This is a genomic window from Streptomyces sp. HUAS 15-9, from assembly GCF_025642155.1.
GTDB lineage: Bacteria > Actinomycetota > Actinomycetes > Streptomycetales > Streptomycetaceae > Streptomyces.
This window is the reverse complement of sequence record NZ_CP106798.1, coordinates 2,848,360-2,963,702: the sequence shown is the minus strand read 5'-3', so window position 1 is coordinate 2,963,702 and position 115,343 is coordinate 2,848,360. Positions and strand designations below refer to the sequence as shown.

At 70.4% G+C, this 115,343-nt stretch carries 98 protein-coding genes, 1 tRNA gene and 1 pseudogene (2 of these 100 only partly in view); 59 read left to right on the top strand and 41 right to left on the bottom strand.

The genetic code is table 11. The features are described from left to right. On the bottom strand, positions 1–222 hold the beginning of the coding sequence (locus N8I87_RS13570; protein ID WP_263208646.1) for a glycosyltransferase 87 family protein. Its footprint begins 978 nt before the window's first position; 222 of the gene's 1,200 nt are visible here — the first part of the coding sequence; the start codon lies at positions 220–222; the stop codon falls past the left edge of the window. 138 nt (positions 223–360) lie between these two features. Between N8I87_RS13570 and N8I87_RS13565 the strand changes: the two genes are divergently transcribed. Then, positions 361–433: transfer RNA gene (locus N8I87_RS13565), tRNA-Ala, on the top strand. A 112-nt stretch (positions 434–545) separates the two neighbouring features. Here the strand turns inward: N8I87_RS13565 and N8I87_RS13560 are convergent. Together N8I87_RS13560 and N8I87_RS13555 are read right to left on the bottom strand one after the other, a co-directional pair. Next, a complete protein-coding gene (locus tag N8I87_RS13560) occupies positions 546–2,156 on the bottom strand; it encodes an NADH-quinone oxidoreductase subunit NuoF family protein (RefSeq protein ID WP_263208644.1) in 1,611 nt (536 codons plus the stop codon). After that, positions 2,153–3,445, bottom strand: coding sequence for a cytochrome b/b6 domain-containing protein (locus tag N8I87_RS13555; RefSeq protein ID WP_263208642.1), 1,293 nt, complete (start codon positions 3,443–3,445; stop codon positions 2,153–2,155). Before N8I87_RS13555 ends, N8I87_RS13560 begins: the two co-directional genes overlap by 4 nt. 416 nt (positions 3,446–3,861) lie before the next feature. Between N8I87_RS13555 and leuS the strand changes: the two genes are divergently transcribed. From leuS to N8I87_RS13525, 7 genes are all read left to right on the top strand, one after another. Beyond that, a complete protein-coding gene (gene leuS, locus N8I87_RS13550) occupies positions 3,862–6,747 on the top strand; it encodes a leucine--tRNA ligase (protein WP_263208641.1) in 2,886 nt (961 codons plus the stop codon). 138 nt (positions 6,748–6,885) lie between these two features. Next, positions 6,886–7,629, top strand: a complete 744-nt coding sequence (locus N8I87_RS13545; protein ID WP_263208639.1) for a hypothetical protein — start codon at positions 6,886–6,888, stop codon at positions 7,627–7,629. 72 nt (positions 7,630–7,701) lie between these two features. Beyond that, entirely contained in the window at positions 7,702–8,547 is an 846-nt protein-coding gene (locus N8I87_RS13540) for a DegV family protein (RefSeq protein ID WP_263208637.1), read from the top strand. Positions 8,548–8,653: 106 nt separating this feature from the next. Continuing rightward, positions 8,654–9,844 carry a ComEA family DNA-binding protein gene (locus N8I87_RS13535; RefSeq protein ID WP_263208635.1) on the top strand — a complete coding sequence of 397 codons (1,191 nt, stop codon included), beginning with the start codon at positions 8,654–8,656 and terminating at the stop codon, positions 9,842–9,844. Continuing rightward, a complete protein-coding gene (locus tag N8I87_RS44350; protein ID WP_411577224.1) occupies positions 9,841–11,316 on the top strand; it encodes a ComEC/Rec2 family competence protein in 1,476 nt (491 codons plus the stop codon). Before N8I87_RS13535 ends, N8I87_RS44350 begins: the two co-directional genes overlap by 4 nt. Continuing rightward, entirely contained in the window at positions 11,238–12,443 is a 1,206-nt protein-coding gene (locus N8I87_RS44345) for a ComEC/Rec2 family competence protein (RefSeq protein ID WP_411577223.1), read from the top strand. Before N8I87_RS44350 ends, N8I87_RS44345 begins: the two co-directional genes overlap by 79 nt. An 83-nt stretch (positions 12,444–12,526) precedes the next feature. Beyond that, positions 12,527–12,790, top strand: coding sequence for a hypothetical protein (locus tag N8I87_RS13525; protein ID WP_263208633.1), 264 nt, complete (start codon positions 12,527–12,529; stop codon positions 12,788–12,790). A gap of 50 nt (positions 12,791–12,840) precedes the next feature. Here the strand turns inward: N8I87_RS13525 and N8I87_RS13520 are convergent, their stop codons facing one another. From N8I87_RS13520 to N8I87_RS13485, 8 genes are all read right to left on the bottom strand, one after another. Further along, positions 12,841–13,059 carry a winged helix-turn-helix domain-containing protein gene (locus tag N8I87_RS13520; RefSeq protein ID WP_263208632.1) on the bottom strand — a complete coding sequence of 73 codons (219 nt, stop codon included), beginning with the start codon at positions 13,057–13,059 and terminating at the stop codon, positions 12,841–12,843. Between the two features lie 723 nt (positions 13,060–13,782). Next, positions 13,783–14,040, bottom strand: coding sequence for a hypothetical protein (locus N8I87_RS13515; RefSeq protein ID WP_263208630.1), 258 nt, complete (start codon positions 14,038–14,040; stop codon positions 13,783–13,785). Positions 14,041–14,904: 864 nt separating this feature from the next. Then, positions 14,905–15,099 carry a hypothetical protein gene (locus tag N8I87_RS13510; RefSeq protein WP_263208628.1) on the bottom strand — a complete coding sequence of 65 codons (195 nt, stop codon included), beginning with the start codon at positions 15,097–15,099 and terminating at the stop codon, positions 14,905–14,907. A gap of 205 nt (positions 15,100–15,304) precedes the next feature. Next, the gene (locus N8I87_RS13505) at positions 15,305–16,126 is read right to left on the bottom strand and encodes a hypothetical protein (RefSeq protein ID WP_263208626.1); all 822 of its coding nucleotides are present in this window, start codon (positions 16,124–16,126) and stop codon (positions 15,305–15,307) included. Positions 16,127–16,402: 276 nt separating this feature from the next. Continuing rightward, positions 16,403–16,609: a hypothetical protein gene (locus N8I87_RS13500; protein ID WP_263208625.1), complete on the bottom strand. Its 207-nt coding sequence runs from the start codon at positions 16,607–16,609 to the stop codon at positions 16,403–16,405. Positions 16,610–16,987: 378 nt separating this feature from the next. Continuing rightward, positions 16,988–18,628 (bottom strand): DNA primase family protein, encoded by a 1,641-nt coding sequence (locus N8I87_RS13495; protein ID WP_263208624.1) that lies wholly within the window; start codon positions 18,626–18,628, stop codon positions 16,988–16,990. 850 nt (positions 18,629–19,478) lie between these two features. Continuing rightward, positions 19,479–19,661, bottom strand: coding sequence for a hypothetical protein (locus tag N8I87_RS13490; protein ID WP_263208623.1), 183 nt, complete (start codon positions 19,659–19,661; stop codon positions 19,479–19,481). Then, positions 19,658–21,307: a recombinase family protein gene (locus N8I87_RS13485; protein ID WP_263208621.1), complete on the bottom strand. Its 1,650-nt coding sequence runs from the start codon at positions 21,305–21,307 to the stop codon at positions 19,658–19,660. The genes N8I87_RS13490 and N8I87_RS13485 overlap by 4 nt, the downstream gene beginning before the upstream one ends. A 267-nt stretch (positions 21,308–21,574) precedes the next feature. On the opposite strand from N8I87_RS13485, the gene N8I87_RS13480 reads away from it, so the two are divergent. The 3 genes from N8I87_RS13480 (at position 21,575) to holA (ending at position 23,747) form a co-directional block, all read left to right on the top strand. Next, positions 21,575–22,414, top strand: coding sequence for an arylamine N-acetyltransferase family protein (locus tag N8I87_RS13480; RefSeq protein WP_263208620.1), 840 nt, complete (start codon positions 21,575–21,577; stop codon positions 22,412–22,414). A gap of 34 nt (positions 22,415–22,448) precedes the next feature. Then, positions 22,449–22,694 (top strand): hypothetical protein, encoded by a 246-nt coding sequence (locus N8I87_RS13475; RefSeq protein ID WP_263208618.1) that lies wholly within the window; start codon positions 22,449–22,451, stop codon positions 22,692–22,694. Between the two features lie 66 nt (positions 22,695–22,760). After that, positions 22,761–23,747: a DNA polymerase III subunit delta gene (gene holA / locus N8I87_RS13470; protein ID WP_263208616.1), complete on the top strand. Its 987-nt coding sequence runs from the start codon at positions 22,761–22,763 to the stop codon at positions 23,745–23,747. A gap of 514 nt (positions 23,748–24,261) precedes the next feature. Here holA and rpsT read toward each other — a convergent pair. Next, positions 24,262–24,528, bottom strand: coding sequence for a 30S ribosomal protein S20 (gene rpsT, locus N8I87_RS13465; RefSeq protein ID WP_015660447.1), 267 nt, complete (start codon positions 24,526–24,528; stop codon positions 24,262–24,264). A 220-nt stretch (positions 24,529–24,748) separates the two neighbouring features. On the opposite strand from rpsT, the gene lepA reads away from it, so the two are divergent. Together lepA and N8I87_RS13455 are read left to right on the top strand one after the other, a co-directional pair. Continuing rightward, positions 24,749–26,623, top strand: coding sequence for a translation elongation factor 4 (gene lepA / locus N8I87_RS13460; RefSeq protein ID WP_263208608.1), 1,875 nt, complete (start codon positions 24,749–24,751; stop codon positions 26,621–26,623). A gap of 271 nt (positions 26,624–26,894) precedes the next feature. Next, complete coding sequence (locus tag N8I87_RS13455; protein ID WP_263208607.1) at positions 26,895–28,769, top strand: AMP-dependent synthetase/ligase; 1,875 nt, start codon at positions 26,895–26,897, stop codon at positions 28,767–28,769. Positions 28,770–28,801: 32 nt separating this feature from the next. Here N8I87_RS13455 and N8I87_RS13450 read toward each other — a convergent pair whose 3' ends face one another. After that, positions 28,802–29,392, bottom strand: coding sequence for a response regulator (locus tag N8I87_RS13450; protein WP_263208605.1), 591 nt, complete (start codon positions 29,390–29,392; stop codon positions 28,802–28,804). Then, on the bottom strand, positions 29,389–33,555 hold the full coding sequence (locus N8I87_RS13445) for a HAMP domain-containing protein (RefSeq protein WP_263208603.1): 4,167 nt from the start codon (positions 33,553–33,555) through the stop codon (positions 29,389–29,391). The genes N8I87_RS13450 and N8I87_RS13445 overlap by 4 nt, the downstream gene beginning before the upstream one ends. Positions 33,556–33,657: 102 nt before the next feature. Between N8I87_RS13445 and N8I87_RS13440 the strand changes: the two genes are divergently transcribed. The 3 genes from N8I87_RS13440 (at position 33,658) to N8I87_RS13430 (ending at position 37,597) form a co-directional block, all read left to right on the top strand. Next, positions 33,658–35,646, top strand: a complete 1,989-nt coding sequence (locus N8I87_RS13440; RefSeq protein WP_263208601.1) for a SpoIIE family protein phosphatase — start codon at positions 33,658–33,660, stop codon at positions 35,644–35,646. Between the two features lie 41 nt (positions 35,647–35,687). Then, a complete protein-coding gene (gene hemW, locus N8I87_RS13435; RefSeq protein WP_263208599.1) occupies positions 35,688–36,920 on the top strand; it encodes a radical SAM family heme chaperone HemW in 1,233 nt (410 codons plus the stop codon). A gap of 98 nt (positions 36,921–37,018) precedes the next feature. Then, positions 37,019–37,597 carry a Uma2 family endonuclease gene (locus N8I87_RS13430; RefSeq protein WP_263216436.1) on the top strand — a complete coding sequence of 193 codons (579 nt, stop codon included), beginning with the start codon at positions 37,019–37,021 and terminating at the stop codon, positions 37,595–37,597. Here the strand turns inward: N8I87_RS13430 and N8I87_RS13425 are convergent. Both N8I87_RS13425 and N8I87_RS13420 read right to left on the bottom strand, forming a co-directional pair. Further along, positions 37,575–38,384: a DUF3097 domain-containing protein gene (locus N8I87_RS13425; RefSeq protein ID WP_263208598.1), complete on the bottom strand. Its 810-nt coding sequence runs from the start codon at positions 38,382–38,384 to the stop codon at positions 37,575–37,577. The genes N8I87_RS13430 and N8I87_RS13425 overlap by 23 nt on opposite strands. A 34-nt stretch (positions 38,385–38,418) precedes the next feature. Then, entirely contained in the window at positions 38,419–39,141 is a 723-nt protein-coding gene (locus N8I87_RS13420; RefSeq protein WP_263208596.1) for an MBL fold metallo-hydrolase, read from the bottom strand. A 165-nt stretch (positions 39,142–39,306) separates the two neighbouring features. Here N8I87_RS13420 and hrcA point away from each other — a divergent pair, with 165 nt between their 5' ends. From hrcA to N8I87_RS13370, 10 genes are all read left to right on the top strand, one after another. Beyond that, on the top strand, positions 39,307–40,323 hold the full coding sequence (gene hrcA, locus N8I87_RS13415) for a heat-inducible transcriptional repressor HrcA (protein ID WP_263208595.1): 1,017 nt from the start codon (positions 39,307–39,309) through the stop codon (positions 40,321–40,323). Next, complete coding sequence (gene dnaJ / locus N8I87_RS13410) at positions 40,324–41,460, top strand: molecular chaperone DnaJ (RefSeq protein WP_263208593.1); 1,137 nt, start codon at positions 40,324–40,326, stop codon at positions 41,458–41,460. A 99-nt stretch (positions 41,461–41,559) separates the two neighbouring features. Continuing rightward, positions 41,560–42,648 carry a nitronate monooxygenase gene (locus N8I87_RS13405; RefSeq protein ID WP_263208591.1) on the top strand — a complete coding sequence of 363 codons (1,089 nt, stop codon included), beginning with the start codon at positions 41,560–41,562 and terminating at the stop codon, positions 42,646–42,648. Further along, entirely contained in the window at positions 42,645–43,403 is a 759-nt protein-coding gene (locus tag N8I87_RS13400; protein WP_263208589.1) for a 16S rRNA (uracil(1498)-N(3))-methyltransferase, read from the top strand. The genes N8I87_RS13405 and N8I87_RS13400 overlap by 4 nt, the downstream gene beginning before the upstream one ends. Before the next feature lie 17 nt (positions 43,404–43,420). After that, positions 43,421–43,813 (top strand): VOC family protein, encoded by a 393-nt coding sequence (locus tag N8I87_RS13395; protein WP_263208588.1) that lies wholly within the window; start codon positions 43,421–43,423, stop codon positions 43,811–43,813. Positions 43,814–43,945: 132 nt separating this feature from the next. Next, positions 43,946–44,509: a hypothetical protein gene (locus N8I87_RS13390; RefSeq protein WP_263208586.1), complete on the top strand. Its 564-nt coding sequence runs from the start codon at positions 43,946–43,948 to the stop codon at positions 44,507–44,509. A gap of 45 nt (positions 44,510–44,554) precedes the next feature. Next, complete coding sequence (locus N8I87_RS13385) at positions 44,555–47,845, top strand: S41 family peptidase (protein ID WP_491743934.1); 3,291 nt, start codon at positions 44,555–44,557, stop codon at positions 47,843–47,845. Positions 47,846–47,934: 89 nt separating this feature from the next. Then, the gene (locus N8I87_RS13380) at positions 47,935–48,288 is read left to right on the top strand and encodes a histidine triad nucleotide-binding protein (protein ID WP_263208584.1); all 354 of its coding nucleotides are present in this window, start codon (positions 47,935–47,937) and stop codon (positions 48,286–48,288) included. A gap of 6 nt (positions 48,289–48,294) precedes the next feature. Then, positions 48,295–49,200, top strand: a complete 906-nt coding sequence (locus N8I87_RS13375; RefSeq protein WP_263208582.1) for a ribonuclease Z — start codon at positions 48,295–48,297, stop codon at positions 49,198–49,200. A 20-nt stretch (positions 49,201–49,220) separates the two neighbouring features. Further along, entirely contained in the window at positions 49,221–50,213 is a 993-nt protein-coding gene (locus N8I87_RS13370) for an adenosine deaminase (protein WP_263208580.1), read from the top strand. Here N8I87_RS13370 and N8I87_RS13365 read toward each other — a convergent pair. Then, positions 50,177–51,424, bottom strand: a complete 1,248-nt coding sequence (locus N8I87_RS13365; protein WP_263208579.1) for an MFS transporter — start codon at positions 51,422–51,424, stop codon at positions 50,177–50,179. The two genes, N8I87_RS13370 and N8I87_RS13365, sit on opposite strands and share 37 nt — an antisense overlap. A 301-nt stretch (positions 51,425–51,725) precedes the next feature. Here N8I87_RS13365 and N8I87_RS13360 point away from each other — a divergent pair, with 301 nt between their 5' ends. Beyond that, a complete protein-coding gene (locus tag N8I87_RS13360; protein WP_263208578.1) occupies positions 51,726–53,015 on the top strand; it encodes a glucarate dehydratase family protein in 1,290 nt (429 codons plus the stop codon). Between the two features lie 101 nt (positions 53,016–53,116). Beyond that, complete coding sequence (locus tag N8I87_RS13355) at positions 53,117–54,259, top strand: carbohydrate kinase family protein (protein WP_411577222.1); 1,143 nt, start codon at positions 53,117–53,119, stop codon at positions 54,257–54,259. Positions 54,260–54,494: 235 nt separating this feature from the next. Here the strand turns inward: N8I87_RS13355 and N8I87_RS13350 are convergent, their stop codons facing one another. Continuing rightward, positions 54,495–55,202 carry an FAD binding domain-containing protein gene (locus N8I87_RS13350; protein WP_263208577.1) on the bottom strand — a complete coding sequence of 236 codons (708 nt, stop codon included), beginning with the start codon at positions 55,200–55,202 and terminating at the stop codon, positions 54,495–54,497. 242 nt (positions 55,203–55,444) lie between these two features. Between N8I87_RS13350 and N8I87_RS13345 the strand changes: the two genes are divergently transcribed. The 8 genes from N8I87_RS13345 to N8I87_RS13310 all read left to right on the top strand — a co-directional run bounded on the left by N8I87_RS13345 (position 55,445) and on the right by N8I87_RS13310 (position 62,427). Next, complete coding sequence (locus N8I87_RS13345) at positions 55,445–56,512, top strand: PhoH family protein (RefSeq protein ID WP_263208575.1); 1,068 nt, start codon at positions 55,445–55,447, stop codon at positions 56,510–56,512. Between the two features lie 15 nt (positions 56,513–56,527). Next, the gene (gene ybeY / locus N8I87_RS13340) at positions 56,528–57,025 is read left to right on the top strand and encodes an rRNA maturation RNase YbeY (RefSeq protein ID WP_263208574.1); all 498 of its coding nucleotides are present in this window, start codon (positions 56,528–56,530) and stop codon (positions 57,023–57,025) included. Between the two features lie 9 nt (positions 57,026–57,034). Then, positions 57,035–58,336 (top strand): hemolysin family protein, encoded by a 1,302-nt coding sequence (locus N8I87_RS13335; RefSeq protein ID WP_263208572.1) that lies wholly within the window; start codon positions 57,035–57,037, stop codon positions 58,334–58,336. Next, entirely contained in the window at positions 58,333–58,692 is a 360-nt protein-coding gene (locus N8I87_RS13330; RefSeq protein ID WP_263208570.1) for an MmcQ/YjbR family DNA-binding protein, read from the top strand. The genes N8I87_RS13335 and N8I87_RS13330 overlap by 4 nt, the downstream gene beginning before the upstream one ends. 53 nt (positions 58,693–58,745) lie before the next feature. Then, positions 58,746–59,099: a cytidine deaminase-like protein gene (locus tag N8I87_RS13325; protein WP_263208568.1), complete on the top strand. Its 354-nt coding sequence runs from the start codon at positions 58,746–58,748 to the stop codon at positions 59,097–59,099. Between the two features lie 199 nt (positions 59,100–59,298). Continuing rightward, positions 59,299–59,775, top strand: a complete 477-nt coding sequence (locus tag N8I87_RS13320) for a hypothetical protein (protein ID WP_263208566.1) — start codon at positions 59,299–59,301, stop codon at positions 59,773–59,775. Between the two features lie 173 nt (positions 59,776–59,948). After that, a complete protein-coding gene (locus tag N8I87_RS13315) occupies positions 59,949–61,277 on the top strand; it encodes a beta-xylosidase (protein WP_263208564.1) in 1,329 nt (442 codons plus the stop codon). A 91-nt stretch (positions 61,278–61,368) separates the two neighbouring features. Then, entirely contained in the window at positions 61,369–62,427 is a 1,059-nt protein-coding gene (locus tag N8I87_RS13310; protein ID WP_263208562.1) for a DUF916 domain-containing protein, read from the top strand. Here the strand turns inward: N8I87_RS13310 and N8I87_RS13305 are convergent. Together N8I87_RS13305 and N8I87_RS13300 are read right to left on the bottom strand one after the other, a co-directional pair. Next, complete coding sequence (locus N8I87_RS13305; protein ID WP_235452279.1) at positions 62,321–62,659, bottom strand: P-II family nitrogen regulator; 339 nt, start codon at positions 62,657–62,659, stop codon at positions 62,321–62,323. The two genes, N8I87_RS13310 and N8I87_RS13305, sit on opposite strands and share 107 nt — an antisense overlap. Beyond that, on the bottom strand, positions 62,656–63,966 hold the full coding sequence (locus N8I87_RS13300; protein ID WP_317633464.1) for an ammonium transporter: 1,311 nt from the start codon (positions 63,964–63,966) through the stop codon (positions 62,656–62,658). Before N8I87_RS13300 ends, N8I87_RS13305 begins: the two co-directional genes overlap by 4 nt. 164 nt (positions 63,967–64,130) lie before the next feature. Between N8I87_RS13300 and era the strand changes: the two genes are divergently transcribed. Then, positions 64,131–65,093 carry a GTPase Era gene (era, locus tag N8I87_RS13295; RefSeq protein WP_263208559.1) on the top strand — a complete coding sequence of 321 codons (963 nt, stop codon included), beginning with the start codon at positions 64,131–64,133 and terminating at the stop codon, positions 65,091–65,093. Between the two features lie 42 nt (positions 65,094–65,135). On the opposite strand, the pseudogene N8I87_RS13290 reads toward era, so the two are convergent. The 5 genes and pseudogenes from N8I87_RS13290 to N8I87_RS13270 all read right to left on the bottom strand — a co-directional run. Beyond that, positions 65,136–65,276, bottom strand: a pseudogene (locus N8I87_RS13290) (DNA-binding protein); the annotation flags it as partial. Positions 65,277–65,297: 21 nt separating this feature from the next. Further along, positions 65,298–66,590 carry an MFS transporter gene (locus tag N8I87_RS13285; protein ID WP_263208557.1) on the bottom strand — a complete coding sequence of 431 codons (1,293 nt, stop codon included), beginning with the start codon at positions 66,588–66,590 and terminating at the stop codon, positions 65,298–65,300. After that, on the bottom strand, positions 66,587–67,918 hold the full coding sequence (locus tag N8I87_RS13280; protein ID WP_263208555.1) for a GH1 family beta-glucosidase: 1,332 nt from the start codon (positions 67,916–67,918) through the stop codon (positions 66,587–66,589). The genes N8I87_RS13285 and N8I87_RS13280 overlap by 4 nt, the downstream gene beginning before the upstream one ends. Positions 67,919–67,981: 63 nt before the next feature. Then, a complete protein-coding gene (locus N8I87_RS13275; protein WP_263208554.1) occupies positions 67,982–68,248 on the bottom strand; it encodes a protealysin inhibitor emfourin in 267 nt (88 codons plus the stop codon). A 21-nt stretch (positions 68,249–68,269) separates the two neighbouring features. Beyond that, a complete protein-coding gene (locus N8I87_RS13270; protein ID WP_263208552.1) occupies positions 68,270–69,340 on the bottom strand; it encodes a M4 family metallopeptidase in 1,071 nt (356 codons plus the stop codon). A gap of 339 nt (positions 69,341–69,679) precedes the next feature. Here N8I87_RS13270 and leuA point away from each other — a divergent pair, with 339 nt between their 5' ends. From leuA to N8I87_RS13240, 6 genes are all read left to right on the top strand, one after another. Continuing rightward, complete coding sequence (gene leuA / locus N8I87_RS13265; protein ID WP_263208550.1) at positions 69,680–71,401, top strand: 2-isopropylmalate synthase; 1,722 nt, start codon at positions 69,680–69,682, stop codon at positions 71,399–71,401. 185 nt (positions 71,402–71,586) lie between these two features. After that, entirely contained in the window at positions 71,587–72,282 is a 696-nt protein-coding gene (locus N8I87_RS13260) for a tellurite resistance TerB family protein (RefSeq protein ID WP_263208548.1), read from the top strand. A gap of 143 nt (positions 72,283–72,425) precedes the next feature. After that, complete coding sequence (locus N8I87_RS13255) at positions 72,426–74,501, top strand: MMPL family transporter (RefSeq protein ID WP_263208546.1); 2,076 nt, start codon at positions 72,426–72,428, stop codon at positions 74,499–74,501. Between the two features lie 139 nt (positions 74,502–74,640). Continuing rightward, positions 74,641–75,813 carry a sensor histidine kinase gene (locus N8I87_RS13250; protein ID WP_263216429.1) on the top strand — a complete coding sequence of 391 codons (1,173 nt, stop codon included), beginning with the start codon at positions 74,641–74,643 and terminating at the stop codon, positions 75,811–75,813. Continuing rightward, a complete protein-coding gene (locus N8I87_RS13245) occupies positions 75,810–76,475 on the top strand; it encodes a response regulator (protein ID WP_263208545.1) in 666 nt (221 codons plus the stop codon). Before N8I87_RS13250 ends, N8I87_RS13245 begins: the two co-directional genes overlap by 4 nt. Before the next feature lie 287 nt (positions 76,476–76,762). Further along, the gene (locus N8I87_RS13240; RefSeq protein ID WP_263208543.1) at positions 76,763–77,956 is read left to right on the top strand and encodes a sialidase family protein; all 1,194 of its coding nucleotides are present in this window, start codon (positions 76,763–76,765) and stop codon (positions 77,954–77,956) included. On the opposite strand, the gene N8I87_RS13235 is transcribed toward N8I87_RS13240, so the two are convergent. The 5 genes from N8I87_RS13235 to N8I87_RS13215 form a co-directional block, all read right to left on the bottom strand. Next, a complete protein-coding gene (locus tag N8I87_RS13235; protein WP_263208541.1) occupies positions 77,953–78,888 on the bottom strand; it encodes a dihydrodipicolinate synthase family protein in 936 nt (311 codons plus the stop codon). The two genes, N8I87_RS13240 and N8I87_RS13235, sit on opposite strands and share 4 nt — an antisense overlap. A gap of 141 nt (positions 78,889–79,029) precedes the next feature. Further along, a complete protein-coding gene (locus N8I87_RS13230) occupies positions 79,030–80,007 on the bottom strand; it encodes an oligopeptide/dipeptide ABC transporter ATP-binding protein (RefSeq protein WP_263208539.1) in 978 nt (325 codons plus the stop codon). Next, the gene (locus N8I87_RS13225; RefSeq protein WP_263208538.1) at positions 80,004–81,986 is read right to left on the bottom strand and encodes a dipeptide/oligopeptide/nickel ABC transporter permease/ATP-binding protein; all 1,983 of its coding nucleotides are present in this window, start codon (positions 81,984–81,986) and stop codon (positions 80,004–80,006) included. Before N8I87_RS13225 ends, N8I87_RS13230 begins: the two co-directional genes overlap by 4 nt. Continuing rightward, on the bottom strand, positions 81,986–82,945 hold the full coding sequence (locus tag N8I87_RS13220; protein ID WP_263208537.1) for an ABC transporter permease: 960 nt from the start codon (positions 82,943–82,945) through the stop codon (positions 81,986–81,988). The genes N8I87_RS13225 and N8I87_RS13220 overlap by 1 nt, the downstream gene beginning before the upstream one ends. A 4-nt stretch (positions 82,946–82,949) precedes the next feature. Continuing rightward, on the bottom strand, positions 82,950–84,584 hold the full coding sequence (locus N8I87_RS13215) for an ABC transporter substrate-binding protein (protein WP_263208535.1): 1,635 nt from the start codon (positions 84,582–84,584) through the stop codon (positions 82,950–82,952). A gap of 215 nt (positions 84,585–84,799) precedes the next feature. Here N8I87_RS13215 and N8I87_RS13210 point away from each other — a divergent pair, with 215 nt between their 5' ends. The 7 genes from N8I87_RS13210 (at position 84,800) to N8I87_RS13180 (ending at position 90,100) form a co-directional block, all read left to right on the top strand. Continuing rightward, entirely contained in the window at positions 84,800–85,516 is a 717-nt protein-coding gene (locus N8I87_RS13210; protein WP_263216428.1) for a FadR/GntR family transcriptional regulator, read from the top strand. Between the two features lie 126 nt (positions 85,517–85,642). Further along, the gene (locus N8I87_RS13205) at positions 85,643–85,864 is read left to right on the top strand and encodes a hypothetical protein (protein WP_263216426.1); all 222 of its coding nucleotides are present in this window, start codon (positions 85,643–85,645) and stop codon (positions 85,862–85,864) included. An 11-nt stretch (positions 85,865–85,875) separates the two neighbouring features. After that, the gene (locus N8I87_RS13200) at positions 85,876–86,499 is read left to right on the top strand and encodes a DUF1266 domain-containing protein (RefSeq protein ID WP_263208533.1); all 624 of its coding nucleotides are present in this window, start codon (positions 85,876–85,878) and stop codon (positions 86,497–86,499) included. A 22-nt stretch (positions 86,500–86,521) separates the two neighbouring features. Continuing rightward, a complete protein-coding gene (recO, locus tag N8I87_RS13195; RefSeq protein ID WP_263208531.1) occupies positions 86,522–87,268 on the top strand; it encodes a DNA repair protein RecO in 747 nt (248 codons plus the stop codon). A gap of 35 nt (positions 87,269–87,303) precedes the next feature. Beyond that, the gene (locus tag N8I87_RS13190) at positions 87,304–88,152 is read left to right on the top strand and encodes an isoprenyl transferase (RefSeq protein WP_263208529.1); all 849 of its coding nucleotides are present in this window, start codon (positions 87,304–87,306) and stop codon (positions 88,150–88,152) included. Positions 88,153–88,192: 40 nt separating this feature from the next. Beyond that, on the top strand, positions 88,193–89,518 hold the full coding sequence (locus N8I87_RS13185) for a histidine-type phosphatase (protein ID WP_263208528.1): 1,326 nt from the start codon (positions 88,193–88,195) through the stop codon (positions 89,516–89,518). A 60-nt stretch (positions 89,519–89,578) separates the two neighbouring features. Beyond that, positions 89,579–90,100, top strand: a complete 522-nt coding sequence (locus tag N8I87_RS13180; RefSeq protein ID WP_263208526.1) for a hypothetical protein — start codon at positions 89,579–89,581, stop codon at positions 90,098–90,100. 38 nt (positions 90,101–90,138) lie between these two features. Here the strand turns inward: N8I87_RS13180 and N8I87_RS13175 are convergent, their stop codons facing one another. The 4 genes from N8I87_RS13175 to N8I87_RS13160 all read right to left on the bottom strand — a co-directional run bounded on the left by N8I87_RS13175 (position 90,139) and on the right by N8I87_RS13160 (position 93,260). After that, positions 90,139–90,549 carry a Fur family transcriptional regulator gene (locus N8I87_RS13175; protein WP_263208524.1) on the bottom strand — a complete coding sequence of 137 codons (411 nt, stop codon included), beginning with the start codon at positions 90,547–90,549 and terminating at the stop codon, positions 90,139–90,141. Between the two features lie 61 nt (positions 90,550–90,610). Beyond that, positions 90,611–91,513, bottom strand: a complete 903-nt coding sequence (locus tag N8I87_RS13170) for a metal ABC transporter permease (protein ID WP_263208522.1) — start codon at positions 91,511–91,513, stop codon at positions 90,611–90,613. Further along, positions 91,513–92,280: a metal ABC transporter ATP-binding protein gene (locus N8I87_RS13165; RefSeq protein ID WP_263216425.1), complete on the bottom strand. Its 768-nt coding sequence runs from the start codon at positions 92,278–92,280 to the stop codon at positions 91,513–91,515. The genes N8I87_RS13170 and N8I87_RS13165 overlap by 1 nt, the downstream gene beginning before the upstream one ends. Positions 92,281–92,300: 20 nt before the next feature. Then, a complete protein-coding gene (locus tag N8I87_RS13160) occupies positions 92,301–93,260 on the bottom strand; it encodes a metal ABC transporter substrate-binding protein (RefSeq protein ID WP_263208520.1) in 960 nt (319 codons plus the stop codon). Positions 93,261–93,421: 161 nt separating this feature from the next. Between N8I87_RS13160 and N8I87_RS13155 the strand changes: the two genes are divergently transcribed. Next, positions 93,422–94,804 carry a glycine--tRNA ligase gene (locus N8I87_RS13155; protein ID WP_263208518.1) on the top strand — a complete coding sequence of 461 codons (1,383 nt, stop codon included), beginning with the start codon at positions 93,422–93,424 and terminating at the stop codon, positions 94,802–94,804. Between the two features lie 126 nt (positions 94,805–94,930). Next, positions 94,931–95,542 carry a LysE family translocator gene (locus N8I87_RS13150; RefSeq protein ID WP_263208516.1) on the top strand — a complete coding sequence of 204 codons (612 nt, stop codon included), beginning with the start codon at positions 94,931–94,933 and terminating at the stop codon, positions 95,540–95,542. Positions 95,543–95,563: 21 nt separating this feature from the next. On the opposite strand, the gene N8I87_RS13145 is transcribed toward N8I87_RS13150, so the two are convergent. After that, positions 95,564–96,616 carry a chitinase gene (locus N8I87_RS13145; protein ID WP_263216423.1) on the bottom strand — a complete coding sequence of 351 codons (1,053 nt, stop codon included), beginning with the start codon at positions 96,614–96,616 and terminating at the stop codon, positions 95,564–95,566. Between the two features lie 168 nt (positions 96,617–96,784). Here N8I87_RS13145 and N8I87_RS13140 point away from each other — a divergent pair, with 168 nt between their 5' ends. The 3 genes from N8I87_RS13140 to N8I87_RS13130 all read left to right on the top strand — a co-directional run bounded on the left by N8I87_RS13140 (position 96,785) and on the right by N8I87_RS13130 (position 99,963). Beyond that, complete coding sequence (locus tag N8I87_RS13140) at positions 96,785–97,792, top strand: aldo/keto reductase (RefSeq protein WP_263208514.1); 1,008 nt, start codon at positions 96,785–96,787, stop codon at positions 97,790–97,792. Between the two features lie 29 nt (positions 97,793–97,821). Beyond that, on the top strand, positions 97,822–98,409 hold the full coding sequence (locus N8I87_RS13135; protein ID WP_263208513.1) for a TetR/AcrR family transcriptional regulator: 588 nt from the start codon (positions 97,822–97,824) through the stop codon (positions 98,407–98,409). A 345-nt stretch (positions 98,410–98,754) separates the two neighbouring features. Continuing rightward, entirely contained in the window at positions 98,755–99,963 is a 1,209-nt protein-coding gene (locus tag N8I87_RS13130) for an RNA-guided endonuclease InsQ/TnpB family protein (protein WP_263208511.1), read from the top strand. A gap of 47 nt (positions 99,964–100,010) precedes the next feature. On the opposite strand, the gene N8I87_RS13125 is transcribed toward N8I87_RS13130, so the two are convergent. Both N8I87_RS13125 and N8I87_RS13120 read right to left on the bottom strand, forming a co-directional pair. Then, positions 100,011–100,229 carry a hypothetical protein gene (locus N8I87_RS13125; RefSeq protein ID WP_263208510.1) on the bottom strand — a complete coding sequence of 73 codons (219 nt, stop codon included), beginning with the start codon at positions 100,227–100,229 and terminating at the stop codon, positions 100,011–100,013. Between the two features lie 110 nt (positions 100,230–100,339). Then, positions 100,340–101,767 (bottom strand): MFS transporter, encoded by a 1,428-nt coding sequence (locus tag N8I87_RS13120; protein ID WP_263208508.1) that lies wholly within the window; start codon positions 101,765–101,767, stop codon positions 100,340–100,342. A gap of 101 nt (positions 101,768–101,868) precedes the next feature. Between N8I87_RS13120 and N8I87_RS13115 the strand changes: the two genes are divergently transcribed. Continuing rightward, positions 101,869–102,801: a helix-turn-helix transcriptional regulator gene (locus N8I87_RS13115; protein WP_263208506.1), complete on the top strand. Its 933-nt coding sequence runs from the start codon at positions 101,869–101,871 to the stop codon at positions 102,799–102,801. Here the strand turns inward: N8I87_RS13115 and N8I87_RS13110 are convergent. Further along, complete coding sequence (locus N8I87_RS13110; RefSeq protein ID WP_263208504.1) at positions 102,759–104,204, bottom strand: MFS transporter; 1,446 nt, start codon at positions 104,202–104,204, stop codon at positions 102,759–102,761. The two genes, N8I87_RS13115 and N8I87_RS13110, sit on opposite strands and share 43 nt — an antisense overlap. 79 nt (positions 104,205–104,283) lie before the next feature. Here N8I87_RS13110 and dusB point away from each other — a divergent pair, with 79 nt between their 5' ends. After that, positions 104,284–105,426 (top strand): tRNA dihydrouridine synthase DusB, encoded by a 1,143-nt coding sequence (gene dusB / locus N8I87_RS13105; protein WP_263208502.1) that lies wholly within the window; start codon positions 104,284–104,286, stop codon positions 105,424–105,426. On the opposite strand, the gene N8I87_RS44730 is transcribed toward dusB, so the two are convergent. The 3 genes from N8I87_RS44730 to N8I87_RS13090 all read right to left on the bottom strand — a co-directional run bounded on the left by N8I87_RS44730 (position 105,427) and on the right by N8I87_RS13090 (position 111,623). Next, on the bottom strand, positions 105,427–108,066 hold the full coding sequence (locus N8I87_RS44730) for a CDP-alcohol phosphatidyltransferase (RefSeq protein ID WP_438829310.1): 2,640 nt from the start codon (positions 108,064–108,066) through the stop codon (positions 105,427–105,429). 174 nt (positions 108,067–108,240) lie between these two features. Continuing rightward, a complete protein-coding gene (locus tag N8I87_RS13095; protein WP_263208500.1) occupies positions 108,241–110,178 on the bottom strand; it encodes an amylo-alpha-1,6-glucosidase in 1,938 nt (645 codons plus the stop codon). Further along, the gene (locus N8I87_RS13090) at positions 110,175–111,623 is read right to left on the bottom strand and encodes an MGH1-like glycoside hydrolase domain-containing protein (RefSeq protein ID WP_263208499.1); all 1,449 of its coding nucleotides are present in this window, start codon (positions 111,621–111,623) and stop codon (positions 110,175–110,177) included. Before N8I87_RS13090 ends, N8I87_RS13095 begins: the two co-directional genes overlap by 4 nt. Before the next feature lie 122 nt (positions 111,624–111,745). Here N8I87_RS13090 and N8I87_RS13085 point away from each other — a divergent pair, with 122 nt between their 5' ends. Further along, on the top strand, positions 111,746–112,966 hold the full coding sequence (locus N8I87_RS13085) for an ROK family protein (RefSeq protein ID WP_263208497.1): 1,221 nt from the start codon (positions 111,746–111,748) through the stop codon (positions 112,964–112,966). Positions 112,967–113,400: 434 nt separating this feature from the next. Next, a protein-coding gene (gene ppdK, locus N8I87_RS13080; RefSeq protein WP_263208496.1) for a pyruvate, phosphate dikinase crosses the window boundary here: on the top strand, positions 113,401–115,343 show its 5' portion. Its footprint extends 778 nt past the window's final position; 1,943 of the gene's 2,721 nt are visible here — the first part of the coding sequence; the start codon lies at positions 113,401–113,403; its stop codon lies off the right edge, out of view.

Genomic DNA, 115,343 nt, shown 5'->3' with positions numbered 1-115,343 from the left:
GAACGGCGGGTACGTCGTGGGCAGATGCTCGGGGGTCGCCCGCAGCGCGTACAGGTCGCCGCCCGCGCGGACGGCCGCGCCCTCGGCCCGGTACACCATCAGGTCGATCATCGACACGTGCGCGGCCCGCTGAGCGAACCAGAACGCGGTGAACGAGAAGAGGCACGCCCCCAGGGCGACCGATGTGCTGCGGTGGGCTCCGGGGATCGCGATCACGGACACGAAGCACGACACTAGCGCTCGAATCCGTACAGACCGGAAACGATTTGGTGGTGCACCCCTTCGACCGTGTAATGTTGGCGTCGTCGCCGGGGAAACCGGGCGATACGGTGAACATGCGAGTCCATCGCATGGCCGCACGGGGCTATAGCTCAGTTGGTAGAGCGCCTGCATGGCATGCAGGAGGTCAGGAGTTCAATTCTCCTTAGCTCCACAGAAGTCGAGGGCGGGTCATCCGATCGGATGACCCGCCCTCGACGTGTACGGGGCGGTCCGGGTACGACGCGGGCGGGCCACCCGAGCCGGGTGACCCGCCGTTCTTGTGCTCAGCGGCCGAGGGCGCGGCGGCCGCGGCCCTGGGAGAGGACCGGAAGGTTGCGGGACGGCGCCTGCGAGCGCGTGTCCTCCTCGATGCGCAGCGCCAGAGCCGGGCAGCGGCGCACCGCGCGCAGCGCCTTCGCCTCCGCGTACTGCGGCACCTTCGCCTGGGCGACGGTCGGGAAGCCGTCGGCGCCGAGCTGGAAGACCTCCGGGAGGATGTCCGCGCACAGGCCGTGACCCCGGCACAGCGTCCAGTCCACGTAGATCTTCTGGCGGCTGCCTCCGGTCTCCTCCGGCTCTGCGCCGCCCGGGATGCCCGACGGGGTCCTGCCCCCCTCGAAGAGCGGCAGAACGCCCTCCACGGGCCTTCCACAGCCGTTTCCGAGGACATGGGCGGCGAGGTCGTCGGTGAACGCCTTGATGGTCGATTCCAGGAACATCGCCGAGCCGTCCGGGTGCGAGCACGCGCCGCGCCGCTTCACGTTCTTGGCGACCTGCTTGAGGGCCTCCAGGGCGGCCGGTCCGCCGCCGTTGAGGATGTCCTCCATGCCGCGCGCGGCGGCGGGCAGCCCGAGGTAGCAGGGACCGCACTGGCCCGCGCTCTCCTCGGCCAGCCACTGGGCCACCCGCAGCGACTCGCCCAGCGGGCACGTCTCCTGAGTGATCGGCAGAATGGCGCCGGCCCCGAGCGCGCCGCCCACCGCGTCCAGGGAGTTGCGGGAGACGATCGCCTCGTTGACCGTCGCCGCGTCGATCCACTTGCCGTGGTAGCCGCCGGTCAGCACGCCCTGCGGCACCGGCGGGGCGCCGGCCAGCTGGAGGACGTAGCGCAGCGGCACGCCGGTGGGGACCTCGATCACCATCGGGCGGGCGACCGCGCCGGAGACCGTCAGCATGACGGTGCCCGGCTCGTCGTACAGGCCGGTGTTGCCGTAGCGCTCCGGGCCGATGCGGGCAGCGATCGCCAGCTGCGCGAACGTCTCGGCGTTCGACAGCAACGTGGGCGCGCCGCCTACGCCGTTCTGCGAGGCGCTGGACTTGCGGCCGGGCGGGATCGCCGGGCCGCCGTCGATCGAGCGGACCAGCGACGAGGCGGCGCCGGTGACCATGCGGACCGGGTTGCGCTGGACGAACGCCTTGAGCGCCGACCGACGGCCGTTGGACAGGCCGCGTTCGGCGAGCGCGGCCTCCATGGAACGCTGGGTCGACTCACGGGTGACCCCCACCACGAGCGTGCGGGCACCCAGGGCCTCGGCGCACAGCAGCGCGCCGTCCAGGATCAGGTGCGGGGCACGGTTGATCAGCACCGTGTCCTTGCGGCAGGCCGGTTCGTCCTCGCTTCCGTTGACGACGACGACCGGCCGTACGCCGCGCTTGATCGCCGCTTCGGCGACCGAGCGCAGCTTCTTGTGGAAGGGGAAGCCCGCGCCGCCGCGGCCCTTGAGGTTGATCCGTTCGGACAGCTGCGCGAGCTGTTCGCCGCCCAGGGGTTCAAGCGGCCCGTGCACCTTCAGGTGCATGGGCAGATCGAGCCTTTCGACAAGGTCGAAGCCCGACGTGAGCTGAGGAAGCCCGACCACGCGGACTTCTGGAACGTCGGGCAGGGCCTCGTTCACCTATAGCCTCCGGAAGGCGTGTTCCAAGGTTCGCCCGAACCCGGCGTGTCGTACGACGTGCCGGGGGATGGTTCATTGGCGGGACCGCTGTTGTACGTGTCGTTCGAGTTGTACGTGCCGTAGAGGTTGTTCGTCTCACCGGTGTCGTACACATCACTTCCGCGATACCCGGCACCGCCCGAATTGCCATAGACCGGAATGTTGTATCCGGTGTCCTGGAGCGGGTCGTACGCCGACGGCGGCGCCTCGCCCACCGGCGGGGGAGAGGGGACCGGCCAACTGCCCGACGTGCTGGAGGGGCCGTCCATGCGCGGCATCGCCGCCGTGGCCTGCATGTCCAGCGGCAGATCCATGCGTGCGGTCTGGTCGGCGGCGAAGCCCTGCTCGGGGCGTGAGGGCGTCTTCACGGCCCGGTAGGCGGCCGCGAAGCCGGACGCGGGCTCGGGGGTCGCCGCGGTGCCGTAGGCGGCTGCCATGGGAGATGCCGCCGTGTCCGTAAACGACGGCCTGGCCGGGCGCTCGTTCTCGTAGCCCGGCAGTCCGGACGGGGCCTCCGCCGTCCGGGCCCGGCTCGCGTCAATACCCTCGAGGCCGGAGCGCTCCTCGCTGCCGATGATCGCGACGATCCGGTCGGCGACCTTGCGCTTGAAGCTGCGCGGCGCGGCGCGCAGGGCGAGGGCCGCCATCACTCCGACCAGGGACAGCTCGTACGACACCATGAAGAACGTCTTCGCCGGACGTCCCGCGAACAGGCCGTGGATGATGGCCGCGCACAGGGCCGGGTAGGCCAGCATGTGCATCGCGCGCCAGCGTGCGGCCACCGGTGCCGGGGACGCGAACTGGTTGCGCAGCGCGCCGGTGACACCGACGAAGATCATGAGCAGACCGGCCAGGGAGCCGAGGCCGATGAGCCCGCCGCTGCCCGAGAAGCCGAGGCTGAAGGGGATCAGCGCGGCGATCAGGACGGTGTGCTCGATCGCCAGCTTGATCGCGATGTGCACCAGGAGGAACGCGATCGAGGCGACCGCGGTCACCCGGTGGATGCCTTGGGCAATGATCCGCTGGCGGATGTCGAGGATGAGCCGGTCCTGGGCGATCAGGCCCCAGATCACCGAGCAGGTGAGGCAGACGAGCGACAGGACGCCCGCACCGAAGTTGAGGAAGTCCTGGAGCCAACTGCCTCCGTTCAGTACCACCACGGGTATGAGCAGCAGGACGACAGCCGTCGCCACCCCATAGGCCGACCGGCCGGGTTTGGGGAGCGAGCTGTTACTACGACGAGGGTTCATGGGGGCAACTCCGAGCAGTTCGGGAAAGCGGTCCCGCTGCCGAACTCTAAGCGGCGCCATACCGATCAGTACGAGGTTTGAGTTATTGCGTTGTTATCAAAGGACAATGCTGTTGATGCGATGTCCCCTAGTGCGGTGTTACGCGAAGTAAGCTCTGACCTTGGTTCAGACCTTGCTTGCGTTTTTGTTGTGTCAGCCAGGCATACGGAAGCGCGTCGCGACTTGCTCAACGCCTGCGGTACCCTGACGCCATGCGTGCCGTACGCCTTCTGCTTAGCGGGCCGCGCTGATCAGTCCCGACCGCCGGGTGAACCGGGCGGCCGGCATCGGCGCGGCATCCCCTCCTGCGTGAGGGGATTTTTCGTTTCTAGGACGACACGCCGCAGGCAGAGACGACCGATGGAGCTTTGAGGATCATGAGCGAGACGAACCCCGCTGCCGCCGCTGCTACATCAGCGGAGGCGGCGCCGCACCGCTACACGGCTGCCATGGCGGCCGAGATCGAGGCACGCTGGCAGGACTTCTGGGACGCCGACGGCACCTACGCCGCTCCGAACCCGAAGGGCGACCTGGCCGGCGACCCCGAGCTGGTCGCCAGGCCCAAGAAGTTCATCATGGACATGTTCCCGTACCCCTCGGGTGCGGGCCTGCACGTCGGTCACCCCCTGGGCTACATCGCCACCGATGTCTACGCCCGCTTCCAGCGCATGACCGGCCACAACGTCCTGCACACCCTGGGCTTCGACGCCTTCGGCCTGCCCGCCGAGCAGTACGCCGTGCAGACCGGCACGCACCCGCGCGTGTCCACCGAGGCCAACATCGAGAACATGAAGTCCCAGCTGCGCCGGCTGGGCCTGGGCCACGACAAGCGCCGGTCGTTCGCGACGATCGACCCGGACTACTACAAGTGGACCCAGTGGATCTTCCTGCAGATCTTCAACTCCTGGTACGACGACGAGGCGAACAAGGCCCGTCCGATCTCCGGGCTGATCGCCCAGTTCGAGAGCGGCGAGCGCGCCGTACCCGGTGACCACGGGCGCGCCTGGAACCAGCTGACCGCCACCGAGCGCGCCGACGTCCTGGGCGAGTACCGGCTGGCCTACGCCTCCGACGCCCCGGTCAACTGGTGCCCCGGCCTGGGCACCGTGCTGGCCAACGAGGAGGTCACCGCCGACGGCCGCTCCGAGCGCGGCAACTTCCCGGTCTTCAAGGCCAAGCTGCGCCAGTGGAACATGCGCATCACCGCCTACGCCGACCGGCTGCTGGCGGACCTGGCGGAGCTGGACTGGCCCGAGGCCATCAAGCTGCAGCAGCGCAACTGGATCGGCCGCTCCGAGGGCGCCCGCGTCGACTTCCCGATCGACGGCGAGCACATCACGGTCTTCACCACGCGCCCCGACACCCTGTTCGGCGCGACCTACATGGTGCTGGCCCCCGAGCACCCGCTGGTCGAGAAGTTCACGCCTCAGGCCTGGCCTGAGGGCACCCACGCGGTGTGGACCGGCGGCCACGCGACCCCGGCCGAGGCCGTCGCCGCGTACCGCGCACAGGCCGGTGCCAAGTCCGACGTGGAGCGGCAGGCCGAGGCCAAGGACAAGACCGGCGTCTTCACCGGCGCGTACGCCACCAACCCGGTCAACGGCGAGCGGATCCCCGTCTTCATCGCCGACTACGTGCTGATGGGCTACGGCACCGGCGCGATCATGGCCGTCCCTGCGGGCGACCAGCGCGACTTCGCGTTCGCACGCGCCTTCGAACTGCCGATCCACTGCATCGTCGAGCCGACCGACGGCCGCGGCACCGACACGTCGACGTGGGAGGACGCCTTCTCGTCGTACGACGCGAAGATCATCAACTCCTCCAACGACGACATCAAGCTGGACGGCCTGGGCGTCGCCGACGCCAAGGCGCGCATCACGGAGTGGCTGGAGCGCAAGGGCATCGGCCAGGGCACCGTCAACTTCCGTCTGCGCGACTGGCTGTTCAGCCGCCAGCGCTACTGGGGCGAGCCCTTCCCGATCGTCTACGACGAGGACGGCATCGCCCACTCGCTGCCCGAGTCGATGCTGCCCTTGGAGCTGCCCGAGGTTGAGGACTACTCGCCGCGCACCTTCGACCCGGACGACGCCGACACCCAGCCCGAGACCCCGCTGTCCCGCAACGCGGACTGGGTCAACGTCACCCTGGACCTGGGCGACGGACCGAAGAAGTACCGCCGCGAGACCAACACCATGCCCAACTGGGCCGGTTCCTGCTGGTACGAGCTGCGCTACCTGGACCCGCACAACAGCGAGAAGCTGGTCGACCCGGAGATCGAGCAGTACTGGATGGGCCCGCGCGCGGGCCAGCCGCACGGCGGCGTCGACCTGTACGTCGGCGGTGCCGAGCACGCCGTGCTGCACCTGCTGTACGCCCGCTTCTGGTCCAAGGTCCTGTACGACCTGGGGCACGTCTCCTCCGCCGAGCCGTTCCACAAGCTGTTCAACCAGGGCATGATCCAGGCCTACGTCTACCGCGACAGCCGCGGCATCGCGGTGCCCGCCGCCGAGGTGGAGGAGCGCGACGGCGCCTACTACTACGCGGGCGAGAAGGTCTCCTGCCTGCTGGGCAAGATGGGCAAGTCCCTGAAGAACGCGGTGACTCCGGACGAGATCGCCGCCGAGTACGGCGCCGACACGCTGCGCCTGTACGAGATGGCGATGGGCCCGCTGGACGTCTCCCGGCCGTGGGACACGCGCGCGGTGGTGGGCCAGTTCCGGCTGCTGCAGCGGCTGTGGCGCAACATCGTCGACGAGGCGACCGGCGAGGTCACCGTCTCCGGCGCCGAGCCCGACGAGGAGACGCTGCGCGCCCTGCACAAGGCGATCGACGGCGTTCGCAAGGACCTGGAGGGCCTGCGCTTCAACACCGCCATTGCCAAGGTCACCGAGCTGAACAACCACCTGACCAAGGCGGGCGGAGCCCTGCCGCGCCCGGTCGCCGAGTCCCTGGTGCTGATGGTCGCGCCGCTGGCCCCGCACATCGCCGAGGAGCTGTGGCGCCGGCTGGGCCACACCGACTCGGTCGTCCACCAGGACTTCCCGGTCGCCGACCCGCGGTACGTCGTGGACGAGACCGTGACCTGCGTCGTGCAGATCAAGGGCAAGGTCAAGGCCCGCCTGGAGGTCCCGCCGGCCATCTCCGACGAGGAACTGGAGAAGGTGGCGCTGGCCGACGAGAACGTCGTACGGGCGCTGGGCGGCGCGGGGATCCGCAAGGTGATCGTGCGGGCACCGAAGCTGGTGAACATCGTCCCGGCCTGAGCGGTCGGCGCCTCGGGGTAGTCCCCTACGGGCAGGTTCGGGGTTCTTCCGGAACTCCGGACCTGCCTGCTGCGTTTACCGTGGAGAAGCACGAAGAGCGGCGCGGCGCGTGCCGCGAGGGGTCTGAGGAGGAGCGTCGTGGAAGCATTCTTCACCGTCTTCGCCCTGCTCTTCCTGCTCTTCGTGGTCCTGGGCACCTATGCGGTGGTCAAGGCGATCGGCGCGGCCAAGCGAGGCGTCGACCGCACGATCACGCAGGCGCGCCGCACGGTCGAGGACCACACCCTGCGCGCCAAGTCCTTCACCCAGATCGGCCCGGCGGCCGAGATCGCCCAGCTCCGGCTCACCCTGCGCACCTCGATGCGCGCCACCCAGGACGCGCTGCACTCGGGCGTCGCCGAGGACGAGTCGCTCAGGGAGTCCCTCGGCCTCTTCCAGCGGCTGAGCGTGCACGGACACGAACTGGACGAAGAGCTCAAGCGCATGGAGTCCGAGCCGGACCGTGCCACGCTCGCGGCCCGGCTGCCCGAGCTGCGCAAGCGCACCGAGCGCATCACCCGGTCCGCCGACTCGCTGCGCTGGGCGGTCCGCGACCGGGCCCAGCGCTTCGCCGACGACGATCTGGACGCGCTCAGCGCCCAGATCGACGTCGAGACCGGCGCGCTGCGGCACTGGACCCGCTCGGACACCGAGGACACGCCCACTCCGTGGCCCGAGGCTCCGACCGACGCCGACGCCGACGCCCGCACCGCACAGCAGACCTGGCCCGGGACCCCGGGGTCCGGCACCGCCGACGAGTCGACCCGGACCGCCATCACCCCGCCCGGCGCACGCCCTTCCTATCCGTGGCAGAAGAAGCCCCGCCCCGAGAGCACGACTTGATCCGGCCGGTCCCGGCCCAGGTGAGAGGGGTCGGGCTGCCGTTCGGCCAGCACGCCAGGTAACCTCCAGCTCATGTCCCGCCATGTCGCGATCGTCACCGATTCAACGGCCTACCTGCCGCCGCGGACGATGGAGCGCCACGGCATCACCGCGGTGCCCCTGACGGTGGTCATCGGTGACCAGGCGCTCGAAGAGGGCACCGAGATCTCGACCCGCTCCCTCGCCCAGGCACTGCAGAAGAGGCGCCCGGTCACCACCTCCCGCCCCGGCCCACAGGTGTTCGCGGAGACCTACCGCAGCGTCGCCGAGTCCGGGGCCAGTGGCATCGTCTCGCTCCACCTCTCCGCCGAGTTGTCGGGCACCTACGACGCGGCGGTCGTCGCCGCGCGCGAGGCACCGGTGCCGGTGCGGGTGGTGGACACCGGGATGGTCGCGATGGCGCTCGGCTTCTGCGCGCTCGCCGCCGCCGAGGCGGCCGAGGCGGGCGGCACCGTGGACGAGGCTGTCACGGCCGCGGAGAAGCGGGCCGCAGGTACCTCCGCGTACTTCTACGTCGACACGCTCGACTATCTGCGCCGCGGCGGCCGCATCGGCGCCGCCCAGGCCCTGCTGGGCTCCGCGCTCGCCGTGAAACCACTGCTGCAACTGGACGGCGGCCGCATCGAACTCCTCGAAAAGGTGCGTACGGCATCGAAGGCGATCGCCCGGCTGGAGGAGATCGTGGCCGACCGGGCCGGCACCGCCGAGGTCGACATCGCCGTCCATCATCTCGCCGCCCCCGACCGGGCGTCGGCCCTCGCCGACCGGCTGCGGACCCGGGTGTCCGGACTGGCCGACCTGCATGTGAGCGAGGTCGGGGCGGTGATCGGGGCGCACACGGGCCCCGGACTGCTGGGCGCCGTCGTCTCCCCGCGATGACAGCTGCCGCACCCGTGCGAGTGCCGGAGTTTTCCACAACCGGTCGCTGATCCACGGAAATTGAGCAAGATCATCGCGAATCGGCGGGATGTCCGATCCTCGTCGCATGGCACTTCGATCACGCACCCGCATCTCGTCCGCGACCAGCGGCCCGGGCCGCGCTCCCGCCTCCGACGGCCGCACCCGCCACCGCCGTTCACCGGCCCGCCACGACACCCACCCCCGAGCCCGGCACCGCTCGGCACCGGCGGAGGAACTGCGCCGCCGCGCGGAACTGCTCTTCGGCGAACGCGCCGTGCAGTGGCGGGAGTCGGGGAACGCGCCGCCGGGGCGGGGGGTGTGCGCGGACACGGTGAGGGTGACGGGTACGGCGCCGGGGTTGAGCCCGGTGCAAAAGGCGAGCCCGGTGCAGGTGAACCCGGTGCACAGGGTGAGCCGGGACGAGGACGGCACCGTTCTGCCCGACACCGACACCGACACCGACACCGACACCGACACCGACACCGACGCTGACGCCGAACGCGCGGTGCCGGACTGGAGGGAGCGTGCCGGGCTCGCCCTGCGTGAGCGGATGCCGATGTGGCTGCAGGTCAGGTGCGGCCTGGAACGGCGGGGCGTGGTCGCGCTCGCGGTGCTCCTGGTCGTCGCCGCGGTGTTCGCCGTGCAGCACTTCTGGGCCGGCCGTACCCAGTCCGTCAGCGCGCCCCAGGTGGTACGGGCGGAGGCTCCGTACCGGAAGGAGGACAAGAGCGAGGGGGACGGGCAGGCCGGGCAGGGCGGGAGGTCCGGGTCCGGGGGTACCGATGGGGACACCGGCGGCGGCGCTCCGGGGGCCGCCGGGACGGACATCGTGGTGGACGTCAGCGGCAAGGTCCGCGACCCGGGGATCCAGCGCCTGCCCGCCGGTTCACGGGTGGCCGACGCGCTGCGGGCGGCGGGCGGAGTGCGCCCCGGCACCAGCACCGAGGGCCTCAACCGCGCGCGTTTCCTCGTGGACGGCGAGCAGGTCGTCGTCGGCGGTCCCGCACCGGCTCCGGGGCCCGGGACGGGCGGCGTCACCGGCTCCGGACCGGCCGGCTCCACGTCGGTCGCGCAAGGACCCTCGGCCCCGGTCTCCCTCAACACGGCCACCACGGACCAACTCGACACCCTGCCCGGCGTCGGCCCCGTGCTCGCCCAGCACATCGTGGACTACCGCACCCAGCACGGCGGCTTCCGCTCGGTCGACGAACTGCGCCAGGTCAACGGCATCGGCGACCGACGCTTCGCCGATCTGCGGAATCTGGTGCGGCCATGAGCCAGGTGTCCGGCGACCGCAGCAGTACCGGCCGGGTGGATGTGCACGCCGCCTCAGGAAAACGGCTGGGCGCCGCGCACCCGCGGCAGGAAGGCCCGACGGACCTGCGCCTGGTACCGCCCGCGCTCGCGGCCTGGGCGACGGCGGCGCTGACGCTCGACACGCCGCCCGCCCGGATCGCCGCCCTCGTGGCCGCATGCCTGATCACAGCGTGCCTCCTCCTGGCGTCGGGAAGACGCGGACGACCGGGCGGACGACGCCACACGGACGACCGGGCGGCTCCCCTGCCCGCACCGACGAGGGCATGGTCCGCCTGGGTGCGGCCCCTGTCGCGTACCGCGTCGGCCGCCGTATTGCTCTGCGTCGCTGCGGCCGCCGTCTCCGCTGGGCTGCATGGAGCGGATCTGCGTCGCGGGCCCGTGCCCGTGCTGGCCCGGCAGTACGCCACTGTGACCGCCGAGGTCGAACTCGGCTCCGATCCCTGGCTGAGCAGGCCCCGGGTGAGAGGGGATCACGTGGCTCCGCTTGCCGTCCTGATCCACGCGGAGGTGCGGAGCGTCGAGGAGACCGACGGGACGGCCGTGACGACGCGGACACCGGTGCTGATGATCGTCGACGGCGATGTCCCCCCACCGGAGTCGGCGGCCCGAACCGCCTCGGCCCGGCCCCAGGGGCGTTCGGCCTGGCTCGGGCTGTTGCCCACGACCCGGCTGCGGGTGAGCGCGCGGCTGGCGCCCGTGATGACGAGCGGGGACCGGACCGCGGCCGTGCTGCGGGTCACAGCGCGGCAGGTGCCGGAGATCGTGGCGGGGCCGAGCGGGCCGCAGCGGCTGGCGGGACGGTTGCGGGCCGGGCTGCGCGAGGCCACCGACGGGCTGTCGGCGGATGCCCGTGCGCTGCTTCCGGGGCTGGTCGTCGGGGACACCTCACGGATCACGCCCGAGCTGGACGAGGCGTTCAAGGAGACGGACCTGGCGCACACGCTCGCTGTCTCCGGCAGCAACCTCACGATCCTGCTCGCCCTGCTCCTCGGACCGCCCGGCCTGGCCCAGCGCGTGGAGCGCCGCGGGATCGCCCCGCGCCTCGGCATCTCGCTGCGGGCCACCGCGCTCCTCGCGGCGGCGCTCACGACCGGGTTCGTCGTCGTGTGCCGGCCGGACCCGAGCGTGCTGCGGGCCGCGGCCTGCGGATCGGTGGCGCTGCTCGCCCTGGCGACGGGACGCCGCAGATCGCTGGTCCCGGCGCTGGCGACGGCCATCCTGCTGCTGGTGCTGTACGACCCGTGGCTGGCCCGTAGTTACGGGTTCCTGCTCTCGGTGCTGGCCACCGGCTCGCTGCTGGTGCTCGCGCCGGGCTGGAGCGCGGCGCTGCGGCGGCGCCGGGTGCCCGGGAGTTGGCCGAGGCGCTGGCGGCGGCCGCCGCGGCGCAGGCCGTGTGCGCGCCGGTGGTCGCCGTGCTGTCGGCGCGGGTGAGCCTGGTGGCGGTGCCCTGCAATCTGCTCGCCGAGGCGGCGGTCGCACCGGCCACGGTGCTCGGGTTCGCGGCGCTCGGGTCGGCACCGGTGGCGATACCGGTGGCCAAGGCGCTGGCGTGGTGCGCGAGTTGGCCTGCCGGATGGATCGCCGGGGTGGCCCGGGCCGGGGCCGCGCTGCCGGGCGCGGGAGTGGACTGGCCGGGCAGCTGGCCGGGGGCGCTGATGCTCGCCGTGGCCACGGTGGTCCTGGTGTGTGTCGGCCGACGGCTGCTGCGGCACCTGTGGTGGTGCGCCGTGTGCGGGGCTCTGCTTCTGCTCGTGGTGGTGCGGCCGGCACCGCTGACCCGGGTGATCACGGGCTGGCCGCCACCGGGCTGGCGGTTCGCGATGTGCGACGTGGGACAGGGGGACGCGACGGTGCTGGCGGCGGGGGAGGGCACGGGGGTGGTCGTGGACGCCGGACCCGATCCGGCGCTGGTCGACGACTGTCTGCGGGAGCTCGGCATCACCCGGATCCCGCTCGTGGTGCTGACCCACTTCCACGCGGATCACGTCACGGGACTGCCCGGTGTGCTGCGGGGGCGTGCGGTGGGCGCGATCGAGACGACCGGCTTCGAGGAGCCCGCGGACCAGGCCGAGTTCGTACGCAGGGAGGCGGCGCGGCGGCACATTCGGCTCACCCATGCCGTCGCCGGGGAGGAGGGGCGCACCGGTGGGCTGTCCTGGCAGGTGCTGTGGCCGCCGCCGAGCTCGGCGGTCCCTGATCCGGACGGCCCCAACGACGCGAGCGTGGCGATGCTCGTGCGCTCGGCCGGGCTGCGGATGCTCCTTCTCGGGGACCTCGAACCCCCGTCCCAGCAGGCGCTGTTGAGATCGCCGACGGCAGCCGAGCTGGGCGGTGTGGATGTGCTCAAGGTCGCCCATCACGGTTCGGCCTACCAGGATCCGGACCTGATACGTCTGGCGGCCCCGCGGCTGGCGCTGATCTCGTGCGGTGCGGACAACCCAAAGGGTCGTGACTTCCAGTTATACCACAAAGTCCCTGGTCAGAGCGGCGAATCGACGTCGGGAAGGGTGTCGTCAGCGCCCGAACTCGCGCGCCCGAGCGGGCAGTTACCGGCATAGCCTGAACAGGCCAGAAAAGCAGTGCCCCGGCGGGAAGGGTGAAGGCTTCCGCACCGGGGCTTACCGACTGGATTGGAGTCGGCATGACGGAGCCTAGCGTCACGGACGAGACACCGGAGTACGCGGAAACCCACATCATCCGAGCGGCGCGCAACGATGCCGCCTACGCACTGACCATGGCGCTGCGCCCGGAAGTCTCACGCGATGATCTCTGCCTCCTGGTCCGCAAGTTGGCCGGTGCCGTACAGGACGTTGTCGGCGTGGCGGAAATGCGCGGGGAACGGCTCAACGCTCCGGTGGCAAGGGCACTGGAAGAAGCCTTGCGCGCGGCTCTGAGCCAGCGCTGACCAGAAGTCACACAGGGGCCCGATTCTCGCCAGGCGGCAGGGGTTGGGCCTTACTGCTGCTCGACCACAAACGACCCCTTGTGCGGCAGGGTCTCGATACGCCCCTGTTCCCGCAGCTCCCTCAGCGCACGCCGCACTGTGTGATCAGCCACGCCGTATTGCTGGGCAAGACGCAGGATCGACGGCAGGGCAGCGCCAGGGGGGATGCGTCCCGACTCAATATCAGCGGAGATCGCTCGGGCTACTCGCTGCCATTCGTACTCAGCCATACGACCAGGTTCGCCCGGTCCACCGTGGCGCGCATTTGCAGACCATGGCCCAGCGTGGTTATCCGTGGCGTACCGTGGTGTATCCGCAACAGAAAGCGGCCCCCGCTCCGCTGGACTGGCGAGAACAGCGAGGCAGGGGCCTACCGACTGGATTGGAGTCGGCATGGAGAGACTACGGCCCTTGGGCAGCGACCCAGCGACGGGGAAGACGGCGTACGCCCTCACGGAACCAGGCGGGGCGCTGGAGAAAGCAGCCGACGTGTTCGCGCTGGAGTCGGCCACGGCATGGCACAGCCTTGCTTCCGCCATGGTGGACGGAGGAACCCTCAGCGCTGATGAAGCAACCTTCGTACTCACGCGGGTAGTTGAGTCCCTCGGTGAGGTGATCCAGGTTGCTGCGCGGGGCGTTGCCAACAACCCGGCCCCTGATCTCCTGGCGTACGGCGAGGCAGGGCGAGACATTGGCGCAACGATGCGAGACATGAGGGCGTAGCCCAGAAACGCCAGAACGGCCCCTGTAGCCGCTGAACACCCAACTCGGGTAGTCGGCGGCCACGGGGGCCGTTACGCGCCCTCAGGCAGGTGCACAGCGCGATGCACACCAGTCGGCAGCAAGCAGCGCAAGTGCAGTCTTCATAACGAGGTTTGGGCTCAGTTCCATTTCGCTGGCCAGAGTCAGCATCTCCGCCAACTCTTCATCCGTGAGTCTCACTCGGACTCTTGTCACGCTGTCTCATCCTTCCGGCCGACAAGCGGCCTCTTGTGCTCGAACGTGAATCCCTCGGCGCTGAGGTGAGTCTCAACCTGAATCAGGCCACCAGGGGCCCCCACAGCGCGCAGTGCGTGAGCATCACGGCAGAGGGCGTCATAGGCCACCAGGGCAGCGCGCAGAGTCTCATTCGCGTTGCGTCCGCCGTGAGCTAGCCGGTCGAGAATCTCGGCGTGTTCGTCGCTGAGTCTGAGCGTCACCTGACGGGTCATCAGGAACCCTCCACTCGGCAGCGCAGGCAGGACGTATCAGGCTGCACGCCGAAATCGTGACGCTCACAGATAGACCAGCCGGACACATCACCCTCGGGCCACGGGCCGAAAGCAGGGCGATTCTCGGCGGATTGCGGCGCACTCTGCTGCGCTGAGGCTGCTCGACGTCGTGACTGGCTCATTAGGCGGGCCACCCTTCCAGCGCGTAACCGGCGGCAGCAAGCGAACCGGGGGTGAGTAGGAGAGTCTCGGAAATGCGGCGCACCTCGGTTAGCTGGGCGGCATTCACGCTGGTTCCCAGTGCCTCTAGCTCTACGAGCAGCGCGACCATTCCCCGGCAAGCGTCGTCCCATAGCGTCGCTGACGGGCCACGCCACAATTCGGCCCACCGGGCTATCTGGTCATCGGTCCAGGATTCCGCGCGGGCAGGTGGCAGGGGAACGGGCAGGGTGCACTCAGCGGGTAGGGTTGTGCGTCGCTGGCCAGGGGCAGAACGGCCACGACGCAGGTTCTCAGAATTGGCCACGGTGAGTTACCTCCTATCGATTACGGATTCATTGCGAACACGGGTTTTTGAACACGCTGCGTATTTTTCCCCGAGTGCACCCCTGACCGCCCTCCGAGGCGTTCAAGAGGGGTTAGGGGTCAAAGGGTGCACCCCCACCCGTACCGCCCGAATCGGACATGCGGGACACTACGCAAGGTGACACAGCCGGCGGTTACACTCCGCGATCGTTCCAACCACCAGGCTGGTTGCGTGCCGTCTCGCGTGAGTGGTGGGCGGAAGCACGTACGAAAGTTCGTAAGGCAAGGGGCCCTGAGAATCGCTCAGGGCCCACATTCAGGGGGTGCGCTACTCGGCGCTCAGACGGCCAGGAGAGCGTCTAGGCGCCCCTCCTGCTTGGCCTTGACGATTTCCTCGGGCACCATGCCGTCGAGTTCCTCGCGCGTTAGCTGTCGCGTGCCGTCTGTGAGCCGTTCGGCAGCATCGCGGGCAGCCTTACGCCGGATGGCATCTGCCGCTTCCGGGGCCATTTCTCGCCCGTCCGGCCGGCGCATGACAGGGTCCTCAAAGGCAGCACCAGGGACGCCCATAAGGGCATTCAGGCGCCCCTCTCGCTTCGCTGCCACAATCTCAGCAGGCGAAAGCTGCGCTAGTTCATTGCGGCTGATCTGCTCGTGTGGGTCAGGCATGTGATCTCCAGGGTCAGGCACGTACGGGGGCCACCCGGCGCGCAGCCAGGTGACCCCAGTTCAGCGCGTACTACAGGGCGTCAGGCAGCGAAATCGGGTATTCCGCTGGCTCCTCGGCCGGGTAGCCATCGAGGTACTCCGCGATTTCGTCAGCCTTGACAAGACCGGCAGCAAAATCTCGCGTGACGGACACCACCCGCCCATTGCGCAGCTTCACACGACGCTGCAATGGGGGCACGCCATCCTTGGCCGGGTCACCGCCGTACCTGACCGTCTCCCTGTCCGGGAGATCCCACGCGCCCAGCGAATCAAGCACGGCGGGAATGTCCGCAACAGCAGCACGAGCAGCACCGAACGCCGGGGGAGAACCGGCAGCAAGCGGAAGCACGGCAACCGGAGTGCCTGTGGTCAGAGCCTTCAGCACGCTGACAGCAGCCGTCGAATCGACCAGACGCTTATGGGCGGCATTGACTGCCGTCTCAGCCTCGCTGAGCGCTGCCAGGTAGTCGGCGTAGGCAGGATCGAATGCGGCCTTCACAGCGCCGTACAGGTGGCGGCGTACCGCCTCAGAGCGCAGCGCCACAGTCAGCGCAGTACCGGCCCGATAGCGGGCATCCTTGGCGATGAGTAGAGCCTGCTCGACGCTGTGCAGCTTCGCGAGAATTTCCCGCTCATGCGCATCCGCACTGCCGGGGGTCTTGCCAGCCAGGACAGCAGCCTTGAACTCCTCAGCGTCGCGCAGCTTGGCAGCGTGGAGCGCGCCCGCAAGTTCACGCCCCTCGCGCTGAAGACGGATCACGTTGTCGTTTGCAGCGCGCCAGGTATCCGCCTCAGCGTGAACGGACTTGGGCAGGTAGCTATTCGGCGGCAGGCTAAGGATGGGATCAGACATGTGCAGCTTCCTTTTCAGTTGGCGCCGGTCGGCGCATAGATGTCAATCTCGTGGGCAGTGCGCTTGACGTAGCCGGGGCCCGAAACAGCATCTCGGCGCAGGGCACAAGCGCCGGTATGAGTCGGTCCGTGAGTCCAGTGCGGCCGCTGGTGCGGGGTATGACGCAGGGTCACACGGGACAGGCAGCGCGGGCACATAAACGGGGCGCCATTGGTCGGTGCATCGTCGGCGCTGTAAATGGCAGCGTGAGCCAGCGATAGGGCGTAGAGCACGGGATTACCCCCGGCTGGCGTAAAAGTTCGCCAGGGAGCCAGTACGGGCCGCGAGCAGGTCAGCGTGCGCCTGTATCAGGTCGGCGAAAACGCCGATTGCCTCGTTACTCGGGTTGTCCTGCGCGAGCAGATCACGCCCCACCTTTTCGATCAGGTCCGAAATCAGGTGCCGTTCGCGGACAGGGCGCGGGGGCGGTGCAATCTCGGTCATGGTGGGTTCCTATCGGGTGGTGTAAATAGCGACGCTGGCCAGTGCGCAGAACAGCGCGAACGTGTTGAGGATGGCGAGCAGCATGTGTACTCCGTTTGCAGAGCGGGATGGGTGGCAGGAACGGGGCGCAGGGCCGTGACCAGCGGGTATATCCGGGCCGGCGAGGGGTGGCGGTTCGCATGTGCGCTGGTCGAGCGGGCAGGAACCACATACGAAAGTTCGTAGGTGGTGTGCGGGTTGATCAGGCAAAGGAGACGGCGGATGGGTGGGTAGCTGTTCGGGTGTCCCGGGGTACCTAGGCCGTTCCTATAGGGATTGAAAAAAAATCCCTAGAACGACCTCAACACCCCGGGACAAGGGGACGCATGACGAATCGACCTACCCCGCTGTGGGGCGTAGCCCGGTTACGAGTCGCTCACGGCTCTTCACCTGGTGCTCAGTGAGTACACCGTCCGGGCATTGCACGTCCCATCCGCTGGTGCGCACGCTGCTGTCCTGTTTCTCGACCTCACCGGTGATGAACCACTCATGCTGCCGGGCTCGTGTCCAGAACAGTCGCTCTCCCCACTTACGGATACCTCGCTCTTCAGCCCAGCGAGCAAAGTGGGTGTACACATCGGTGGACCGCACGGCCGTTTCCTGGTCAAGCTCATAGTGTTCGTCCAGGAATCGCGCAGCGTGATTGGCCTCATACCTCCAGCGCGTGGTGTCTGCCTTGACGCTGTCGGGTGCCGGGGGGATTACCTCTCCGCTGTCGTACCAAGCAATCGCGCCATCGATGATCCAGGACAATGCGGCCTCATGCTGTCCGTCCTTACCCGCAAGAATGCGTTCCTTTAGGGTTGGGTCCCGGGGGTGCTCCGGGTCGCTGCCATCGAATGTGAACGGAAACATGACCAGCGCAAGGCGGCGCCATGTTCCGTAGTCCACAGCGTCTACCTGCACCTCGTAGTTCGTGGTGACGAACAGCGAATGCGTGGCGTCCCAAGTGACGTTGTCCTGACCGATGAAGCGGGCCGTCATGTTGCTGGTTCCCGCAGCTTTCTTGAGCCGCTGGGCATTCAGGTAGTCACCCTCGGGCAGTTCCTCGATGTATGCGAACCGCGCGCCGAACAGCGTCATCATCTCTGTTGGGTGATCGCTGGGGGAAGCCAGCAGCACCTTGTCTGGCACCATCACGCTGAAGTCGCCCAGCGCGTTGGTCACCCCATCGAGGATGGTGGACTTGCCGTTGGCTCCGCCACCCCGCAGGAAGGGAACTACAGCATCCTGAGTGGCGTATCCGGTCGCTGCCTGGCCAAAACGGATTTGCATCCAGTCGGCCACCTCAACGGGCAGCGCAGTGAGGGCGGTTTCCCAGTCAGGGTGCGTGTATCCCGGCTTGTAGTCCACTTCCGTAACCTTGGTGAACAGCAGTGCCGGATCATGCGGGCCTAGTTCCCCAGTGCGGAGATTGACCACACCATTGCCTACGTTCAACAGGTCGGGATGTCCGTCGAAATCAGCCTGGTCACGCTCCAGTACGCCGCGCGCTACCCGTTGAAGACTCGCCACCTTGCCAGCGAAACGGAGGGCGTTGAGTTCCTTCACGCGCCTGTCCCGCATGGCATTCGCTGCTGATAGTGCCGCCTTACCCTCCTCCTCCCTCGTTTCAGAGAGTTTGGCAGCATCCGCCGTAGCCTTGCTGTGCCGCTCGTTCGTTGCCGTTATCTCGCTGACGTACAGGCGCAGTACTGCGCGCCTCACAGCGTCGAACACAGCGGAGTCAGAGCAGCGTGCCCAGCGTCGGCCATCCCAGCGGGACCACGCGTTGCGACCCCATGCGATGAACTCTCCGCTGAGGTACTCACGCGCAATGCGCTCGCCGAGGTGGATCTCAGATAGGTCGCTGTCCCGGTAGCCCTCGCTGTGCTCGGGCACCTCAGTACCTGACAGTATGTCAGAAACAGGTTCGGCGGGATAGAACAGCTTCCCCTCATCGCTCAGGAAGAATTCGCCCAGGTTGTGAAGCTCGCTCATCGCTGCACCGCCGGGACGAGGTTGTACACGCGGCCCGGATTGGCGCTGGCATCGTAGATCAGGCGCCCATTGCGCCAGACATCTACGCAGTGTGCTACGCGGTGACCGTAGGCCGTGTGAGCGTCAGCGGCGGAAGGTCCTGCGCCGTGAATGTGGGTGCGCTGGCAGTAGGGGCACTTGATGCGGAAGGTCCAGTGCTCATCCTTGTGCGCTGGGCTCACTAGGCGTGCGGGGACGTCTGGGATTTGGTGGCTCATGCCTGTTTCCTCTTTCATTGGTTCCTACCTTGGCCGGTAGTTCAGGGGGTGGCGTAGCGCCGGATGGTTGGGAAGCTGAGCCCCGTAACGCGCCGGATTTCCTCTTGGGTCATCCGTGCCTTTGCGCTGGGCATCAGTTCGTGCAACTCAGCCTCAGCCGCCGCTAGTTCGTCGCGCAGTCGCATTCGACGGGCGCCAACTGCCCTTACGCGCTCTGTGATTTCGTCCATGGTGTTACCTCCTTCTGCTTACTGAGCCAGGGCAAAGCAAGAGCCCCAATCGCAATGACTGAGGCTCTGCTCTGACCACCGGCCAAGGTGGGTCTCTACCTATCTGAGAGGGAGTCGAACGCACACCGCTGGAAGGCTAAAACCCGCTGACCTGCACGCATACCTTTTGCGGCATTTTCAGACTTTGCCAATGCTTTACCATGTGGGTCATTCCGGCGAACGTGTCTCTCTCAATGGGTCCTGAGCGGGTCGAACGCGCGGCCCTACCTGTCCGCTCAGCGCCCGTGTGAGGACAGCAGAGAGCCCCACCCGCCAGATCCACCAGGGACCCAGCGAGCGGGGCGCAGAACGGCGCTCAGGCGCCTACCCGGCCAGCGCCTCGGGGAAGCCACACAGCGCCGCTTGCAGCCGCTCCAACCGGTCTATGCGCTGGCGGGTGTAGACCGAGTCATCTCCGGCCGTCTGAGCGGCATACAGAGCGCCGAGCGTGCGTGTGATCCGGCGCCATTCGAGGGCGCGTTCCGTCTCTGCATCGAAAGTATTCACGCGTTCACCTGCCGCCCTGCGTCAGCGTCGCCGAGTAGCTCTGCAAGCTCGATGGAATCGGCCGCAATGTCGCCCGCTGCCCCAGCAAAGAACGGGTCTCGAACGCTGAAGTCAACGCGCCGCTCATCCAACTTGCGCCACCCGCCGCGCGTACCCCGGCTAACGCTCAGGTGCGCCCCAGCGTCCTGCATTAGTTGGCGCCTGCCTGCCGTGTCGGCTTTCGCCCAAAGCGTTGCGTAGGTCTTGCCAGTCCGAATCTCCTCGGTACGGGGCTCCACGCGCTCACGCGCTTCCAGATCAGCGAGGCGTGCGTCAAGGGCATCTGCGTGACGCTGCCACGCTGCCTTAGCTGCATTCGACTTGTGCCGCCCCTGTTGCGCCTGGTGCTCTTCGAACTCAGCGAGGGTGGCGTCAATCTCCGGCTGAGGGTCGTACCCGGGAATGGTGCGCGTCTGCGTGACTTCAAGTGCCCCGAGCATCCGCAGAAACTCGCGCTCCGCGTACTCCTCGGCCCATTCGCGTTTGATGATGGCCGGCGCATCGCACTTGCCACCCCTGGTATGTGCGCCGCACTTATAGGTTTCCGTCTTGCTGGTGCTCTTGCTGGAGGCCGACGGACGGTGCAGATACATGCGCTCCCCGCAGCTTTCGCAGTGAATGACCCGGAGCAAGAGCGCGACGGTGTCAACACGATCCGCTGGCTTGTTATCCACGGAGCGCTCGGCGAGAACGGCGCCGATAGCGTCGAACTCCTCGCGGGTGAGAATCGGCTCAGTGGTGGCCATGATGGGCGTACCTTCGCTGTCCCGTACGGGCCTGCTGTCGGTGACCTTCCAGCCCAACAGGCGCTCAGAGGTCAACAGTTCTTTGATGGCGCCGTGTCGCCATGTGAAGCGCCCACGAACCACCGTCTCACCGGCTTTGCCACCTGTCTTTCCGCCGGTTTCCCGTCCCTTCTTGAGGCTCCAATGGTCGCGGGATGACGGAATCCCGTCCTCGTTCAAGCCCCGTGCTATGGCTGCAAGGCTCTTGCCGGGAACGCCGTTGCTGGGGTCGCCCATGAGTTCCCGGATGATGCGCTCCAGGACTGCAACGGCTTCCGGGTCCTGCACCAGCGTGTGTCCGCCACCGTCGAGCGGCGCAGGCTCGTAGCCATAAGGCGGGCGGGAACCCCTCCAGCGAAGCGGCATGACGCGCATTGCTGCCTGCGCGCCGGTGACACGCTCGCGAATGGACTGAGCCTCCATCTGCGCGGCGAACGCGAATAGCGTGACCATGAGCTGAGCCATGGGGTCGAGCGGGTTACGAAAGTCGAGCACCAGCCGACCGCCCGGCCCCTCGGCGAATGCGATCATTTTGCGGTGCTCGCGCGCCCACGCAGCCAGGTTGTGCATGTCTTCCATGGACCGAACGGCGCGATCGAATCGCCAGAAGACCAGTGCGTCAAAGTCATTCGGCCGCCGGAGCCAAGAGCCCAATTCCGGGCGCTCAAAGGGCGTGGTCTTGCTGGCACTAACTCCGAGGTCTACGGCTTCCCGGTCAGCAAGGTCGATTCCCAGCGCTGCGGCTGCACCCCTGTTGGCTTCCCGCTGGCGCTCGGGGCTAGTGGTCTCATCAGTCAGTACGGACAGCCGGAGCGCAGACACGCCCCTGAGTTGAGTGTTCACGTGCGGTGTTGAGCGAGTCGAACGCGCGGCCCCTCTGACCTGCGGTGGTGCCCCCATGCTGGGTCTCTCCTAGAACTACTAGTCGAAGACCCTTCGGAAACCCGTACGGCCACCCGGCGCCCGGCACCGTGGCGGCGCTGCGTGCCGGAGGGGCGGTGGTGCTGCGTACGGACCGGGACGGGGCGCTCGCGGTCGTCGGGGCGGGCGGGGCGGACGGAGGGCTGCGGGTGGCGAGAGACTGAGTGCATGAAGAGAGCACAGGTCGATGCCTATCTCCGCCGTCTGGGTGCCGAGCGTCCAAAGCGGCCCACCGTCGAGGTTCTGCGGGACCTGCATGTGCGTCATCTGCGGGCCGTGCCCTTCGAGAACCTGTCGATCCACCTCGGCGAGGAGATCGTGCTGGAGGAGAAGCGGCTGCTGGACAAGCTGCTGGGGGCGCGAAGGGGCGGGTTCTGCTACGAACTGAACGGCTCCTTCGGGGCGTTGCTCGCCGCGCTGGGCTTCGACGTCGTCCTGCTCGCGGGGCGGGTGTACGGGGACGAGGGGCGGCTGGGGATTCCGTACGACCATCTCGCGCTGCGGGTGCGGGCGGTGGACGGGAGCGAGTGGCTCGCCGATGTGGGGTTCGGGGCGCACAGCCATGGTCCGCTGGCCTTCGCGGAGCGCGGGGAGCAGCTGGATCCCGGCGGGACGTTCCGGATCGCCGAGGCCGGGCCGGACGCCGCGGGGGTGGACGGCGGGGCAGGGGCGGCCGGTGCCGGGGACCTGGACGTGATGCGTGACGGGAAGCCCCAGTACCGCCTGGAGACCAGGCCCCGGGTGCTCGGCGACTTCGCGGCGGGGGCGTGGTGGCACAGCACTTCGCCGGTGTCGCACTTCACACGGTCGCTGGTCTGTTCGCGGGTGACGGAGGACGGAGGGAGGATCACGATCAGCGGGCGGGCGCTGACGGTGACGGGGGCCGACGGGACGAAGGAGGTGCGTGAACTGGGCACGGACGAGGAGGTCCTCGGGGTGTACCGGGAGCGGTTCGGGATCGGACTCGACTCGGTGCCGACGGTGCGGAAGCGGGGTCGGGACGACTGATTCGGGCACGGTTCGGGTGCCGGAGAATGACTCCGTGAGCGATGTGAGACACGTACTGGTGCTGCCCGACCGCGACGCGGCCGAGGAAGCCGTGGAGGCACTCGTGGAGCGCTTCGGGGTCGATGAGGAACCGCACCTCGTCCGCGATGCGCTGGCCGGTGAGGACGACGCCGAGGACGCGCAGTGGCTCGTGGTCCTGCGGGACGAGGGCGAGCGGCTGGACCCCGAGGAGCTGAACGCGTTCGCGGGGGAGTGGGACGGCTGGCGCGAGGAGCCGTAGGCCGGGTAGGCGCCCGCGCGTCGGTGGCGGGGTCCGTTGTCAGTGGCGCGTGGGATGCTTGTCGCGATGGCCAGGAAGACTGCGAATGACGACCCTCTCGCCCCGGTGACGCTCGCCGTGGGCCAGGAGGACCTCCTGCTCGACCGTGCCGTGCAGGAAGTGGTGGCCGCCGCCAGGGCCGCCGACGCCGACACGGACGTACGTGATCTGACCCCGGACCAGCTGCAGCCCGGCACGCTCGCCGAACTGACCAGCCCGTCGCTCTTCGCGGAGCGCAAGGTCGTGGTCGTACGCAATGCGCAGGACCTGTCGGCCGACACGGTCAAGGACGTGAAGGCGTATCTCGGGGCGCCCGCGGAGGAGATCACCCTCGTGCTGCTGCACGCGGGCGGAGCCAAGGGCAAGGGGCTGCTCGACGCGGCGCGCAAGGCGGGCGCGCGGGAGGTGGCCTGCCCGAAGATGACCAAGCCGGCGGACCGTCTCGCCTTCGTGCGGAGCGAGTTCCGCGGGCTCGGCCGGTCGGCCACGCCCGAGGCGTGCCAGGCGCTCGTCGACGCGATCGGGAGCGATCTGCGGGAGCTGGCGTCCGCGGTGACTCAGCTCGTCGCCGATGTCGAGGGGACGATCGACGAGGCCGTCGTCGGGCGGTACTACACCGGGCGTGCCGAGGCCTCCAGCTTCACGGTCGCCGACCGGGCGGTCGAGGGGCGTACGGCGGAGGCGCTGGAGGCGCTGCGCTGGTCGCTGGCCACCGGGGTCGCGCCGGTGCTGATCACCAGCGCGCTGGCCCAGGGCGTGCGGGCGATCGGGAAGCTGTCCTCCGCGCGTGGCGGCCGGCCCGCCGATCTCGCGCGGGAGCTGGGGATGCCGCCGTGGAAGATCGACCGGGTGCGGCAGCAGATGCGGGGCTGGACACCGGACGGTGTCGCGCTCGCGCTACGAGCGGTGGCCGAGGCCGACGCGGGCGTGAAGGGCGGCGGTGACGACCCCGAGTACGCGCTGGAGAAGGCGGTCGTGACGATCGCGAGGGCAGCCCGCTCCCGGGGCCGCTGACGGCGGGGGCAGGTGCTGCCTTGGCAGGCGGTGCTTCTCCGCTCCGGTTGCCGTACCCGCTCCCAGGCGACGCTGATGAGCGGGGGCACGCGCTGTCTTGGCTCGCGGTGCTCGTGTCGATCGCGCACGCGGTGCTTCTCCGTTCCGGTCGCCGTACCCGCCTCCCGGGGCCGCTGACGGCGGGGCCACGCGCTGCTTCGGCACGCGGTGTCCCTCCGGCCCACTCGCCGTGCCCGTTCACGAGGCGCCGGGGGAGACGTCCGGAGATCCCCCGGCGGGGGCACACTGTCCCCCCGACCACTCCCGAGTCACCGCCCCCGCCGGAGGCACCCGCGCATGCCGAAGGCCCCGCCGTCCGCCCCGGGGAAGGGTGAGGTGGCAGGGCCTTGGGATCAAGCTGGTGAGCTCATACCCGCGTGGCGAACGCAGGCCGCGTATGAGCTCGGGCTGCCGGTCGGGAGCGGATGAGAGAGGGCCCGCTCTGGGTCCGTCCGGCGGTCAAGTCGGAGTTGACTCAGCCCTTGAGGGAAGCGACCTTCGAAGCCAGCGCCGACTTCTTGTTGGCGGCCTGGTTCTTGTGGATGACGCCCTTCGAGACGGCCTTGTCGAGCTGACGCGCGGCAGCGCGCTGGTACTCGGTGGCCTTCTCGACGTCACCCGCGGCAGCGGCCTCGCGGGCCTTGCGGATCGCGGTCTTCAGGGAGGACTTGACGGCCTTGTTGCGCAGCCGGGCCTTCTCGTTGGTCTTGATCCGCTTGATCTGGGACTTGATGTTCGCCACGAATGAGCCTTTTCAGGTTCTGGCACGGGCCGCACGGGTCCCGCACCGATGATTTCTTGAAGATGCGCCTCGCGCTGAGAGGGCATGAGGCACAGCCACCCACGTTACCAGCGGCTCCCCGAGCGGCCCAAACCGGTCGCCGGTCCGCGCCCGTGGGACCATGGAGACTACGTATCGATCCGACCCGAGGCATAAGGCGCCTCAAGAGACAGGACCCTGCGTGCCCGCGACCCCTAAGAATGTGCCCGAGCCGAGCCGTACCGACCCGGCTCTGATCCGCAATTTCTGCATCATCGCGCACATCGACCACGGCAAGTCCACGCTCGCCGACAGGATGCTCCAGCTGACCGGTGTGGTCGAGCAGCGGCAGATGCGTGCTCAGTACCTCGACCGGATGGACATCGAGCGCGAGCGCGGCATCACGATCAAGTCCCAGGCCGTGCGTCTGCCCTGGGCCCCGACCGAGGGCCCCGACCAGGGCACGACCCACATCCTCAACATGATCGACACCCCGGGGCACGTCGACTTCACCTACGAGGTCTCGCGGTCGCTCGCCGCCTGCGAGGGGACCATCCTCCTCGTCGACGCCGCCCAGGGCATCGAGGCGCAGACCCTCGCCAACCTCTACCTGGCGATGGAGAACGACCTCACGATCATCCCCGTACTGAACAAGATCGACCTGCCGGCCGCGCAGCCCGAGAAGTTCGCCGAGGAGCTCGCCAACCTGGTCGGCTGCGACCCCGACGACGTGCTGCGGGTGTCCGCGAAGACCGGTGTCGGCGTGGACGCGCTGCTCGACAGGGTGGTCCGGGACATCCCCGCGCCGGTCGGCGTCGAGGACGCGCCCGCCCGCGCGATGATCTTCGACTCGGTGTACGACTCGTACCGCGGCGTGGTCACGTATGTCCGTGTCATCGACGGTCAGCTCAACAAACGCGAGCGCATCAAGATGATGTCGACGGGCGCCACCCACGAGCTGCTGGAGATCGGCACCAACTCGCCCGAGATGCTCCCGGCCGACGGCCTGGGCGTCGGCGAGGTGGGCTATCTGATCACCGGTGTGAAGGACGTCCGCCAGTCCAAGGTCGGTGACACCGTCACCAGCCAGGTCAAGGGTGCCACCGAGGCCCTCGGCGGTTACAAGGACCCGAAGCCGATGGTCTTCTCGGGTCTGTATCCGCTGGACGGCTCGGACTACCCCGAGCTGCGCGAGGCCCTGGACAAGCTCCAGCTGAACGACGCCGCGCTGGTGTACGAGCCGGAGACCTCCGCGGCCCTCGGCTTCGGCTTCCGCGTCGGCTTCCTCGGGCTGCTCCACCTCGACGTGGTGCGCGAGCGGCTGGAGCGCGAGTTCGGCCTCGACCTGATCGCCACCGCGCCCAACGTGGTCTACCGCGTGGTCATGGAGGACCGCAGCGAGCACGTCGTCACCAACCCGAGCGAATTCCCCGAAGGCAAGATCGGCGAGGTGTACGAGCCGGTCGTGCGGGCCACGATCCTGGCGCCGTCCGAGTTCATCGGCTCGATCATGGAGCTGTGCCAGACCAGGCGCGGCACCCTGCTCGGCATGGACTACCTCTCCGAGGACCGGGTCGAGATCCGGTACACCCTCCCGCTCGCCGAGATCGTCTTCGACTTCTTCGACCAGCTGAAGTCGAAGACGCGTGGCTACGCGTCGCTGGACTACGAGCCCACCGGCGAGCAGACCTCCAGCCTGGTCAAGGTCGACATCCTGCTGCACGGCGACAAGGTGGACGCCTTCTCGGCGATCACCCACAAGGACGCCGCGTACGCGTACGGCGTACGGCTCGTCGCCAAGCTGCGCGAGCTCATCCCGCGGCAGGCCTTCGAGGTGCCCATCCAGGCCGCCATCGGCTCCCGGGTCATCGCCCGCGAGACCATCCGCGCCATCCGCAAGGACGTCCTCGCCAAGTGCTACGGCGGTGACATCTCCCGTAAGCGGAAGCTGCTGGAGAAGCAGAAGGAAGGAAAGAAGCGGATGAAGATGGTGGGTTCCGTGGAGGTTCCGCAGGAGGCCTTCATCGCCGTCCTCTCCAGCGATGACAGCGCGGGGTCGGCCAAGGGCAGGAAGTAGTCGCGGTTACCGGCAGTAAGCGCCGGTCGCCCGGCCAAATGGGGCGCAAGGGGGGTCCGTCGTGCGAAAGCGCGGCGGACCCCTTCGCATGTGAGTGGTCACTCTCTGGAGGAAGTGACAGGCCGCCGCCTCTTACGAACCGGCCGGTCGGGCTCTACTCTGATCTCTGCTCGATAGTTACTCGCGAGTTAAACAACGGCGCTGAACCATACCCGTGAGTTGACCCAGCCGCACTGAGCCAGCCGCACCGTCGCGGGCCCCGGAGGATGTCGTGAGCGACACACAGACCCTGATCGAGAACCGCCCGCCGTCCGTGGCGACGCTGTTCCTGGACCGCGTGGCGGCCACACCGGACGCAGAGGCCTACCGCTACCCGGTACCGGCCGCGTCCGGCCAGGGCCCGGACGACTGGAAGTCGCTGAGCTGGGGACAGGCCGCCGAGCGGGTCTACGCGATCGCGGCCGGTCTCATCGAGCTGGGCGTGCAGCCCGAGCAGCGCGTGGCGCTCGCCTCCTCGACCCGCGTCGAGTGGATCCTCGCGGACCTCGGCATCCTGTGCGCCGGCGCGGCCACCACGACCGTCTACCCGCAGACCAACGCCGACGAGTCCGCGTTCATCCTCTCCGACTCCGCGAGCCGGGTGCTGATCGCGGAGGACGCGGCCCAGCTCGCCAAGGCCGTGGAGAAGCGCCATGAGCTGCCCGAGCTGACCCATGTGGTCGTCGTCGACGCGGCCGGCGTCGAGACCGGCGACTGGGTGCTCACCCTCGCCGAGCTGGAGCAGCGCGGTGCCGCGTATCTGGAGAAGCACCCCGAGCTGATCAACGAGCGGGTGGCGGCGATCACGAAGGACCAGCTCGCCACCCTCATCTACACCTCCGGCACCACGGGCCGCCCCAAGGGTGTCCGCCTCCCGCAGGACAACTGGTCGTACATGGCGAAGGCGATCGCCGCGACCGGGCTGGTCGGCAGCGAGGACGTGCAGTACCTGTGGCTGCCGCTGGCGCACGTCTTCGGCAAGGTGCTCACCTCCGGCCAGATCGAGGTCGGGCACGTCACCGCGGTCGACGGCCGGGTCGACAAGATCATCGACAATCTGCCGGTCGTCCAGCCGACGTACATGGCAGCCGTGCCGCGCATCTTCGAGAAGGTCTACAACGGAGTCGCGGCCAAGGCCCGTGCGGGCGGCGCCGCCAAGTACAGGATCTTCCAGTGGGCGGCCGGGGTCGCCCGTGAGTATGCCAAGGTCAGCCAGGACAACTTCCGGCGCACCGGCGCGCACTCCGTGCCCTTCGGCCTCGGCGCCAAGCACAAGATCGCGGACGCCCTCGTCTACTCCAAGCTGCGCGAGGCCTTCGGCGGCCGGCTGCGGGCCTGTGTCTCCGGCTCCGCCGCGCTCGCCCCCGAGATCGGCTACTTCTTCGCCGGCGCCGGTGTGCACATCCTGGAGGGCTACGGCCTCACCGAGTCCTCCGCGGCCTCCTTCGTCAACCCCGGCGAGGCCTACCGCACCGGCACGGTCGGCAAGCCGGTGCCCGGCTGCGAGGTGCGCATCGCGGACGACGGCGAGATCCTGCTGCGCGGGCCCGGCATCATGCAGGGCTACCACGGGCTGCCGGAGAAGACCGCCGAGGTCCTGGAGTCGGACGGCTGGTTCCACACCGGTGACATCGGTGAGCTGTCCCCCGACGGCTATCTGCGCATCACCGACCGCAAGAAGGACCTGATCAAGACGTCCGGCGGCAAGTACATCGCGCCGGCCGAGGTCGAGGGCCAGTTCAAGGCCGTGTGCCCGTACGTCTCCAACATCCTGGTGCACGGCGCCGACCGGAACTTCTGCACCGCGCTCATCGCCCTCGACGAGATCGCCATCCTCGACTGGGCCAAGGAGAACGGCCTGGCGGGCAAGTCGTACGCCGAGGTCGTCGCCGCCCCCGCCACCGTCGAGCTGGTCGAGAGCTACGTCAAGCAGCTCAACGAGGGCCTCCAGCGCTGGCAGACCATCAAGAAGTTCCGCCTCCTGCCGCGCGACCTGGACGTGGAACACGGCGAGATCACCCCGAGCCTCAAGCTCAAGCGCCCGGTGGTGGAGCGTGAGTACAAGCACCTGATCGACGAGATGTACGCGGGGACGCGAGAGGGCTGACCGTTCCCCGGCGGTGGGGCAGGGGCAGGGACCTAACGGGCCTGCCCCTGCCCCCGTCGGCGGATCGACTCCACCAGCTGCTGCACCTGCTGCACCTGCGCCCGGGCCTCCGTAAGGTTCACCGGGTCGGCCGCCAACAGCTTTTCCAGGGTGTTCAGATGGGTGGTCACCTGGGCGCAGTGGGACTGTTCCTGGCTGAGCAGGTGTTCCAGCTGACGGTTCTTGCGGTGGAGGTCCAGGAAGACGGAGACCTTGGCGCGCAGTACCCAGGGGTCGAAGGGCTTCGTCAGGTAGTCGGCGGCGCCCGTGGCGTAGCCGCGGAAGGCGTAGCCCGCGTCGTCGTCCGCGCCGGTCAGGAAGATGATCGGGATGTCCTTGGTCTGATCGAGCCGCTTGATGTTCGCGGCCGTCTCGAAGCCGTCCATGCCCGGCATCCGGATGTCCATGAGGACCAGGGCGAACTGCCTGCGCAGCAGCGCCTTCATCGCCTCCTCGCCCGACCGTGCCCGCACGAGCGGCTGGTTGAGGGAGCCCAGGACGGCCTCCAGCGCGATCAGGTTGTCCTCCATGTCGTCCACGAGGAGGATCCCGGCCCGCTCGCCGGTCGTTGCCTCAGCGCTCATGGTGACGTTGCCTCACTCGGTCCGTTCCTCGGCGGGCCCGACTCGTCGTCGTGTCCACCGGCTCCCCCCTCCGGCTCCTCGTCCTCCCCGCTCTCGGGGTCCAGGAGCGCGCATACGACGGTCAGCAGCCGGTCGACGTCCACCGGCTTGGGTACGTAGTCGTTGGCGCCCCGCGCGATCGACTTCTCCCGGTCCCCGGGCATCGCCTTCGCGGTCAGCGCGACGATCGGCAGCCCGGTCCAGCGCGGGGTGCGGCGGATGGAGGCGATGGTCTCGTAGCCGTCCATCTCCGGCATCATGATGTCCATCAGGACCAGCTCGACATCCGGGTTGCGCTCCAGGGTCTCGATGCCCTCCCGGCCGTTCTCCGCGTAGAGCACCGGCATGCCGACGCGGCCCAGGACATGGGTCAGCGCGAACACGTTGCGGATGTCGTCGTCCACGATCAGCACGCGCCGACCGGGCAGCACCTGCCCCGCCCGGCCCGTCTTCCACGCCTCCAGCTTGGTGGGCGCGGGCCAGGAGTCCTCCGTGTCATGGGCCGCGGGGAAGAGCTCGGCGGCCGGCTGCGCGGGCAGCGGCAGGGCCGTACGGTCCTCGGGCACCGGCCCCGTCGCGGTGTGGCCGGGGCTGACGACCGGGACGTACAGCGTGAAGGTGGAGCCCTTGCCCGGCTCGCTCTCCGCGACGATACGGCCGCCCAGCAGGCCCGCGATCTCCCGGCTGATGGACAGGCCGAGGCCCGTGCCGCCGTACTTGCGGTTGGTCGTGCCGTCGGCCTGCTGGAACGCCTCGAAGATCACCGGGAGTTTCTCGGCGGCGATCCCGATGCCCGTGTCGGAGACCGCGAAGGCGATCACCTCGTCACTGTCGCGGACGTAGTGGTGCTCGGGGTCCTTCAACCGGCTCACCCGCAGCTCCACCCGGCCCGTCGCGGTGAACTTGGTCGCGTTGGACAGCAGATTGCGCAGGATCTGCTGGAGGCGCTGCTCGTCGGAGTACATCACCCGCGGTACGTCCTCGCCGACCGCCACCTCGAAGGCGAGCCCCCGGTCCAGGGTGAGCGGACGGAAGGTCGCGTGGACGTAGTCCAGCAGCTTGATGAGCGGCAGCCGTTTCGGCCGTACGTCCATCCGGCCGGCCTCGATCTTCGACAGGTCCAGGATGTCGTTGATCAGTTGGAGCAGGTCCGAGCCCGAGCGGTGGATCGTCGTCGCGAACTGCACCTCCTGTTCGGAGAGATGGGCGTCCGGGTTGTCGGAGAGCAGCCGCGCCAGGATCAGCAGCGAGTTGAGCGGCGTACGGAGCTCGTGCGACATGTTCGCCAGGAACTCCGACTTGTACTGGGACGACGTCGCCAGCAGGGCCGCCTTCTCCTCCAGTTCCGCGTTGGAGCGCTGCAACTCCGCCTGCTGTTTCTGGAGTTCGTCCGAGCGCTCCTGGAGCTGCATCGCCAGCCGCTGGGACTCGCCGAGCAGGGACTCGGTGCGGGAGTTGGCGATGATCGTGTTGATGGCGACGCCGATGGTGTTCACGAACTGGTCGAAGAACGCCAGGTGCACATCGGAGAAGCGGGAGAAGGAGGCCAGCTCGATCACGCCGAGGAGCTTGTCCTCGAACAGGATCGGGATGATGACGATCGTCGTGGGCGCCGCCTCCCCGAGCCCACTGTTGATCTTGATGTAGTCGGGCGGGGCCTCCTCCACCAGGATCCGCTTCTTCTCCCGGGCCGCCTGGCGGACCAGACCGTGCACCGGGAGGCCGCCCGTCTCGACCGTGGCGCCCTGCGCGGAGCCGTATCCGGCGATGAAGGCCAGCCCCTTCGCCGGGACGGCCGTACGCAGCGAGGAGCCGTCCTCGTCGGGGTCGGCCAGGAAGAACGCGCCGTACTGGGCGTTCACCAGCGGCGTCAGCTCGCGCAGGATCAGATCGGCGACCTCCATCAGATCGCGGTGCCCCTGCATCAGCGCGGCCAGCCGGGCCAGATTGGACTCCAGCCAGTCCTTCGCGCGGGTCGTCTCGCGCAGGTTGGCCACCATCAGATTGATGTTGTCCTTCAGCTCGGCGACCTCGCCCTGGGTCTCCACGGTGATCGAGCGGGACATGTCGCCCTGCGCCACGGCGGAGGCGACCTCGGCGATCGCACGGACCTGCGTGGTCAGGTTCAGGGCGAGTTCGTTCACGTTGGTCGTCAGGCGCTTCCAGGTGCCGTACACGCCCTCGACCCGGGCCTGCCCGCCGAGCTGCCCCTCGCTGCCCACCTCGCGGGCCACGCGCGTCACCTCGGAGGAGAAGGAGGACAGCGTGTCCACCATCGTGTTGATGGTGGTCTTCAGCTCCAGGATCTCGCCGCGCGCGTCCACGTCGATCTTCTTCGACAGGTCGCCCGACGCCACCGCCGTCGCCACCTGGGCGATGTTCCGCACCTGTGAAGTGAGGTTGTCCGCCATGTAGTTGACGTTGTCCGTCAGATCCCGCCAGACGCCGGAGACGCCCAGCACCTGGGCCCGCCCGCCGAGCCGGCCGTCGGTGCCGACCTCGCGGGCCACCCTCGTCACCTCGTCGGCGAACGCGCGCAGCTGCTCCACCATCGTGTTGACGGTGTCCTTCAGCTCCAGGATCTCACCGCGCGCGTCGACCGTGATCTTCTTCGACAGATCGCCGTTGGCCACGGCCGTCGTCACCTGGGCGATGTTGCGGACCTGCGACGTCAGGTTCAGCGCCATGAAGTTGACGTTGTCGGTGAGGTCCTTCCAGACCCCGGAGACGCCCCGCACCTGGGCCTGACCGCCGAGGTTGCCCTCGGTGCCGACCTCGCGGGCCACGCGCGTGACCTCGTCGGCGAAGGCGGACAGCTGGTCCACCATCGTGTTGATCGTGGACTTCAGCTCCAGGATCTCGCCCTTCGCCTCCACCGTGATCTTCTTGCCGAGGTCGCCCTGGGCCACGGCCGTCGAGACGAGGGCGATATTGCGGACCTGTGACGTCAGATTGTCCGCCATGAAGTTGACGTTGTCGGTGAGGTCCTTCCAGACCCCGGAGACGCCCCGCACCTGAGCCCGCCCGCCCAGGTTGCCCTCGGTGCCGACCTCGCGGGCCACCCGCGTGACCTCGTCGGCGAAGGCGGACAGCTGGTCCACCATCGTGTTGATGGTCGACTTCAGCTCCAGGATCTCGCCCTGCGCGTCGACCGTGATCTTCTGGCTCAGATCGCCGTTGGCGACGGCCGTCGTCACCTGGGCGATGTTGCGGACCTGCGACGTCAGGTTCGACGCCATGAAGTTGACGTTGTCGGTGAGGTCCTTCCACACCCCGCTGACCCCGCGCACCTGAGCCCGTCCGCCCAACTGCCCCTCGGTGCCGACCTCGCGGGCCACCCGCGTGACCTCGTCGGCGAAGGCGGACAGCTGGTCCACCATCGTGTTGACGGTGAGCTTCAGCTCCAGCAGCTCACCGGTCGCCTCCACCGTCACCGTACGCGTCAGATCGCCGCGGGCCACCGCCGTCGTCACCACGGCGATGTCGCGGACCTGGGCGGTCAGCCGGGACGCCATCGTGTTGACCGCCTCGGTCACGGCCCGCCAACTGCCCGACAGACCCTGCACCTTGGCCCGCCCACCGAGCCGGCCCTCGGTGCCGACCTCACGGGCCACCCGGGTCACCTCGCCGGTGAACAGGGAGAGCTGGTCGACCATCTTGTTCACCGCGGTGCCGAGCCGCCGCAGGTCACCGCGCAACTGCCGGGTCCCGTCGTGCAGGTCGACCCGCTGGGTCAGATCACCCCCGGCCACCGCGTCCAGGACCCGCGTGGCATTGGCCGCCGGGGCCACCAGGGCGTCCAGTATCTGGTTCACGTCATTGACCCGGGTCGTCCACGAGCCCTGGCCCGGGCTGGCCGAGAGCCGCTCGTCGAGCCGGCCGTGTCGCGCCAGCTCCCGCTTCACGCGCCGTAGTTCGGAGTTGAAGTGCAGACTCCGGTCGACGATCTGGTTGAAGACGGCGGCGAGTTCGGCGTCGATGCCGTGCCCGGTCTCCGGCACCTTGGCGAAGTCGCCGTCCCGCAGCGCGGTCATCGCGGCGAGCAGAGGACGCAGTGCGGATGCTCGGAGTTGTTCCGTTTTCTGTCCTTCTTCGAGCAGACGCGTAGCACTGTTCTCACTCATGGCGGCCCACTTCGGTAACTCGGCGCTTATGGGCGCAGTCAGTCTGTCACTCTGTCGGCATCGACCGAGGCGTATTCGTCCGAACTGCTCCGGGAGCCGTAGATGGGGCCCATACCGACGCAACGGGAGACCATTGCCCGTGGCCGTGGTGCGCCTGTGCATCCGAGCGTGGGGGAGTGCACAGAGGTGGGTAGCGCGGGGGAGTGCACGGAGGTGCGTACAGAGGTGGGTACGGAGGTGCGTACGACCCTGCCCGGAAGCCCCCTCGCCCCGGCCACCGCCCGCCAACTGATGCGCTCGGCCCTCACCGAGTGGACCGAGCTGGGGCTCGTGCGCTGCGAGCGGCTCGCCGACGACGCCATGGTCGCGGTCAGCGAACTCGTCACCAACGCCGTCGTCCACGCGGGCACCGACGTCGAACTCACCTGCCGGCTGGACGACACCGGGGCACTCGTCATCGAGGTCTGCGACCACCACCCCTCGCGCGCGCCCCGCGAGCACGGCGGCGACTCGCCGTACGAGACACCGGAGTACGGCCGCGGCCTGCGCCTCGTCGCCACCCTCGCCGAGTCCTGGGGTGTCAGCTATCGCACCGGCGCCAAGACGGTGTGGGCGCGGCTGCCCGCCGAGGGGAGCGCGGCCGCCGACGAGATCGAGGCCTACGCCGGGGAGCGCGCCCTGGAACGCGGGCTGAAGGTCGCCGAGATCCTGGCGCCCGAACCGCAGCGGGCCGAGCGGGACCGGGACTGGCTCGGCCGCGGCGCCCTGTCCTTCCTCGCCGAGGCCTCCGACCTGCTCGCCGGACAGCTCGACGAGACCCTGGTCGCCGCGCTCACCGGACAGCTGATCGTGCCGCGGCTCGCCGACTGGTGCGCGGTGTGGCTGGAGGACGAGTCGACCGGGCGATGGGGATCCCCCAGCTGGAGCGGAGCCGGAAGCGGGGCAGGCTGGGCGGACGGCACCGGCGCCGCGGGACCGCGCCTCGCCCGGGTCTGGCACAGCAGCGAGAACCGCATCGAGGAGCTGCGCCGGGCACTGGACAAGGACCCGCCACGCCCCCGTGACGGGCTGCGGTCCGGGCCCGAGCCGTACCCCTGGCCCGGCGACGCGCTCGGCCCGCAGGGCATCGACGGCACGGCGCTCGCCTACCGGCTGATCGCGGGCGGCCGCCCGCTGGGCACGCTGGTCATCGGGCGATGCGGGCTGCCGCGCTTCCCGGACGAGATCACCGGGCTCGTCGAGGACCTCGGCCGCCGGGTGGCCCTCGCCATCGGCGCGGCCCGCCAGTACGCCCGTCAGGCCAACATCAGCGCCGTCCTGCAGCGCGGGCTGCTGCCGGGCGCGGTCGCCGAGATCCCGGGGCTGCGCAGCGCGCTGGTCTACGAGCCGTGCGACAAGGGCGGCCCGAGCGGCGACTTCTACGACCTGTTCCCGGCGGGCGACGGCCGCTGGTGCTTCGCCGTCGGCGATGTGCAGGGCAAGGGCCCCGAGGCCGCGGTCGTGATCGGGCTGGCCCGCCCCTGGCTGCGGCTCCTCGCCCGCGAGGGCTACCGGGTCGCCGACGTCCTCGACCGCCTCAACCAGCTCCTCCTGGACGACGCCACGGAGGCCGCCGACGCGGCCGCCCGCGCGCTGGCGGCCGCCGGGGGCCGTCCCATGGCTCCCGGGGACGGCCCGCAGACCCGCTTCCTCTCCCTCCTCTACGGCGAACTCGTCCCCTTCGCCGGCGGTGTCCGCTGCACCCTCGCCTCCGCCGGACACCCGCTGCCGTTGCACCTCGGGCCGGACGGGGAGGTCCGTACGGCCGCACAGCCGCAGACCCTCCTCGGGGTCGTCGAGGACGCCACGTACACCAGCGAGACCATCGAACTGCGCTCCGGCGACAGCCTGCTGTGCGTCACCGACGGGGTGACCGAGCGACGCTCCGGCACGCACCAGTTCGACGACGGTGACGGACTCGCGCAGGCGCTGTCCGGTTGCGTGGGGCTGAGCGCCGAGCTGATCGCGGAGCGGATCAGACGGCTGGTGCACGAGTTCGGCGGCGGGGCGCCGGAGGACGACCTGGCGCTGCTGGTGCTCCAGGCGGAGTGACCGTTGCGGAGCAGCCGTGGCCGTACGGGACAATGGAGGACATGCCTTCCGCACTCCCCGACGGCGAGCCCGTCCCCGCCGACGGTGCGCTGCCCGCGTCCGCGCTCGCCGGGGCCGCCGACCGGCCCCTCGGTTTCTACCTGCACGTTCCGTACTGCGCGACCCGCTGCGGCTACTGCGACTTCAACACCTACACCGCGACCGAGCTGCGCGGCACGGGCGGTGTCCTCGCCTCCCGCGACAACTACGCGGACACGCTGATCGACGAGATCCGCCTGGCCCGCAAGGTGCTGGGCGACGACCCGCGCGCGGTCCGCACGGTGTTCGTCGGGGGCGGTACGCCGACGCTGTTGGCCGCGGACGATCTCGTACGGATGCTGGGGGCGATCCGCGACGAGTTCTCTCTGGCGGCCGACGCGGAGGTCACGACGGAGGCGAACCCGGAGTCGGTCGACCCGGCCTATCTGGCCGCGCTCCGCGCGGGCGGCTTCAACCGCGTCTCCTTCGGCATGCAGAGCGCGAAGCAGCATGTGCTGCGCGTGCTCGACCGGACGCACACCCCCGGGCGCCCCGAAGCCTGCGTGGCGGAGGCGAGGGCCGTGGGCTTCGAGCATGTGAACCTGGACCTGATCTACGGCACACCCGGCGAGTCGGACGACGACTGGCGGGCGTCGCTGGACGCGGCGATCGGCGCCGGGCCGGACCACGTCAGCGCCTACGCCCTGATCGTCGAGGAGGGCACGCAGCTGGCCCGTCGCATCCGCCGGGGCGAGGTCCCGATGACGGACGACGACGTCCACGCGGACCGCTATCTGATTGCCGAGGAGGCCCTGTCGGCGGCGGGCTTCGACTGGTACGAGGTGTCCAACTGGGCCACCTCGGAATCGGGCCGCTGCCTGCACAACGAGCTGTACTGGCGCGGGGCCGACTGGTGGGGCGCGGGTCCGGGCGCCCACAGCCACGTCGGAGGCGTCCGCTGGTGGAACGTGAAGCACCCGGGGGCGTACGCGGCGGCCCTGGCGTCGGGGCGGACGCCGGGAGCGGGCCGCGAGCTGCTGTCGGACGAGGACCGCCGGGTGGAGCGGATCCTGCTGGAGCTGCGGCTGCGGGAGGGGGCACCGCTGACGCTGCTGCGCGAGGAGGGGCTCGCGGCTTCGCGCCGGGCACTGGGGGACGGGCTGCTGCAGGAAGGGCCGTACGGGGAGGGGCGGGCGGTGCTGACGTTGCGGGGGAGGCTGCTGGCGGATGCGGTGGTCAGGGACCTGGTGGATTGATCACTCGGGTGAGTGAATCCCCCGGAACGCCGGTTCGGTCCTTAACCTGGTTCGTAGGCTGCCGCCAAAAGGACGCGGCGGATGTGGAGGCCACGGAGATGACCGCTGTGGACGAACGTGGAATGGCCAAGTACATCGAACAGTTCGAGCCTCCCGAGGGTGTCAAGGCTGAGCTTCTCCGCGGAGTGATCGTGATGATGGCCAGCCCTGACATCGTGCACAACATGATCGTTGCCGAGGTGCAGGACCAGATCCCGCGGCTGCGTTGGTCTCGCCTTCAGACCCAGGATGTCGACATCCTCGATGAGACAAGTGAGCCGGTACCGGATCTGGTCGTCGTGGCGCGCGACCTCCTACCCTCTTCGGGACGAGGGCTGCCGTGTCAGCTGATCACGATGGTCGTGGAGGTCGTCTCCAAGTCCAGCGTCCATCAGGACTACGTGGTCAAACGCTCGATCTACGCCGCCGGGAGGATCCCCGCCTACCTCATCCTCGACCCGATCATGGCGCACTGTGTCTTGCTGACGAAACCTGCGGGCCAGGGTGAGGACGCCGACTACCTCAGCCAGGAGATCATCAAGTTCGGCGATCAAGTCCCGTTGGAGGCTCTGGGGCTCGAACTGGACACCAGCGAATTCGGAACCTTCCCGGACGTCAGGCCCCACCGCTACCCGTGACGAAGTCGATCAGTTCCTCCACCCTCCCCAGCAACTCCGGCTCCAGGTCCTTGTAGGACCGCACCCGAGACAGAATCCCCTGCCAAGCCGCCCCCGTGTTCTCCGGCCAGCCCAGCGCCCGGCACACCCCCGTCTTCCAGTCCTGGCCGTGCGGGACGCGCGGCCAGCCCGTGATCCCCAGGGACGCCGGCTTCACCGCCTCCCAGATGTCGATGTACGGGTGGCCCACCACCAGCGCGTGCTCGCTCGTCACCGACTCGGCGAGCCGCCACTCCTTCGTACCCGGCACCAGGTGGTCCACCAGGACACCCAGTCGCGCGTCCGGCCCTGGCCCGAACTCCGCCACGATCGACAGCAGGTCGTCCACACCCTCCAGGTACTCCACGACCACGCCCTCGATGCGCAGGTCGTCGCCCCACACCTTCTCGACCAGCTCCGCGTCGTGGCGGCCCTCGACGTAGATGCGGCCGGCGCGGGCGACACGCGCGCGTGCGCCGGGGACGGCGACCGAGCCGGAAGCGGTACGGGTGGGACGTACCGGCGCTGTCGAAGGCCTCACCAGTGTCACCACCCTGCCCTCCAGCAGGAAGCCGCGCGGCTCCAGCGGGAACACCCGGTGCTTGCCGAAGCGGTCCTCCAGCGTCACCGTGCCCGCCTCGCAGCGGATCACCGCGCCGCAGAAGCCGGTGCCGGGCTCCTCCACCACCAGACCGGGGTCCGCCGGGACCTCCGGGACCGGCTCGGGCTTCTTCCAGGGCGGGGTCAGGTCCGGCGAGTACTGGCGCATTCGGATGACGATAGGAGAACCGCCGTACCCCCGCTCACGACACGCCGAAACGCGCCGCCAGCTCGTCGCGCTGCCGTCGTACGAAACCGGCGTCGACCACCGCTCCGTGACCCGGTACGTACAGCGCGTCCTCGCCGCCCAGGGCGAGCAGCCGGTCGAGGGCCGCGGGCCACCGCGACGGTACGGCGTCGGGGCCGGCCTGGGGCTCGCCGGACTCCTCGACCAGGTCGCCGCAGAACACCACCTCGGGGTCGCCCGGAACCAGGACCGCCAGGTCATGGGCGGTGTGGCCCGGGCCGACGTTCGCCAGCAGCACCTGGCGGCCCTCGCCCAGATCCAGCGTCCACTCGCCGGAGACCAGATGACGGGGCGGGACGAGGGCGTCGGCGGCCTCCTCCGCCTCCTGGGCGGGCAGCCCGTTGCGGATCGCGTCCCGGCGGAGTTCCTCCCGCTCGTACGCGAACACCGCGTCCATGCCCACCGCGGCGAACACCTCCGCGCCCGCGAACGCCGCCGCGCCGAAGACATGGTCGAAGTGCGGGTGGGTGAGCGCGAGATGGGTCACACGGTGACCGGCGAGCTGCTGCGCCCGCTCGCGCAACCACGCGCCCTCCCCGATGCTCGACCCGGCGTCCACCACCAGCGCCGTACCCTCCCCGAGAACCAGCCCCGCCGTGCAGTCCCAGCCAGGCAGCCGGCACCGGCCCACCCCGGCGGCCACCCGCTCCCACCCCAGCTCTTCCCAAGTCACCGTCATACGGCGACGCTATCCGTGACGGCCACCACGGGCACGAAGGCGCATGACCGGCCTTGCCCGGGGCGTACCCCACCGCCGTACACTGGGCCGGGGAACTCTGGCACTCGGACGAGCAGAGTGCCAGGCAGGGCGTCAAGATCACGACATTTCTGGAGGTGTGCGCGGATGCTGAGCGAACGCAGGCTCCAGGTGTTGCGCGCCATCGTCCAGGACTATGTCGGCACGGAGGAGCCGGTCGGCTCCAAGGCGCTCACCGAGCGGCACAACCTCGGCGTGTCCCCGGCGACCGTCCGCAACGACATGGCGGCCCTGGAGGACGAGGGCTTCATCGCCCAGCCGCACACCAGCGCGGGGCGGATCCCGACGGACAAGGGCTACCGGCTGTTCGTCGACAAACTCGCCGGCGTCAAGCCGATGAGCGCCCCCGAACGGCGGGCGATCCAGAACTTCCTCGACGGCGCCGTCGACCTCGACGACGTCGTGGCACGCACGGTACGGCTGCTCGCCCAGCTCACCCGGCAGGTCGCCGTCGTGCAGTACCCCTCCCTGACCCGCTCGACCGTGCGGCACGTGGAACTGCTGTCGCTCGCGCCCGCGCGGGTGATGCTCGTGCTGATCACGGACACCGGCCGGGTCGAGCAGCGGATGGTCGACTGCCCGGCACCCTTCGGGGAATCGTCCCTGGCGGATCTGCGGGCGCGGCTGAACAGCCGGGTCGCGGGCCGTCGTTTCACGGACGTGCCCCAGCTGGTCGAGGATCTGCCGGAGGCCTTCGAGGTCGAGGACCGCGGCACGGTCTCGACGGTGCTCTCCACTCTGCTGGAGACGCTCGTCGAGGAGAACGAGGAGCGGCTGATGATCGGCGGCACCGCCAATCTCACCCGCTTCGGACATGACTTTCCCCTCACGATCCGCCCCGTCCTGGAGGCACTGGAGGAGCAGGTCGTGCTCCTCAAGCTCCTCGGCGAGGCGAAGGATCCGGGTGTGACCGTGCGCATCGGCCACGAGATCGCCCATGAGGGACTCAACTCCACGTCCGTCGTGTCGGTCGGTTACGGTTCGGGCGGCGAGGCAGTGGCCAAGCTCGGCGTGGTCGGACCGACCCGCATGGATTACCCGGGAACGATGGGAGCGGTACGCGCAGTGGCACGTTACGTCGGACAGATCCTGGCGGAGTCGTAAGTGGCCACGGACTACTACGCCGTTCTCGGCGTGCGTCGCGACGCGTCGCAGGAAGAGATCAAGAAGGCCTTCCGCCGGCTCGCGCGCGAGCTGCACCCGGACGTCAACCCGGATCCGAAGACCCAGGAGCGGTTCAAGGAGATCAACGCCGCTTACGAGGTGCTGTCGGACCCGCAGAAGAAGCAGGTCTACGACCTCGGCGGCGACCCGCTCTCGCAGGCCGGCGGGGCCGGTGCGGGCGGCTTCGGGGCCGGTGGCTTCGGCAACTTCTCCGACATCATGGACGCGTTCTTCGGTACGGCGTCGCAGCGCGGACCGCGCTCGCGTACCCGCCGGGGCCAGGACGCGATGATCCGTATCGAGGTCGAGCTGGACGAGGCGGCCTTCGGTACGACCAAGGACATCCAGGTCGACACGGCCGTCGTCTGCAACACCTGCAACGGCGAGGGCGCCGCGCCGGGCACCACCGCCCAGACGTGTGACATGTGCCGCGGCCGCGGTGAGGTGTCGCAGGTGACCCGGTCCTTCCTGGGCCAGGTCATGACGTCCCGCCCGTGCCCCCAGTGCCAGGGCTTCGGCACCGTGGTGCCCACCCCGTGCCCGGAGTGCGCCGGCGACGGCCGCGTGCGGTCCCGTCGCACCCTCACGGTCAAGATCCCGGCCGGTGTCGACAACGGCACGCGCATCCAGCTCGCCGGTGAGGGCGAGGTCGGCCCCGGCGGCGGTCCCGCCGGTGACCTGTACGTCGAGATCCACGAGCTGCCGCACGCCATGTTCCAGCGGCGCGGCGACGATCTGCACTGCACGGTGACGATCCCGATGACGGCGGCGGCGCTCGGCACCAAGGTCCCGCTGGAGACTCTGGACGGCCTCGAAGAGGTCGACATCCGTCCGGGCACCCAGTCCGGCCAGTCGATCCCGCTGCACGGCCGGGGCGTCACGCATCTGCGCGGCGGCGGACGCGGCGACCTCATCGTCCACGTCGAGGTCCAGACCCCGACCAAGCTGGACCCCGAGCAGGAGCGCCTGCTGCGCGAGCTGGCCAAGCTGCGCGGCGAGGAGCGGCCTCAGGGCCAGTTCCAGCCCGGTCAGCAGGGGCTGTTCTCCAGGCTGAAGGATGCGTTCAACGGTCGCTGACGGGTCGGTCGACGGTCGCTGATCCGGCCGCATGCCAATGGCTTATGCCAAGGGGCGGCCGGATTCGGACTTGATCGGAGGACGTGACAACATGCCGTCATGTCCTCCGCACTGACCGATCTCTTCCCACATCCGATCGTGCAGGCCCCCATGGCGGGCGGTGTCTCCGTTCCGCAGCTCGCGGCTGCCGTGTCCGATGCGGGCGGTCTCGGATTCCTCGCCGCCGGGTACAAGACCGCCGACGGCCTGTACCAGGAGATCAAGCAGCTGCGCGGACTCACCAACCGACCCTTCGGCGTCAACGTCTTCATGCCGCAGCCCGAGTACGCCGACCCGTCGGCCGTGGACGTCTACGCCCACCAGCTGGCCGGCGAGGCCGCCTGGTACGAGACCGAGCTCGGCGACCCGGACAGCGGCCGCGACGACGGCTACGACGTCAAGCTCGCCGTGCTCCTCGACAACCCGGTGCCGGTGGTCTCCTTCCACTTCGGCGTCCCGGCCCGTGAGGTGCTGGAGTCCTTCCGCCGCGCGGGCACCCTCACCCTGGTCACCGCGACCACCGTCGAGGAGGCCCTCGCCGTGCGGCGGGCCGGTGCCGACGCGGTGATCGCGCAGGGCGTGGAGGCCGGCGGACACCAGGGCACCCACCGTGACATCCCGGAGAACGACGGCTCCGGCATCGGACTGCTCTCCCTCGTCGCGCAGATCCGCGAGACCGTGGACCTCCCGATCGTCGCGGCGGGCGGCATCATGCGCGGCGGCCAGATCGCCGCCGCCCTCGCGGCGGGCGCGAGCGCGGCCCAGCTCGGCACCGCGTTCCTCGCCACTGCCGAGTCCGGCGCCAACGCCCTGCACAAGCGGGCGCTGACCAACCCGCTCTTCACCCGTACGGAACTCACCCGCGCGTTCTCCGGCAGACCGGCCCGCGGCCTGGTCAACCGCTTCATGCGCGAGCACGGACCGTACGCCCCCGCCGCCTACCCGGAGGTCCACCATCTGACCTCGCCGCTGCGCAAGGCGGCCGCCAAGGCCGGTGACGCGCAGGGCATGGCGCTCTGGGCGGGCCAGGGACACCGGATGGCCCGGGAACTGCCCGCCGGGCAGCTGGTGGAGGTCCTGGCGGCCGAACTCGCCGACGCCAGGACAGCGTTGTCGGCTCTTTCGCAGGCTGGAGGTGACGTCCGATGACCGCTCCGGTGTTCGTGCTCGACCCCCTGGAGCTTCCGGACTTCTGTGGAGGGGAATTCGTCCTCGACGGCCCCGAGGGACGCCACGCGGTGTCCGTCAAGCGGCTGCGGCCCGGTGAGGACGTCATCCTCACCGACGGCCGCGGACGCTGGATGGAGGGCGTCGTCAAGGCCGCCGAGGGCAAGGACCGCCTCGTCATCATGGACCTGGAGTCCGTCTTCGAGGAGCCCCAGCAGCAGCCCCGCATCACCGTCGTCCAGGCCCTCCCCAAGGGCGACCGCGGTGAAGTCGCCGTCGAGACCATGACCGAGGTCGGCGTCGACGCGATCGTGCCCTGGCAGGCCGCCCGCTGCATCACCCAGTGGAAGGGCGACCGCGGGCTCAAGGCGCTCGGCAAGTGGCGGACCACCGCCCGTGAGGCCGGCAAGCAGTCCCGCCGGGTCCGTTTTCCCGAGGTCGCCAACGCGGCGACGACCAAGCAGGTTGCCGCACTTCTCGCCAAAGCCGACTTCGCCGCCGTGCTCCACTCCGACTTCGAGCACCGCGGTGCACCGCTCGCCACCGCCCAACTCCCCGCCGAGGGCGAGATCGTGCTGGTCGTGGGGCCCGAAGGGGGCGTCTCCCAGGAGGAGCTGGCGCTCTTCGAGGAAGCGGGCGCCAAGGCGTACGTCCTCGGGCGTAGCGTGCTGCGTACATCGACCGCCGGGACCGCCGCGGCGGCCCTCCTGCTGGGCCGTACCGGCCGCTGGTCCTGACACCAGGGGGAGACACCGTGGAACTCGCACAGGTCCGGCTGCTCGTCACCGACTTCGCCGCCTGCTACCGCTTCTACGCCGAAGTCCTCGGCCTCAAGCCGCAGTCCGGCGCGACCGGGGGCCCGTACGAGAAGTTCAGCCCGCACTCCGGCTCCGCCGGGATCGCGCTCCAGGACCGCGCGATGATGGCCTCGGTGCTGGGCGAACTGGGCGAGACGGCCACCGGCCACCGCTCCCTGGTGGTCCTGCGCGTCGACGACCTCGACGCCTACTGCGCGGAGATCACCTCCCGCGGAGCCGTCCTGGTCCACGGCCCGGCCCCGATGACCGACCGGATGCGCGTCGCCCACCTCAAGGACCCGGAGGGCAACCTGGTGGAGCTCCAGGAGTGGCTGCTGCTGCGCGGCTGACCACCGAACGATCCGCGTGGAGACTCCGTCCCCGTAGGCGAGCCGCATGCCACTCGACGGTGACGTGCGCGAACACTTGAGTGGCCGTATGTGCTCTTCCGTGGCGCCGGAGTCGGTGGGAGGCTGCCTTCCATGGGGGCATTGAGGACGATTCGGCATCGGCCGCGCGGGCCGCGGGTGGTGGCCGTCGCAGGGCTCGCCGTGGTGGCCGTGGGCGGGGCCGTGGCCTGCCGGCCGGGTGACCTGAGCACGGCGTCGGTGGCGTACACCACCGACAAGACCGCGACCGCGGAGCTGGAGTACCAGCACGTCGACGTGCGCTGGCTCACCTGCACGGGCAACTACGGCAACAAGGGCTACACGGCCGGGAAGACGCCCTCGCCCACCGAGTCCACCGTCGTCTCCGTCGACTGCCAGGGACAGACGAACGACGGACGGAAGATCACCGTCACCGGCAAGGTCACCAAGGCCGTCGACGGCGCGTGCGTGCGCGGGGACCTCGTCGCCAAGGTCGGCGGCAAGGAGTGGTTCCACGTCAAGGGCCTCGGCAACTGCAACGCCAGGCCCGGACCGACGTACACCCCGCCCGTCACCTACCGGCCCCCGGGCGGACAGCAGCCCGGTCCCACCGTCACCGTCACCCGGACCATCTGGTGCAAGGGCGACCCGACCTGCTGGCCCGTCGAGGGCAAGTGATCGGAAAGGGATCCACCGGCTCCGAGCTCTGCTTATGGTGATCGGGTGACTGAGTCCACATCGACGGGTTCGGCGGGTTCGACACGATCGGCCGGATCGCCGGGATCGGCAGGTTCGACCGCGTATCTCCGATTCCCCCACCTGCACGGCGACTTGGTCGCCTTCACCGCCGAGGACGACGTCTGGCTCGCGCCCCTCGACGGCGGCCGGGCCTGGCGCGTCGGCGCCGACAACGTGCCGGTGTCCCATCCGCGCATCTCGCCCGACGGTACGACCCTCGCCTGGACCTCGACCCGGGACGGCGCCCCCGAGGCACACATCGCCCCGGTCACCGGCGGCCCCGCCAAGCGGCTCACGCACTGGGGCAGTTGGCGGACCCAGGTGCGCGGCTGGACCCCGGACGGACAGGTCCTCGCGCTCACCACCCACGGTCAGTCCAGCCTGCGCCGCTCCTGGGCGCACGCCGTCCCGCTCGACGGCGGACCGGCCACCGCCCTGCCGTACGGCCCTGTCGGTGACGTCGCCTTCGGGCCGCGCACCGTGCTGCTGTCCGCGCCGATGGGCCGCGAGGCCGCCTGGTGGAAGCGGTACCGGGGCGGTACGGCGGGCAAGTTGTGGATCGACGCGGAGGGCACGGGGGAGTTCGTACGGCTGCACGAGGAGCTGGACGGGAATCTGGAGTACCCGGTGTGGGTGGGGGACCGGATCGCGTTCCTGTCCGACCACGAGGGCACCGGTGCGCTGTACTCCTCCCTCGCCGACGGCTCCGGGCTGCGCCGGCACACCCCGCTTGGGGGCACCTCCCGCTCGAGCGAAGCCGAGAGTGGGGGAGGCTTCTACGCCCGGCACGCCGCCACCGACGGCAGCCGGGTCGTCTACTCCAGCGCCGGTGAACTGTGGCTGCTCGACGACCTGGAGAGCGCCGAGCCACGCAGACTGGACGTACGGCTGGGCGGGCCGCGCGTCGACCTGCAGCCGTACCCGGTGGACGCGTCCCGCTGGTTCGGCGCCGCGTCCCCCGACCACGCCGCGCGCGGCAGCGCGGTCTCGGTGCGCGGCGCGATCCACTGGATCACCCACCGCTCCGGCCCCGCCCGCGCGCTGGCGGCCAAGCCCGGCGTACGGGCCCGGCTGCCGCGCGCCTTCCGCGCCGACGGCGAGGAATGGGTGGTGTGGGTGACCGACGCCGAGGGCGACGACGCCCTGGAGTTCGCCCCGGCGACCGGACTCACGCCCGGCGCGATCCCCAGACGGCTCGCCGCGGGACAGCTCGGCCGGGTCCTGGAGCTGGCCATGGCGCCCGACGGCAGCCGGGCCGCCGTCGCCGCGCACGACGGGCGGCTGCTGCTCGTCGAGCGGGAGACCGGCGAGGTGCGCGAGGTCGACCGCAGCACCGACGGCGAGGCGTCCGGGCTGGCCTTCTCGCCCGACTCGGCCTGGCTCGCCTGGTCGCACCCCGGCCCGCGCCCCCTGTCCCAGCTCAAGCTCGCCCGCACCACCGACCTGTCGGTCACCGAGGCGACCCCGCTGCGCTTCCAGGACTACGCGCCCGCGTTCACCCTCGACGGCAAGCACCTCGCCTTCCTGTCCAACCGCTCCTTCGACCCGGTCTACGACGAGCACGTCTTCGACCTGGCCTTCGTCGTCGGCGACCGCCCCCACCTGATCACCCTCGCCGCGACCACACCGTCCCCGTTCGGCCCGCAGCGCCACGGCCGCCCCTTCGAGACCCCGGACAAGGACGAGACCCCCGACAGCGAGGGCACCCCGACCACCCGCGTCGACCTCGAAGGACTCGCCGAACGCGTCGTCCCCTTCCCGGTCGAGGCCGCCCGCTACTCCAATCTGCGCGCGGCCAAGGACGGCGTGCTGTGGCTGCGCCACCCGGTGCAGGGCGTCCTGGGCGCCTCCCGGGCCACCCCCGACGCCCCCGAGCCCAAGACCGAGCTGGAGCGCTTCGACCTCGCCCAGCGGCGCATCGAGCATCTCGCGGCCGACGCCGACCACTTCGAGGTGAGCGGCGACGGCAAACGCGTCCTGCTGTGGAGCGACGGCCGGCTCCGGGTCGTACCCAGCGACCGGCGCGCCGCCCACGACGACGACGGCGACACCAGCGTCACCGTCGACCTCGCCCGGGTACGGCAGAGCGTCGACCCGGCCGCGGAGTGGCGCCAGATGTACGACGAGGCCGGGCGCATCATGCGCGATCACTTCTGGCGGCCCGATCTGAGCGGGGTCGACTGGGACGGCGTCCTCGACCGCTACCGCCCGCTGCTCGGCCGTGTCGCCACCCATGACGACCTCGTCGACCTGCTGTGGGAGGTGCAGGGCGAACTCGGCACCTCGCACGCCTACGTCCAGCCGCGCGGCGGATACGGCGACGGGGCCCGCCAGGGCCTGCTGGGCGCCGACATCTCCCGGCACCCGGACGGCAGTTGGCGCATCGACCGGATCCTGCCCTCGGAGACCTCCGACCCCGAGGCCCACTCCCCGCTCGCCGCGCCCGGCGTCGCCGTGCGCGCCGGGGACGCGGTCGTCGCAGTCGGCGGCCACCCGGTCGACCCGGTGACCGGGCCGGGGCCGCTGCTGGTCGGTACGGCGGGACAGCCGGTCGAGCTCACCATCTCGCCGTCCGGCGGCGGCGATCTGCGGCACGCGGCCGTGGTCCCCATCGCCGACGAGGAGCCGCTGCGCTACCACGACTGGGTCACCGGCCGGCGCGCCTACGTCCACGAGCGCTCCGGGGGCCGGCTCGGCTATCTGCACGTGCCCGACATGCAGGCCCCCGGCTGGGCCCAGATCCACCGCGATCTGCGCGTCGAGGTGGCCCGCGAGGGACTCGTCGTCGACGTCCGGGAGAACCGGGGCGGCCACACCTCCCAGCTCGTCGTGGAGAAGCTGGCCCGGCGGATCGTCGGCTGGGTCCTGCCGCGCGGCATGCGGCCCTACAGCTACCCCCAGGACGCGCCCCGGGGACCCGTCGTCGCCGTCGCCAACGAGTTCTCCGGCTCCGACGGCGACATCGTCAACGCGGCGATCCGTGCCCTCGGCATCGGCCCGGTGGTCGGCACCCGCACCTGGGGCGGCGTGATCGGCATCGACAGCCGCTACCACCTGGTCGACGGCACGCTGATCACCCAGCCCAAGTACGCGTTCTGGCTGGAGGGTTACGGCTGGGGAGTGGAGAACCACGGGGTGGACCCGGACGTGGAGGTGGTCCAGCGGCCACAGGACTGGGCGGCGGGCAGGGACCCTCAGCTGGACGAGGCGATCAGGCTCGCGCTGGCGGCGCTGGAGGAGCGGCCCGCCAAGACTCCGCCGGGCCTGCCCGGCTGAGGCCGCGCGCGAGGCCACGGACGGCCCGTCGGCCGACGACGATACGATGCCCCCCGGTACCGCGACCGCCGAACCCCGGAGGGAACCGAATGGCAGGGGAGCCGCAGGACGACTGCCTGTTCTGCAAGATCGTCGAAGGGCACATCCCGGCGACGATCGTCCGTGAGACGGAGACGACCGTCGCCTTCCGGGACATCAACCCCCAGGCACCCACCCACGTCCTGGTGATCCCCAGGGTGCACTACAAGAACGCTGCCGAACTCGCCGCGGCCGAACCGGCCATCGCCGCGGACATACTGCGCGAGGCCCAGGTGGTCGCCGACGAGGAAAAGCTGGAGAGCTACCGCGTCGTCTTCAACACCGGCAGCGGCGCGGGGCAGACCGTCTGGCACGCCCACGCGCACATCCTCGGCGGCCGCGGCATGCACTGGCCCCCCGGATAATTCACCGTGTCCGTACGTGAACTGGTGGTCCTCGGCACCGCCAGCCAGGTCCCGACCCGGCACCGCAACCACAACGGCTATCTGCTGCGCTGGGACGGCGAGGGCATCCTGTTCGACCCCGGCGAGGGCACGCAGCGCCAGATGCTGCGTGCCGGGGTCGCCGCGCACGACCTGAACCGGATCTGCGTCACCCACTTCCACGGGGACCATTCGCTGGGCCTGGCCGGTGTCATCCAGCGGATCAACCTCGACAAGGTCCCGCATCCGGTCACCGCCCACTACCCCCGCTCCGGGCAGCGCTTCTTCGCCCGGCTGCGGTACGCGACCGCCTACCGGGAGACGGTGGAGCTCACCGAGGCGCCGGTGGACACCGACGGGCGGCTCGCGGTGACTCCGTCGTACACACTGGAGGCCCGGAAGCTGTCCCACCCCGTCGAGTCGTACGGCTACCGGCTCATCGAGCCCGACGGTCGCCGCATGCTGCCCGAGCGGCTCGCCGAGCACGGGATCAAGGGGCCGGACGTCGGCCGGATCCAGCGCGAGGGAGTCCTCAGGGGTGTGCGCCTCGACGACGTCAGCGAGGTGCGGCGCGGGCAGCGGTTCGCGTTCGTCATGGACACGAGGCTGTGTGACGGGGTGCATGCGCTGGCCGAGGGCTGCGACATGCTCGTCATCGAGTCCACCTTCCTCGACGAGGACCTGGAACTCGCCGTCGAGCACGGCCATCTGACGGCGGGCCAGGCGGCGGGAGCGGCCCGGGACGCGGGGGTGCGGCACCTCGTGCTCACCCACTTCAGCCAGCGCTACTCCGAACCGGAGGAGTTCGAGCGGCAGGCACGGGCGGCCGGGTTCGAGGGCGAGCTGACGGTGGCCCACGATCTTCTGCGAGTGCCGGTCCCGAAGCGCCGGTAGGTTCCGCTTACGATTCTTCGATGCCCCTCCCGAAAGCAGAACTGCACCTTCACATCGAAGGCACCCTGGAGCCCGAGCTGGCGTTCCGGCTCGCCGGGCGCAACGGCGTCCGGTTGCCGTACGCGGACACGGACGAGCTGCGCAAGGCGTATCAGTTCGAGGACCTCCAGTCCTTCCTGAACCTGTACTACGAGCTCATGGCCGTCCTGCGCACCGAGCGGGACTTCGAGGACCTCGCGAACGAATACCTCGCCCGCGCCGCCGCGCAGGGCGTGCGGCACGCGGAGATCTTCTTCGACCCGCAGGCGCACATCGCCCGCGGCGTCCCGATGGGCACGGTCGTCGAGGGGCTGTGGCGGGCGCTCGGGAACAGCGAGCAGAACCACGGCGTCTCCACCCGGCTGATCATGTGCTTCCTGCGGGACGAGTCCGCCGACTCGGCGCTGGAGACGCTGGAGGCGGCCTGGCCCTACCTCGACCGGATCACCGGGGTCGGCCTCGACTCGGCCGAGGTCGGCCACCCGCCGGTCAAGTTCCGCGAGGTGTACGAGGCCGCCGCCGAGCTCGGACTGCGGCGCGTGGCGCACGCGGGCGAGGAGGGGCCGCCCGCGTACATCACCGAGGCCCTGGACGTGCTCGGTGTCGAGCGCGTCGACCACGGGCTGCGCTGCATGGAGGACCCCGCGCTGGTGGAGCGGCTGGTGCGGGAACGGATCCCGCTCACCCTCTGCCCGCTCTCCAACGTCCGGCTGCGGGCCGTCGACGTCCTGGCGGAGCACCCGCTGCGCGCGATGATCGAGGCCGGGCTGCTGTGCACGGTCAACTCCGACGACCCCGCCTACTTCGGCGGCTACGTCGCCGACAACTACCACGCGGTGCGCGACGCCCTCGGGCTGACCAAGGAGCAGATGCGCGACCTGGCCCGCAACTCCTTCCTCGCGTCCTTCCTGGAGGACGACGAGGAGCGGCGGGCGCGCTATATCGCCGCGGTGGAGGCGTACGAGTTCTCGTAGGCCGGGATCTCGATATGTACGACGGCGTCCTCCAGGGCCCGAGGGGCCGCGACGGGCCGGCGCCTGAGGGCCACGGCCGTCAGCGGTACGGCGATCACGAGCAGACCGGCGGCGAGGATCGCGCCCATGACCGGGAACCCCGCCCGCGCCGACAGCACACTGCCGGTCAGCGGTCCCGCCGCCGTGCCCAGTGACGCGGCCGAGCCGACCAGGACCGCCCAGCGGCCGCGCGGGTCCAGGGAGGCGGCGAGGCCGATCATGTACGACAGCACGACCGGGTAGAGCACGTTCCAGGCGATCTCGCCCGCCGCGAAGGTCATCAGGTCGGTCGCGGACGCGCTGAGCGCGACGCAGACCGCGATGAGCGCCGTACCGGCACCGATGGGTGTGGCCAGACCCAGTCGCGGGCCGAGCGCCCCCGCACCCAGTACCCCGATCAACGCGGCGCCGAGCGCGACCGCGAAGACCGTGCCGACGGTGACCTCCGTGAGGTGCGCCTGGGCGAGGCCGATACGGCCGCTGACGCCCCACAGGGAGTTCTGCACGAGGGACCAGCAGGGCATGGCGGCGACCAGGACCAGGCCGGAGCGCCGGTGGGGAAGCGGCGGTCTGCCGGGCAGGGTGCGCGCGGGTGCCGTACGGAGCGAGAGCCGGCCGGTGAGCGGCCATGCGGCCAGCGCGGTGAGCGCGAGCGCGGCCAGGGGCTGGCCATGGCCCGCGCCGAGGTGCGGGACCGTCAGATAGACGGCGCCCGCGAGCGCGGAGACGCTGAGCAGGCCCAGGATGGAGGCGCGGTGCGGATCGCTCCCCCAAGCTCTCGACTCCGCTCGAGCAGGGGGCGCCCCCATTGCGGCGATGCCGGTGGCGGCGACCGCGGTGACCGTACCCGAGCCGAACCCGCCGACGAGCGCGCCCACGACGACGGCCGGTACGACCGTGGTGAGGGCGGCCCCGCCGTAGCCGAGGACGGCGAGCAGGAGTCCGGCGCGGGCGAGTGTGCGTGCCCCGATCCGGTCGACCCTGGACGCCAGCAGAAAGCCCGCCGCCGCCGAACTCAGCAGCAGGGCACTGCCGATGGCACCGGCCTGGGTGGGGGAGAGGGGAAGCCCCGTGTCGAGTCTGCCGACGGTGGTGGGCAGCAGATACGGAGCGAGGTACCCGGCCGTGAAAAGGGCGACGAGGGGCCAGGGAGTGGTGCGGGGGGCGGACACGGGCGTTCCTGGGGCATGCGAAAGGAGCGGCTCGGAAAGGGGAGGGGGCGACGACCGTCGACGGACAGGAACGCGCGAGCAAGTTGTATCAATCAGGCGGTTGGGGAAAAGGGCGTTGGATGTGATGTGGGTCACCTTCTGTTTGGGATGAGGGGAGGCGGGTAGCAATGCGCGCCATTGCTGGCGCGGTGGAGGGTGCCGTTGACGGCCGCTGTTCGCCTATCTAATCTCAGTTCTCATACATGGACGGCGTCTGTGATGGGGAGATGACGTCCGGACTCGACCTCGTAGGAGCCGCCCTGTGACCCGTGACCTGACCATCACCGAGGTACGGCTGACGCCCATCCTGGTCGCCGACCCGCCGCTGCTGAACACACAGGGCGTGCACCAGCCGTACACCCCCCGGCTGATCGTGGAGGTGGAGACGGCCGACGGGACCACCGGGCTCGGCGAGACGTACGGCGACACCAAGTACCTGGAGCCGGCCCGCCCGCTCGCCGACCGTCTGATCGGTCGCCGGGTCACGGACGTGAACGCTCTGTTCACCCTCGACGTCCCCGTCGATGACTCCCGGGTCGAGGACGCCGTCGACGTCGGCGGACTGCGCGGCGTCCAGACCGCCGACAAGCTCCGGCTCTCCGTCCTCTCCGCCTTCGAGGTCGCCTGCCTGGACGCCCAGGGCAGGGCGCTCGGCCTGCCGGTCCACGCGCTGCTCGGCGGCAAGGTGCGGGACTCGGTCGAGTACAGCGCCTACCTCTTCTACAAGTGGGCGGCCCATCCGCAGGGCGTGCCGGCCGAGGCGGACGACTGGGGCGCCGCGCTCGACCCGGCCGGAGTCGTCGAGCAGGCACGGAAGTTCAAGGACCGCTACGGCTTCACCTCCTTCAAGCTCAAGGGCGGTGTCTTCCCGCCCGACGAGGAGATCGCCGCCGTACGCGCGCTGGCCGAGGCGTTCCCCGGGCACCCCCTGCGCCTCGACCCCAACGGCGCCTGGTCGGTGGAGACCTCGCTGAAGGTGGCGAAGGAACTGGCTGACGTCCTCGAGTACCTGGAGGACCCGGCGCTCGGCACCCCGGCGATGGCCGAGGTGTCCGCCGGCACCGACGTCCCGCTCGCCACCAACATGTGCGTGACGACCTTCGCCGAGATCAAGGAGGCGTTCACACGGGACGCCGTGCAGGTGGTGCTCTCCGACCACCACTACTGGGGTGGGCTGCGCAACACCCAGCACCTCGCGGCGATCTGCGACACCTTCGGCGTCGGGGTGTCCATGCACTCCAACACCCACCTGGGGATCAGCCTGGCCGCGATGACCCACGTCGCGTCGACCGTGCCCCGGCTCCACCACGCCTGCGACTCCCACTACCCCTGGCAGTCGGAGGACGTCCTGACCGAGCGGCTCTCCTTCTCCGGCGGCCGGATCACCGTCTCCGACGCCCCCGGCCTCGGCATCGAACTGGACCGCGACCGGCTGGAGGTCCTGCACCGCAGGTGGGCGCGGAACGACGGGTCGCTCAGGGACCGGGACGACGCGGCGGCGATGCGGGTGAGCGAACCGGGGTGGGTGACGCCCACGATGCCTCGCTGGTAGGGGCCGCCGGTCTCCGTACGAGGGGCTCCGGTACGAGAGCGGTCGTGCTGTCCGTGACGTGGTGCACACTGGCCAGATCCGCACCAGTCAGGGAGCGCACCGTGACCGCGTCCAACGCGTCTGCCGGGGAGGAACCGGAGCACCTCACAGACCCGCAGCACAGTCCGGCCCAGGTCGATCCACTGGCCGTCCTGCGCGCGCCGGACGACCCGCCCTGGGACGTCTACCTCACGGGCACCGTCTTCCTGGACATCATCTTCACCGGCCTCGACTCGGCTCCCGTGCGCGGGACCGAGTCCTGGGCGCGGGGCATGGGCTCGAGCCCCGGAGGCGTGGCGAACATGGCGACGGCCCTGGCCCGCCTCGGCCTGAAAACGTCCCTCGCGGCGGCCTTCGGCGACGACCACTACGGTGACTACTGCTGGGACGTGCTCGCCCAGGGCGAGGGCATCGACCTGTCACCGTCGCGCACGGTCCCCGGCTGGCACTCCCCGGTCACGGTCTCCATGGCGTACGAGGGCGAGCGCACGATGGTCTCCCACGGCCACGAGCCGCCCCCCGAGGAGCCAGCCCCGGACTGCCCGCCACGCGCGCGTGCCGCGGTCGCGTCCCTGACACCCGGCAAGAGCGCACCCTGGGTCGCACAGGCCGCGAGCGAGGGTACGAGGATCTTCGCGGACGTCGGCTGGGACGACACGGGCGCCTGGGATCTGGCCGGCCTCGCCGACCTGGCGCACTGCGAGGCGTTCCTGCCGAACGCCGAGGAGGCCAAGCGCTACACGGGCGCCGACTGCCCGCGCGCGGCGGCCCACGCCCTCACCGAGTTCGTACCGCTGGCGGTGGTCACCCTCGGCGCGGAGGGCGCCTACGCGGTGGACCGGCGGACCGGGGAGGCCGCCGAGGTCCCCGCGATCGCCGTCGAGGCCCTCGACCCGACCGGCGCCGGGGACGTGTTCGTCGCGGGCTTCGTCACCGGGACCCTGGCCGGCTGGCCGCTGGCCGACCGCCTCGCCTTCGCCGGCCTGACGGCCGCGCTGTCCGTCCAGGAGTTCGGCGGCTCGCTCTCGGCCCCCGGATGGTCCGAGGTCGGGGCATGGTGGCGCAGGGTCCAATCGGTGGAGGGCCAGGACCCGGCCGCACTGCGCCGCTACGCCTTCCTCGAACACCTGGTTCCGGAGGAACACCTCAGACCCTGGCCCCGCCGCAGAGCGGTCCCGACGATCGGCTTCCGCCGCCCGGCCTGAGCACGGACCGACGCGTTCCGCGCCGCGGTGGGGCGGGTCACCGAGGGCCTGCCCCGCCTCGGGCTCCCGCCAGTCGCGGACGGCCGTGGCGGACGGGTACCGGTCGTGGGGCGGGGATGCGCGCGAGCGGCTGCTCGGTTCCCCGCTCCTTCGGCTTCCGTGCCGCGTGGGCGGGGCTGTCGCCGGTTGCCGGGCGCGGGTCGGTCCAACGTCTGGGCCCCGCTGCTTGCCCAGGTCAGTCGTCCGACGCCTGGGACAGGACCGTGGTGACCTCCTCCCGGAGGGCCTCGCGGGCCGGGTCCGGGAGGGCGTCCAGCGGGGTGTGGCTCAGGGCGTCGAGGAGTTGGGCCGGGGCGGCGTCGCGGGGCAGGGTTTCGGAGAGGACCTCGTAGCCGTCGCGGACGGCGACGCGGAGTTCCGTGGGGTGCGCGGCCGCCGCGACTATGAGCGGGGGCGCACCGCCCGCCTCGCCGGGCAGCTTGCGGTAGCCGCTGGCCAGGGGCGTGTGCCAGCGGAGCTTCAGCACGACCGGCCGCTTCGCCAGGACCTCGGTGAGGTCGGTCTCGTACGTGCCGTCCGTCGCCAGCACCACGGCACGCGCGTCCAGCACCAGAGCCGCGGGCAGCAGATCGCGCAGCGCGCTGCCGACGAGGTTGCCACCGACCGTCGCGGTCCGGCGCACCGCACCCGTGCCCACCCCGGCCGCCGCCCGCCACAGCACCTCCGGCACCCGCTCGTCGACCTGGTGCAGCAGTACGGCCCCGCCCACCTCCTCGGCCCCGATCACCCGCGCCTCGGGCACCTTGCGCAGCGACACCGCCTGCTCGGGAAAGCCGTCCCGCTGCCAGGCGGCCCACACCAGCGTGGCGCCGCCGACGGGGACCGCCCCCTCGGCCAGAAACCCCTGCGCTTCGGACACGGACGTGGGCAGACGCAGCAACATGGCGGCCGACCTGCTTCCTTCGGACAGGTGGCCCTGGGTGACGTGGCCCACGACCACGTGAGGCGTGACACGGCGCATTCTGCCCGCACGCCCGGGAGCGCATGCAGGGCTCACGGCTGCACAGCCGGACGCCGAAAAGCCCTACGGCGTTGTCAGTGCCCCGTCGTACCCTTGGAATCGCGAGGCCGCCCTCAGCTACGCGGCCATGATGAGGAGGAACCGCAGGCCTACAGCGCCGGCCCATGACTCAGACACCCACAGCTCACACCCCCGCGCAGGGACAGGCGAGAGCACAGTTCACGGTCCCTGCCCAGCACCCGATGGTCACCGTGCTGGGTTCCGGCGACTCCCTCCTGCGCGTGATCGAGAAGGCCTTCCCGGCGGCCGACATCCATGTCCGGGGCAATGAGATCAGCGCGGTCGGCGACCCCGGTGAAGTCGCCCTCATCCAGCGCCTGTTCGACGAGATGATGCTGGTGCTCCGCACGGGGCAGCCGATGACGGAGGACGCAGTGGAACGCTCGATCGCGATGCTGCGGGCGAGCGAGAACGGGGAGGGCCCGGAGGAGACCCCGGCCCAGGTGCTGACACAGAACATCCTGTCCTCGCGCGGCCGCACGATCCGCCCCAAGACCCTCAACCAGAAGCGCTACGTCGACGCGATCGACAAGCACACGATCGTCTTCGGCATCGGCCCCGCCGGTACCGGCAAGACCTACCTCGCCATGGCCAAGGCGGTGCAGGCCCTGCAGTCCAAGCAGGTCAACCGCATCATCCTGACCCGGCCGGCCGTGGAGGCCGGCGAGCGCCTCGGCTTCCTGCCCGGCACGCTCTACGAGAAGATCGACCCCTATCTGCGCCCGCTGTACGACGCGCTGCACGACATGCTCGACCCGGATTCCATCCCGCGCCTGATGGCGGCGGGGACCATCGAGGTGGCGCCGCTGGCGTACATGCGCGGCCGTACGCTGAACGACGCCTTCATCATCCTGGACGAGGCCCAGAACACGAGCCCCGAGCAGATGAAGATGTTCCTCACCCGTCTCGGCTTCGACTCGAAGATCGTGATCACCGGTGACGTGACGCAGGTCGACCTGCCGAACGGCACCAAGAGCGGTCTGCGGCAGGTGCAGGAGATCCTGGAGGGCCTGGACGACGTCCACTTCTCCCGGCTGTCGTCCCACGATGTCGTACGGCACAAGCTGGTGGGCCGTATCGTCGACGCGTACGAGAAGTACGACGACAAGCACGGCACCGAGAACGGCACCCACAAGGGCGGCCGGGGCCGGTCCGGGCACAAGGGGAAGTAGAGACACGGCACCACCATGTCGATCGACGTCAACAACGAGTCCGGAACCGAGGTCGACGAGCGGGCGATCCTCGACATCGCCCGCTACGCGCTCGCGCGGATGCGCATCCACCCGCTCTCCGAGCTCTCGGTGATCGTCGTGGACGCCGACGCCATGGAGCAGCTCCACATCCAGTGGATGGACCTGCCCGGCCCGACCGATGTCATGTCCTTCCCGATGGACGAGCTGCGGCCGCCGGCCAAGGACGAGGAGGAGCCCCCGCAGGGACTCCTCGGCGACATCGTGCTCTGCCCCGAGGTCGCCGCCAAGCAGGGGGCCGAGGCGCCCACGCAGCACTCCATGGACGAGGAGCTCCACCTGCTCACCGTCCATGGCGTGCTGCACCTGCTCGGCTACGACCACGAGGAGCCCGACGAGAAGGCCGAGATGTTCGGCCTGCAGGCCGCCATCGTGGACGGCTGGCGCCATGAGAAGGGCCTGACCGGCCCGTCCCCGGCGCCGACGGTCTCGTAAGCGGCTCCGATGAGTCCGCAGATCGTCATCGGCGCGATCGCCCTCGTCGTCGTCGCCTGGCTCGCCGCCTGCGCCGAGGCCGGTATCGCGCGGGTCTCCAGCTTCCGCGCGGAGGAGGCGGTGAAGTCCGGGCGGCGCGGCAGCGCCCGGCTCGCCCAGGTCGCCGCCGACCCGACCCGCTATCTCAACGTGGCGCTGCTGGTCCGCGTCACCTGCGAGATGGCGGCCGCGGCCCTGGTGACCTACGCCTGCCTCCAGGAGATCGACGTCACCTGGCAGGCGCTGCTCGCCGCGATCGGCGTCATGGTCCTCGTGTCGTACGTCGCCGTCGGTGTCTCCCCGCGCACCATCGGCCGCCAGCACCCGCTGAACACGGCGACGGCTGCCGCGTACGTCCTGCTGCCGCTGGCCAGGATCATGGGCCCGATCCCCTCGCTGCTGATCCTCATCGGCAACGCCCTGACCCCCGGCAAGGGCTTCCGTCGCGGTCCCTTCGCCTCCGAGGCGGAGCTGCGCGCGCTGGTCGACCTCGCCGAGCAGGAGTCCCTGATCGAGGACGAGGAGCGCCGCATGGTGCACTCGGTCTTCGAACTCGGCGACACGCTCGTACGGGAGGTCATGGTCCCCCGGACCGACCTGGTCGTCATCGAGCGCTACAAGACCATCCGCCAGGCCCTCACCCTCGCGCTGCGCTCGGGCTTCTCGCGCATCCCGGTCACCGGGGAGAGCGAGGACGACATAGTCGGGATCGTGTATCTGAAGGACCTGGTCCGCAAGACGCACATCAGCCGTGACGCCGAGAACGACCTGGTGTCCACGGCCATGCGGCCCGCGTTCTTCGTGCCCGACACCAAGAACGCCGGCGATCTGCTGCGCGAGATGCAGAAGGAACGCAACCACGTCGCCGTCGTGATCGACGAGTACGGCGGGACCGCGGGCATCGTCACCATCGAGGACATCCTCGAGGAGATCGTCGGCGAGATCACCGACGAGTACGACCGTGAACTGCCGCCCGTGGAGGAGCTGGGCGACGACCGCTACCGGGTCACCGCCCGCCTCGACATCACGGACCTCGGTGAGCTGTACGGGCTCGAGGAGTACGACGACGAGGACGTGGAGACCGTTGGCGGACTGCTGGCCAAGGCGCTGGGCCGGGTGCCGATCGCCGGTGCCTCGGCCGAGGTCGAGCTGCCCGACGGGCGGAGACTGGGGCTGACGGCGGAGGCCGCCGCGGGCCGCCGGAACAAGATCGTGACCGTGCTGGTGGAGCCGGTGGGGCAGCCGGCGGAGCGGGACGAGGAGTCCGAGTGACACCCGAGGAGCTGCGCGCCTTCTGTCTGTCGTTCAACGCGGTGGTGGAGGACTTCCCGTTCAGCCCGGGGGTCTCGGTCTTCAAGGTCCTGGGCAAGATGTTCGCGCTGAGTTCGCTGGACGAGCGGCCGCTCACGGTCAACCTCAAGTGCGACCCGGAGGACGCGGTCCGGCTGCGCGGTGAGTACGAGGGCCTGATCGCCCCCGGCTATCACATGAACAAGCGGCACTGGAACACGGTCACCGTCGACGGTGAGCTCCCGGAGCGTCTGGTCCGGGAGCTCATCGAGGATTCGTACGACCTGGTCGTCGCCGGACTGCCGCGCGCCGACCGGCTCCGCCTCGACCGCCCCTGAGACGGTGTACCCCGTGGCGGGGTGCGCGGGGCCGTGCTCCGTATGCTCAGGGCATGACCGACAGCAACGCGCTCGACCCCGAGGACCGCAAGATCGTCACCCTGGCCCGTTCCGCGCGGGCCCGCAACGACGTGCCCGAGGGCGCGGCCGTACGTGACGAGACGGGCCGTACGTATGTCGCCGGGACCGTCGCTCTCGACTCGCTGAAGCTCAGCGCTCTGCGGACCGCGGTGGCGATGGCGGTGGCGTCCGGGGCGAAGTCCCTCGAGGCGGCGGCGGTTGTGACGTCTGCGGACACTGCATCGGCGGAGGATCTGGCGGCCGTACGGGACCTGGGTGGGGCCGGGACGCCGGTGCTGGTGGCCGGGCCGGACGGGGTTGTTCGGGTGACCGTTTCCGCGGGCTGAGGGTGTTTGAAGCGTTACCGAACGACAGGTCGGCCGGAATTCAACCTTGTCGTTCCCTGCCTCCTGCGCATCAATGAGAACGCAAGTTCCGACGGACCGTCAGGTCCGAGCCTTTCAGTGTGCCCGCACCCACCTGAGACAGGCATCCCGTCCATCCCCACATGGCATTCCCACGAACGGGAAGGGAGCCGGATTCCCCATGAGAGGCAAGCGCTCAGTAACCGGTGCGGCACTGACGGTCGGGGCCCTCGCGGTCACCGGCCTCGCGTTCGCACCCACCGCGGTCGCCGTCACCCCCCAGTCGGCGACCATCACCGCCGACTGCGGTCTCTTCGGCGGCGGTGCGGCCACACTCACCGCCACCCAGAGCGGAACCTCGGCCACCATCACCCTCACGTCCAGCGCGGTCACCGCACCGCTCGCCGTGTCGGCCGACTCGATCACCTCCAAGCTCACCCTGGTGAAGGCGAGCGGCGGCACCACCGTCTTCAGCGGGACGAAGAACCCGGCCATGGCAGCCGGGGACCCGGTCAGCGTCGGCCCGCTCAGCGGCACCGTGGCCTCCGGCGACAGCCTGGAGGCGCACGGCGGTTCGCTGCGGATGACCGTCTTCGGCATCACGATCACCTGCACGGCGACGGCGAACCAGTCGCCGGGTCCGTTCGTCTTCGACTGATCCGACCGATACAACTGATCTGACTGAGCGGTTCGTTCCGGATGCCGCAGAAACTGATGAACCGTCAGTTTTCTGCGGCATCTCCATTGACTTCTCACGTGACCTGCACATCAATGGCCCCCTGTCGGCGCAGCCGAGCCGCTGCGCCCGCAACCCTCAGGAGGGGGCATCCCATGGGTTCGACAGTCCGAAGATCCCGACGGTGGCGCTGGGCGTCGCTGTTCGGGGCGACCGCGCTCGCGGTCACCGCGGGCGGAGCGCTGGCCTGCCCGGCCGGTGCCGCGGGCACGAACGTGGACTTCGCCACGCACTGCATCCCGCCCGCGGTCGCGGGCATCCCGCCGATCGACGGCACCACCACCGCAAGCGTCTCGGTGGACAACACGAGTCCCAAGGTGGGCGACACGGTCACCGTGACCTACACGGTCGTCACGCCCGCCGCCAGCAACCCCACCGACATCGCCCTGCCGGCCGACATCATGACCCCGACCGGCAAGGTCACCCTCGGCGGTGCGCAGACCGGCTCGGTCACGGTCGCCGGGCCGAAGAAGAACACCCCGGTGCCGGGGAAGGGCGCCTTCCCGTCGTTCTCCATGACCGGGACGTTCACCCTCACCACGCCCGGCGCGATCACCCTCTCGCCCGGCGACTACAACATCCACACCAGCTACATCCTGGAGCTGGACACCCCGTGCACGGTCATCACACCGCCCGCCCCGGTGTCGGAGACCGTCACGGCGACCTCCGGCACGCCCACCAACACCCGGGCGATCTCGCTGAGTTCGGCATCCGGCAACCCCGGTGCCGGTGTCACCGTCAGCGGCAGCGACTTCACGCCGGGCGCCACCATCACCCTCGCCGGACGGTCCGGGGACACCCAGACCGCGGACACGGCGACCGCGACGGCCGACGCCCAGGGCTCCTTCAGCGCCCCGATCACCGTCAACGACAGGACGACGACCGGGATCGTCGCGTACGAGGGCGCCTCCTGGAACGCCGACAAGGGCGCCGGTCCCGCCGCCTACGTCGTGAACGACACCACGCCCGTCCCCGCCGGCAGCCAGAAACTGACCACCACCGTCAAGGCGGGAACCCTGTCCATGTCCCAGGCCGGGGACGCCGTCGCGCTCTCGGCGGTCGAATTCGGCAAGGGCGGCGCCTCCACGGGCACCCTGCGGACCGTGACCGTCAAGGACTTCCGCGGCGGGCCCGCGGGCTGGTCCCTGACCGGCAAGGTCACCGACTTCACCGGTCCCGGCGCCAAGATCGACGCCGGGAAGCTGAGCTGGACCCCCGCCTGCGCGACCAAGGCGGGCAGCCCGAGCACTTGCAAGGCCGGTTCCGCGGGCACGGTGGGCGCTTCGGGAGCGACGCTGGCGTCGACCCCCGACGGCACGGTCACCGGCGGCGAGTTCACCGTGGACGCCGGACTCTCCCTGGACGTACCGGCGTTCACGCCTCCGGGTTCGTACTCCGGCGTCCTGACCCTCACCCTCACCTGATCCGCCCGCTCTCGGCGGCCGGGCGCCCGACCGCACCGGGCCGCACCCGCCCGACCGCCGTCCCGACTCCGCCCGTGGGGGGTCCGCACCCATGCGCAAGCCGTATGTCCTCCTCCTGAGCCTCATCGGTCTGTTCTGCGGGCCCGCGGCCGGATCCGCGCACGCCGCCGACAACGGCAGCTGGTCCGTGTACCCCGTCGCCTCCCAGGTCGCCGCCCGGCCCTACTTCTATCTCTCCGCCGACCCCGGGCAGACGATCACCGACAAGGTGGCCGTCGCCAACAAGACCGGCAAGCCGCTCACCTTCCGCCTCTACGCGGCCGACGCCTACAACACCGCCCGCGACGGAGGCTTCGCCGTGCGGACGGTCAAGGAGCGGATGCGGGGCGTCGGAGCCTGGGCGAAGCCCGCGCGGTCCCGGGTCACCGTGCCGGGCCACAAGACGGTCACCGTGCCCTTCACCCTGCACGTCCCGCAGGGCGCCGAACCGGGCGACCACCCGGGCGCGATCGTGGCGCTGGACATGGGGGTACACCCTGCTCGAGCGAAGTCGAGAGCTTGGGGGAGGGTCGACCCCGGCTCGGGTTCACTCGCGCTCGGGGTGCAACGGGCCGTCGGCGCCCGGGTCTACCTGCGGGTGAGCGGGCCCACGGTCCCCGCGATCTCCGTCGAGAACATGCACGTCACCCACCACCAGCCGCTCGTCCCCGGCCTCGGCGACAGTGGCGCGACGATCTCCTACACCCTGCACAACACCGGCAACGTCACCCTCGACCCCAAGGTGGAGCTGCGCGCCCGGGGACTGTTCGGCCGTACGCTCCTGGCCCGCGAGCTCACTCGGATCCCCGCCGAGCTGCTGCCGGGACAGCGGGTCCGGCTCACCGAGCCGTGGCGGGACGCGCCCCAGCTCGACTGGGGGGACGTGACGCTGACGGCGAGCGCCACCGGCACCCACGAGTCGGCGAGCGCGTCGTTCTTCGCGCTGCCGTGGCTGGTGGTGGGGCTGGCGTTCGCCGCGGGGGTGGCCGGCGGGGTGCTGTTCGTCAGAGCGCGTCGGGGCCGCGCTCGCCCGTCCGAACCCGTACGACCGTCTCCACCGGCACGGCCCACACCTTCCCGTCCCCGATCTTCCCCGTCTGCGCGGCCTTGACGATCGCGTCGATGACGTCCTCCGCGGCGGCGTCCTCCACGACGACCTCGATACGGACCTTGGGCACCAGGTCGACGCGGTACTCGGCGCCGCGGTACACCTCGGTGTGGCCGCGCTGGCGGCCGTACCCGCTCGCCTCGGTCACGGTCAGGCCGTGCACGCCGAGCTCCTGGAGGGCGGTCTTGACCTCGTCGAGCCGGTACGGCTTGACGATCGCGGTGATGAGCTTCATGCCTGGGGGGTGACCTTCTGGGCGGTGGGGACGACGGAGTGGGCGACCGGGGCTCCATGGCCCAGGACCCCGTGATCGTAGGCCGTCTCGGCGTGCACCGTAAGGTCCAGGCCGGTGTGCTCCTGCTCCTCGTCCGCACGGAAGCCCATGAGCTTGTCGAGGGCCTTGCCGATGCCGTACGTCACGGCGAACGCGTAGGCGGCCACGACCACCACGGCCACCAGCTGCTTGCCCAGCTGGGCGAGCCCGCCGCCGTAGAGGAGGCCCTCCGTCCCGCCGGTCATCGCCCTCTCGGCGAAGACGCCGATCAGCAGGGTGCCGATGACGCCGCCGACCAGGTGGACGCCGACGACGTCCAGGGAGTCGTCGTAGTTCAGCCGGAACTTCCAGCTCACCGCGTAGGAGCAGACGCCACCGGCGGCGAGGCCGACGACCAGGGCGCCGAGCAGGGAGACCGAGCCGCAGGACGGGGTGATCGCGACCAGACCGGCCACGGCACCGGAGGCCGCGCCGAGCGTGGTCGGATGGCCGTCGCGCCGCTGCTCGACGAAGAGCCAGCCGAGCAGACCGGTGCAGCCGGCGGCGAGGGTGTTGAGGAAGACGGCGGCCGCAAGCCCGTTGGCCGCCAGGGCAGAGCCCGCGTTGAAGCCGAACCAGCCGAACCAGAGCAGACCGGCGCCGAGTACGACCATGGGCAGGTTGTGCGGCCGCATGGCGTCCTTCTTGAACCCCAGCCGCGGGCCCAGCACCAGGCACAGCGCGAGACCGGAGGCGCCGGAGGCGATCTCGACGGGCAGGCCGCCCGCGAAGTCGAGAGCACCGAGGTGGTGCAGGATCCAGCCGCCGGGGCCCCAGACCCAGTGGGAGACGGGAACGTATACGAGCAGCGCCCAGAGGGGTACGAAGACCAGCCACGTGCCGAAGTTCGCCCGGTCGGCGATCGCGCCGCTGATCAGCGCCGCCGTGACGATCGCGAAGGTCAGCTGGAAGGTGGCGAACAGCAGGGTGGGGACTGTGCCCTGGACGCTGTCCGGGCCGAGACCTCTCATACCGGCGTGGTCCAGCCCGCCGATGAGTCCGCCGCCGATGTCGTCACCGAAGGCGAGGGAGTAGCCGGCCGCCAGCCACACCACCGTGACCAGGGCGATCGACACGAAGCTCATCATCAGCATGTTGAGGACGCTCTTCGTGCGGACCATGCCGCCGTAGAAGAGGGCCAGGCCCGGGGTCATCAGCAGGACCAGGGCGGTGGCGGCGAGCAGCCAGGCGGTGTCGCCCGTGTCTGCGTGCGGGGCGGCGAGGGTCACGTCGTCTCCAACGTCGTCTCCAACGGTGCGGGGGCTCGTCAGAGATTCCTGGGTACGCGTTTCCGGTAGCGTACAGGTGTGTTTCCGTGACGTTTCGTTGCGAGGGGGTTTCCGGAACCTCACCGTGCACTCACCGTGCGGCCCGGCCTTGTGGATCAGGGAGAATGGGCGCCATGAGCGTTCGCACCCAGTCATCCGAGCAGTCGGCCGAGGCCGTCCACCGCGCCGGCTTCGCCTGCTTCGTGGGCCGCCCCAACGCGGGCAAGTCCACCCTCACGAACGCTCTGGTCGGGAAGAAGGTGGCGATCACCGCGAACCAGCCGCAGACGACGCGGCACACGGTACGCGGCATCGTGCACCGGCCCGACGCCCAGCTGATCCTGGTGGACACCCCCGGTCTGCACAAGCCGCGCACGCTGCTCGGCGAGCGCCTCAACGACGTGGTCCGCACCACGTGGGCCGAGGTCGACGTGATCGGCTTCTGCCTTCCGGCGAACGAGAAGATCGGCCCCGGCGACCGCTTCATCGCCAAGGAGCTGGCCGGGATCCGCAAGACCCCCAAGGTCGCCGTCGTCACCAAGACCGACCTGGTGGACTCCAAGACCCTCGCCGAGCAGCTGATCGCGATCGACCAGCTCGGCAAGGAGCTGGGCTTCGAGTGGGCGGAGATCGTCCCGGTCTCGGCGGTCGGCGACAAGCAGGTGGGCCTGCTGGCCGACCTGCTCGTCCCGCTGCTGCCGGAGGGCCCGGCGCTCTACCCCGAGGGCGACCTCACGGACGAGCCCGAGCAGGTCATGATCGCGGAACTGATCCGCGAGGCGGCCCTGGAGGGCGTCCGCGACGAGCTGCCGCACTCCATCGCGGTGGTCGTGGAGGAGATGCTCCCCCGCGAGGACCGCCCCGCGGACCGCCCCCTCCTCGACATCCACGCCAACCTCTACATCGAGCGCCCCAGCCAGAAGGGCATCATCATCGGCCCCAAGGGCAAGCGTCTGAAGGAGGTCGGCATGAAGTCCCGCAAGCACATCGAGGCCCTGCTCGGCACACCGGTCTTCCTCGACCTCCACGTCAAGGTCGCCAAGGACTGGCAGCGCGACCCGAAGCAGCTGCGGCGGCTGGGGTTCTGATCCGGGCGGGCGAGTTCGTCCGGGGAGTGCCGGTTCCCTGTGTCAGAGCGGGATGACCTTGACCCGACGGCCGCAGAGCTTTCGCATGTCGTCGGCGTCCGAGGTGAGGACGGCCACGGGGCCCGGCTGACGGAGCGCGGTCTCAGCGACCGTCGCGTCGATGGCGTACTTGTGACCGTGCAGTGGCATCGGCGTCCCGGGCGCTCACTCCACCCCCCGTATCCGCCCCACCAGCCCCGCCCCCGCCAGTCCGATCACCGCCGCCACCAGGTACAGCACCCGGTAGCCGCCCAGGTAGGTCACGATCGGGGCGGCGAGGGCGGGGGCGGCTACCTGGGGGAGGGCGTTGGCCACGTTGATGATGCCCAAGTCTTTGCCCCGGTCCAGTGCCTTCGGCAGGACGTCCGTCATCAGGGCGAAGTCGACCGAGGTGAACACGCCGAAGCCGATGCCCAGGACCGCCGCCGCCACGATCGCGCCCGGCCAGGTCTGCCACGCCGACAGCAGTGCCGTCGCCACCGCCATCAGCGCGCCCGACCAGAGCACGAACGGCTTGCGCCGGCCCACCCGGTCCGACCAGACCCCGCCGACCACGACCGTGCCCAGCAGGGTCAGGCCGTTCACCGCCGTCAGGATCAGCACGCCCTCGTCGGGGTCGGGGATGGGGGTCCCCCCTGCTCGAGCGGAGTCGAGAGCTTGGGGGAGGAGGCGGTCGCGCAGGTAGTACAGGAGGTAGAGCAGGACCAGGGAGTTGCTGAGGTTGATCAGGAAACGGGTCAGCCAGGCCCAGCCGAGGTCGGGGTGGCGGCGCGGACTCAGCCAGAAGCCCGCAAGGAAGCCCCGCCAGTCCCAGGGCGGCCGGTCCGCGTCCGCCAGCCGCAGGTCCTCGTAGCGCAGGACGTACGGCAGCACGCCCGCGAGCGTGAACACCGCGCACGCCACATACCCGGCCCCGATCCCGCCCGCCGCCGTCGCCAGGCCCGTCCCGCCGACCACGCCGAGGATCTGCGCCGCCCCCAACCAGCCGCCCACCGCGCCCCGTTGAAGCCGGGGCACCCGGTCCGGCACCGCCGCCGTGACCGCCGCGAAGGCCGCGTTGAGCGTCAGCTGGACCAGACACCAGCCCAGCGCCATCGTCCACACCCCGCTCGCGCCCGCGAGCAGCAGCAGCGACAGCGCGCCGCCCGCCGCGCCGGTCACGATCCACGGCGTGCGGCGGCCCCATCGGGACGTGGTCCGGTCGGACAGCGCGCCGAAGACCGGGTTGGCGATCAGGGACACGACCGCGCCCACGCCCGTGACCCACGCCAGCATCGTCTCCTTGGACATGCCGGAGCCGGGCGCGAAGTCCCCCGCCTGGGAGGCGAGCAGGATCTGCAGCGGCCCGAACCAGCCCACCCATATCGCCCCGTTGGCCAGCGAGAGCGCCGCCGTCCAGCCCCGGCCGACCCGCTCGGCCGGCTCGGTGAGGGCGGCCGGCGGACGGGTGGTCGTCATCCCCGCGTCCCCTGTCTCTGCGCCCGCAGCATCTCCTGGAACCAGCGGTACGAGGCCTTCGGGGTCCTCGTCCGCGTCTCGTGGTCCATGTGCACGAGGCCGAACCGGCGTGCGTACCCCTCCGCCCACTCGAAGTTGTCGAGCAGCGACCAGACGAAGTAGCCGCGTATGTCCACCCCGGCCTCCAGGGCCCGGTGCAGTGCCCGCACATGGCCGTCCAGGTAGGCGATCCTGTCCTGGTCGTCGATGCCCTCGTACGAGCAGCCGTTCTCGGTGATGACGATCGGGGGGAGCCGGTCGCCGTAGCGGTCGCGGAAGCCGGTGAGCAGCTCCGTGAGGCCCTCGGGGACGACGGGCCAGCCGAAGTCGGTCAGCGGGCGGCCCTCGATCTCCCGCACGGAGAAGGGGAGTTCGGAGGGGATCGTCAGTCCGCCGAACTCGGTGTCGGTGCCCTGCGGGGCGCCCACCTTCGTCGGGGCGTAGTAGTTGATGCCGTACCAGTCGACCGGCTCGGCGATCGCCTTCAGGTCCGAGTGGACGTCGCCGGTTATCAACTCGCCCATTCCGTCCGGGTATTCACCGAGGATTACCGGTTCGGCGAACAGGCGGTTCAGTAGCAGGTCGTAGAAGCCCGCCGCCTCCAGGTCGGCCGGTTCCTGAGAGGCGGGCCACGTCGGCCCGTGCGAGTTGGCGATACCGATGTCCGTCGCCCCGGCCGCGCGCAGCGCCCGTACCGCGAGGCCGTGGGCCAGGAGCTGGTGGTGGGCGACGGGGAGCGCGTCGAAGAGGAGCCGCTTGCCGGGGGCGTGGGCGCCGATGGCGTGGCCCAGCAGGGTGTGTTCGGCGGGTTCGTTGAGGGTGATCCACTTGGTGACACGGTCACCGAGCCGGGCGGCGACCACCGAGACGTACTCGGCGAAGCGCGCCGCGGTGTCCCGGTCCAGCCAGTCGTACTGAACCGGCAGGTCCCAGTGGAAGAGGGTCGGGACGGGGCGTACGCCCGCCGCGCACAGCTCGTCCACCAGGCGGTCGTAGAAGTCCAGGCCGTTCGGGGAGTTCACCCTCGGCCAGGAGACGGAGAAACGGTACGCGTCCACGCCCAGGCCGGCCAGGAGCGCCACGTCCTCGCGGTAGCGGTGGTAGTGGTCGCAGGCCACCGCCGCCGTCGAGCCGTCCTTCACCCGTCCCGGCTCCGCCGTGAACGCGTCCCACACGGACGGCTTGCGCTCGTCCACCGCCCCCTCGATCTGATGGGCCGAGGTCGACACGCCCCACAGGAATCCGGCCGGGAACTGAGGTATCGGGTTCGTCGCCATGGGCGCGATCATCCTTACCGCCGGTAACGGAAGTCAACGTCCAGGCGCGAACCCGCGGTCAAGGATCCCGGCGGGTCATGCCCCTTCCTTCAGCACCCAGGTGATCAGCCTGCGCTGGTCCTGGGTCAGATGGGGATCCGCCGCGTACACGGTCCTGCCGTCGACCGTGATCTCGTAGCTGAAGCCGTCCGGCACCCCGAGGGGCGGTGTGCCCCGGCCGGCGGCGAGCGCCTGCCCGGCCAGGGCCTCCCATTCGGGTGCGTCGGGCCGCCCCGAGGTGTCCACCTCGGCATGCCGCTCGATGCCCGCGAATCCGCCCGTGCGACTCACCTGAATACGCATGGGTCTTTGTCTAGTACGGATCTAGAGGGTGCGCACCCCGACCTGCTCCCAGGCCTTGCTGACGGCGTCCGTCTCGTCGCCCGCGCCGTAGCGCGCCTTCGCCGCCGCGACGGTCTGTGTGGCGAAGTCCGCGAACAGCGCGTCCTTCTTCAACTGGCCGCTCGTCAGTGTGTCGTACCAGATCTGTCCCGCCCGCTCCCAGGCGTTGCCGCCGAGGGCCGTGGCGAGCAGATAGAAGGCGTGGTTGGGGATGCCGGAGTTGATGTGGACGCCGCCGTTGTCGCGGCCGGTGCGCACGAAGCCGTCCATCGTCGCGGGCTGCGGGTCCTTGCCGAGGACGTCGTCGTCGTACGCCGTGCCCGGGGCCTTCATCGAGCGCAGCGCGGTGCCGGTGACGCGCGGCGCGAGCAGGCCCGCGCCGATCAGCCAGTCGGCCTCCGCGGCGGTCTGGCCCAGCGAGTACTGCTTGATCAGCGAGCCGAAGACATCGGAGAGCGACTCGTTGAGCGCGCCGGGCTGGCCGAAGTAGGTGAGGTTGGCCGTGTACTGGGTGACGCCGTGGGTGAGTTCGTGGCCGATGACGTCGATCGGGATGGTGAAGTCGAGGAAGATCTCCCCGTCCCCGTCGCCGAACACCATCTGCTCGCCGTTCCAGAAGGCGTTGTTGTAGTCCTTGTCGTAGTGGACGCTCGCGTCCAGCGGCAGACCGCTGCCGTCGATCGAGTCGCGCCCGTAGGCCTTCAGGTACAGCTCGAACGTGGCGCCGAGCCCGGCGTAGGCGCGGTTGACGGTGGCGTCCTTGCCCGGGTCGTCACCCTCCGCGCGGACCTTGGTGCCGGGCAGGTCGGTGCCGTGCCGGAGGTCGTAGATGGTGCGGTGCGGCTTCTCGGCCTCGGCGGTGGCGGGCGCGGCGACGGCCGGGGCGCCGATGACGGTGGTCAGGCGTCGGCGGGTGCGCTCGAGGGCGTCACGCTCCAGGGTGCGGCGAGCGGAACGGGCGAGCGCGGGGTCCTCGGTCCGTGCGAGCCTGTCGAGGACGTGCGGCGGGACGATCGTGCAGAAAACGGGCTTGAAGCCCCCGTGGTTGGTCATGTCCGGCACCTTCGCACCGTGCTATGCCGCTGTCACTACCCGCAACCATGATTGGTGAAATACGCGGACAAGGCCCCCAGGCGTCGTCACTGAGTGGTATGGCGCATGTTTTGTCCTATTTACGTCTCGGGTCCCGCATACTGGAACAGGCCCGCGCACCCGGCCCGGCTCGGCTAGGCTGCGGTGCATCATGCGTTTCGGGCTGCTTCTCCTTAGCTGCCGCGGCGAGGGCCTGTAGTCAAAAGGCCGACTCCCTCCCCGCGGAGCTTGGCGTTGCGTCGTCGGCCGTCCTTCCGGACACCGGACTCAGACCGGACTTCTCGAGGAGCCCACGCAATCATGGCGAACCGCCAGCAGCCCAGTTCCATGCCGATCCACAAGTACGGCCGGTACGAGCAGGTCGTCATCCCGGACCGTACCTGGCCCGAGACGCGGATCACCGCCGCCCCCCGCTGGCTCTCCACCGACCTGCGCGACGGCAACCAGGCCCTGATCGACCCCATGTCGCCCGAGCGCAAGCGCCGGATGTTCGACCAGCTGGTCAAGATGGGCTACAAGGAGATCGAGGTCGGCTTCCCGGCCTCCGGCCAGACGGACTTCGACTTCGTGCGCTCGATCATCGAGGAAGAGGGCGCGATCCCGGACGACGTCACGATCTCCGTGCTGACCCAGGCCCGAGAGGACCTGATCGAGCGGACGGTGGAGTCCCTGAAGGGCGCCAAGCGCGCCACCGTCCACCTCTACAACGCCACCGCCCCGGTCTTCCGCCGGGTCGTCTTCCGCGGCTCCAAGGCCGACATCAAGCAGATCGCCGTCGACGGCACCCGCCTGGTGATGGAGTACGCCGAGAAGCTGCTGGGCCCCGAGACGGAGTTCGGCTACCAGTACTCGCCGGAGATCTTCACCGACACCGAGCTGGACTTCGCCCTGGAGGTCTGCGAGGCGGTCATGGACGTCTGGCAGCCCGGCCCGGACCGCGAGATCATCCTGAACCTGCCCGCCACGGTCGAGCGCTCCACCCCCTCCACCCACGCCGACCGCTTCGAGTGGATGGGCCGCAACCTGTCCCGCCGCGAGCACGTCTGCCTGTCCGTCCACCCGCACAACGACCGCGGTACGGCCGTCGCCGCCGCCGAGCTGGCCCTGATGGCCGGCGCCGACCGCATCGAGGGCTGCCTGTTCGGGCAGGGCGAGCGCACCGGCAACGTCGACCTGGTCACCCTGGGCATGAACCTGTTCTCCCAGGGCGTCGACCCGCAGATCGACTTCTCCGACATCGACGAGATCCGTCGCACGTGGGAGTACTGCAACCAGATGGAGGTCCACCCGCGCCACCCTTACGTGGGCGACCTGGTCTACACGTCCTTCTCCGGCTCCCACCAGGACGCCATCAAGAAGGGCTTCGACGCCATGGAGGCCGACGCCGAGGCCAAGGGCGTCACCGTCGACGACATCGAGTGGGCGGTCCCGTACCTGCCGATCGACCCGAAGGACGTCGGCCGCTCCTACGAGGCCGTCATCCGCGTCAACTCGCAGTCCGGCAAGGGCGGTGTCGCGTACGTCCTGAAGAACGACCACAAGCTGGACCTGCCGCGCCGGATGCAGATCGAGTTCTCGAGGCTCATCCAGGCCAAGACGGACGCCGAGGGCGGCGAGGTCACGGCCGCCGACATCTGGTCGGTCTTCCAGGACGAGTACCTGCCGAACCCGGACAACCCCTGGGGCCGCATCCAGGTCCGCACCGGCCAGTCGACGACGGACACCGACGGCGTGGACTCCCTCACCGTCGAGGCGACGGTCGACGGCGAGGACACCGTCCTGACCGGCACCGGCAACGGTCCGATCTCGGCCTTCTTCGACGCCCTGCAGTCCATCGGCGTCGACGTACGCCTGCTGGACTACCAGGAGCACACGATGAGCGAGGGCGCCTCCGCGCAGGCCGCCTCGTACATCGAGTGCGCGATCGACGACAAGGTTCTGTGGGGCATCGGCATCGACGCGAACACGACGCGTGCGTCGCTCAAGGCGGTCGTGTCCGCCGTCAACCGCGCGACCCGCTGACCCCGTCCGACCAGGCATTTCACTGCCCCGACCGCCGTGCACGGCGGTCGGGGCGGCGTCGTTTCTCGGCCACTGATACGAGGAGGTCACGGACAGGTCTCGTACTGGGTAATGACTCCACCTCGACAATGTGGCTAACATCACGCCAGCGCGGCGATGTTGCCGCGGCGTTACGGAGGTGCGACGTGCTGCCAGTCCGGGGACAAGACGACAGTGCCACCAAACCTGCGCGCCTTGTGGGTACCCGCACCGCGTGGACACCCGTGGGCGACGGCGAGTTCTTCTGTCCCGGCTGCGGAGGGGACCGCAACTACCAGCGGCTCACCGGCCGGCGCCGCTTCACCCTCCTGGGCGTGCCGGTGCTGCCGCGCGGGGCGACCGGACCGGTCGTCGAGTGCGCGGCCTGCCGCCACCACTTCGGCACCGACGTCCTCGACCATCCGACCACCTCCCGCTTCTCCGCGATGCTCCGCGACGCCGTGCACACCGTCGCCCTGGCCGTCCTCGCCACGGGCGGCGCCTGCGCCCGTACGTCCCTGGAGACCGCCGCGAGCACGGTCCGCGCCGCCGGCTTCGAGGACTGCACCGAGGACCAGCTCAGCGCGCTCGTCGAGGCCCTCGCCGCCGACACCGGGCGGCTCTACGACCAGCCGTGCGGCGCCGGCCTGGCCATAGAGCTGCACGAGTCCCTCGACCCGCTGGCCCCGCACCTTGCCCCCGCCGGCCGTGAGTCGGTCCTCCTCCAGGCCGCCCGCATCGCCCTCGCCGACGGCCCCTACACGCCCGCCGAACGCGACGTCCTCACCACCATCGGCGGCGCCCTCACCATCTGCGCGGACGACGTCACCCGGCTCCTCGCGGCGGCGCGTACGCCGTCCTGATACTCCCCGGGGAGTAGTCACGCCCCCCGGTCACCCGTCGCAGTACCCCCGAACTCGCCCTCCCGCGCGACGAATCCCGCCCCCGGCGCCGGAAGTCTGGAGCCCATACCCAGACATCCGCGCCGGAGGGAGAGCCCGTCACCATGGGGGCCGCAGAAACGACACGCACAGGACGACGCGCCATCCCCTGGCTGCTGATCGCGCTGTGGATCGGCGTCCTGGCCGTCACCTCGCCGTTCGCCTCGAAACTCGCCGACGTCCAGCGCAACCGGGTCACCGACTACCTGCCGGCGAACGCCGACTCCACCCAGGTCGCGAAGATCCAGGACCGCCTGCCCGGCGGCGAGACCACCGAACTCGTCCTCGTCTACCACCGCGACGGCGGCCTCACCGCCGCCGACCGCGCCACGGCCGGCAAGCAGATCGCCACGATCGCCGGACAGCACACACTGACCGGCACCCCGCGAGGGATCCCGGCCAAGGACGGCACCACCCTCATGTACCCGGTGACCAGCAACGAGCCCGGCACCGACGAGAAGAAGCGCGACGCCCTCGTCGAGGACGTCCGCCGGGTCGCCCACGACCGGGACGGACTGACCGTCGACGTCGGCGGCCCGAGCGCCCTGGCCACGGACGCGGGCAAGGTCTACGACTCGCTCGGCGGACCCCTGCTCTACACCACGGTCGCCGTCGTCGCCGTCCTGCTGATCCTCATCTACCGCAGCCCCCTGCTGTGGCTGGTCCCGCTGGTCGTCGCCGCCACCGCCGACTTCCTGTCCATGGGCGTGGCCTACGGCCTCAACCAGGCCTTCGGCACCACCGTCTCGGGCCAGAGCCAGGGCGTGATGACCATCCTCGTCTTCGGCGCCGGCACCGACTACGCCCTGCTGCTCGTCTCCCGGTACCGGGAGGAGCTGCGGCGCCACGAGCGGCCGTACGACGCGATGAGAGCCGCGCTGCGCGGCTGCGGGCCCGCCGTTCTCGCCTCCTCGGGCACGGTGGCCGCCGGACTGCTGTGCCTGCTCGCCGCCGATCTCAACTCCAGCCGTGGCATGGGCCCGCTCGGGACCGTCGGGGTGCTGTGCGCCCTCGCCGCCATGCTGACCCTCCTGCCCGCCGTCCTCGTCCTGCTGGGCCGCCGGGTGTTCTGGCCGCTGGTGCCCGCCTACGGCAGCACGCCCAAGGCCCGCCGGTCGCTGTTCGCCGCGATGGGCAGCTCCGCCGGGCGCCGCCCGCGCACCGTCCTGGCCGCGGGAGCCGTCCTGCTCGGCGCGCTCGCGCTGGGCACCCTGAACCTGCCCGGCACGGTCAAACAGCAGGACAGCTTCATCGACAAGCCCGACTCCGTCGTCGCCATGGAGACCCTCGCCAAGGCCTACCCCGAACGGTCCGCCCAGCCCATCGACGTCATCACCCCGACGGACCGCGCCGACGCCACCCTGGCAGCGGCCCGCGACACCCACGGAGTCGCGAGCGCACAGCGGGCCCGCACAGGCGGCGGCTGGACCGAGATCTCCGTCATCGCCGCGGCACCGCCCCAGTCCGCGGCCGAGACCGCCACCATCAAGGACCTCCGGCACACCCTCAAGGGCTCCTACGTCGGCGGACCCAGCGCCCAGCAGATCGACCTGGAGGACACCAACGCCCGCGACCGGCTCGTCGTCGTGCCGATCGTCCTCCTCTCCGTCCTGCTGATCCTCGTCGCCCTGCTGCGCTCCCTGGTCGCGCCGCTGATCCTGGTGACCGCCGTGGTCGCGGTGTGGGGCGCGGCGCTCGGCATCGGCGGGCTGGTCTTCGAGCCGCTGTTCGGCCTCAACGGCACGGACCCCGGCCTCGGACTGCTGTCCTTCGTGTTCCTCGTCGCCCTCGGCGTCGACTACGGCATCTTCCTCATGCACCGCATGCGGGAGGAGTCGCTGAACGGCGCCGAACCGGCCGCCGCCGCGCTGACCGCGCTGCGCACCACCGGCGGGGTGATCGCCTCCGCGGGTCTCGTCCTGGCGGCCACCTTCGCGGTACTGACCAACATGGGCCTGGTCCCGCTCGTCGAACTCGGCTTCGTCATCTCGGTCGGCGTGCTGCTGGACACCTTCCTCGTCCGGACCTACCTGGTGACCAGCGCGAGCGTGGCGCTGGGGCGGCGCGTGTGGTGGCCGGGTCGGCTGTCGCGGACACCGGACCCGGTACCGTCACGAACCGCGCCGGAGCTGGTGAGCTGAAGCAACGGAACCAGTGAGCTGAAGCACCTGAGCCGAAGAACCGGGCGCCCCTGCCTGCCGCGGGGGCGCCCGTCTACCGGAAGATGAACCTCGTGCAGGCAACCCTCATCGATGCCCGGCCCGGCCGTCCCGGCCGCGGATCCGCGCGGCCCTCGGGTTCGCGCCCCGCGACACCCTGCGGCAGGACGCGAGCCTCGCGGCCGCCCTCGCCGTCGTCGCGTCCGTCCTCGCCGCCGCCGGCCTCGGCAGCGGGCGGCACCCGGACGCGCTCGGCTGGACCCTGCTGCTCTCGGCCCATGTGCCGCTGGTGTGGCGGCGGCGGGCCCCGATGGCGGTGCTGTGCGTGGTGATCGCGCTGATCGTGACGTACCACGAACTCGACTTCAACCACTCCGCGCCCACCGCCGCCTCGATGGCCGCGCTCTACACCGTGGCCGAGACCCGGAACCTGCGGCGCACCCTGCCGATCGGGGCCGGCGTCATCGGGCTCATGCTGATCATGAAGATCGACCACGGCATGGCCGGGGTCGCCGAGAGCATGCGCATCACCGGATGGGTCATCGCGATGCTCGTCATCGGCAGCTACCTCCGCGTCCACCGGGAGAACGTGGCCGCGGCCCTGGAGCGGGCCGAGCGCGCCGAGCGCACCCGCGAGGAGGAGGCCCGCCGCCGGGTGGCCGAGGAGCGCCTGCGCATCGCCCGCGACCTGCACGACCTCCTCGCCCACAGCATCACCCTGATCGGCGTCCAGACCTCGGTCGCCGCGCATGTCCTCGCCGCCGACCCGACGCGGCTGGACCGCGAGGCCGTCGCCAAGGCCCTCGACGACATCGCCGAGACCTGCCGCACGGCCCGCGGTGAGATCCGTACGACCCTGGAGGTCCTGCGCGACGGCGACCACGCCTCGCCGGACACCCGCGGCCCCCTGCCCGGCCTGCACGGCCTGCCGGACCTCGCGGCGACCGCGCGGGCGGCGGGGGCGAAGACGGAGCTGACGGTACGGGCCGGTGATCCGCCGCCCGCCGTCGGCGCGGCCGCCTACCGCATCGTGCAGGAGGCGCTCACCAACGCGGTACGGCACGGCGGGCGGGACGACCTGTCCGTGCGGGTGAGCGTGGACGAGTCGGACGGCGCCCTGCGGGTCCGGGTTACCGACGACGGCACGGGCGCGGCGGCCGGCGCCCCCGGCCTCGGCCTGGTCGGGATGCGGGAACGGGCGCGCAGCGTGGGCGGCACGGTGGAGGCCGGGCCCCGGGCGGACGGGAAGGGCTTCGAGGTGACCGCGGAACTGCCTCTGGAGGGAGCCGGATGAGCGCCATCCGCGTCCTGCTCGCCGACGACCAGACCCTCGTCCGGGCCGCCTTCGCCATGCTCGTCGAGTCCGCGAAGGACATGGAGGTCGTCGGGCAGGCTGGCACCGGCCGGGAGGCCGTGGAGCTGGCCCGCCGACAGCGCGCCGACCTCGTCGTCATGGACATCCGCATGCCCGACCTCGACGGCATCGAGGCCACCCGGCTCATCGCCGAGGCCGAGGACCTGGCCGGGGTGCGGGTCCTCGTCCTGACCACCTACGACACCGACGAGAACATCGTGGAGGCGCTGCGCGCCGGCGCGTCCGGCTTCCTGGTGAAGGACACCCGTCCGGCGGAACTTCTCGACGCCATCCGCACGGTGGCCGCGGGCGAGGCCCTGCTCTCCCCGGGCCCGACGGCCCGGCTGATCGAACGCTTCCTGCGCAGCCCGTCGGCGCCGTCCACGGCCGGACCGGAATGCCTCTCCGAGCGGGAGCGCGAGGTGCTGGCACTGGTGGCCCGCGGCCTCAACAACACCGAGATCGCCGAGGCCCTGGGCCTGAGCCCGCTGACGGCCAAGACCCACGTCAGCCGCATCATGGGCAAGCTGGGCGCGAGGGACAGGGCGCAACTCGTCGTCGTGGCGTACGAGTCGGGCCTGATCGTTCCGGGGAACGGCTGACGGCTAGGGGGTGTCGTTTGGATCAGGTCGGCCGTGACGAACGGTGCGGGCTGGCCGACCCCGAGCGGGGTCTGGTGCGTGCAGCTGCAAGGCGGAGGAGGGAGTCGACGCGGAGCGTCGGCGAGTGACGACAACGCGGCAGATGGGCGTGCCAGACCCCGCGACGCCGGGATGATCCAAACGACACCCCCTAGGCGCGTCGGGAGTCGGAACGGGTGTCGGCGGGGAGCATGTGACCGACAACGGTCACCGTCCCGCATCGGGACGCCGTTCCGTAAGGGAGAGGGATGACACTCCTGAGCCGCACCCTCCTGACCGCCGCCGTGCTCCTCGCTCCGCTCACCGTCGCACAGCCCGCCCAGGCCGGTGGGGGCTGTGCCTCCTCGGTGCCCTACGTCTCCGGGGAGGGCGGTTACGACACCTATCGGATCCCCGCCACCGTCACCACCCCGAGCGGCTCCGTCCTCGCCTTCGCCGAGGGCAGACACGACAGCGCGGGCGACACCGGTGACATCGATGTCGTCCTCAGGCGTTCCACCGACGGCGGCTGCACCTGGGGCCCGCTCCGGGTGGTCGCCGCCGGGGACGGGAACACCCGTGGCAATCCGGCGCCGGTCGTCGATCCGCGCACCGGTGCGGTCGTGCTGGTCACCTCCTACAACAGCGGTGCCGTGACCGAGGCGCAGATCATGCGCGGTGAGGTCACCCCGGAGCAGAGCCGCCGGGTGTTCGTACAGCGCAGCTGGGACGACGGCCGCCGCTTCACGCCCCCGCGGGACATCACGGCCGAGGTGAAGCCGGCGCACTGGCGCTGGTACGCGACCGGCCCGGGGCACGCCGTCGCGCTCACTCGGGGCCCGTACCGGGGCCGTCTGGTCGTCCCGGCCAACCACTCGGCGGCCCCGCCCGCCGGCTCTCCCGACACCGGCCAGGAGGCCAGGTACTACGGCGCCCACGCGATCTACAGCGACGACGGCGGCCGTACCTGGCGGCTGGGCTTCGTCGACGGCTCCTACGACGGCGTGGCGAACTCCAACGAGAGCACGGCCGCCCAACTCCCCGACGGCAAACTGTACTTCAGCTCCCGCGACCAGAACGGCAGCGGCCCCGGCAACCGCCTCGACACCTACTCCAGCGACGGCGCCGAGACCCTCGACCGCCCCTACGCCCCCCAGCCGACCCTCAACGACGTCCCCGTCGTCGAGGCCTCCGTCCTCCAGCTCCGGGGCCCGAAGGCCCCGCTGCTGTTCTCCGGCCCGTCCGTGCCCACCGCCCGCCGGGAGATGGCCCTGTGGCGCTCCACCGACGGCGGGGCGACCTTCGCCAAGGTGCTCACGCTGTCCGTGCGGAAGGCCGCCTACTCCGACCTCGTCCAGGTGGACCACCGGACGGTGGGCATCCTGTACGAGACGGGGGTGACGGGGACGTACGACACGATCGAGTTCCGGCGCCTGCCGGCCCGCGACTTCGACACCCCCTAGAGCAGCCCGGCGCCCGCCAGATACTTCCCCACCCGCTCGACCTCCTCCGCGGACAGCGGGATCTGCGGCTCGGCCGTCGCCGGGCAGTCGATGACGCCCCTCAGACGGAGCGCCGCCTTGAACGCGCCGAGCGCCGACGAGCTGCCGCCCATCCGGGCCGGGTCGCCGACGCGCACCATGCCGAACAGGGCGCACAGCCGCTCCTGTTCGGCCCGCGCGCCGTCCCAGTCGTCCGACCGGCACAGCCGGTAGAGCCGGACGTAGCCGTGCGGGTCGACGTTGGCGAGGCCCGGCACGGCCCCGTCGGCCCCGAGCGCGAGGGCCGCGTCGACGACCAGCTCCGAGCCGGTGAGCACGCTGAAGCGGGTGGTGTCGGGGAGGTTCCGGGCGCCGGTGACGACCTGGCGGAAGGCGCCCAGGTCGCCGCTGGAGTCCTTCACGCCCGCCAGCACCCCGTCGGCGGCGAGCTCCAGGAGCAGCTCGGCGGAGAGCTTGGTGTGCACGGCGACCGGGATGTCGTAGGCGATGACCGGGACGCCGCTGACCGCCGCGACCCTGCGGTAGTGGCGGGCGATCTCCGCCGGATGGGTGCGGGTGTAGAAGGGCGGCGTGACCACGACCGCCTGGGCGCCCGCTGCGGTGGCCCCCCGCACGTTGTCCAGCACCCGGGGCGTGGTCATGTCGATCGCCCCGGCCAGCACCGGCAGCTGACCGCCGACATGACCCACGACCGCCTCCATCACCAGCATGCGCTGCAGGTCCGTCAGATACGCGGCCTCCGAGGTCGAGCCGAGCAGGAACAGCCCGTGCACCCCGCCCTCCACCAGATGGTCGACGAGCCTGAGGAGCGAGGGGACGTCCACCTCGCCTTCCGGTGTCAGGGGGGTGCAGACGGGCGGTACGACACCGGTCAGCGGGGCGGGGAAGGTCATGGTGGCTCCCTGAAAGTAGCGATTCGCGACAACTGTGATGTACAGTCGCCGCTTCGCGGCGGGACACGCCGGAGGGGTGACGTCACGCGTGTGATCGAGCGCCCGTGAACCTCAGCTCATCGAGGCTGGAATCCATCCCCTTCACGGGGTGGAGGATGTCAAAGGATGGTGGCACCGGTAGCGGTGGCCGGGCGTCGGCGCAGTCGCGAGGCCCGGCATCACCGTCGCGCACCCATCGTCCGCTCTCCAGCAGCGAGTGCGGAACGGGCATCCGCTCGGTGGGCGGGTCGCCGAAGGGACTGGGCCGTCCAGCTGAATCGGATTGACGGGATTCAGCAAACAGGGCGTGGCGGAGAACAGGGCGCGGGTGTACGGGTGCCGCGCCTGGTCGGTGACCTGACCGGCCGGGCACTCCTCGACGATCCGGCCCAGATACATGGTGATCACCCGGTCGCTCATCCGCCGTACGGTCTGGATGTCGTGCGAGACGAACACCAGGGCGAGGCCCAGGCGTTCCTTCAGATCGAGCAGGAGGTTCAGGATCTGCGCCCGCACGGACACGTCGAGCGCGCTCGTCGGCTCGTCCGCGACCACCAGGTCGGGGTCGAGGGCCAGCGCGCGGGCGATGGCGACGCGCTGGCGCTGGCCGCCGGAGAGCTGGCCGGGCAGCGCGTCGGCGAGGGCGCGGGGGAGGCCGACGAGAGCCATCAGCTCCCGTACCCGCTGTTCGCGTTCCTTCCTCGTCCCGCGGTCGTGGACGTCCAGCGGGTCGCGCAGGATCCGCCGGACCGGCAGCCGGCGGTTGAGGGCCGTCGACGGGTCCTGGAAGATCATTCCGGTGCCGGCACCGACCGCGGCCCGGCGCTCGGCGGGCGGCATGGACCACAGGTCACGGCCCCTGAACGACACCGTCCCGGTCGTCGGCCGCTCCACCCCCACCAGTACCTTCGCCAGCGTCGACTTGCCGCAGCCGGACTCGCCGACCACACCGACCGTCTCACCGGGCGCGACGGCGAGATCTGCGCCGGTCAGCGCGTACACCCGGTCCCGGGTGAACAGGCCGCCGCTGCGCGCCCGGTGGACGACATGGGCGTCCGACAGTTCCACGACCGCGTTCACTTGACGGCCTCGCTCTCCGTCGTCACCAGGTCGACCGCCGGGTGGTGGCAGGCCGCCGTGTGGGTGGGCGTGCCGAGCAGATCAGGGGCGGTCGTACGGCACACCTCGCTGGCCCGTGGACAGCGGTCCGCGAAACGGCAGCCCGCCGGGAAGTCGGCCGGGGCCGGGACGACACCCCTGATCTGGGTCATCCGCTCGGCCGCCGACTCCAGGGACAGCACGCTGCCGAGCAGCCCCCGGGTGTAGTGGTGGGCCGGTGCCGCGATCAGGTCGGCGGTCACGCCCGTCTCCACGATCTGCCCGCCGTACATCACCACCACCCGGTCGGTGACGTCGGCGACCAGCGCCAGGTCGTGCGAGACCAGGATCAGCGCGAAGCCCAGTTCCGCCCGTAGCCGCAGCAGCAGCTCCATGATCTGCGCCTGCACGGTCACGTCCAGCGCGGTCGTGGGCTCGTCGGCGACGATCAGCTTCGGGTCGCGGGACAGCGCCATGGCGATCAGGACGCGCTGGCGCTGTCCGCCGGAGAGCTCGTGCGGATAGCTGCGCAGGGTGCGTTCGGGGTCGAGGCCGACCAGGGTCAGCAGCTCCGCGGGGGAGCGCCGGCCGCCACGCCGTACGAGCTGCTTCAGCTGGGCGCGGATGGTCATCGCCGGGTTCAGGGACGACAGCGCGTCCTGGTAGACCATCGCCATCTCGTGGCCGAGGAGCCTGCGCCGTACCCGCGTCGGTTCGGCGAGCAGGTCCCGTTGGTGGAAGCGGATCTGGCCCCCGACCCGGGCGTCCCTGGGCTGGAGCCCCATGACGGTGAGCGCGGTCAGCGACTTGCCGCAGCCCGACTCGCCCACCAGTCCCAGCACTTCGCCGGGCCGCACCTCGAAGCTGATGCCGTCGACGATGTCCACGCCCCCGTGGCGTGCGTCGAAGCCGATGGCGAGGTTCTCCACCGCGAGCACCGGCACCGCGTCGGCGTCGGGCAGGGGCCGGGCCCGTGAGCGCAGCCGCCGGGCGGCCTCGGTCAGGCCGGGCAGCTGCGGTACCTCGCCGCTGTCCGGCTCCGGTGCCTCGACCGGGTCGTCGTCCTTGCGCGCCGCCGTCACGTCCCGGGCCGCCGGGGCCGCCCAGGCGTCGGAGACGCCCTCGGACAGGACGTTCAGCGACAGGACGGTGACCAGCATCAGCAGCCCGGGGAAGACGGTCGCCCACCAGCCGCCGGTGAGCACCATGTTCTTGCCGTCGGCGATGACGCTGCCCCAGGACGGGTCCGGCGGCCGTACGCCCGCGCCGATGAAGGAGAGCGACGCCTCGAAGACGATGGCCTCGGCGACCTGGACCGTGCAGAACACCAGGACGGGGGCGGCGCAGTTGACGGCCACGTGCCGCAGCACGATGTGCGGGGTGCGGGCACCTATGACGCGTTCCGCCGTGACGTAGTCCTCGCCGTACTGGTCGAGGACGTTCGCCCGTACGACGCGGGCCACCGGCGGGGTGAACAGGAACGCGATCGCGCAGATCAGTACGGTGATGCCGCCGCCGAAGACGGCGACGAGCACGGCGGCCAGCGCGATGCCGGGGAACGCCATCACCACGTCCAGACAGCGCATCAGCGTCTCGTCGACGCCCTTGCGGGAGGTGGCGGCGACCGCCCCGACGACCGCGCCCACGACCAGGGCGAGCGCGGTGGCGCCGAGACCGATGGCGAGGGACCAGCGGGCGCCGTACATCAGCCGGCTGAGGATGTCCCGGCCGAGGCTGTCCTGCCCCATCCAGTGGTCGGCGGACGGATGCCCGGTGCCGTCGACCGGTGGCTGCTGGTCGAGCGGGTCGTCCGGGGCGAGCACGGGAGCCAGCAGAGCGGTCAGCACGACGACCGCCAGGAAGCAGACGGCGATCCTCGACAGCGGGGGCAGCCGGCGCCGGCCGCGCAGCCGGAGGCCGGGCCGGGACAGGGCCCGGGTGAGGTCTTCGCGCGTGAACATCAGGTCGCGTCCCTCAGTCGCGGGTTGACCAGGAGATGGAGGATGTCGATGGCGAGGTTGACGACGACGAAGCCGGTCGCCGTGGTCAGTACGACACCCTGGACGACCGCCGGGTCGCCGTTCTGCACCGCGTCGATCATGAGCTTGCCCATCCCGGGCAGCGAGAAGATCGTCTCGATGACCACCGCGCCGCCCAGCAGATAGCCGACGCGCAGACCGAGCACGGTCAGCGGATTGATCAGGGCGTTGCGCAGCACATTGCGCCCCACGACCACCCGTGGCGGCAGCCCGCCGCCGATCGCGGTCCGTACGTAGTCCTTGTCCAGCTCCTCCACCACGGAGGTCCGCACGATCCGGGTCAGCTGGGCGGCCACCGGCAGCGACAGCGCGAACGCCGGCAGGGCCATGGTCTTCAGCCAGCCGGTGAAGGAGTCGGCGGGGTTGATGTAGCCGCCGGTGGGGAACCAGCCCTGGTCCACCGCCAGGTACTGGATCATCAGCAGCGCCAGCCAGAAGCCGGGTGCGGCGACCCCGGTCAGGGACACGACCCGGATGATCTGGTCGGGCAGCCGGTCCCGGTAGATCGCCGCCGTGACCCCGCCGAGCAGCGACAGCACCACCGCGATGCCGAGCCCCAGGAAGGCGAGCTGGAGGGTGAGCGGCAGCGCGGTGGTGACCTGGTCGAGGACCGGTGCCCGGGTGAGGGCGCTGGTGCCCATGTCGCCGTGGAGCAGGTCGCCGACGAAGTGGACGTAGCGCACCGGGAGCGGATCGAGCAGCCCGTTCCGCTCCCGGAAGTCGTGCAGTTGCCGGGGCGTCGGGTTGGCGCCCTGGAAGAACGCGGACGCCGGGTCGACGTCCGAGAACCGCATCACCAGGAACACGAACAGCACGATGCCGAGCATCAGCGGCACCAGCAGGGCGACACGGCGGAGCAGGATGCGCAGGACGGCGACCACCGTGCTAGACCCACTTGGCCTGGAGCAGGTTGATCCCGGGGTACGGCTGTGCCCTTATCCCCGTCAGCTTCTTCGGGTCCCAGGCGGTCATCAGCTCGTTGTGCACGACCGGGTAGAGCACGGCCTGCTCGGCGACGATGTCGATGTAGTCCTGGATCATCGCCTTCTTCCGCTCGGTGTCCGGCTCCTGGGTGGCCCGGTCCATGTCCTTGAAGAGCTGCTTGGCGACGGAGTTGTCGGCCCAGCGGGCGTAACCCATCCAGAGGTTCTGCGGGCCGTAGTTGTAATGCATGATCAGGTCCGCGTCGAGGCCGAACTGGTTGGGGTTCGAGGCGGCGGCGACGACCTGGTAGTCCTGCTTCTGGTCCATCTTGGTGAAGACGGCCGTGGTCTCCTGCGGTGCCAGCGTCGTCTCCACGCCGATCGCGTCCCAGGACGACTTGATGGTAGGCAGGCAGTCGACGATCCAGCTGACGTTCACCGCCAGGATCTCGATCTTCAGGTTCTTCACCCCGGCGGCCTTCAGCAGGGCCTTCGCCTTGTCGGGGTCGTAGTCGTAGACGGTCTTGGCGCGCCGGTAGGAGGGGTTGCCCTCGTTGAGGAAGGACGAGGACGGCTTTCCGTGGCCCTTCAGCGCGACCTCGACCATCTTCCCGGTGTCGATGGCGTAGTGCAGTGCCTGCCGGACCCGTACGTCGTCGAAGGGCTTGTGCCTGGTGTTGAACATCAGGAACAGGTTGTTCATCCCGGCCCCGCCCGCGACCGACAGCCCGCCGCTCTCCAGGCGCGGGATGTTGGCGTAGGGGATGTTGTCGGCGATCTGCGCGCCCGCGCCGCTCCCGGAGATCTTCGCCACGCGGGGCGCGGCGTCCACGATGGTCAGCCAGTTCATCCGCTTGAAGGCGGGCCTGCGCGGGCCGTTGTAGTCGGCGAAGGCCTCGAAGGTGGTGTTGGACTTCGGGTGGTGCGCGGTCTGCCGGTACGGTCCCGAGCCGATGGCCTTGCCCTTGATCGCGTCGTCCCAGGCGCCCGGCCGCGAGAAGACGTGCTTGGGCATGATCTTGGCGAGGGTGAGCCGGGAGACCCCTTCCGGGAAGGGGAACTTGAGCACCAGCTCGACGGTCCGCGCGTCGACCTTGCGCACTTCCTTCAGCCAGCTCGCGAAGAACCCCTTGGCGAGGGTCTGGGTCTTCGGGTCGAGGATCCGGTCGAAGACGAAGACGACGTCGTCGGCGGTGACCGGCTTGCCGTCGTGGAACCTGGCGCCCGCCCGCAGGGTGAACCGCCAGGTGGTGGCCTTGAGGTCGGCGGGCACCTGGGTGGCCAGCGCCGCGTACGGCTCACGGGAGATCGGGTCGGTGTCGAGCAGGCCTTCGTAGATGTGGTTGTTGCCGGCCATGGCGAACGCGGACGCCGTCTGGGTCGGGTCCCAGCTGCCGTCGTTCCCGTAGCCGATCACCGCGGTCAGTGTGCGGTTCTTGCCGCCGCCCGAGCCGCCGGTGTCATTCGTGGACTGAGGCCCGGACGAGCAGGCCGCCAGCGAGGAGGACAGCGCGGCGGCCGCGCCCAGCGCGCCGGAGTACTTCAGGAACGACCGGCGATGCGGTGCCGGCACGTCGTGGGTCACGTCGTCGCGCACGGTTCCTCCAGCGAAGAGGGTCTGGTGGATGAGGGGAGATACGACGTCCTACGTCCTGTCGGTCAGCGTGACCATAGGAGTGCCCGTGGGGGCGGTCAAGGGATCGCACACGAATGGCGTAGCCGTCAGAGGTTGGACCAATGGCACAGTGAAATGGTGGGAGTTGGCGCAGGTGGGCCCGAGACATGGGACGTAGGACGTCCGATGCGCGTACCATGCGGCGCATGGCCGCCGGGGAACCCAGGAACAGCCGGATACAGCGCGCGGTCGTGCAGCTGATCCTCGACCGGAAGCTCCGGTCGGGTGCCCCGCTGCCCACCGAGGCGGAGCTGATGGAGGCCCTCGGCGTCAGCCGCAACTCCGTCCGCGAGGCACTCAAGGCGCTCCAGGCCCTCGACATCGTCGAGATCCGGCACGGCTACGGCACCTATGTCGGCCAGGCCTCCCTCACCCCGTTGGCCGACGGTCTGACCTTCCGCACCCTGACCCGGCAGGACGACGACGAGAGCGCGCTGGCCGAGATCCTCCAGATCCGGGAGGTGCTGGAGGTGGGGCTGGTCCGGCAGATCGCGGCCACCCTGACCGAGGCGGAGCTGGACCGGCTGGAGTCGGTGGTGACCCGGATGGAGGCGGCCGGCCGCGCCGGGCACTCCCTGGCCGAATTCGACCGCGAGTTCCACGAGTTGCTCTACACCTCGCTCGGCAACGCGCTCGTGCCGCAGCTCCTGGGCGCCTTCTGGACGGTGTTCCGCCGGGTGGCGGGCGCCCGCGGCTGGACCGCCGACCCCGCCCCCGACGTCACCGTCCGCCGCCACCGCGACATCGTCACCGCACTGCGCGCCCGCGACGTCGAGGGCGCGCAGCACGCGATGGCGGTCCACTTCCGCGGGATAGAGGCACGCGCGGCCCAGGAGTCACGCGGCGTGGAATGAGCGGTCCGACGGGGGTCGCACCGAGGGCGCGCTTCCCGGGGCGCGGAGTCTAGTGACACAGAGCCACTGGAGGGAGGTGAAGCGTGAAAGTCGTGGCAGGAGGGGACCGAGGTGAACGTGAACGTGATGAATCTCCCGCTCGGCTGCCACGCCGTCGACACCCACACCGGAAGACTGGGCATCGTGATGGGTCACGAGGGGCCGTATGTGCAGTTGCGGCCCTACGGCGGCGGGCTGGAGTGGGACGCCAGGCCGGAGGCCGTGCGCCGGGCCACCCCGGCCGAGCGGCTGAGCGCGGCCACGGCCCACGCCGACGCCCGGCAGCCGGGGCGGGGCCCCTTGACGTAGGGTGCGGGCTCATGGCGCTGACGAGACTGCGAGAGTGGAGGAAACCGAAGGCCGCGCGGCGGTACCCCGTCCCGCTCACGACGCACCAGCTGTGGATGGTGTCGCTGAGCGCGCCGGTCAGCCGCGACCGCGCCGCCTCCCGGACCACCCTGTACCCGTTCACGCGGATCGACGACGACAGCGCCCGGCGCTGGCTGGCCGACCAGTGGGAGATCACCTCGCGCGACAAGCTCGTCGGCCGGCTCGCCGGACTGGCACGCACCGGCTACCGGGTCCGCGCCCAGCAGCTCACCGGGGTGGCGCCGCTGGCCTGGGACGCCGCCCTGTACGTCGACGTCGCCCGCCGCGGCTTCGCCTGCGGGATGATCACGGAGCACGAGGCCTGGACCGCGCTGAAGAGCATCGTGCCGTCGGTGGCGCGGACGTACGCCTCGTGGCAGGAGTACGCCGATCACTACCTGCTGGGGCGCAAGGTGTGGCGCGACGGGCTGCGCGGCACCGAGGACGTCGGCTTTCCCGCGCCCCAGGCCACCGCCGACGAGCACCTGCGGTCCCTGCTCGACCCGGCGAACGGGTCCAGCCCCTGGAACCTCGCCCCCTGGGACGCCATTTACGACCCCGACCACGCCCGCTGACCGCGTACGCGAGAATGGACGCATGAGTCTTTTCCGGGACGACGGCATCGTCCTGCGGACCCAGAAGCTCGGCGAGGCGGACCGCATCATCACGCTGCTCACCCGCGGCCACGGCCGCGTGCGGGCCGTCGCCCGGGGCGTACGGCGGACCAAGTCCAAGTTCGGGGCCCGGCTCGAACCCTTCTCCCACGTCGACGTGCAGTTCTTCGCCCGGGGCAGCGAGCTGATCGGACGCGGGCTGCCACTGTGCACCCAGAGCGAGACCATCGCACCGTACGGCGGCGGGATCGTGACCGACTACGCGCGCTACACCGCCGGAACCGCCATGCTGGAGACCGCCGAGCGGTTCACCGACCACGAGGGCGAACCGGCCGTCCAGCAGTATCTGCTGCTCGTCGGCGCGCTGCGCACCCTCGCCCGCGGCGAGCACGCCCCGCACCTCGTCCTCGACGCCTTCCTGCTGCGCTCCCTCGCCGTCAACGGCTACGCGCCCAGCTTCGGCGACTGCGCGAAGTGCGGAATGCCCGGACCGAACCGGTTCTTCTCGGTCGCCTCCGGGGGCAGCGTCTGCGCCGACTGCCGGGTGCCCGGCAGCGTCGTACCCTCGCCGCAGACCCTGGTCCTCCTCGGCGCCCTGCTTACGGGAGACTGGGAGAGCGCGGACGCGTGCGAGCCGCGGTATGTCCGGGAGGGCAGCGGGCTGGTGTCCGCCTACCTGCACTGGCATCTGGAGCGCGGACTGCGCTCGCTCAGATACGTCGAGAAGTAGAAGCAAGCGAAGAGACACGAGGAGACGAGAAGCACATGGTCGTACGCGGGATCCTGGGACGCCAGCGCCGCGAGTACAGGGCGCCGCAGCCGCACCCGTCCGGCGCCCGCGCGCCGAAGCTCCCCGGCGAGCTCGTCCCGAACCACGTGGCGATCGTCATGGACGGCAACGGCCGCTGGGCCAAGGAGCGCGGGCTGCCGCGCACCGAAGGACACAAGGTCGGCGCCGAGCGCGTCCTGGACGTCCTCCAGGGCTCGATCGAGATCGGCGTCCGCAACATCTCCCTGTACGCCTTCTCCACCGAGAACTGGAAGCGCTCGCCCGACGAGGTGCGCTTCCTGATGAACTTCAACCGCGACTTCATCCGCAAGACCCGCGACCAGCTCGACGAACTCGGCATCCGGGTGCGCTGGGTGGGCCGCATGCCCAAACTGTGGAAGTCGGTCGCCAAGGAGCTCCAGGTGGCCCAGGAGCAGACCAAGGGCAACGACCTGCTCACCCTGTACTTCTGCATGAACTACGGCGGCCGCGCCGAGATCGCCGACGCCGCGCAGGCGCTGGCCGAGGATGTGAAGGCGGGCCGCCTCGACCCGTCCAAGGTCAACGAGAAGACCCTGCAGAAGTACATGTACTACCCGGACATGCCGGACGTGGACCTGTTCCTGCGCCCGAGCGGCGAGCAGCGCACCTCCAACTACCTGCTCTGGCAGAGCGCCTACGCCGAGATGGTCTTCCAGGACGTGCTGTGGCCCGACTTCGACCGGCGCGACCTGTGGCGGGCCTGCATGGAGTTCGCCTCCCGCGACCGCCGCTTCGGCGGAGCCGTCCCGAACGAGGAACTCCTCGCCATGGAAGCCGCGATGAAGGGTGACGCCACCTCGTAGCCATCGGTGGTTCACGCGGGCCGCCGAGGATGCGGTGCTCATGAGACGTCTCACGCCTGTCCTCGCCCTCGGCGCCCTGCTGCTCACCGCGCTGCCGGCCCACGCGTACGACGGTCCCGCGCACCGGGACTCCTACGGCACCAAGGCGCCCTACGCGCCCGAGCAGAACCCGCGCACCTACCAGCGCCCCCCGGCCGGCTACACCCCCGTCCTCACCGAGAACGTCTCCCGGCACGGCTCGCGTACCGCCACCGGCAGCGAGGACGGCGACCTGATCCTCGCGCTCTGGGACAAGGCGCAGGAGCAGGGGCAACTCACCCGCAGGGGCGAGGAGTTCGGGCCGCGAGTCCGCGCCCTGCTGGACGCCATGGCCAAGGTCGGCCACGGCAACCTCAGCGGCCGGGGCAAGCAGGAGCTGAGGGACACGGCCGTGCGCATGGAGCAGCGGCTGCCGTCCCTGTTCAAGAAGATGGCCGCGGACGGCGAGAAGATCGACGTCGTCAGCTCCGGCCAGGGCCGGGCCGTCGACAGCGGCACCGTGTTCACGGACGCCCTCGCCGAGGCCGACCCGGCGCTGAAGCCGCTGATCGGGCCCGCCCGTACCGACAAGGACCTGCTGTACTTCCACAAGGCCGCGGGCGGCGCGGCGTACCGCGACTACATCGCGCACGACCAGCGCCTCGCGTCCACCCTGAAGTCGATCACCGACCAGCCCCGGACGCACCGAGCCGCCCACAGCGTCCTGCGCGGGCTCTTCCAGGAGGACTTCGTCGAGCGGATCGCCGACCAGGTCCCCGCCGCCCAGGCCGTCTACGACCTGTACGCCATCGCTCCCGCCATGAGCGAGGAGAGCCCCGACGGCACGGGCTGGGGCATGGAGCGGTACATCTCCCGTTCCGACGCCACCCGGTTCGGCTACCTCGGCGACACCGAGGACTTCTACGAGAAGGGTCCCGGCTTCGCCGACAGCGACATCACCTACAAGATGGCCGGTGTCCTGCTCGACGACCTCTTCAAGCAGGTCGAGGCCAAGCGGGCCGGCACGAGCGGCCTCGGCGCCGAACTCCGCTTCACCCACGCCGAGGAGATCATCCCGCTCGCGGCCCTGATGGGCCTGCCCGGCAGCACGAAGCCGGCGACACCGGAGCAGCCGTACACCTACGCCGACAACCCCTGGCGGGGCGCGTCGGTCGCCCCGCTGGGCGCGAACATCCAGTGGGACGTGTTCGAGAAGGACGGCCGCTACCTGGTGCGCATGCTCTACAACGAGAAGGAGACCCCCTTCAAGGCCACCTGCCACCCGGTCTCCAAGGGCAGCAAGTTCTACGACCTCGACGAACTGGAACGCTGCTTCGGACGCGCCTGACGGCCGGTCGGAGGGGACGTATACGATCACGGCTCATTGTCGTAGGACCGGGGAGGGGCCGTGATCGAACAGCAGAAGACCGAGGTCGTGCTGGAGTATGAGCTGCAGCACGCGGATCTGGTGGACGCGGTCCGGCTCATCCTGCGCAAGCGGAAGTCGGGCTTCGTCTACCGGCTGCCCGTCGTCCTCGCGTTCGCCCTGGTGGGCGTGGCGCAGATCGTGCTGCAGGCGTGGACCGGCCGGCCGGACTTCCTCTCGGTCTTCCTCACGCTGTACGTGGCGGTGGCGCTGTACTTCCTGCCGCACCTCTCCGCCCGCCGGCTCCTGAAGGCGAACGCCCACCAGGGCCGCCTGCGGCTGACCGTGGACGAGGAGGGCCTGCGGATGGTCGGCGCCCAGGCGGACCTGCGCACGACATGGCGCAACTACGGCAGCTACGCCGAGAACGACCGGGTGTTCGTGCTGCGCAGCCCGGACCGCGGCGGACGCTGCGCCAACGTACTGGTCAAGCGAGGTGCGGCGGATCCCGCGGACATCGACCGACTGCGCACACTGATCGGCCACCATCTGCCGAAGGTGTAGGCCTACGTCGACCGCGGTCGACGCTCACGGCAAGCGGCTCAGCGCGCGGCGCACTCCGCGCAGGTGCCGAAGATCTCCACCGTGTGTGCCACGTTGACGTACCCGTGCTCCGCCGCGATGGCCTCGGCCCACTTCTCGACCGCCGGGCCCTCGACCTCGACCGCCTTGCCGCAGGTGCGGCAGACGAGGTGGTGGTGGTGTTCGCCGCTGGAGCAGCGGCGGTAGACGGACTCGCCGTCGGAGGTGCGCAGGACGTCGACCTCGCCGGCGTCGGCGAGGGACTGGAGGGTGCGGTAGACCGTGGTCAGGCCGACCGAGTCGCCCTTGTGCTTGAGCATGTCGTGCAGATCCTGCGCGCTGCGGAACTCGTCGACCTCGTCGAGGGCCGCTGCCACGGCTGCCCGCTGGCGGGTCGCACGGCCCTTCACAGGCGGTCCAGCGGTCGTCACCGGTTGCCTCCTCACGTCTCGCCTCTGCCCGGGCCATTGTGCCAGTCCGGGCTGTGGGCGGTCAGACGCCGACCTCGTCTCCCGCCCCGCGTGTGGCCGGAATCGAGCACTCCGCGGGGTCGGCCGCGGGCTGTGCCGCAGCGGCCGCGCGGGCGCGTCGGCGGGCCAGTGGAGCGGCCAGGGCGGTGAGGGCGACGAACGCGCCGATGGTCAGCAGGACGATCGTCGCGCCCGGCGGAACGTCCTGGTAGAACGAGGTGATCGTGCCGCTGATCGACACGGTGACACCGAGGGCGACCGCGATCGCGAAGGTCGCGGCGAAGCTGCGGGTGAGCTGCTGCGCGGCGGCGACCGGTACGACCATGAGCGCGGAGACCAGGATCAGACCGACCACCCGCATGGCGACGGTCACCGTGACCGCGGCCGTGACGGCGACGAGCAGGTTCAGGGCGCGCACGGGCAGACCGGTGACCCGCGCGAACTCCTCGTCCTGGCTGACCGCGAACAGCTGGCGGCGCAGCCCGAGCGTCACGAGGATGACGAACGCGGCGAGGATCACGATGGCGGTCACGTCCGAGGGGGCGACCGTCGACAGCGAGCCGAACAGGTACGACATCAGGTTGGCGTTGGAGCCGCCCGGCGCGATGTTGACGAACATCACACCGCCGGCCATGCCGCCGTAGAAGAGCATCGCCAGGGCGATGTCGCCGCGCGTCCTGCCGTACCAGCGGATCAGTTCCATCAGGACCGAGCCGAGCGCGGAGACGATCGTGGCCATCCACACCGGTGAGGCGTTCAGCAGGAAGCCGAGGCCGACGCCGGTCATGGCCACGTGCCCGATGCCGTCGCCCATCAGGGGCTGGCGGCGCTGGACGAGGTAGATGCCGATCGCGGGTGCCGTGATGCCGACCAGGACGGCCGCGACGAGCGCCCGCTGCATGAAGGCGTAGTTCAGGAGGTCCATCAGCTCAGCAGTCCCGTGCGGATCGGTTCGGTGCCCGCGGGTGCGTGCGGGTGTACGTGGTCGTGGCCGGGCAGCGCATGCTGGCCCACCGCGCGCGGCGGCGGCCCGTCGTGCAGGACGCAGCCGTCGCGCAGGACGACGGCCCGGTCGATCAGGGGCTCCAGGGGGCCCAGTTCGTGCAGGACGAGCAGAACGGTCGTACCGGCCGCGACCTGCTCGCTCAGCGTCTGTGCCAGCACCTCCTGGCTGGCCAGATCGACGCCGGCCATCGGCTCGTCCATGATCAGCAGTTCGGGCTCGGCGACCAGGGCGCGGGCGATCAGCACACGCTGGTGCTGGCCGCCGGACAGGGCGTCCACCGAGTCCCTGGCCCGGTCCGCCATACCGACCAGTTCCAGGGCCCGCCGTACGGCCTCGTGGTCGGCCCTGCGGAACAGCCCGAAGCGGGTGCGGGAGAGCCGGCCCGCGGAGACGATCTCGGTCACCGTCGCCGGGACCCCGCCCGCGGCCGTGGTGCGCTGCGGTACGTATCCGACGCGCGCCCAGTCGCGAAAGCTCCGGCGCGGGGTGCCGAACAGCTCGATCTCGCCGTCGCTGACCGGCACCTGGCCGATGAGGCTGCGGATCGCGGTCGACTTGCCGGAGCCGTTCGCGCCGAGCAGCGCGACGACCTCGCCGCGGTGCACGGTGAGATCGATTCCGCGCAGGACGGGGCGCGAGCCCAGCTCGGCCCGCACGCCGCGCATCGATATGACGGGCTCGCCCATGGCGTCGTCCTCCGTGATGGTCACTTCGCTCCCAGGGCCGTCTGCAGCGCCTTGAGGTTGGCCTCCTGGACCGAGAAGTAGTCCGTGCCCCGGGACTGGTCCGTGATGCCCTCCAGCGGGTCGAGGACATCGGTCTTCAGGCCCGCGTCCTGGGCGACGGTCTTCGCGGTCTTGTCGCTGACGAGCGTCTCGTAGAACACGGTCGTGACTCCGTCGGCCCGCGCCATCTTCTCAAGGTCCTTGACACGCGCGGCGCTGGGCTCCGACTCCGGGTCGAGGCCGTTGACGGCCTCCTCGGTCAGGCCGTAGCGCTCGGCGAGGTAGCCGAAGGCGGCGTGGGTGGTGAGGAAGACCTTGGTCCTGGTGTTCGCCAGGCCGTCCTTGAACCGGGTGTTCAGCTCGTCGAGCTTCTTGACCAGCGCCGCGGTGTTCTTCCGGTAGTCGGCCGCGTGGTCCGGGTCCGCCTTCTCGAAGGCCGCGCCGACCCCGCCCGCGACCTCGGCGTACTTCACCGGGTCCAGCCAGATGTGCGGGTCCTTGCCGGATCCCTCGGGGTTCTCGCTGGTGTCGTGCTCGGCCGCGTGGCCGCCGACCTCGTTGCCGTGCTCCTCCAGCGTGGTCAGCGAGGCGGCGTCGATCTTGGTCTTGAGCTCGGACTGGGCCACCGCGTTGTCGACGGAGGGCTGGAGGTTCTTGAGGTAGAGCACCGCGTCGGAGTCTTCGATGCGCGCGATCTGCCGGGGGCTGATCTCCAGGTCGTGCGGTTCCTGGCCCGGAGAGGTCAGACTGGTGACGTGGACGTGGCTCTTGCCGATCTGCTCGGCGAGGAAGGCCATCGGATAGAACGACGTGACGACGTCGAACTTGCTCGTCTGGGCCGCCGCGGCGATGTCGCCGGAGCAGCCGGACAGGGTGCCGCTCCCGAGGGCGGTGACCGCGGTCGCCGCGACCGCGGATATGTGACGTCGTCGTACGTTCATGACAGTCATTTTCAACGAAGATGGAAACCGTTGTCAACAAGCCCCGCGGGATGCTCATGGGGGAGACCGATTTGGTTGAGGGGGAGCCCTCGCCGGTAACCTGAAGCATTCGCTCTGAAGCATCTCGCTTCGTCGCCCGTCGTCGTAATGAAGAGAGCACCGTGGCCGCCGACAAGATCGACACCATCGTCAGCCTGAGCAAGCGCCGTGGCTTCGTATTCCCCTGCAGTGAGATCTACGGCGGTCAGCGCGCCGCCTGGGACTACGGGCCGCTCGGTGTCGAGCTCAAGGAGAACCTGAAGCGCCAGTGGTGGCGCTACATGGTGACGTCGCGCGAGGACGTGGTCGGTATCGACTCGTCCGTCATCCTGGCCCCCGAGGTCTGGGTCGCCTCCGGCCACGTCGCCACCTTCACGGACCCGCTGACCGAATGCACCTCCTGCCACAAGCGGTTCCGCGCGGACCACCTGGAGGAGGCGTACGAGGCCAAGCACAACCGCCTCCCGGAGAACGGCCTGGCGGACGTGAACTGCCCCAACTGCGGCAACAAGGGCCAGTTCACCGAGCCCAAGCAGTTCTCGGGCCTCCTCGCCACCCACCTCGGCCCGACCCAGGACTCCGGCTCCGTCGCCTACCTGCGCCCCGAGACCGCCCAGGGCATCTTCACCAACTTCGCCCAGGTGCAGACCGCTTCGCGCAAGAAGCCCCCGTTCGGCATCGCCCAGATGGGCAAGTCCTTCCGCAACGAGATCACGCCCGGCAACTTCATCTTCCGCACCCGCGAGTTCGAGCAGATGGAGATGGAGTTCTTCGTCAAGCCGGGCGAGGACGAGAAGTGGCAGGAGTACTGGATGGAGCAGCGCTGGAACTGGTACACCGGCCTGGGTCTGCGCGAGGAGAACATGCGGTGGTACGAGCACCCGAAGGAGAAGCTCTCCCACTACTCCAAGCGCACCGCTGACATCGAGTACCGCTTCCAGTTCGGCGGCAACGAGTGGGGCGAGCTGGAGGGTGTCGCCAACCGCACCGACTACGACCTCGGCGCCCACTCCAAGGCCTCCGGCCAGGACCTCGCCTACTACGACCAGGAGGCCCAGGAGCGCTGGACGCCGTACGTCATCGAGCCCGCGGCCGGTGTCGGCCGCGCGATGCTGGCGTTCCTCCTCGACGCCTACGTCGAGGACGAGGCGCCGAACGCCAAGGGCAAGATGGAGAAGCGCACGGTGCTGCGCCTCGACCACCGGCTGGCCCCGGTGAAGGTCGCGGTGCTCCCGCTGTCCCGCAACCCCGAGCTGTCCCCGAAGGCCAAGGGGCTCGCCCAGGCGCTGCGCCAGCACTGGAACATCGAGTTCGACGACGCGGGCGCCATCGGCCGCCGCTACCGCCGTCAGGACGAGATCGGTACGCCGTACTGCGTCACCGTCGACTTCGACACGCTCGAGGACAACGCCGTGACGGTGCGTGAGCGTGACTCGATGAAGCAGGAGCGCGTGTCGCTGGACCAGATCGAGGGCTACCTCGCCGGGCGCCTGATCGGCTGCTAGGGCGTGGCGAACCGAACGCCGGACGCGCTGAGTCGATCAGCTCGTCCGGCGTTCGTCATGTGGTCCCCGATACCGCCCCCGTATTGGCCCTGTGACCCGGGCCGCGCGGGCACCAGGCTGGCGCGCATGAGCATCGCGTTCCTGCTGACCACCCTCGTCGTCGTCGCCACCCCCGGCACCGGCGTCGTCTACACACTCGCCGCCGGGCTCTCCCGCGGCCGCCGCGCGAGCGTCGTCGCGGCCTTCGCCTGCACGCTCGGGATCGTGCCGCACGTGATCGCCACCGTCACCGGTGTCGCCGCGCTGCTGAACGCGAGCGCCGCCGCCTTCCAACTCCTCAAGTACGCCGGTGTGGCCTACCTGCTCCACATGGCATGGGCCACGGTCCGGGACAAGGACGCGATCGCCGTCGAGCGGGACACCGCCCCGGTCTCGGCGGCGCAAGTGATCGTCCGGGGTGTTCTCGTGAACCTTCTCAACCCCAAGCTGACGATCTTCTTCTTCGCGTTCCTGCCCCAGTTCGTCAGCCCGGACGAGCCGCACGCCCTCGTGCGGATGCTGGGGCTGAGCGGCGTCTTCATGCTGGCGACGTTCGTCGTCTTCGCCGCGTACGGCGTCCTCGCCGCCTCCGTGCGCAGCCACGTCACCTCACGGCCGAGGGTGATGACGTGGCTGCGGCGGAGCTTCGCGGGGTCGTTCGTGGCGCTGGGGGCGAAGCTCGCCCTCACCGCCCGCTGAGCCTCATGACGCTCATCGGGCTCAACGGCCCTGCAGCGCCTTGACGTTGTCGCCGAAGGTCCAGTTCTTCGAGCCGTCCCAGTTGAGGGACCAGGTCATCAGCCCCTTGAGCGAGGTGCCGTAGTGGCGCCAGGCCTGGGAGACCAGACCGGGGGACATGTAGCCGCCGCCCGCGCCCGGCTGCGCGGGCAGGCCGGGCACCTGCTTGTCGTACGGCACCTTGATCGTCGTACCCTGCACCACCAGCCCCTTGTTCAGGCAGTCGGTCTGTGCGGTGAAGCCGGCCACCGTGCCCGCCGAGTACGAGTCGCCGGAGCAGCCGTACATGCTGCCGTTGTAGTACTGCATGTTGAGCCACCACAGGCGGCCGTTGTCCGCGTACTTCTTGACGACGGGCAGGTACGCGCCCCAGATCGAGCCGTAGGTGATGCTCCCGCCGGTGACGTACGCCGTCTCCGGGGCCATCGTCAGACCGAAGCCGGCCGGCATCCGGGCCAGCACCCCGTCGATGATGCGGATCAGGTTGGCCTGTGACGTGGACAGTTGGCCGATGCTGCCGCTGCCGACCAGGCCCGTCTCGATGTCGATGTCGATGCCGTCGAAGTTGTACTTCTTCAGGATCGGGACGATCGTCGCCACGAACCGGTCCGCGACCGCCGAGGAACTGAGGTCGATACCGGCCGCCGCGCCGCCGATGGACAGCAGGATCGTCTGGCCCGACGCCTTGGCCGCACACATCTCGGCGGGCGTGGCCACCTTCACGCCGGTGTCCATGCCGTCCTCCCACAGCGCGGTGCCGTCGGAGCGGATGACGGGGAAGGCCGCGTTGATGACGTTGTAGCCGTGGGCGGCGATACGGGAGTCGGTGATCGGGGTCCAGCCGAAGGGCGGGTGGACGCCGTTGGCGGAGCCGTCCCAGTTCTCCCAGTAGCCCTGGAGGACCTTGCCGGCGGGACGGGACTTGACCGCGCAGGTGTCGGCCGCGGATGCGGTGGGGGCGGCGGCGATCGAGAGTGGGACGAGGACGGCGGTGGTCAGCGCGGCGGCGAACAGACGCAGCGAGCGGCGCGGCATACGGAGCCTCCCGGTGGGGGTGCGGTGAGGTGTCGTAGGCATGACAGTGCTCGTGGTCCAGACCTCTAGTCAATAGGTCTGGACCAAGAAGCACCGCGCGAGCGTCCGCCTGACATATGACAGCTGACAGATATTGAAATCTGTCAGCTGTCATGCCATGGTGGATGCATGACGACGCACACCCGAACCCTCGGAACCACCGGCCCCCAGGTCTCCGCCCTCGGCCTCGGCTGCATGGGCATGTCCGCGCTGTACGGCGAGGCGGACCGGGGAGAGGCCATCGCCACCATCCACGCCGCGCTGGCGGCCGGCGTGAACCTGCTCGACACCGGCGACTTCTACGCCATGGGCCACAACGAGATGCTGATCGGCGAGGCCCTGCGCGGTGCGCCCGCGGCCCACCGCGAACAGGCGCTGGTCAGCGTGAAGTTCGGTGCGCTGCGCGACCCGGAGGGCAACTGGACCGGCCACGACGGCCGGCCGGCGGCCGTGAAGAACTTCGCCGCGTACTCGCTCCAGCGCCTGGGCGTCGACCACATCGACATCTACCGGATCGCCCGCCGCGACCCGGACGTGCCGATCGAGGAGACGGTCGGCGCGATCGCGGAACTGGTCGAGAAGGGGTACGTCCGGCACATCGGCCTCAGCGAGGTCGACGCCGGGACGATCCGCCGGGCCGCCGCCACCGCACCGATCGCGGACCTCCAGATCGAGTACTCGCTCATCTCCCGCGGCATCGAGGAGTCGATCCTGCCGACCACCCGTGAGCTGGGTATCGGCATCACCGCGTACGGCGTCCTGTCCCGTGGGCTGATCTCCGGCCACTTCACCCGCGACCGGCAGCTCGCCGCGACCGACTTCCGCGCGCACTCGCCCCGCTTCCAGGGCGACAACCTCCAGCACAACCTCGACCTCGTCGACGCGCTGCGCAAGATCGCCGAGCAGAAGGGCGTGAGCGTGGCCCAGATCGCCATCGCCTGGGTCCTGTCCCGGGGCACGGACATCGTGCCGCTGATCGGCGCCCGCACCCGGGAGCGGCTCGACGAGTCGCTGGGCGCGCTGGACGTCACGCTGGACGAGGCCGAGCTGCGGGCGATCGAGGAGGCCGTACCGGCGGACGCGGCGGCGGGCGACCGCTACCCGGCCGCGCAGATGGCACACCTCGGGACCAAGTAGCGCGACCGGCGCCGGGTACGGTCTAGGCCATGGCACCCAGCACCGAGACCCTGACCGCCGAGCGCATCCTCGAGGCGACCGAGGAGGTGCTGCGCCGCCACGGCCCGGCGAAGGCCACCGTGGTGGACGTGGCCCGCGCGCTCGGCGTCAGCCACGGCACCGTCTACCGGCACTTCCGTACGAAGGCCGCGCTGCGGGAGGCCGTGACCAAGCGGTGGCTGGACCGCACGTCACAGGCGCTGTCCGGCATCGTCACCGCCGACCGGGACCCCGAGTCCCGGCTGCGGGACTGGCTGGCCGGACTGTTCGCGGCCAAGCGGCGCAAGGCGGGCGACGACCCCGAACTGTTCCGCACGTACACGGTGCTCGCCGAGGAGAACGTCACGGCGGTCGCCGACCACATCGCCGACCTCACCGCCCAGCTGACCCGGATCATCCAGGACGGCACCACCACCGGCACCTTCACCGCCCCCGACCCGTCCGTCACCGCCCGCGCCGTCTTCCAGGCGACGGGCCGCTTCCACGACCCGGGCTACGCCCGCGAGTGGGAACGCCCCGGAGCGGACGAGGAGTTCACCGCGGTGGTGGACCTGCTGGTCAGGGGGCTGCGGGCGTAGGGGGTGTCGTTTGGATCACCCCGGTGTCGCGGGGGGCGACGATTCCCACCCGCCGCAGGACGTCTGGCAGGCGCACTCGCACGCACCGAGCGCCGCGCAGTCCGGTCCTGTCGTCGCGGCGCCAGCGCTTACCGGGGGTGTCGTACAGGGTGCTGGCTATCGGGCCTCTCCCTCGTGGATACCCCGGCCTTCGGGCCGGGGTGGGGGTACCTCCCGCTTGCGGGGGAGGAACGAGGATCCTGCGGAGCAGGGCAGGGGAAGCCGGTTCGCCGCCAGGGTGGGCCGGCGTGCACTGTCCACCGGCCGACACCCGTTGCTCACACGGAATCTGATAGGGTGTGAGGTATGGCGCGGCAGGTCAAGCGGGCTTTCAAGTACCGCTTCTACCCCACGGACGAGCAGGCGGCTGAGCTGTCGCGCACGTTCGGCTGCGTCCGCCTGGTGTACAACAAGGCGCTGGAGGAGCGCACGCGGGCCTGGTACGGCGAGCAGCGTCGTATCTCTTACGTGCAGTCGTCGGCCGCGCTGACGCAGTGGAAGAAGTCCGGGGAACTCGCCTTCCTCGCGGAGGTGTCCTCCGTTCCGCTCCAGCAGGCGCTGCGCCATCTTCAGACGGCGTTCGGGAGCTTCTTCGCCAAGCGGTCCCAGTACCCCCGGTACAAGAGCCGGAAGAAGTCCCGGGCGTCGGCGGAGTACACCCGCAGTGCCTTCGCGTGGCGCGGTGGGAAGCTGACGCTGGCGAAAATGGCGGAGCCCCTGGACATCCGCTGGTCACGTCCGCTCCCACAGGGTGCGGAGCCCACGACGGTGACCGTGTCCCGGGACAGCGTCGGCCGCTGGTTCGTGTCCCTGCTCTGCGAAGTCACCATCGCCCCGGCCCCCGCCACCGACGCGGCGGTCGGCATCGACGCGGGGATCACGTCGCTGGTGACCCTGTCCACCCGGGAGAAGATCGCCAACCCGAGGCATGAGCGGCGTGACCGTGCCCGCCTGGCGAAGGCGCAGCGGGAGCTGTCGCGCAAGGCGAAGGGTTCGGCGAACCGGGAGAAGGCCCGTCAGCGTGTCGCCCGCGTGCATGCGCGGATCGCTGACCGGCGCCGGGACTTCCTGCACAAGCTGTCGACTCGACTCGTCCGTGAGAACCAAACGGTCGTGATCGAGGACCTCACCGTCCGCAACCTGCTGAAGAACGGCAGGCTCGCGCGCGCCATCTCGGACGCGGCCTGGACGGAACTCCGCTCCATGCTGGAGTACAAATGCGCCTGGTACGGGCGCGAACTCGTCGTGATCGACCGCTTCTTCCCCAGCAGCAAGCTGTGCGGAACCTGCGGCGCGGTCGCGGCGAAGTTGCCGCTGAACGTCCGTGAGTGGACGTGCGACTGCGGCGCCGTACATGACCGTGATGTGAACGCGGCACGCAACATCCTGGCCGCCGGGCTGGCGGCGTCTGCCTGCGGAGACGGTGTAAGACCTCAACGGGAGCCTTCCCGGACGGGGCGGTCGTCGGTGAAACAGGAAACCCAGGGGGCAACCGCTGGAACCCCCCGCCGCTAGGCGGGGGAGGAAGTCAAGTCCGGCCTTCCGGTGCACGCGGCCGGAACTCATCGGGCCGGCTGCACCGCCGTCGGGTCCACCGTGGCCTGGTGTGCCTCGGCGAGATGCTCCTCGGCCTTCAGCCAGGGCAGGAACTGCGCCCCCTTGCGCCAGCCGCACGTCTCACATCTGATCGTGCGCTGTACGCCCGTGCGTTGCACCCGGACCACGTGCTCCCGCCCGTGCCCGTCCCAGCGGCTCACCTTGCTCGAGCTGATCTGCGGCATGACGCCTCCAGCGTCCCCGTCGGTGAATCTCGAACAGCTAGGAGTGTGCAGCAAGACCAACATCAACAGGGAGAGTTGCGCAACGCGTTGGCCAAGCTGTGGCCAACGCGTCAGCTGATCGTTCTCGGCAGGCGCAGGCTCAGCAGACCGGTGAGGAGCACCCCCGCCAACTGCACCAGCAGCGTCGTGACCAGGGCGTCCCGCATACCGTGCCCCGGGACCAGGGAGAGGAACAGCGTGCCCAGCGTCGCCACGCCCAGCGCCAGGGCCGACTGCTGCGTGGTCACCATCACACCGCTGCCGACGCCCGCCCGGACCGACGGCACCTCGGACAGCACGATCCGCATCACGACGGGCAGTTGGAGTGCCTGCCCCGCACCGGCGACGGCGACACCGGGGAGCAGTTCGACAAAGCCCAGGCCGGGCCAGTCGCGCCAGGCGGCCGGCACGATCAGCGCCACGCCCACCGCCTGGATCAGCGAACCGGCGGTCACCACACGGGTGCCGTACCGGGCCACCAGACGCGGCCCGGCGAGCGAGACGAAGAAGAACGTCACCGCCATCGGGGCGAGCGCGAGACCCGCCGGGACCGGGCCGAGGCCCGCGCCGCCCTGCAGCGCCACCGCGATCACGAACATGAAGCCGCTGAAGCCGATCGAGAACGGCAGCATCAGCACCAGACCCCGGCGCAGCGACGCCAGCGCGAACAGACTCGGCGGGACGAGCGGGGTGCGGCCGCCGCGGTCCGCCCGGCGCTCCACCGCGTAGAACAGCCCGGCCGCGACCGGGAACGCGGCCAGCGACAGCCACGTCCACAGCGGCCAGCCCGCCGCCCGGCCCTCGGTGAGCGGGACGAGCAGCGCGAGCAGGGACAGCGCGAGCAGGACTGTGCCGGGGCCGTCGACCGGCTCGGGCCGCTGCGACCGGGTCTCGGGTACGACGCGGGCGGCGAGGACCAGGCCGAGGACGACGACCGGCACATTGACGAGGAACACCGCGCGCCAGCCGCTGCCCGCTATGTCCGCGGCGACCAGCACCCCGCCCAGGATCTGGCCCGCCACCATGGACAGGCCCGCCGTGGCGCCGTACAGGCTCATCGCTTTGGCGCGGCGCGGGCCCGTGGTGGCCGCCTGGATGGTGGCGAGCACCTGCGGCAGCATCGCGGCGGCCGAGGCGCCCTGCGCGACCCGCGCCGCGACCAGGCTCCAGGCACCCGGTGCCAGCCCGCAGGCCAGCGAGGTCAGGCCGAAGGCGGCCATGCCGCCGAGAAAGAACCGGCGCCGGCCGAACAGGTCGCCGAGCCGCCCGCCGAGGACCAGCAGGACGGCGTACGCGACCCCGTACCCGGCGACGACGAGTTCGAGGACGGCCTCGCTCGCGGCGAGGTCCCTGCCGATCGTGGGCAGGGCGACGTTGACGATGAAGAAGTCGACCAGGGGGAGGGCCGCGGCCAGCAGTACGGTGAAAAGTCCCAGGCCGCCGAGCGAGGGGGCAACGGCCGGGGACCGGACTGTCGGTGTGGTGACGGTTTCGGTCATGATCCCGAGACTGGTCCGCGGCTCAGACTGGTACCAGAGTCTTCTTGTCCTGGTAGAAGAACTACCTGGAAACAGGCTTCGCGCAGGGGCAGTCTGGAGACATGACGTCCATGACCGAAGAGGCGCCCGGTCGGCCGGTACGGGGCTCGGAGATCCGGCGGCACGAGCTGGCCACCTTTCTGCGCAGCCGCCGTGAGCGGATCTCCCCGGAGCAGGTGGGGCTGCCGCGCGGCGCGCGCCGCCGGACCCCGGGCCTGCGCCGCGAGGAGGTCGCGCACCTCTCCGCGGTCGGTGTGACCTGGTACACCTGGCTCGAACAGGCGAGGGACATCCAGGTCTCCGTACAGGTGCTGGACGCGCTGGCCCGCACGCTCAGGCTCGACGCCAGCGAACGCGCCCACCTCTTCCAGCTGGCCGGCGCCACCGACCCCACGCCCGCCGCGAGCAGCCAGACCGTGACCCCGGCCCTGCGCGAGATGCTGCGCCGCCTCGAGCCCGTCCCGGCCTGCATCCAGAACAGCCGGTACGACATCCTCGCCTACAACCGCACCTACGGCCGCATGCTCGGCGACCTCGACGCCGTACCGCCCGAGGACCGCAACTGCATGCTGCTCGTCCACACCAACCCGGACTGGCGGCAGGCGATCGTCCATCTGGAGGAGACAAGGCGGCTCATGGCCGCGCGGCTGCGCGCCTCGATGGCCGGTCATCTCGGCGAGCCCGCCTGGAAGATGCTGATCAAGCGGCTGACGGCGGAGTCGGCGGAGTTCCGCGCCAACTGGGACCGGTACGAGGTCGTCAACGCCCGCACCAAGATCAAGTACTTCCGCAACCGGGACGTGGGCCTGCTCACCGTGGAGCACACGGACCTGTGGCTGAGCCCGGAGGCCGGGGCCCGGATGGTGACGTACGTGCCGGTGGACGAGGAGTCCCGGGAGCGGCTGGAGAAGCTGTACGCCCTCGTCCTCGCGGATCAGGAGCAGGGTCAGGATCAGGCGATGATGCCCGCCGCCTCCCTGACCTCCGGCGACTGAAGCCGCCGAGCGGTGCGCTCGGCCGTGCGGCGGGCCCAGCCGCCGCTGGTGAGCATGCCGACGACGAGCACCGCTAGGCCGCACACCGTGAGGATCCACCACCCCGGCCGGGCCGCCGGCACGAACGCGTCCCGGTACGGCGACGAGCCCACCCCGGAGGCCAGTACGGCCCCGATCACGGCCACGCCCAGGGTCTGCCCCAGCTGTCTGCTGGTGGAGGCCACGGCCGCGGCCACCCCGGCCTGGGCGCGCGGCATCCCGGACACCGCCGTGTTGGTGATAGGCGCGTTGACGAAGCCGAAGCCGATGCCGAACAGGACGTACCCGGCGAACAGCGTGGTGTCGGACGTCTCCGCCTCGAACGCGGCGAACAGCACCCCGCTCGTGGTCATCGCCAGCCCCGCGATCAGCAGCGGCAGACGCGGCCCCCGGCTGCCCACCAGCCGTCCGGACAACGGCGCGCACAGGAACGTCGGTACCGCCATCGGCAGCATCCACAGTCCCGCGTGCAGCGCGTCGAGACCGCGTACGTTCTGCAGGTACAGCGTGGACAGGAACAGGAAGCCGCCCAGCGCCGCGAACGCGCTGATCGCGACCACCGTGGCGCCGCTGAACGGCACCGAACGGAAGAAGCGCAGATCGATCAGGGGCTCGTCGCGCCGGGGCTCGTACCAGAGCAGCCCGAGCAGGGCGACGAGGGCCACGGCGCCGAACGGGGCCACCGTGCCGGGGCCCGAGGAGGGTGCCTCGATGATCGCGTACGTCAGCGAGCCGAACAGCGCGATCACCAGCAGCTGGCCGACGGGGTCGGGGCGGCGGGCCTTGGGCGCGCGGGACTCGGGGACGTAGCGCAGGGTGAGGAGCAGTGCGGCGAGGCCCACCGGGAGATTGACCCAGAAGATCGAGCGCCAGCCCACCGACTCCACCAGCAGTCCGCCGACCAGCGGTCCCGCGGCCATGGATATGCCGACGACCGCGCCCCACACGCCGATGGCGCGGGCGCGCTCACGCGGGTCGGTGAAGGTGTTGGTGATGATCGACATGGCGACCGGGTTGAGCATGGAGCCGCCGATCGCCTGGAGCATGCGGAACGCGATCAGCGCGTCGAGGCTGGGCGCGAGGGAGCAGAGCAGCGAGCCGAGCGAGAACACGATCAGGCCCGCCATGAAGACCCTCTTGCGGCCGACCCGGTCGGCCGTGGAGCCCGCGAGCATCAGCAGCGAGGCCAGCACCAGCGTGTAGGCGTCGATCGTCCACTGCAGTCCCGACGTACCGGCGCCCAGTTCGCGCTGCATCGACGGCAGGGCGACGTTCAGGGCGGTGACGTCGAGGCTCACGATCAGCAGGCTCATACAGCAGATCGCGAGGACCAGTTGGCGTCGGCGAGGGCTGAACTCAGGCATGCGTTCCATCGTACGCCGACTTCGATAGTGCGTCTAACTAATGACTGGCGCATCTGTCGTCGTACGCGACAATGGGGGAATGCCCACGCCCGCGTCCCCTCTCCAGATCGGCCCGCACACCGTCCAGCCGCCCGTCGTGCTGGCCCCCATGGCCGGTATCACCAACGCGCCCTTCCGCACCCTGTGCAGGGAGTTCAGCGGTGGCAAGGGCCTGTTCGTAAGCGAGATGATCACGACCCGGGCGCTGGTCGAGCGCAACGAGAAGACCATGCAGCTGATCCACTTCGACGCGACCGAGACGCCGCGCTCGATCCAGCTGTACGGCGTCGACCCGGCGACCGTCGGCAAGGCCGTCCGCATGATCGCGGAGGAGGACCTCGCCGACCACATCGACCTGAACTTCGGTTGCCCGGTCCCGAAGGTGACCCGCAAGGGCGGCGGCTCGGCCCTGCCCTACAAACGCAACCTGCTGCGGGCCATCCTGCGCGAGGCGGTCTCCGGCGCCGGTGACCTGCCGGTCACGATGAAGATGCGCAAGGGCATCGACGACGACCACATCACCCATCTCGACGCCGGAAGGATCGCGGTCGAGGAGGGCGTCACCTCCATCGCGCTGCACGGCCGTACCACCGCCCAGCACTACGGCGGCACGGCCGACTGGGACTCCATCGCCCGCCTCAAGGAGCACGTCCCGGAGATCCCGGTCCTCGGCAACGGCGACATCTGGTCGGCCGAGGACGCGCTGCGGATGGTGCGGGAGACGGGCTGTGACGGCGTGGTCGTCGGCCGTGGCTGCCTGGGCCGGCCGTGGCTGTTCGCGGACCTGGTGGCGGCGTTCGAGGGCCGGACCGACGACATCGAGCGGCCTTCCCTGCGCGAGGTCGCCGACGTCATGGTCCGGCACGCCACCCTGCTCGGGGAGTGGATCGGCGACGAGTCGCGGGGTGTCATCGACTTCCGCAAGCACGTCGCCTGGTATCTGAAGGGCTTCTCGGTCGGCTCCGAGATGCGTAAGCGGCTCGCGATCACCTCCTCGCTCCAGGAGCTGCGGGCCGGCCTCGACGAACTGGACCTCGACCAGCCCTGGCCCGTCGGCGCCGACGGGCCCCGCGGCCGTACGTCCGGCAACAACCGGGTGGTGCTGCCGGACGGCTGGCTGAAGGACCCGTACGACTGTGCCGACGTCGGCGAGGACGCCGAGCTGGACACCTCCGGCGGCTGATCAGCCCTTCTTGGGGTGCGGGGTCGAGCCGTACGCCGTCAGGAAGCGGTCGCGGAAGGAACTCATCTTCCACACCGGCGCGTTGTGCGCGGGGCGCAGACCGTCCGTCCAGTTCCAGTCGGCGATCTTGTCGAGGACCTTCGGGTCCTTGGCGACGATCGAGATCGGCACGTCACGGCTGGCGTGGTTGCCGCTGACCCGGGCGATGGGCTGGTGGTCGCCGAGGAAGACGAGCACGGTGTTGTCGTTGCCGTAGCGCTCCAGCCACTCGGTCAGGGCGGTCACCGAGTACTGGATCGACTTGCCGTACTCCTGCCGGGACCTGGTGGTGTCGGCGATGACGTCGGAGGCCTTGTTGCCCGCCGCCTCGATGCCCTTGAAGACCGAGCCGTCGCCCAGCCGGTCCCAGCCGACCATCTTCGGGATCGGCGCCCACGGCTGGTGGCTGGAGGTCAGGATGATCTCCGACATCAGCTGCTTGCCGTCGGCGCGCTTCTGGCTGTGCACCCGCTGCTGGAACTGTTCGAGGGCGTACTGGTCGGGCATGGTCGACCAGCTGAACTTCGGTCCCTCATAGCCCAGCTGGAAGGCGTTGTAGACCTTGTCCAGGCCGTAGTACTTCTGCTCCGGCCAGCCCTTCTGCACGCCCGGCATCACGCCGACCGTGTCCCAGTCACCGGTCTTCTTGAACACCTTGGTCAGGCTCAGGTGGTCGCTGGCCATCACCGTGCGGTAGCGCTGCTGGTTGCTGATCCACAGGCCGGACAGCGTGGTGGAGTGGCCGAGCCAGCTGCTGCCGCCGTAGGTCGCCGACGTCAGCCAGCCGCTCTTCGCGTGGAAACCGGCCTTCGCCAGGGCCGCCGTGCGCGCGTCGAGCGTGCTGTCGACGCCGGGCGCCTCGATCGGGTCCTCGACGGCGCTGCGGCCGTAGCTCTCGATGAACGTGAAGATCATGTCCTTGCCGCGCAGATCGGGGACCAGCTGGTCGGCCGGGGTGTTCCCGAACTTGTCGACCTTGGCGACCTTCTGGAACTCCGCCTCGTCCCTGAGCGTGTCCCGCACGCCCCGCGCCTGGAGCTTCAGCACGGAGGCGGTGTGCTCGGAGGCGATCGGGATGCCACCCACGGTGAGACCGAGCGCGGTGCACGTGATCCAGACGGTGCCGACGACCAGCGCGCCCCGTGAGGCCCTGGCCCGGTGCCTGACCAGCAGGTTGCCGAGCCGCACGGTGGCCAGGGCGACGAGGGTGATCACGAGGAACACGAGGACCACGACGCCGACCGTGATGCCCTTCTCGGCCGTCCCGCCGAGCGAGTCCTTGAGATAGGCGCGGGCGTCGCCGAACAGGGACCAGTCCAGGATGATGTTGAAGCGGCGGCCCAGGTATTCGTTGAACCCCATGTCGAGCATGTTCAGCACGGCGACCGCGCCGAGCAGCGCGCCGGACAGCGCCGACACCACGAGGCGGGGCTTGCGCGGCAGGCTGAGCAGCACCACCGCCCCCATGATGGCCTCGGCCGGCAGCCGCATGAACTCGGCGGGCCGCAGGGCGTCGAGGGTGTTCGGCACCTGGAGACAGACGTAGACGAGGACGGCGGACAGCACGGTGGTGGCGACGGAGAGGACACGGGCGGCGGTGGGGTGCTCGGCCCGCCAGCCGTGCCAGATCCGCCGTATGCGTCCGCCGGAACGGGGGGTTGTCCCGGGGACGGCTTCCGTGGAGGGGGTTTCGGGGGCGGAGGCCGTGGTGGTGGGCGATTCGGTGGCAGGAGCTTCGGCGCCGGGGTCCGTTTCGGCGGTGGTCTCGGCGGCGGGGGCCGCGTCGGCGTCGGGTTCCCCGGCCGCGGGGGCCGCGGCGCCTGTGTCCGCGCTGTCCGCTTCGGCGTCGTCCGCCACGGTGCGGTCCGCCTCGGCGGTGGGCGCCGGGCCGACGGTGGCGCGAGGCGAGGAGTCGCTTCCGGTGCCTTCTCGCGGCTCGCCCTTCTCACCCACGGCCGCCGCGGCCTCGCCCGTCTCGGCAAGCGCCGCCTCGGCACCGACCGACGTTGAACCGACCGCCTGCGAACCGACAGACGCGGGCTCGTCGTCCACGGGCTTACCGGCCGCGGAGCCGCTCCCCTTCGCCTCGGCCGCGCTCACGGCCCTGGCTGCCCCCGCCCCGGCGGCCTTCGGTACGGCCTTCTCGCTACCGGTGGTTTTCGTCCCGGCTCCTGCCGTACCGGCGGTTTTCGTTCCGGCTCCTGCCGCGGTGGTTTTCGTCCCGGCTCCTGCCGTGCCGGTGGTTTTCGTTCCGGCTCCTGCCGCGGTGGTTTTCGTTCCGGCTCCTGCCGTACCGGCGGTTTTCGTTCCGGCTCCTGCCGCGGTGGTCTTCGTTCCGGCTCCTGCCGTGCCGGTGGTCTTCGTCCCGGCTCCTGCCGTGCCGGTGGTCTTCGATCCGGTCTCCGCCGAAGCCGAAACGGCGGCCGCCGACTCGGCTTCCCCCGCCCCCGTCGCCTCCGGCCGGGCCCCGAACTCGTCCCGGGCGAATGCTTCGGCGTCGGTCGTCCCATCCTCCGGATCCTTGACCGCGGTCCCCTCGGCGGAGCCGCTGGGTTCCCCGGTCGTACTGCGTGACTGGCGCGTGCTCGTGTGCTGAGGCACCCGGAGGTCCTTCCGTGCGAGGCCCGTGACGGAGCGGCGGGCCACGCTGGGGAGGCTGGGCAGGGCCGGGAACTCCCCGGCCCGCCTGGCCCGCCGCCTTCCCGTACGGTTCGCCCCCGGTGCCTGTTCAGGGCCCCGGGCAAACACCCGGCAAACGGCTCGTCAACACTCTTGCTAGGCGCCCCCGACGGCCGTGAGCAGCGCCAACGGGGCCGCGGCGGAACGGGACTCCCGGACGCACGCGTGGGGATAGGGGACCGGTTCCGCGTGGGTCTCGCGGCCGTAGCCGGCCAGGACCTCCGGGAGCCGGTGGCCGGTCGCGGTGGCCGCGTCGACCAGGGCGTGGGCGACCGTGCGGGCCTCGTCGTGCAGGCCGTAGCGGGCCAGGCCCAGGGTGATCAGCGCGTTGTCGTGCGGCCAGACCGAACCCCGGTGGTACGACAGCGGGTGGTACGCCGGCTGACCGGACGCCAGGGTGCGTACGCCCCAGCCCGAGAAGAAGTCCGGTTCCAGGAGCCGTCGGCCCACCACCTCGCCGTACTCCTTGTCCAGGAGGCCGGACCACAGCAGATGCCCCGCGTCGGACGCCAGCGCGTCGACCTGGCGGCCCGTCCCGTCCAGCGCGAGCGCCGGGAAGGAGTGCTCCGGCATCCAGAAGTCCCGCTGGAAACGGTCGCGCAGGTCGGCGGCGGCCTGTTCGAGCAGGGCCGCGTAGGTCTCGTCCTCCCACACGGCGCGTGCCACCGACGCCGTGCGGCGCAGCGCGTCGTACGCGTACCCCTGGGCCCCCGCCGCCATCACCGGGCCGGACGCGCGGGTGCCGTCGGCCGAGCAGATGGCGCCGGGGGAGTCCTTCCAGTTCTGGTTGGCGAGGCCGCCCCGGTCGGCCCGGTAGACCAGATAGCCGCGCGAGGTCAGCCCGCCGTGGTCCAGCATCCAGCCGACCGCCGCACGGGCGTGCGGCTCCAGACGGCGGGCCAGGGCCGAGTCCCCGGTCTGCTCGACGTACGCGCCGAGCAGGATGAGGAACAACGGGGTCGCGTCGACGGAGCCGTAGTAGCGCCGGAACGGCACCTGCCCGAAGTGCGCCAGCTCCCCGTGCCGCACCTCGTGCACGATCTTGCCGGGCTGGGCCACCGAGGACGTCCCCGTCTCCGTCGCCTGGGTGGCGGCCAGCGCGGGAAGCGTGGCGGCGGCCAGCCGGGGGCGGTAGGGGAGGGCGAAGAGGGAGGTGAGGAGGGCGTCCCGGCCGAGGAGGGTCAGGAACCAGGGCGCCCCGGCCGCCGGTACGCGCAGTTCCTCGCCGTCGGGGCCGGTCGCCGGGACCTGGAGCGCGGCGAGGTCGGCGAGCCCGCGGGCACAGGCCGCCGCCAGCTCCGGCCAGCCCGTCGGGAAGGCCACGCCCTCCACGAACTCGCCCTCCAACGCCAGGAGTTGCTCGTTCACGGCGGCCGGGGAACGCGGCACGCGCAGCGCGCGCTTCTCGCCGTGCGGCCGGGCGATGACGCGCAGCACCAGCTCCGTCGTGCCGTGCGGTTCGAGGTCCAGGGTCCAGACGAGGCGCCGGGCGCCGGTGCCGGTCTCCTCGACGCCGTCCGGGGCCGGGTCGGACATGATGGCCGTACAGGAGCGCCACTCACCGCGCCGGTAGGTGAACTCCACGCCGTCGTCGAGGACCTGGCGGGAGCGTACGACGCCGCTCTTGGTGTAGGTGCGGTGGTCGGAGCGGAGCTCGAACTGGTCGGCGAAGTCGGCGTCGGCGGTGATGGCCAGGCGCACCGTGGTCGGCACCGGGCGGTTGCTGGTCACCCGCAGCGACTCGACGAACGACGCGTCGCCGACGGCCTGTTCACGGAAGAGGGTGTGCGCGGGCGGCTCCGTGCGGCCACCGCGCGGTACGAGCACACAGCGCGCCCCGTCCCCGTCCGCGACCGGTGTGAGCGCCTCGGGCACCGCGCCGTCGATCGTCAGCTGCCAGCGGCTGAGGTGTCGGGCGTCGCGCACGAATAACCCGTCCGGGGAGCTGTTGCCCCGTACGCCGCTGATGTCACCACGGTCGCCGACGGCGGCGAAGGTCTCGCCGTGCACGAGCAGGTGATGCCGGTCCGTCATCCCCGGTCCCCTCCCTTGTCACTCCTGTGGAACGTTCCGGTTCCCGCCCCGGACACGTCGTGCGCCGGGGTTTTGCCAAGTCCTGGTGGCTCGTGCAGCAGATCCAGCGCGAGGGCGGCGGTCCAGCCGAAGCCGGTCGCGCCGCACGCCTCGCCGGTGTACGGATCGACGTACTCGGCGAACCCGGTCGCGTCGGCCGTCTCCACGACCGCCTCCCGCAGCGCGTCCGCCCGCTCGCGCTCGCCGTGCACCCGCAGCCCGCGTTCCACCAGCCAGCTCGTGTTGAACCAGGCCGGGCCCCGCCAGTAGCGGTGCGGGTCGAAGGCCTCGCCGAGGAGGTCGTAGCTGGGTACCAGGCGGGTGCTGTCCCCGAGTCCGAAGTGCGGGCCGCCGAGGGCGGCGAGGAGAGCGGTGACGATCTCGCGCGGCAGCTCGGGCAGGAGCAGCGGGACGAGACCGGACACGCCGCGCTCCGGGATCAGAGCGCCGTCGCGCACGTCCCGGCACAGGAAGATGCCCGCCTCCGGGTCCCACAGCCGCTCCACCAGCGCCGCCGTCAGCCGCTCCGCGCGCGCGTGCCGGGCCGTGCCCGTCGCGCCGAGTTCGTGGGCGATCCTGGCCAATGCGTGCTCCGAGACGATGAGCAGGGCGTTGAAGGCCGGGTCCTCGACCGCGAACTCGCCCGGCCCGTCGGCGTATCCGCGGTCCCGGTAGTCGGCCGCCAGCCGCACGTACCGCCCGTAGTCCAGATCCGTCGGCCGGTCCTCCGGCGCGCCGTGGTCGAGGTCGGCGCGGCGGAAGGAGCGGGCCGGGGCCGGGGTGACGCGGGACAGCGGGGCGTCCCAGCAGGGGCTGTTGTCCATACCCTGTTCCCAGGGGTGCACGACGGACGCGAGTCCGCCGCCGCCCAGGTCCCGCCGGTGCAGCAGATAGCGGTGCCAGGAGGCCAGCCGTGGGTAGACGCGGGCCAGGAAGCCGCGGGCCCGCGACAGCCCCGGGTCGGCGCGGTGCACCAGCCAGGCCGCCAGCGCGTGCACCGGTGGCTGCACGATGCCCGAGGTCTGTACGGTGCGCGGGGCGCCCGCGGCCCGCCCCGCGGTCGAGGAGCGCCAGAAGTCGGGGCTCGGGAAGTAGGCGTCGAGCGGTACGGAGGGGTTGAACACGATGTGCGGGACGCGCCCGTCGGCCCACTGGGCGGCCAGCAGCGTCTCCAGCTCCGTCTGGGCCCGCAGGGGCGACAGATGCCGCAGCCCGATCGCGATGAACGCGGAGTCCCACGACCACTGGTGCGGATACAGACTGCGCGAGGGCACCGTGGAGGTGCCGGTCCAGTTGTCCGCCAGCACCCGGGCGGCCCTGACGTGCGGCGCGTCCGCCGGAAGAGGCGGATCGTATGCAATGGCGCGCTCCGTGGGGCGGGCGGTGAGCTGGGCAGTGTGATCCACTCGGGGCTCCCCGAAAAGACGTCCGGCCGACCGGGTTCGGCTGTGGCAACCGCAGGGTTACGTCTATTTAACACGCAAAACTCAATATGTAATGCAAACTTGAGAAACACAAGGGGGTGTGCATGACTGGACAGCCCGGCAGGACCGGCAGAGGTGGCAGTCAGGCCAGCGCCGGCGATCTGCTCGAACTGGTGCGCAGCGGGCGGGCGATCACACGTGGTGCCCTGCAGCAGGCCACCGGGCTGTCCCGGGCCACCGTCGGACAGCGCCTCGACCGGCTGTTCCGGGCCGGCTGGCTGCGCGAGGGAGCCGGCGGTCCGGTCGACTCGCCGCTCGGCGGGCGCCCCTCCATCACCCTGGAGTTCGACGACTCGCACGCGGTGGTCCTCGCCGCCGACCTCGACACCCGGCACGCCCGCGCGGCCGTCCTGTCCCTGACCGGCGAGATCCTCGCCGAGCACTCCGGCACGCTGGTCATCGAGGACGGCCCCGAGGTCGTACTGGGCGAACTCGGCCACTGGTTCTCCGAGTTGCTGGAGAAGGCGGGACACCGGGCCGACGAGGTGTGCGGGATCGGGCTCGCGGTGCCGGGACCGGTCGACAGCGAGACCGGCCGGGTCGTACAGCCGCCGATCATGCCGGGCTGGGACGGCTACGACATACGCGGCCGCCTCTCCCGCGCCTTCACCGAGCACACCGGCGCCGCCGCCGTGCCGGTGCTCGTGGACAACGACGCGAACCTCATGGCGTACGGCGAGCAGCGCACCGGACACCCCGACTGCTCGGCCTTCGTGCTCATCAAGGTGTCCACCGGCATAGGCGCCGGCGTCGTGGTGGACGGCTCGATCTTCCGGGGCGCCGACGGCGGCGCCGGGGACATCGGGCACATCCGGGTGGGCGCGGAGGCGCTGTGCCGGTGCGGTTCGTACGGCTGTCTCGCCGCCGTCGCCAGCGGTGGCGCCGTGGCCCGGCGGCTGGCGGAGGCCGGTGTCCCGGCGGCCTCCGGCTCGGACGTACGGGATCTGCTGGCCTCCGGGCACCCGAAGGCGGCCGCGCTCGCCCGGGAGGCCGGGCGCCGGGTCGGGGACGTGCTTGCGACGGTCGTGACCCTGCTCAACCCCGGCGTGCTGATGATCGCCGGAGATCTGGCCGGAACACCCTTCCTCACCGGTGTCCGGGAACTGCTGTACCAGCGGGCGCTGCCCCGCTCGACGGCCCATCTGGATGTCGTCACCTCGCGGCTCGGGGAGCGGGCCGGGCTGGTCGGCGCGGGTGCGCTGGTCGTGGAGCACCTGTACGCACCTGAGCGGGTGGAGGAGCGGCTGACGGCGCTCGGGATGTGAGCGCCGCGCTCCGCCTGACACCCCTGTGACGTCCGCGTTTCCGTCTTGAGTCACGTCCGCATGGTGAAATCCGGCTCGCTGTGACAGCGTGATTCTCGCCACCCTTGATAAGGGTTGCGCTCAGATGAGCGGATCTTGGGCGACTGCACTTTTCCAAGGGGTGGCACTCGGTGCCACCGCTTGATCGTTCATCGATCGAAATCAGACGTGCTAGGAGCCGCTCACCTGAGCGGAAAACCGCACCTGTGGGCATGGGTGCGTTCAAGAAATGAAAACATCAGGCTGTCTCTGCTTGCCAAGCTTTGACTTTCGATCCACTGGCGGACGACTGGTTACGGGCGCATGACACACAAGTAGACGTACCCAGGCGCCTTCGATCTGGGTATGTTCCTCGCCGTCAGGGCAGCCACCGCGGCCTCAAGGAGTCGAGACCCGTGTCGGAAAACAAAGAACCCCACGTAGCGAAGTTCGTTTACGACTTCACCGAGGGAAACAAGGACCTCAAGGACCTCTTGGGCGGCAAGGGTGCCAACCTCGCCGAGATGACCAACCTGGGCCTCCCGGTCCCTCCGGGCTTCACCATCACCACCGAGGCCTGCAAGGTCTACCTCGACAGTGGCTCGGAGCCGGCGGCACTGCGTGACGAGGTGAGTGCGCACCTCGCCGCCCTCGAGGAGCGGATGGGCAAGAAGCTCGGCCAGGCCGACAACCCCCTCCTGGTGTCGGTCCGCTCGGGTGCCAAGTTCTCCATGCCCGGCATGATGGACACCGTCCTGAACATCGGCCTCTCCGACAAGTCAGTGCAGGGCCTGGCCAAGCAGGCCGGCGACGACCGCTTCGCGTGGGACTCCTACCGCCGCCTCATCCAGATGTTCGGCAAGACCGTCCTCGGCGTCGACGGCGAGCTCTTCGAGGAGGCCCTCGACGCGGCCAAGGCGGCCAAGAAGGTCACGGTCGACACGGACCTGGAGGCGGCCGACCTCAAGAAGCTGGTCACCAAGTTCAAGAAGATCGTCAAGACCGAGGCCGGCCGGGACTTCCCGCAGGACCCGCGCGAGCAGATGGACCTCGCCATCGAGGCGGTCTTCAACTCGTGGAACACCGACCGGGCCAAGCTGTACCGCCGCCAGGAGCGCATCCCGCACGACCTCGGCACGGCCGTCAACGTCTGCTCGATGGTCTTCGGCAACCTGGGCCCCGACTCCGGCACGGGTGTCGCCTTCACCCGTGACCCCGCCTCCGGCCACCAGGGCGTCTACGGCGACTACCTGCAGAACGCGCAGGGCGAGGACGTGGTCGCGGGCATCCGCAACACGGTTCCGCTCGCGGAGCTGGAGCAGATCGACAAGAAGTCGTACGACCAGCTGATGCAGATCATGGAGACCCTGGAGAACCACTACAAGGATCTCTGCGACATCGAGTTCACCATCGAGCGCGGCCAGCTCTGGATGCTCCAGACCCGCGTCGGCAAGCGCACCGCCGGTGCCGCCTTCCGTATCGCGACCCAGCTGGTGGACCAGGGCCTGATCGACGAGACCGAGGCGCTCCAGCGCGTCACCGGCGCCCAGCTGGCCCAGCTGATGTTCCCGCGCTTCGACGACACCGCCAAGACCGAGCAGGTCGGCCGGGGCATCGCGGCCTCGCCGGGCGCGGCGGTCGGCAAGGCGGTCTTCGACTCGTACACCGCCGTCAAGTGGTCCCGCTCGGGCGAGAAGGTCATCCTGGTCCGCCGCGAGACCAACCCCGACGACCTGGACGGCATGATCGCGGCCGAGGGCATCCTGACCTCCCGCGGCGGCAAGACCTCCCACGCGGCCGTCGTCGCGCGCGGCATGGGCAAGACCTGTGTCTGCGGCGCCGAGGAGCTGGAGGTCGACACCAAGCGCCGCCGGATGACGGTGCCGGGCGGTCACATCGTCGAAGAGGGCGACGTGATCTCCATCGACGGCTCGACGGGCAAGGTCTACCTGGGCGAGGTCCCGGTGGTCCCCTCCCCGGTCGTCGAGTACTTCGAGGGCCGGATGCACGCGGGCGCCCACGACGCCGACGAACTGGTCGAGGCCGTGCACCGCATCATGGCCTTCGCCGACCGCAAGCGGCGCCTGCGCGTCCGTGCCAACGCGGACAACGCCGAGGATGCGCTGCGCGCCCGTCGCTTCGGCGCGCAGGGCATCGGCCTGTGCCGCACCGAGCACATGTTCCTGGGCGACCGGCGTGAGCTGGTCGAGCGCCTGATCCTGGCCGACACGGACACGGAGCGCGAGGAGTCCCTCAAGCAGCTGCTCCCGCTCCAGAAGCAGGACTTCGTCGAGCTGTTCTCGGCGATGGACGGCCTGCCCGTCACAATCCGCCTCCTCGACCCGCCGCTGCACGAGTT

Bases quoted from the DNA above. Each gene is read 5' to 3' on its own strand.
- N8I87_RS13555 (WP_263208642.1), bottom strand. From the start codon at position 3,445: ATGAACCCTCGTCGTAGTAACAGCTCGCTCCCCAAACCCGGCCGGTCG.
- leuS (WP_263208641.1), top strand. From the start codon at position 3,862: ATGAGCGAGACGAACCCCGCTGCCGCCGCTGCTACATCAGCGGAGGCG.
- N8I87_RS13540 (WP_263208637.1), top strand. From the start codon at position 7,702: ATGTCCCGCCATGTCGCGATCGTCACCGATTCAACGGCCTACCTGCCG.
- N8I87_RS13535 (WP_263208635.1), top strand. From the start codon at position 8,654: ATGGCACTTCGATCACGCACCCGCATCTCGTCCGCGACCAGCGGCCCG.
- N8I87_RS44350 (WP_411577224.1), top strand. From the start codon at position 9,841: ATGAGCCAGGTGTCCGGCGACCGCAGCAGTACCGGCCGGGTGGATGTG.
- N8I87_RS13525 (WP_263208633.1), top strand. From the start codon at position 12,527: ATGACGGAGCCTAGCGTCACGGACGAGACACCGGAGTACGCGGAAACC.
- N8I87_RS13520 (WP_263208632.1), bottom strand. From the start codon at position 13,059: ATGGCTGAGTACGAATGGCAGCGAGTAGCCCGAGCGATCTCCGCTGAT.
- N8I87_RS13515 (WP_263208630.1), bottom strand. From the start codon at position 14,040: ATGACCCGTCAGGTGACGCTCAGACTCAGCGACGAACACGCCGAGATT.
- N8I87_RS13510 (WP_263208628.1), bottom strand. From the start codon at position 15,099: ATGCGCCGGCCGGACGGGCGAGAAATGGCCCCGGAAGCGGCAGATGCC.
- N8I87_RS13505 (WP_263208626.1), bottom strand. From the start codon at position 16,126: ATGTCTGATCCCATCCTTAGCCTGCCGCCGAATAGCTACCTGCCCAAG.
- N8I87_RS13500 (WP_263208625.1), bottom strand. From the start codon at position 16,609: ATGACCGAGATTGCACCGCCCCCGCGCCCTGTCCGCGAACGGCACCTG.
- N8I87_RS13495 (WP_263208624.1), bottom strand. From the start codon at position 18,628: ATGAGCGAGCTTCACAACCTGGGCGAATTCTTCCTGAGCGATGAGGGG.
- N8I87_RS13480 (WP_263208620.1), top strand. From the start codon at position 21,575: ATGAAGAGAGCACAGGTCGATGCCTATCTCCGCCGTCTGGGTGCCGAG.
- holA (WP_263208616.1), top strand. From the start codon at position 22,761: ATGGCCAGGAAGACTGCGAATGACGACCCTCTCGCCCCGGTGACGCTC.
- N8I87_RS13450 (WP_263208605.1), bottom strand. From the start codon at position 29,392: ATGAGCGCTGAGGCAACGACCGGCGAGCGGGCCGGGATCCTCCTCGTG.
- N8I87_RS13445 (WP_263208603.1), bottom strand. From the start codon at position 33,555: ATGAGTGAGAACAGTGCTACGCGTCTGCTCGAAGAAGGACAGAAAACG.
- N8I87_RS13440 (WP_263208601.1), top strand. From the start codon at position 33,658: ATGGGGCCCATACCGACGCAACGGGAGACCATTGCCCGTGGCCGTGGT.
- hemW (WP_263208599.1), top strand. From the start codon at position 35,688: ATGCCTTCCGCACTCCCCGACGGCGAGCCCGTCCCCGCCGACGGTGCG.
- N8I87_RS13430 (WP_263216436.1), top strand. From the start codon at position 37,019: ATGACCGCTGTGGACGAACGTGGAATGGCCAAGTACATCGAACAGTTC.
- N8I87_RS13425 (WP_263208598.1), bottom strand. From the start codon at position 38,384: ATGCGCCAGTACTCGCCGGACCTGACCCCGCCCTGGAAGAAGCCCGAG.
- N8I87_RS13420 (WP_263208596.1), bottom strand. From the start codon at position 39,141: ATGACGGTGACTTGGGAAGAGCTGGGGTGGGAGCGGGTGGCCGCCGGG.
- hrcA (WP_263208595.1), top strand. From the start codon at position 39,307: ATGCTGAGCGAACGCAGGCTCCAGGTGTTGCGCGCCATCGTCCAGGAC.
- N8I87_RS13405 (WP_263208591.1), top strand. From the start codon at position 41,560: ATGTCCTCCGCACTGACCGATCTCTTCCCACATCCGATCGTGCAGGCC.
- N8I87_RS13400 (WP_263208589.1), top strand. From the start codon at position 42,645: ATGACCGCTCCGGTGTTCGTGCTCGACCCCCTGGAGCTTCCGGACTTC.
- N8I87_RS13390 (WP_263208586.1), top strand. From the start codon at position 43,946: ATGGGGGCATTGAGGACGATTCGGCATCGGCCGCGCGGGCCGCGGGTG.
- N8I87_RS13380 (WP_263208584.1), top strand. From the start codon at position 47,935: ATGGCAGGGGAGCCGCAGGACGACTGCCTGTTCTGCAAGATCGTCGAA.
- N8I87_RS13370 (WP_263208580.1), top strand. From the start codon at position 49,221: ATGCCCCTCCCGAAAGCAGAACTGCACCTTCACATCGAAGGCACCCTG.
- N8I87_RS13350 (WP_263208577.1), bottom strand. From the start codon at position 55,202: ATGTTGCTGCGTCTGCCCACGTCCGTGTCCGAAGCGCAGGGGTTTCTG.
- N8I87_RS13345 (WP_263208575.1), top strand. From the start codon at position 55,445: ATGACTCAGACACCCACAGCTCACACCCCCGCGCAGGGACAGGCGAGA.
- ybeY (WP_263208574.1), top strand. From the start codon at position 56,528: ATGTCGATCGACGTCAACAACGAGTCCGGAACCGAGGTCGACGAGCGG.
- N8I87_RS13335 (WP_263208572.1), top strand. From the start codon at position 57,035: ATGAGTCCGCAGATCGTCATCGGCGCGATCGCCCTCGTCGTCGTCGCC.
- N8I87_RS13325 (WP_263208568.1), top strand. From the start codon at position 58,746: ATGACCGACAGCAACGCGCTCGACCCCGAGGACCGCAAGATCGTCACC.
- N8I87_RS13320 (WP_263208566.1), top strand. From the start codon at position 59,299: ATGAGAGGCAAGCGCTCAGTAACCGGTGCGGCACTGACGGTCGGGGCC.
- N8I87_RS13315 (WP_263208564.1), top strand. From the start codon at position 59,949: ATGGGTTCGACAGTCCGAAGATCCCGACGGTGGCGCTGGGCGTCGCTG.
- N8I87_RS13310 (WP_263208562.1), top strand. From the start codon at position 61,369: ATGCGCAAGCCGTATGTCCTCCTCCTGAGCCTCATCGGTCTGTTCTGC.
- N8I87_RS13305 (WP_235452279.1), bottom strand. From the start codon at position 62,659: ATGAAGCTCATCACCGCGATCGTCAAGCCGTACCGGCTCGACGAGGTC.
- era (WP_263208559.1), top strand. From the start codon at position 64,131: ATGGGCGCCATGAGCGTTCGCACCCAGTCATCCGAGCAGTCGGCCGAG.
- N8I87_RS13285 (WP_263208557.1), bottom strand. From the start codon at position 66,590: ATGACGACCACCCGTCCGCCGGCCGCCCTCACCGAGCCGGCCGAGCGG.
- N8I87_RS13280 (WP_263208555.1), bottom strand. From the start codon at position 67,918: ATGATCGCGCCCATGGCGACGAACCCGATACCTCAGTTCCCGGCCGGA.
- N8I87_RS13275 (WP_263208554.1), bottom strand. From the start codon at position 68,248: ATGCGTATTCAGGTGAGTCGCACGGGCGGATTCGCGGGCATCGAGCGG.
- N8I87_RS13270 (WP_263208552.1), bottom strand. From the start codon at position 69,340: ATGACCAACCACGGGGGCTTCAAGCCCGTTTTCTGCACGATCGTCCCG.
- leuA (WP_263208550.1), top strand. From the start codon at position 69,680: ATGGCGAACCGCCAGCAGCCCAGTTCCATGCCGATCCACAAGTACGGC.
- N8I87_RS13255 (WP_263208546.1), top strand. From the start codon at position 72,426: ATGGGGGCCGCAGAAACGACACGCACAGGACGACGCGCCATCCCCTGG.
- N8I87_RS13245 (WP_263208545.1), top strand. From the start codon at position 75,810: ATGAGCGCCATCCGCGTCCTGCTCGCCGACGACCAGACCCTCGTCCGG.
- N8I87_RS13240 (WP_263208543.1), top strand. From the start codon at position 76,763: ATGACACTCCTGAGCCGCACCCTCCTGACCGCCGCCGTGCTCCTCGCT.
- N8I87_RS13235 (WP_263208541.1), bottom strand. From the start codon at position 78,888: ATGACCTTCCCCGCCCCGCTGACCGGTGTCGTACCGCCCGTCTGCACC.
- N8I87_RS13225 (WP_263208538.1), bottom strand. From the start codon at position 81,986: ATGTTCACGCGCGAAGACCTCACCCGGGCCCTGTCCCGGCCCGGCCTC.
- N8I87_RS13210 (WP_263216428.1), top strand. From the start codon at position 84,800: ATGCGGCGCATGGCCGCCGGGGAACCCAGGAACAGCCGGATACAGCGC.
- N8I87_RS13205 (WP_263216426.1), top strand. From the start codon at position 85,643: ATGAATCTCCCGCTCGGCTGCCACGCCGTCGACACCCACACCGGAAGA.
- N8I87_RS13200 (WP_263208533.1), top strand. From the start codon at position 85,876: ATGGCGCTGACGAGACTGCGAGAGTGGAGGAAACCGAAGGCCGCGCGG.
- recO (WP_263208531.1), top strand. From the start codon at position 86,522: ATGAGTCTTTTCCGGGACGACGGCATCGTCCTGCGGACCCAGAAGCTC.
- N8I87_RS13190 (WP_263208529.1), top strand. From the start codon at position 87,304: ATGGTCGTACGCGGGATCCTGGGACGCCAGCGCCGCGAGTACAGGGCG.
- N8I87_RS13185 (WP_263208528.1), top strand. From the start codon at position 88,193: ATGAGACGTCTCACGCCTGTCCTCGCCCTCGGCGCCCTGCTGCTCACC.
- N8I87_RS13170 (WP_263208522.1), bottom strand. From the start codon at position 91,513: ATGGACCTCCTGAACTACGCCTTCATGCAGCGGGCGCTCGTCGCGGCC.
- N8I87_RS13165 (WP_263216425.1), bottom strand. From the start codon at position 92,280: ATGGGCGAGCCCGTCATATCGATGCGCGGCGTGCGGGCCGAGCTGGGC.
- N8I87_RS13160 (WP_263208520.1), bottom strand. From the start codon at position 93,260: ATGAACGTACGACGACGTCACATATCCGCGGTCGCGGCGACCGCGGTC.
- N8I87_RS13150 (WP_263208516.1), top strand. From the start codon at position 94,931: ATGAGCATCGCGTTCCTGCTGACCACCCTCGTCGTCGTCGCCACCCCC.
- N8I87_RS13145 (WP_263216423.1), bottom strand. From the start codon at position 96,616: ATGCCGCGCCGCTCGCTGCGTCTGTTCGCCGCCGCGCTGACCACCGCC.
- N8I87_RS13140 (WP_263208514.1), top strand. From the start codon at position 96,785: ATGACGACGCACACCCGAACCCTCGGAACCACCGGCCCCCAGGTCTCC.
- N8I87_RS13135 (WP_263208513.1), top strand. From the start codon at position 97,822: ATGGCACCCAGCACCGAGACCCTGACCGCCGAGCGCATCCTCGAGGCG.
- N8I87_RS13130 (WP_263208511.1), top strand. From the start codon at position 98,755: ATGGCGCGGCAGGTCAAGCGGGCTTTCAAGTACCGCTTCTACCCCACG.
- N8I87_RS13125 (WP_263208510.1), bottom strand. From the start codon at position 100,229: ATGCCGCAGATCAGCTCGAGCAAGGTGAGCCGCTGGGACGGGCACGGG.
- N8I87_RS13120 (WP_263208508.1), bottom strand. From the start codon at position 101,767: ATGACCGAAACCGTCACCACACCGACAGTCCGGTCCCCGGCCGTTGCC.
- N8I87_RS13115 (WP_263208506.1), top strand. From the start codon at position 101,869: ATGACGTCCATGACCGAAGAGGCGCCCGGTCGGCCGGTACGGGGCTCG.
- N8I87_RS13110 (WP_263208504.1), bottom strand. From the start codon at position 104,204: ATGCCTGAGTTCAGCCCTCGCCGACGCCAACTGGTCCTCGCGATCTGC.
- dusB (WP_263208502.1), top strand. From the start codon at position 104,284: ATGCCCACGCCCGCGTCCCCTCTCCAGATCGGCCCGCACACCGTCCAG.
- N8I87_RS13095 (WP_263208500.1), bottom strand. From the start codon at position 110,178: ATGACGGACCGGCATCACCTGCTCGTGCACGGCGAGACCTTCGCCGCC.
- N8I87_RS13085 (WP_263208497.1), top strand. From the start codon at position 111,746: ATGACTGGACAGCCCGGCAGGACCGGCAGAGGTGGCAGTCAGGCCAGC.